The sequence below is a fragment of the Bradyrhizobium sp. PUT101 genome (assembly GCF_052043945.1).
In the GTDB taxonomy this organism is placed as follows: Bacteria; Pseudomonadota; Alphaproteobacteria; order Rhizobiales; family Xanthobacteraceae; genus Bradyrhizobium.
Genome location: NZ_CP197207.1, coordinates 5889784 through 6001475, shown reverse-complemented (window position 1 = coordinate 6001475; position 111692 = coordinate 5889784). Strand labels below are relative to the sequence as shown.

At 64.8% G+C, this 111692-nt stretch carries 111 protein-coding genes and 1 tRNA gene (2 of these 112 only partly in view); 67 read left to right on the top strand and 45 right to left on the bottom strand.

The window, feature by feature from the left end; all coding sequences use genetic code 11:
* Positions 1-101: the 3' portion of an endopeptidase La gene (lon, locus tag ACSHT2_RS28780; protein WP_440638113.1), read on the top strand. 2281 nt of this gene lie to the left of the window's left edge; the window shows 101 of its 2382 coding nt (coding positions 2282-2382); its start codon lies off the left edge, out of view; it ends in the stop codon at positions 99-101.
* 5 nt (positions 102-106) lie between these two features.
* Complete coding sequence (locus tag ACSHT2_RS28775; RefSeq protein ID WP_162832024.1) at positions 107-262, top strand: hypothetical protein; 156 nt, start codon at positions 107-109, stop codon at positions 260-262.
* Between the two features lie 70 nt (positions 263-332).
* Here the strand turns inward: ACSHT2_RS28775 and ACSHT2_RS28770 are convergent, their stop codons facing one another.
* The 5 genes from ACSHT2_RS28770 to ACSHT2_RS28750 all read right to left on the bottom strand — a co-directional run bounded on the left by ACSHT2_RS28770 (position 333) and on the right by ACSHT2_RS28750 (position 4791).
* Positions 333-635: an HU family DNA-binding protein gene (locus ACSHT2_RS28770; RefSeq protein WP_035705209.1), complete on the bottom strand. Its 303-nt coding sequence runs from the start codon at positions 633-635 to the stop codon at positions 333-335.
* Positions 636-977: 342 nt separating this feature from the next.
* Positions 978-2210, bottom strand: a complete 1233-nt coding sequence (locus ACSHT2_RS28765) for an acetyl-CoA C-acetyltransferase (RefSeq protein ID WP_440638112.1) — start codon at positions 2208-2210, stop codon at positions 978-980.
* A 330-nt stretch (positions 2211-2540) separates the two neighbouring features.
* Positions 2541-4004, bottom strand: a complete 1464-nt coding sequence (locus ACSHT2_RS28760) for a GH1 family beta-glucosidase (RefSeq protein ID WP_440638111.1) — start codon at positions 4002-4004, stop codon at positions 2541-2543.
* Positions 4005-4153: 149 nt separating this feature from the next.
* Entirely contained in the window at positions 4154-4561 is a 408-nt protein-coding gene (locus tag ACSHT2_RS28755) for a hypothetical protein (protein WP_440638110.1), read from the bottom strand.
* A 62-nt stretch (positions 4562-4623) separates the two neighbouring features.
* Positions 4624-4791 (bottom strand): hypothetical protein, encoded by a 168-nt coding sequence (locus ACSHT2_RS28750; RefSeq protein WP_319335531.1) that lies wholly within the window; start codon positions 4789-4791, stop codon positions 4624-4626.
* Positions 4792-5091: 300 nt separating this feature from the next.
* Between ACSHT2_RS28750 and ACSHT2_RS28745 the strand changes: the two genes are divergently transcribed.
* From ACSHT2_RS28745 to ACSHT2_RS28725, 5 genes are all read left to right on the top strand, one after another.
* Entirely contained in the window at positions 5092-6051 is a 960-nt protein-coding gene (locus tag ACSHT2_RS28745) for a helix-turn-helix transcriptional regulator (RefSeq protein ID WP_440638108.1), read from the top strand.
* A 94-nt stretch (positions 6052-6145) separates the two neighbouring features.
* Entirely contained in the window at positions 6146-6418 is a 273-nt protein-coding gene (locus tag ACSHT2_RS28740; protein WP_440638107.1) for a hypothetical protein, read from the top strand.
* 121 nt (positions 6419-6539) lie between these two features.
* The gene (locus ACSHT2_RS28735) at positions 6540-7745 is read left to right on the top strand and encodes an NAD(P)/FAD-dependent oxidoreductase (protein WP_440638105.1); all 1206 of its coding nucleotides are present in this window, start codon (positions 6540-6542) and stop codon (positions 7743-7745) included.
* A 91-nt stretch (positions 7746-7836) separates the two neighbouring features.
* Positions 7837-8754 carry an MBL fold metallo-hydrolase gene (locus tag ACSHT2_RS28730; RefSeq protein WP_035705223.1) on the top strand — a complete coding sequence of 306 codons (918 nt, stop codon included), beginning with the start codon at positions 7837-7839 and terminating at the stop codon, positions 8752-8754.
* Positions 8699-9649, top strand: a complete 951-nt coding sequence (locus ACSHT2_RS28725; protein ID WP_440638104.1) for an SDR family NAD(P)-dependent oxidoreductase — start codon at positions 8699-8701, stop codon at positions 9647-9649. Before ACSHT2_RS28730 ends, ACSHT2_RS28725 begins: the two co-directional genes overlap by 56 nt.
* 146 nt (positions 9650-9795) lie before the next feature.
* On the opposite strand, the gene ACSHT2_RS28720 is transcribed toward ACSHT2_RS28725, so the two are convergent.
* Complete coding sequence (locus ACSHT2_RS28720) at positions 9796-12243, bottom strand: TonB-dependent receptor (protein ID WP_440638103.1); 2448 nt, start codon at positions 12241-12243, stop codon at positions 9796-9798.
* Positions 12244-12591: 348 nt separating this feature from the next.
* Here ACSHT2_RS28720 and ACSHT2_RS28715 point away from each other — a divergent pair, with 348 nt between their 5' ends.
* Both ACSHT2_RS28715 and ACSHT2_RS28710 read left to right on the top strand, forming a co-directional pair.
* Positions 12592-14760: a PQQ-dependent dehydrogenase, methanol/ethanol family gene (locus ACSHT2_RS28715; protein WP_440638102.1), complete on the top strand. Its 2169-nt coding sequence runs from the start codon at positions 12592-12594 to the stop codon at positions 14758-14760.
* Positions 14761-14785: 25 nt separating this feature from the next.
* A complete protein-coding gene (locus ACSHT2_RS28710) occupies positions 14786-15496 on the top strand; it encodes a response regulator transcription factor (protein WP_440638101.1) in 711 nt (236 codons plus the stop codon).
* A gap of 16 nt (positions 15497-15512) precedes the next feature.
* Here the strand turns inward: ACSHT2_RS28710 and ACSHT2_RS28705 are convergent, their stop codons facing one another.
* On the bottom strand, positions 15513-15911 hold the full coding sequence (locus ACSHT2_RS28705; RefSeq protein WP_440638100.1) for a calcium-binding protein: 399 nt from the start codon (positions 15909-15911) through the stop codon (positions 15513-15515).
* A 38-nt stretch (positions 15912-15949) separates the two neighbouring features.
* On the bottom strand, positions 15950-17308 hold the full coding sequence (locus ACSHT2_RS28700; RefSeq protein WP_440638099.1) for a histidine kinase: 1359 nt from the start codon (positions 17306-17308) through the stop codon (positions 15950-15952).
* Positions 17309-17515: 207 nt separating this feature from the next.
* Between ACSHT2_RS28700 and ACSHT2_RS28695 the strand changes: the two genes are divergently transcribed.
* Both ACSHT2_RS28695 and fghA read left to right on the top strand, forming a co-directional pair.
* The gene (locus ACSHT2_RS28695) at positions 17516-18136 is read left to right on the top strand and encodes a response regulator (RefSeq protein ID WP_271533462.1); all 621 of its coding nucleotides are present in this window, start codon (positions 17516-17518) and stop codon (positions 18134-18136) included.
* Positions 18137-18205: 69 nt separating this feature from the next.
* Positions 18206-19051, top strand: a complete 846-nt coding sequence (gene fghA, locus ACSHT2_RS28690) for an S-formylglutathione hydrolase (RefSeq protein ID WP_440638098.1) — start codon at positions 18206-18208, stop codon at positions 19049-19051.
* Between the two features lie 146 nt (positions 19052-19197).
* Here the strand turns inward: fghA and ACSHT2_RS28685 are convergent, their stop codons facing one another.
* Positions 19198-19770, bottom strand: a complete 573-nt coding sequence (locus tag ACSHT2_RS28685) for a DUF3280 domain-containing protein (RefSeq protein ID WP_440638097.1) — start codon at positions 19768-19770, stop codon at positions 19198-19200.
* A 60-nt stretch (positions 19771-19830) separates the two neighbouring features.
* Between ACSHT2_RS28685 and ACSHT2_RS28680 the strand changes: the two genes are divergently transcribed.
* The 6 genes from ACSHT2_RS28680 to ACSHT2_RS28655 all read left to right on the top strand — a co-directional run bounded on the left by ACSHT2_RS28680 (position 19831) and on the right by ACSHT2_RS28655 (position 24853).
* Positions 19831-21012 (top strand): ABC transporter substrate-binding protein, encoded by a 1182-nt coding sequence (locus tag ACSHT2_RS28680; protein ID WP_440638096.1) that lies wholly within the window; start codon positions 19831-19833, stop codon positions 21010-21012.
* A gap of 197 nt (positions 21013-21209) precedes the next feature.
* Complete coding sequence (locus tag ACSHT2_RS28675; RefSeq protein WP_440638095.1) at positions 21210-22169, top strand: YVTN family beta-propeller repeat protein; 960 nt, start codon at positions 21210-21212, stop codon at positions 22167-22169.
* Entirely contained in the window at positions 22166-22975 is an 810-nt protein-coding gene (locus ACSHT2_RS28670; RefSeq protein WP_440638094.1) for an ABC transporter ATP-binding protein, read from the top strand. Before ACSHT2_RS28675 ends, ACSHT2_RS28670 begins: the two co-directional genes overlap by 4 nt.
* The gene (locus ACSHT2_RS28665; RefSeq protein ID WP_440638092.1) at positions 22972-23820 is read left to right on the top strand and encodes an ABC transporter permease; all 849 of its coding nucleotides are present in this window, start codon (positions 22972-22974) and stop codon (positions 23818-23820) included. The genes ACSHT2_RS28670 and ACSHT2_RS28665 overlap by 4 nt, the downstream gene beginning before the upstream one ends.
* A complete protein-coding gene (locus ACSHT2_RS28660; RefSeq protein WP_440638091.1) occupies positions 23817-24425 on the top strand; it encodes a hypothetical protein in 609 nt (202 codons plus the stop codon). Before ACSHT2_RS28665 ends, ACSHT2_RS28660 begins: the two co-directional genes overlap by 4 nt.
* Positions 24426-24550: 125 nt before the next feature.
* Positions 24551-24853: a copper-binding protein gene (locus ACSHT2_RS28655; RefSeq protein WP_440638090.1), complete on the top strand. Its 303-nt coding sequence runs from the start codon at positions 24551-24553 to the stop codon at positions 24851-24853.
* 57 nt (positions 24854-24910) lie between these two features.
* Here ACSHT2_RS28655 and ACSHT2_RS28650 read toward each other — a convergent pair whose 3' ends face one another.
* Both ACSHT2_RS28650 and ACSHT2_RS28645 read right to left on the bottom strand, forming a co-directional pair.
* The gene (locus ACSHT2_RS28650) at positions 24911-25471 is read right to left on the bottom strand and encodes a PQQ-dependent catabolism-associated CXXCW motif protein (RefSeq protein ID WP_440638089.1); all 561 of its coding nucleotides are present in this window, start codon (positions 25469-25471) and stop codon (positions 24911-24913) included.
* The gene (locus tag ACSHT2_RS28645; RefSeq protein ID WP_440638087.1) at positions 25468-26352 is read right to left on the bottom strand and encodes a substrate-binding domain-containing protein; all 885 of its coding nucleotides are present in this window, start codon (positions 26350-26352) and stop codon (positions 25468-25470) included. The genes ACSHT2_RS28650 and ACSHT2_RS28645 overlap by 4 nt, the downstream gene beginning before the upstream one ends.
* 129 nt (positions 26353-26481) lie before the next feature.
* Between ACSHT2_RS28645 and ACSHT2_RS28640 the strand changes: the two genes are divergently transcribed.
* The gene (locus tag ACSHT2_RS28640; protein WP_440638086.1) at positions 26482-27405 is read left to right on the top strand and encodes a quinoprotein relay system zinc metallohydrolase 2; all 924 of its coding nucleotides are present in this window, start codon (positions 26482-26484) and stop codon (positions 27403-27405) included.
* Between the two features lie 53 nt (positions 27406-27458).
* Positions 27459-28277 carry a quinoprotein dehydrogenase-associated SoxYZ-like carrier gene (locus ACSHT2_RS28635; RefSeq protein WP_440638084.1) on the top strand — a complete coding sequence of 273 codons (819 nt, stop codon included), beginning with the start codon at positions 27459-27461 and terminating at the stop codon, positions 28275-28277.
* A gap of 96 nt (positions 28278-28373) precedes the next feature.
* Here ACSHT2_RS28635 and ACSHT2_RS28630 read toward each other — a convergent pair whose 3' ends face one another.
* Positions 28374-28733, bottom strand: coding sequence for a hypothetical protein (locus tag ACSHT2_RS28630; protein WP_440638083.1), 360 nt, complete (start codon positions 28731-28733; stop codon positions 28374-28376).
* 87 nt (positions 28734-28820) lie between these two features.
* Between ACSHT2_RS28630 and ACSHT2_RS28625 the strand changes: the two genes are divergently transcribed.
* The 5 genes from ACSHT2_RS28625 to ACSHT2_RS28605 are packed head-to-tail and all read left to right on the top strand — an operon-like array spanning position 28821 to position 32505.
* Entirely contained in the window at positions 28821-29819 is a 999-nt protein-coding gene (locus ACSHT2_RS28625) for an ABC transporter substrate-binding protein (protein WP_440642952.1), read from the top strand.
* A 1-nt stretch (position 29820) separates the two neighbouring features.
* Positions 29821-30558, top strand: coding sequence for an ABC transporter permease (locus ACSHT2_RS28620; protein WP_440638082.1), 738 nt, complete (start codon positions 29821-29823; stop codon positions 30556-30558).
* On the top strand, positions 30548-31288 hold the full coding sequence (locus ACSHT2_RS28615; RefSeq protein WP_440638081.1) for an ABC transporter ATP-binding protein: 741 nt from the start codon (positions 30548-30550) through the stop codon (positions 31286-31288). Before ACSHT2_RS28620 ends, ACSHT2_RS28615 begins: the two co-directional genes overlap by 11 nt.
* 48 nt (positions 31289-31336) lie before the next feature.
* The gene (locus tag ACSHT2_RS28610; RefSeq protein WP_440638079.1) at positions 31337-32131 is read left to right on the top strand and encodes a pentapeptide repeat-containing protein; all 795 of its coding nucleotides are present in this window, start codon (positions 31337-31339) and stop codon (positions 32129-32131) included.
* A 26-nt stretch (positions 32132-32157) separates the two neighbouring features.
* A complete protein-coding gene (locus ACSHT2_RS28605) occupies positions 32158-32505 on the top strand; it encodes a hypothetical protein (RefSeq protein WP_440638078.1) in 348 nt (115 codons plus the stop codon).
* Between the two features lie 22 nt (positions 32506-32527).
* Here the strand turns inward: ACSHT2_RS28605 and ACSHT2_RS28600 are convergent, their stop codons facing one another.
* From ACSHT2_RS28600 to ACSHT2_RS28580, 5 genes are all read right to left on the bottom strand, one after another.
* Positions 32528-32737 carry a hypothetical protein gene (locus tag ACSHT2_RS28600; protein ID WP_440638077.1) on the bottom strand — a complete coding sequence of 70 codons (210 nt, stop codon included), beginning with the start codon at positions 32735-32737 and terminating at the stop codon, positions 32528-32530.
* A 189-nt stretch (positions 32738-32926) separates the two neighbouring features.
* The gene (locus tag ACSHT2_RS28595; protein ID WP_440638076.1) at positions 32927-33796 is read right to left on the bottom strand and encodes a hypothetical protein; all 870 of its coding nucleotides are present in this window, start codon (positions 33794-33796) and stop codon (positions 32927-32929) included.
* Between the two features lie 226 nt (positions 33797-34022).
* Positions 34023-34103, bottom strand: coding sequence for a pyrroloquinoline quinone precursor peptide PqqA (pqqA, locus tag ACSHT2_RS28590; protein ID WP_012029362.1), 81 nt, complete (start codon positions 34101-34103; stop codon positions 34023-34025).
* Positions 34104-34322: 219 nt separating this feature from the next.
* On the bottom strand, positions 34323-34652 hold the full coding sequence (locus ACSHT2_RS28585; protein ID WP_440638075.1) for a hypothetical protein: 330 nt from the start codon (positions 34650-34652) through the stop codon (positions 34323-34325).
* Positions 34653-34797: 145 nt separating this feature from the next.
* A complete protein-coding gene (locus ACSHT2_RS28580) occupies positions 34798-35190 on the bottom strand; it encodes a calcium-binding protein (protein ID WP_440638074.1) in 393 nt (130 codons plus the stop codon).
* 341 nt (positions 35191-35531) lie between these two features.
* Here ACSHT2_RS28580 and ACSHT2_RS28575 point away from each other — a divergent pair, with 341 nt between their 5' ends.
* The 4 genes from ACSHT2_RS28575 (at position 35532) to ACSHT2_RS28560 (ending at position 39751) form a co-directional block, all read left to right on the top strand.
* Positions 35532-37196 (top strand): methanol/ethanol family PQQ-dependent dehydrogenase, encoded by a 1665-nt coding sequence (locus ACSHT2_RS28575; RefSeq protein ID WP_440638073.1) that lies wholly within the window; start codon positions 35532-35534, stop codon positions 37194-37196.
* A gap of 10 nt (positions 37197-37206) precedes the next feature.
* Positions 37207-37563 carry a c-type cytochrome gene (locus ACSHT2_RS28570; protein ID WP_440638072.1) on the top strand — a complete coding sequence of 119 codons (357 nt, stop codon included), beginning with the start codon at positions 37207-37209 and terminating at the stop codon, positions 37561-37563.
* Positions 37560-38489 (top strand): ABC transporter substrate-binding protein, encoded by a 930-nt coding sequence (locus tag ACSHT2_RS28565; protein ID WP_440638070.1) that lies wholly within the window; start codon positions 37560-37562, stop codon positions 38487-38489. The genes ACSHT2_RS28570 and ACSHT2_RS28565 overlap by 4 nt, the downstream gene beginning before the upstream one ends.
* Positions 38490-38761: 272 nt before the next feature.
* The gene (locus tag ACSHT2_RS28560) at positions 38762-39751 is read left to right on the top strand and encodes a Bug family tripartite tricarboxylate transporter substrate binding protein (protein WP_440638069.1); all 990 of its coding nucleotides are present in this window, start codon (positions 38762-38764) and stop codon (positions 39749-39751) included.
* A 60-nt stretch (positions 39752-39811) separates the two neighbouring features.
* Here the strand turns inward: ACSHT2_RS28560 and ACSHT2_RS28555 are convergent, their stop codons facing one another.
* Entirely contained in the window at positions 39812-40780 is a 969-nt protein-coding gene (locus ACSHT2_RS28555) for a helix-turn-helix domain-containing protein (RefSeq protein WP_319335448.1), read from the bottom strand.
* A 515-nt stretch (positions 40781-41295) separates the two neighbouring features.
* Here ACSHT2_RS28555 and xoxF5 point away from each other — a divergent pair.
* The 7 genes from xoxF5 (at position 41296) to ACSHT2_RS28520 (ending at position 49168) form a co-directional block, all read left to right on the top strand.
* A complete protein-coding gene (xoxF5, locus tag ACSHT2_RS28550; protein WP_440642951.1) occupies positions 41296-43101 on the top strand; it encodes a lanthanide-dependent methanol dehydrogenase XoxF5 in 1806 nt (601 codons plus the stop codon).
* A gap of 109 nt (positions 43102-43210) precedes the next feature.
* Positions 43211-43702, top strand: coding sequence for a c-type cytochrome, methanol metabolism-related (locus ACSHT2_RS28545; RefSeq protein ID WP_440642950.1), 492 nt, complete (start codon positions 43211-43213; stop codon positions 43700-43702).
* A gap of 61 nt (positions 43703-43763) precedes the next feature.
* Complete coding sequence (locus ACSHT2_RS28540) at positions 43764-44873, top strand: S-(hydroxymethyl)glutathione dehydrogenase/class III alcohol dehydrogenase (protein ID WP_319335445.1); 1110 nt, start codon at positions 43764-43766, stop codon at positions 44871-44873.
* Between the two features lie 32 nt (positions 44874-44905).
* Positions 44906-45469: an S-(hydroxymethyl)glutathione synthase gene (gene gfa / locus ACSHT2_RS28535; protein ID WP_028177984.1), complete on the top strand. Its 564-nt coding sequence runs from the start codon at positions 44906-44908 to the stop codon at positions 45467-45469.
* 617 nt (positions 45470-46086) lie between these two features.
* Positions 46087-46539 (top strand): (2Fe-2S)-binding protein, encoded by a 453-nt coding sequence (locus ACSHT2_RS28530; RefSeq protein ID WP_319335443.1) that lies wholly within the window; start codon positions 46087-46089, stop codon positions 46537-46539.
* Position 46540: 1 nt separating this feature from the next.
* Positions 46541-48853 carry a molybdopterin cofactor-binding domain-containing protein gene (locus ACSHT2_RS28525; RefSeq protein WP_440638067.1) on the top strand — a complete coding sequence of 771 codons (2313 nt, stop codon included), beginning with the start codon at positions 46541-46543 and terminating at the stop codon, positions 48851-48853.
* Positions 48854-48907: 54 nt separating this feature from the next.
* Positions 48908-49168, top strand: a complete 261-nt coding sequence (locus tag ACSHT2_RS28520; protein ID WP_440638065.1) for a hypothetical protein — start codon at positions 48908-48910, stop codon at positions 49166-49168.
* Between the two features lie 268 nt (positions 49169-49436).
* Here the strand turns inward: ACSHT2_RS28520 and ACSHT2_RS28515 are convergent, their stop codons facing one another.
* The 4 genes from ACSHT2_RS28515 to ACSHT2_RS28500 all read right to left on the bottom strand — a co-directional run bounded on the left by ACSHT2_RS28515 (position 49437) and on the right by ACSHT2_RS28500 (position 53646).
* Entirely contained in the window at positions 49437-51170 is a 1734-nt protein-coding gene (locus ACSHT2_RS28515) for a methanol/ethanol family PQQ-dependent dehydrogenase (RefSeq protein ID WP_440638063.1), read from the bottom strand.
* Between the two features lie 127 nt (positions 51171-51297).
* The gene (locus ACSHT2_RS28510; protein WP_440638061.1) at positions 51298-51951 is read right to left on the bottom strand and encodes a ubiquinol-cytochrome c reductase iron-sulfur subunit; all 654 of its coding nucleotides are present in this window, start codon (positions 51949-51951) and stop codon (positions 51298-51300) included.
* A gap of 241 nt (positions 51952-52192) precedes the next feature.
* Positions 52193-52657, bottom strand: a complete 465-nt coding sequence (locus tag ACSHT2_RS28505; RefSeq protein WP_440638060.1) for a group III truncated hemoglobin — start codon at positions 52655-52657, stop codon at positions 52193-52195.
* A gap of 137 nt (positions 52658-52794) precedes the next feature.
* Positions 52795-53646 carry a 3-hydroxybutyryl-CoA dehydrogenase gene (locus ACSHT2_RS28500; protein ID WP_370133646.1) on the bottom strand — a complete coding sequence of 284 codons (852 nt, stop codon included), beginning with the start codon at positions 53644-53646 and terminating at the stop codon, positions 52795-52797.
* A gap of 484 nt (positions 53647-54130) precedes the next feature.
* Here ACSHT2_RS28500 and ACSHT2_RS28495 point away from each other — a divergent pair, with 484 nt between their 5' ends.
* Positions 54131-54829: an ABC transporter permease gene (locus ACSHT2_RS28495; protein ID WP_440642949.1), complete on the top strand. Its 699-nt coding sequence runs from the start codon at positions 54131-54133 to the stop codon at positions 54827-54829.
* On the opposite strand, the gene ACSHT2_RS28490 is transcribed toward ACSHT2_RS28495, so the two are convergent.
* Positions 54803-55612 (bottom strand): substrate-binding domain-containing protein, encoded by an 810-nt coding sequence (locus ACSHT2_RS28490; RefSeq protein WP_440638058.1) that lies wholly within the window; start codon positions 55610-55612, stop codon positions 54803-54805. The two genes, ACSHT2_RS28495 and ACSHT2_RS28490, sit on opposite strands and share 27 nt — an antisense overlap.
* 166 nt (positions 55613-55778) lie before the next feature.
* Between ACSHT2_RS28490 and ACSHT2_RS28485 the strand changes: the two genes are divergently transcribed.
* The 4 genes from ACSHT2_RS28485 to ACSHT2_RS28470 all read left to right on the top strand — a co-directional run bounded on the left by ACSHT2_RS28485 (position 55779) and on the right by ACSHT2_RS28470 (position 60257).
* Complete coding sequence (locus ACSHT2_RS28485; RefSeq protein WP_440638056.1) at positions 55779-56066, top strand: hypothetical protein; 288 nt, start codon at positions 55779-55781, stop codon at positions 56064-56066.
* A 154-nt stretch (positions 56067-56220) separates the two neighbouring features.
* Entirely contained in the window at positions 56221-57456 is a 1236-nt protein-coding gene (locus ACSHT2_RS28480) for a hypothetical protein (RefSeq protein ID WP_440638054.1), read from the top strand.
* 61 nt (positions 57457-57517) lie between these two features.
* Positions 57518-57796, top strand: coding sequence for a TonB-dependent receptor plug domain-containing protein (locus tag ACSHT2_RS28475; protein ID WP_440638052.1), 279 nt, complete (start codon positions 57518-57520; stop codon positions 57794-57796).
* 451 nt (positions 57797-58247) lie between these two features.
* Positions 58248-60257: a putative bifunctional diguanylate cyclase/phosphodiesterase gene (locus tag ACSHT2_RS28470; RefSeq protein ID WP_440638050.1), complete on the top strand. Its 2010-nt coding sequence runs from the start codon at positions 58248-58250 to the stop codon at positions 60255-60257.
* 2 nt (positions 60258-60259) lie between these two features.
* Here the strand turns inward: ACSHT2_RS28470 and ACSHT2_RS28465 are convergent, their stop codons facing one another.
* From ACSHT2_RS28465 to ACSHT2_RS28430, 8 genes are read right to left on the bottom strand one after another with little or no spacing between them, the layout of a single operon-like run.
* Complete coding sequence (locus tag ACSHT2_RS28465; protein ID WP_440638048.1) at positions 60260-60979, bottom strand: ABC transporter ATP-binding protein; 720 nt, start codon at positions 60977-60979, stop codon at positions 60260-60262.
* Positions 60972-61727 (bottom strand): ABC transporter ATP-binding protein, encoded by a 756-nt coding sequence (locus ACSHT2_RS28460; protein ID WP_440638046.1) that lies wholly within the window; start codon positions 61725-61727, stop codon positions 60972-60974. The genes ACSHT2_RS28465 and ACSHT2_RS28460 overlap by 8 nt, the downstream gene beginning before the upstream one ends.
* Positions 61724-62722, bottom strand: a complete 999-nt coding sequence (locus ACSHT2_RS28455; RefSeq protein ID WP_440638044.1) for a branched-chain amino acid ABC transporter permease — start codon at positions 62720-62722, stop codon at positions 61724-61726. Before ACSHT2_RS28455 ends, ACSHT2_RS28460 begins: the two co-directional genes overlap by 4 nt.
* Positions 62719-63594 (bottom strand): branched-chain amino acid ABC transporter permease, encoded by an 876-nt coding sequence (locus ACSHT2_RS28450; protein ID WP_440638042.1) that lies wholly within the window; start codon positions 63592-63594, stop codon positions 62719-62721. Before ACSHT2_RS28450 ends, ACSHT2_RS28455 begins: the two co-directional genes overlap by 4 nt.
* A gap of 11 nt (positions 63595-63605) precedes the next feature.
* Positions 63606-64847: an ABC transporter substrate-binding protein gene (locus ACSHT2_RS28445; protein WP_440638040.1), complete on the bottom strand. Its 1242-nt coding sequence runs from the start codon at positions 64845-64847 to the stop codon at positions 63606-63608.
* A gap of 23 nt (positions 64848-64870) precedes the next feature.
* Positions 64871-67246: a xanthine dehydrogenase family protein molybdopterin-binding subunit gene (locus ACSHT2_RS28440; protein ID WP_440638038.1), complete on the bottom strand. Its 2376-nt coding sequence runs from the start codon at positions 67244-67246 to the stop codon at positions 64871-64873.
* The gene (locus tag ACSHT2_RS28435) at positions 67243-67764 is read right to left on the bottom strand and encodes a (2Fe-2S)-binding protein (protein ID WP_440638036.1); all 522 of its coding nucleotides are present in this window, start codon (positions 67762-67764) and stop codon (positions 67243-67245) included. The genes ACSHT2_RS28440 and ACSHT2_RS28435 overlap by 4 nt, the downstream gene beginning before the upstream one ends.
* The gene (locus tag ACSHT2_RS28430; protein WP_440642948.1) at positions 67761-68621 is read right to left on the bottom strand and encodes an FAD binding domain-containing protein; all 861 of its coding nucleotides are present in this window, start codon (positions 68619-68621) and stop codon (positions 67761-67763) included. Before ACSHT2_RS28430 ends, ACSHT2_RS28435 begins: the two co-directional genes overlap by 4 nt.
* Before the next feature lie 252 nt (positions 68622-68873).
* Between ACSHT2_RS28430 and ACSHT2_RS28425 the strand changes: the two genes are divergently transcribed.
* Positions 68874-69509 (top strand): TetR/AcrR family transcriptional regulator, encoded by a 636-nt coding sequence (locus ACSHT2_RS28425; protein WP_440638034.1) that lies wholly within the window; start codon positions 68874-68876, stop codon positions 69507-69509.
* A 6-nt stretch (positions 69510-69515) separates the two neighbouring features.
* On the opposite strand, the gene hutU is transcribed toward ACSHT2_RS28425, so the two are convergent.
* Genes hutU through hutI form a run of 3 tightly spaced genes read right to left on the bottom strand, consistent with a single transcriptional unit; the run spans position 69516 to position 73967 of the window.
* Complete coding sequence (gene hutU, locus ACSHT2_RS28420) at positions 69516-71186, bottom strand: urocanate hydratase (protein WP_440638032.1); 1671 nt, start codon at positions 71184-71186, stop codon at positions 69516-69518.
* 10 nt (positions 71187-71196) lie between these two features.
* Complete coding sequence (gene hutH / locus ACSHT2_RS28415; RefSeq protein WP_440638030.1) at positions 71197-72756, bottom strand: histidine ammonia-lyase; 1560 nt, start codon at positions 72754-72756, stop codon at positions 71197-71199.
* Positions 72753-73967, bottom strand: coding sequence for an imidazolonepropionase (hutI, locus tag ACSHT2_RS28410; protein WP_440638028.1), 1215 nt, complete (start codon positions 73965-73967; stop codon positions 72753-72755). The genes hutH and hutI overlap by 4 nt, the downstream gene beginning before the upstream one ends.
* 82 nt (positions 73968-74049) lie before the next feature.
* Between hutI and ACSHT2_RS28405 the strand changes: the two genes are divergently transcribed.
* The 6 genes from ACSHT2_RS28405 (at position 74050) to ACSHT2_RS28380 (ending at position 80035) form a co-directional block, all read left to right on the top strand.
* Positions 74050-75408: a formimidoylglutamate deiminase gene (locus tag ACSHT2_RS28405; RefSeq protein ID WP_440638026.1), complete on the top strand. Its 1359-nt coding sequence runs from the start codon at positions 74050-74052 to the stop codon at positions 75406-75408.
* Positions 75405-76133: a histidine utilization repressor gene (gene hutC / locus ACSHT2_RS28400; RefSeq protein WP_440638024.1), complete on the top strand. Its 729-nt coding sequence runs from the start codon at positions 75405-75407 to the stop codon at positions 76131-76133. Before ACSHT2_RS28405 ends, hutC begins: the two co-directional genes overlap by 4 nt.
* Before the next feature lie 105 nt (positions 76134-76238).
* Positions 76239-77183, top strand: coding sequence for an ABC transporter substrate-binding protein (locus tag ACSHT2_RS28395; RefSeq protein WP_440638022.1), 945 nt, complete (start codon positions 76239-76241; stop codon positions 77181-77183).
* Between the two features lie 71 nt (positions 77184-77254).
* Positions 77255-78028: an ABC transporter permease gene (locus tag ACSHT2_RS28390; protein WP_440638020.1), complete on the top strand. Its 774-nt coding sequence runs from the start codon at positions 77255-77257 to the stop codon at positions 78026-78028.
* Positions 78025-78810: an ABC transporter ATP-binding protein gene (locus tag ACSHT2_RS28385; protein ID WP_028178011.1), complete on the top strand. Its 786-nt coding sequence runs from the start codon at positions 78025-78027 to the stop codon at positions 78808-78810. The genes ACSHT2_RS28390 and ACSHT2_RS28385 overlap by 4 nt, the downstream gene beginning before the upstream one ends.
* Positions 78803-80035, top strand: a complete 1233-nt coding sequence (locus ACSHT2_RS28380; RefSeq protein WP_440638018.1) for a Zn-dependent hydrolase — start codon at positions 78803-78805, stop codon at positions 80033-80035. The genes ACSHT2_RS28385 and ACSHT2_RS28380 overlap by 8 nt, the downstream gene beginning before the upstream one ends.
* A 990-nt stretch (positions 80036-81025) precedes the next feature.
* Here the strand turns inward: ACSHT2_RS28380 and ACSHT2_RS28375 are convergent.
* Complete coding sequence (locus ACSHT2_RS28375) at positions 81026-81985, bottom strand: N-carbamoyl-D-amino-acid hydrolase (protein ID WP_440638016.1); 960 nt, start codon at positions 81983-81985, stop codon at positions 81026-81028.
* A 263-nt stretch (positions 81986-82248) separates the two neighbouring features.
* Here ACSHT2_RS28375 and ACSHT2_RS28370 point away from each other — a divergent pair, with 263 nt between their 5' ends.
* Both ACSHT2_RS28370 and ACSHT2_RS28365 read left to right on the top strand, forming a co-directional pair.
* Complete coding sequence (locus ACSHT2_RS28370) at positions 82249-82473, top strand: hypothetical protein (protein ID WP_440638014.1); 225 nt, start codon at positions 82249-82251, stop codon at positions 82471-82473.
* Between the two features lie 156 nt (positions 82474-82629).
* A complete protein-coding gene (locus tag ACSHT2_RS28365; protein WP_028176935.1) occupies positions 82630-82956 on the top strand; it encodes a hypothetical protein in 327 nt (108 codons plus the stop codon).
* Positions 82957-83143: 187 nt separating this feature from the next.
* Here the strand turns inward: ACSHT2_RS28365 and ACSHT2_RS28360 are convergent.
* A tRNA-Pro gene (locus ACSHT2_RS28360) sits at positions 83144-83220 on the bottom strand.
* 68 nt (positions 83221-83288) lie between these two features.
* Between ACSHT2_RS28360 and ACSHT2_RS28355 the strand changes: the two genes are divergently transcribed.
* The 6 genes from ACSHT2_RS28355 to ACSHT2_RS28330 all read left to right on the top strand — a co-directional run bounded on the left by ACSHT2_RS28355 (position 83289) and on the right by ACSHT2_RS28330 (position 89606).
* Positions 83289-84278: an L-threonylcarbamoyladenylate synthase gene (locus ACSHT2_RS28355; RefSeq protein ID WP_440638012.1), complete on the top strand. Its 990-nt coding sequence runs from the start codon at positions 83289-83291 to the stop codon at positions 84276-84278.
* Positions 84279-84582: 304 nt separating this feature from the next.
* Positions 84583-86010, top strand: a complete 1428-nt coding sequence (locus ACSHT2_RS28350; protein WP_440638011.1) for an FAD-binding oxidoreductase — start codon at positions 84583-84585, stop codon at positions 86008-86010.
* On the top strand, positions 86007-86462 hold the full coding sequence (locus tag ACSHT2_RS28345) for a GNAT family acetyltransferase (protein ID WP_440638009.1): 456 nt from the start codon (positions 86007-86009) through the stop codon (positions 86460-86462). Before ACSHT2_RS28350 ends, ACSHT2_RS28345 begins: the two co-directional genes overlap by 4 nt.
* Before the next feature lie 9 nt (positions 86463-86471).
* Positions 86472-87053: an NUDIX domain-containing protein gene (locus tag ACSHT2_RS28340; RefSeq protein ID WP_440638007.1), complete on the top strand. Its 582-nt coding sequence runs from the start codon at positions 86472-86474 to the stop codon at positions 87051-87053.
* Positions 87054-87445: 392 nt separating this feature from the next.
* Positions 87446-88375 (top strand): glycine/sarcosine/betaine reductase selenoprotein B family protein, encoded by a 930-nt coding sequence (locus tag ACSHT2_RS28335; RefSeq protein WP_440638005.1) that lies wholly within the window; start codon positions 87446-87448, stop codon positions 88373-88375.
* 37 nt (positions 88376-88412) lie between these two features.
* Positions 88413-89606 (top strand): CaiB/BaiF CoA transferase family protein, encoded by a 1194-nt coding sequence (locus ACSHT2_RS28330; RefSeq protein WP_440638003.1) that lies wholly within the window; start codon positions 88413-88415, stop codon positions 89604-89606.
* A 27-nt stretch (positions 89607-89633) separates the two neighbouring features.
* Here the strand turns inward: ACSHT2_RS28330 and ACSHT2_RS28325 are convergent, their stop codons facing one another.
* Positions 89634-90392 carry an SOS response-associated peptidase gene (locus ACSHT2_RS28325; protein ID WP_440638001.1) on the bottom strand — a complete coding sequence of 253 codons (759 nt, stop codon included), beginning with the start codon at positions 90390-90392 and terminating at the stop codon, positions 89634-89636.
* A 63-nt stretch (positions 90393-90455) separates the two neighbouring features.
* On the opposite strand from ACSHT2_RS28325, the gene ACSHT2_RS28320 reads away from it, so the two are divergent.
* The 4 genes from ACSHT2_RS28320 (at position 90456) to ACSHT2_RS28305 (ending at position 92578) form a co-directional block, all read left to right on the top strand.
* Positions 90456-90956 (top strand): hypothetical protein, encoded by a 501-nt coding sequence (locus ACSHT2_RS28320; RefSeq protein WP_440637999.1) that lies wholly within the window; start codon positions 90456-90458, stop codon positions 90954-90956.
* A 170-nt stretch (positions 90957-91126) separates the two neighbouring features.
* Positions 91127-91558: an NUDIX hydrolase gene (locus tag ACSHT2_RS28315; protein ID WP_440637997.1), complete on the top strand. Its 432-nt coding sequence runs from the start codon at positions 91127-91129 to the stop codon at positions 91556-91558.
* Between the two features lie 105 nt (positions 91559-91663).
* Entirely contained in the window at positions 91664-92041 is a 378-nt protein-coding gene (locus ACSHT2_RS28310; protein ID WP_440637995.1) for a TIGR02301 family protein, read from the top strand.
* Between the two features lie 276 nt (positions 92042-92317).
* Entirely contained in the window at positions 92318-92578 is a 261-nt protein-coding gene (locus ACSHT2_RS28305) for a hypothetical protein (protein ID WP_124159754.1), read from the top strand.
* 169 nt (positions 92579-92747) lie between these two features.
* Here ACSHT2_RS28305 and ACSHT2_RS28300 read toward each other — a convergent pair whose 3' ends face one another.
* Together ACSHT2_RS28300 and ACSHT2_RS28295 are read right to left on the bottom strand one after the other, a co-directional pair.
* The gene (locus tag ACSHT2_RS28300; RefSeq protein WP_440637993.1) at positions 92748-93617 is read right to left on the bottom strand and encodes a sulfurtransferase; all 870 of its coding nucleotides are present in this window, start codon (positions 93615-93617) and stop codon (positions 92748-92750) included.
* A gap of 162 nt (positions 93618-93779) precedes the next feature.
* On the bottom strand, positions 93780-95114 hold the full coding sequence (locus ACSHT2_RS28295; protein ID WP_440637991.1) for a dihydroorotase: 1335 nt from the start codon (positions 95112-95114) through the stop codon (positions 93780-93782).
* A 101-nt stretch (positions 95115-95215) separates the two neighbouring features.
* Between ACSHT2_RS28295 and ygfZ the strand changes: the two genes are divergently transcribed.
* The 6 genes from ygfZ (at position 95216) to ACSHT2_RS28265 (ending at position 101910) form a co-directional block, all read left to right on the top strand.
* On the top strand, positions 95216-96097 hold the full coding sequence (gene ygfZ / locus ACSHT2_RS28290) for a CAF17-like 4Fe-4S cluster assembly/insertion protein YgfZ (protein ID WP_440637989.1): 882 nt from the start codon (positions 95216-95218) through the stop codon (positions 96095-96097).
* On the top strand, positions 96094-96720 hold the full coding sequence (locus ACSHT2_RS28285) for a DNA-3-methyladenine glycosylase I (RefSeq protein WP_440637987.1): 627 nt from the start codon (positions 96094-96096) through the stop codon (positions 96718-96720). Before ygfZ ends, ACSHT2_RS28285 begins: the two co-directional genes overlap by 4 nt.
* Positions 96717-97331 (top strand): YfbR-like 5'-deoxynucleotidase, encoded by a 615-nt coding sequence (locus tag ACSHT2_RS28280; RefSeq protein ID WP_440637985.1) that lies wholly within the window; start codon positions 96717-96719, stop codon positions 97329-97331. Before ACSHT2_RS28285 ends, ACSHT2_RS28280 begins: the two co-directional genes overlap by 4 nt.
* A 117-nt stretch (positions 97332-97448) precedes the next feature.
* On the top strand, positions 97449-97955 hold the full coding sequence (locus ACSHT2_RS28275) for a tyrosine phosphatase family protein (protein WP_440637983.1): 507 nt from the start codon (positions 97449-97451) through the stop codon (positions 97953-97955).
* A 229-nt stretch (positions 97956-98184) separates the two neighbouring features.
* Positions 98185-99153, top strand: a complete 969-nt coding sequence (locus ACSHT2_RS28270; protein ID WP_440637981.1) for an NUDIX hydrolase — start codon at positions 98185-98187, stop codon at positions 99151-99153.
* 51 nt (positions 99154-99204) lie between these two features.
* Entirely contained in the window at positions 99205-101910 is a 2706-nt protein-coding gene (locus ACSHT2_RS28265) for a DUF2339 domain-containing protein (protein ID WP_440637979.1), read from the top strand.
* 3 nt (positions 101911-101913) lie between these two features.
* On the opposite strand, the gene ACSHT2_RS28260 is transcribed toward ACSHT2_RS28265, so the two are convergent.
* From ACSHT2_RS28260 to ACSHT2_RS28235, 6 genes are all read right to left on the bottom strand, one after another.
* Positions 101914-103602 (bottom strand): methyl-accepting chemotaxis protein, encoded by a 1689-nt coding sequence (locus tag ACSHT2_RS28260; RefSeq protein WP_440637977.1) that lies wholly within the window; start codon positions 103600-103602, stop codon positions 101914-101916.
* A 274-nt stretch (positions 103603-103876) separates the two neighbouring features.
* Positions 103877-105601, bottom strand: coding sequence for a methyl-accepting chemotaxis protein (locus ACSHT2_RS28255; protein ID WP_440637975.1), 1725 nt, complete (start codon positions 105599-105601; stop codon positions 103877-103879).
* Positions 105602-105803: 202 nt separating this feature from the next.
* Positions 105804-106049: a DUF6894 family protein gene (locus ACSHT2_RS28250; protein ID WP_319330051.1), complete on the bottom strand. Its 246-nt coding sequence runs from the start codon at positions 106047-106049 to the stop codon at positions 105804-105806.
* A 159-nt stretch (positions 106050-106208) separates the two neighbouring features.
* A complete protein-coding gene (locus tag ACSHT2_RS28245; RefSeq protein WP_440637973.1) occupies positions 106209-106796 on the bottom strand; it encodes a hypothetical protein in 588 nt (195 codons plus the stop codon).
* A 114-nt stretch (positions 106797-106910) separates the two neighbouring features.
* A complete protein-coding gene (gene acuI, locus ACSHT2_RS28240; RefSeq protein WP_440637971.1) occupies positions 106911-107897 on the bottom strand; it encodes an acrylyl-CoA reductase (NADPH) in 987 nt (328 codons plus the stop codon).
* A gap of 206 nt (positions 107898-108103) precedes the next feature.
* The gene (locus ACSHT2_RS28235; RefSeq protein ID WP_440637969.1) at positions 108104-109354 is read right to left on the bottom strand and encodes an MFS transporter; all 1251 of its coding nucleotides are present in this window, start codon (positions 109352-109354) and stop codon (positions 108104-108106) included.
* Positions 109355-109709: 355 nt separating this feature from the next.
* Here ACSHT2_RS28235 and nadA point away from each other — a divergent pair, with 355 nt between their 5' ends.
* Positions 109710-110816: a quinolinate synthase NadA gene (gene nadA / locus ACSHT2_RS28230; protein WP_440637967.1), complete on the top strand. Its 1107-nt coding sequence runs from the start codon at positions 109710-109712 to the stop codon at positions 110814-110816.
* Positions 110817-110948: 132 nt separating this feature from the next.
* Positions 110949-111692 carry the beginning of an L-aspartate oxidase gene (locus ACSHT2_RS28225; protein WP_440637965.1) on the top strand. Its footprint extends 861 nt past the window's final position, so 744 of the gene's 1605 nt are visible here — the first part of the coding sequence; its start codon is at positions 110949-110951; the stop codon falls past the right edge of the window.

Here is a 111692-nt window from a genome sequence, read left to right as displayed (position 1 = left end):
GCGCGCGGGACAACCTTGAATTCATCTGGCTGGAGCGCGTCGACGAGGCGATCGCCGCGGCGCTCGAGCCGACCGAGTTCAAGGTCGAAGCTGCGGAGTGAATGCGATGAAGAAACTGCTGGAGAAAGCGAAGAGATCGCGAAAGACGCAGCGGCTGCGCCAACTGCTCGATCGCGCGATCGACCGGGTTCGCGATGCGCTTGCGGCGCCTGAGCCGCGGCTTCAGCCGGTCCCGGTCCGGGTGAAGCGCCGCAAGGGTTGAGCCCTCCGTCTCAAGCCCTCGCGGCTGCCCCAAACAAAAGGCCCCCTCCTTGAAGGGGGTCTTTGCGTTCTCAGGACACGGCGTCCTTGGCGGCCTTGACCGGGCGGGCGCGGACGATCTTCCGGGCCGGCTTGGCCTTGAACATCATCTCTTCACCCGTGAACGGGTTGGTGCCCTTGCGCGCCTTGGTGGCGGGCTTCTTGATGACCACGAACTTGGCGAAGCCCGGCACCAGGAACAGGCCGTTCTTCTTGAGCTCCTTGTGGCCGACGTCGGTCAGCGTCTCCATGACGTTCTTGACGTCGCGCTTGGAAAGCTCTGTGGCGGTCGCAATCTTTTCGATCAACTGCGATTTGGACATTTGGGTTGCCATCGTGTCTCCTCTGATTCGTGACGGCTGCATATTAGACCAACCGGCAAAGGCCTATAGCCTTCTGCACAGTTTTGTCGCGATTTTACGGGCTTTTTGCCCCGCTGTGGCAAAAAACCCTGCATTTTAGCCACTTCCAGTGCGGAAGGAGCCTTGAGCAGCGGATTTTGCCTTGTTTCAAAGGCCCGCACTACATCTTGCTAGAACTGATTCGCCGCTTTCGACAAGCGAAGACCGGCCTCTTTGTGAAAGGCCGGTCGTGTTTCACCCTGAAAAATAAGGGTCGGATCGCATGTCGCCGGTCTTACGCCCCGCAAAAACAGGGAGAAAGTGAGGGGCGATCGGCTAGACGCGCTCGATGATGATGGCGGGCGCCATGCCGCCGGCGGCGCACATGGTGACGAGACCACGCTTGAGATCGCGCCGTTCGAGCTCGTCGAGCACGGTGCCGATCAGGATCGAGCCGGTGGCGCCGATGGGATGGCCGAGCGCGATCGAGCCGCCGTTCACGTTGACCTTGGCGCGATCGAGCTTGAGATCGCGGATATATTTCTCCGCCACCACCGCAAACGCCTCGTTGATCTCGAACAGGTCGATGTCGTCGATGGTGAGGCCCGCCTTCGCCAGCACCTTGCGCGTCGCCGGCACCGGCGCGTTCAGCATCAAGGTCGGCGAGTCCCCCATGTTGGCCATCGCGACCACGCGGGCGCGCGGCTTCAGGCCGTGTGCCTTGGCGTAAGCCGGTGAAGCCAGAAGGATCGCGGCGGCGCCGTCGACGACGCCGGAGGAGTTGCCGGCGTGATGCACGAAGTCGATCTTCAGATCAGGATATTCTTGCAGGATCAGGCCGCGATAGGTCATGCCCTTGTCGTCGAGCGCGTAGTCGGCGATCGCGGGGAATGCCGGCTTCAGGCTGCTGAGGCCCTCCATCGTGGTCTGCGGCCGCGGATATTCCTCATGGTCGAGCGCGAGGCTGCCGTCTTCGCGGTGGACCGGCACGAGGCTCTTCTCGAAGTGGCCGTTCGCGATCGCATGCGCGGCGCGCTTCTGGCTCTCCAGCCCGAGCGCGTCGACATCCCTTCGCGTGATGCCTTCCATGGTGGCGATCGCATCGGCGCAGACGCCCTGATGCGATTGCGGGTGCCGCGCGCGCAGACGAAGATTGCCGCCGTCCATCATCATCGGACCGCCGCCGCGGCGTCCCTCCATCGACATCATCTCGCAGCCGCCGGCGATGACGAGGTCTTCGGCGCCCGCCATGATCGAGCTCGCGGCCATGTTGACGCTGGTGATGCCGCTTCCGCAGAAGCGGTCGAGCGTCACCGCGCTGGCACGCACGTCGTAGCCGGCATCGAGTGCGGACATGCGGCCGAGATCGCCGCTTTGCGTTGCGACCTGCGCGCTGCAGCCCCAGACGATGTCGTCGACGTCTGCCGTATCGATGCCGGTGCGATCGGCAAGCGCGCGCAGCACGGTTGCCCCGAGCTGCTGCGGATGAATGCCCGAGAGCGCTCCCTTGCCGGCCTTGCCGATGCCTCGCGGGGTTCGGCAGGCATCGATGATCAGCGCGTCAGCCATTGGCGTTGTCCTCTCGTTTATGGGTGTTGGGACGGTTTTGAATAAGCGGAAGAGTGGAGTCAATGCGGGATGCCTTCTTCGCCTCTCCCCGCTTGCGCGCAGAGGCCGGATTTTACGCGCAGCGGAAAATCCGGGGGCGGCGGAGCTTTGCGGTCTCCTCAGCACGAGGCTTCGTCAAAGCCGTGTCCTCTGAAACTGCTGCTGCTCACTCCGCCCTCATCCTGAGGGCCCGCCGGAGGCGGCGTCTCGAAGGATGGCCGCAGGCGAGTTTCCCGCCGCGTTTCCTCACATGCGATTGCCCTGCCACAAGGACGGGGAGAGCGAGAAGAGCTACACCCCCGCCGCGTTCTTCGCGATCACGTTGCGGTAGAAGCTGGCGCTGAGTTTCGGCGTACGGACCTGGGTGTCGAAATTGACGTGGTACAGCCCAAAACGCTTGTTGAGGCCATACACCCACTCGAAATTGTCCATCAGGCTCCAGAGGAAATAGCCGCGCACCGGTACGCCCTCGCTGGTGGCGCGCTCGAGCTGGGCGAGATAGTTGCGCAAATACATGATGCGATCGGTGTCGTAGATCTTGCCGTCCGGCGTCACCGCATCGTCGCCGGACGCCCCGTTCTCGCTGATATAGATCGCATCCGTCTTCCAGATCTTTGCCGCCAGCTTCGGCACCCAGTAGATCGTCTCGGGCCCGACGCGCAGCCAGTCCGAATTCATGTGCGGAAACGATTTCGGGATCGGCAGCGGCATGAAGCCCGCGCCCTTGTCGGAGGCCACGACGTAATTGTTTGGCGCGTAGATGTTGAGGCCGAGGAAGTCGACCGGCGAGGAGATGATCTTGAGCTCCGCATCGGTGAATTTCGGCGCGTTGGGCCCGGCGAATTTCAGGAACGCGTCGGTATAGCGCCCCGTCATGATGACGTTGAGATAGCCGGCATTCATCTCGCGCAGCGCGATCTCCGCGGCGCGAACGTTCTCCGGCGTGTCGATCGCGGGCGCGCAGGCATCGACGTTCTCGGCCGGCCCCACCCTGGTGCCGCGGCGGCCGTGAGCCCGCACCGCCTGCACCGCGAGCCCGTGCGCCAGCGCGCTGTTGTGCCTGATCTGGTTGACATCGGCTTGCGGCAGCGTCAGGCCCGGCGCGTCGATGCCGATGCCGTAACCGAAATAGACGAAGCGGCCGCTCTCGTTCAGCGTGAACACGTTCTTGACCCGGTCGGTCAGACGCTCGGCGACATAGGCCGCGTAATCGCCAAAGATCTTGCAGGTTTCCGTCGAACGCCAGCCGCCAAAACGGTCCTCGAGCGATTGGGGCAGGTCCCAATGATAGAGCGTCAGCCACGGCTCGATGCCGTTCTTCAGGAGCTCGTCGACGAGACGATTGTAGAAGTCGAGCCCCTTCGGGTTGGGCTTGCCGTCGCCGTCCGGAAACAGCCGAGGCCAGGCCACCGAGAAGCGATAGGCCCTGCAGCCGAGCTCCTTGATGAGCGCAATGTCCTCCTTGTAGCGGTGATAGTGCTCATTGGCGCGATCACCATTGGTGCCGTCCTCGATCTTGCCGGGGATGCGAACGAACTTGTCCCAGATCGAGGGCCCGCGCCCGTCCTCGTTGACTGCACCTTCCACCTGATAGGACGAGGTCGCCGTGCCCCAGACAAAGCCCGCCGGAAAGCCGCTTCCACCGCGCCTCGACCGAGCCGGCTTGGCTTCGGCTGCATGGAGCGCGCCAGTCATCCCGGCTGCGGACAGCCCCGCGATCTTCGCAAGCTGGCGACGCGAGACCTTGTCCGTCATGGATGCTTCTCCGCTTCCGGTTTGTTGCGGACGCACAATGGCGAGTCGCGGGCCGTTTGAAAAGCAAGCTTTGGCGAAAGCCGGATGCAGAATCCGGCGACCTTGGCGCGACATATGGATGCGGGCCGGCCGACGCGCTTGCTTCCCGCTCAGCGCGAGCGCTTCGGCAATTTTCGCAGCTTGTCGGGATTGAACGCCGGCACCTGCTCGGCTGTTTCGCGTGCGGGCGGCTGCTGTTCCGCCAGAATGAGCGTGCCATGGAGGATCATTCCCGGCACCTGTTGTGCCGTCGCGGTGTAGCTCGCGATCTTGCCGGGGCAGCGTCCCTCGATGTCCAGCGTGAGATCATCTTCGACGCCGAAGACCGTCGAACGCCCATCGGTATGACGCTTCGTCGATACGGTCGCGGTGAAGCGCTCGCCTTCGATCGTGCAGGAGCCGTGATACGTCATCAGGCTGTCACGGCCCCAAATCTGGCCGTCTGCGACGTGAACGATCCCGGTACCCTGGTCCAGTGGCGTCCTGTACCACGCCGCGTAGGTGCCGTCCTTCAGCATGGGAGCAGTCTCTCCTGATATTCCCACGCGGACCATTGGCATCATTTAACGCCAAGAAACAGTTAATGATCGTGCCCGTGCCAATCCGGTCTTTCCTTGCGCAGCTCGGCCTCGAGCTCCTCGATGATGCTGTGAAGCAGATGCGCGGCAAGCGGGTCGGTCACTTCGCGCTCCAAATGGCGGTAACGCGCGATCAGGAACTCCTGCTCTTTCAACTGGCGTTCTGTCATCAGACGGGCCCTCCAATAGACCGACGCGCAGAGGACCAAGCAGTTTCATTAAAATTTTCAGAGCATTTTCTATGGTTTCTAATGGGTTAAAGACGCCAAGCTTCGCCCGCGGGGCCGGGCGACGGCTCAACGTCGCTCATCGTGCATTCGCGTAACCGCACGATTACCTGGAGCAGGATCGGGCAAAACAGGACCGTTCCAGGCAAGACCCGGAGCCTCTGCGTCGCATAGAACTCGCGCCGACCCGTAAAAGCACGGGCACCTGATCTGAGGCAGCAAGCAATCAGAAGGAGCCACGCCATGACCGGGAGCACCGCACTCATGCGCAATCCTCCGTCCAAGGGCCAGCCACCCCCGCCCAGCGCACAACCCGTCGATATCGCCATGTCCGAGCGACGCACCGCCGAGGTGGAGATGGCGCGGGTGCTCAGGACCGAACCGGCCCGCATGGCGCTGGACTCCTCCGGCGCCGGGATCGCGCACTGGAAACACGATCCATTGCATGACGTCGTCGAGCCCATGAGCCACCACGTGATCATGGCGTATAACGGCGTGCTGCAGCGCATGGAGCGCCGGTCGGGAAAATCGGTTTCGATCGGCACGTTTCGTCCTGGAGTCGTGATCATCATTCCGGAAGGATCGAGCTCCCGATGGGACATTCCGAAGCCCGTTGATGTCGTTCAGCTCTACCTTCCGAATGCGACACTGAAGCGCGTTGCCGGCGAGGCCGGGATCGCAGGAGCGGCCGATCTGCTGGAGCGGACGGCGCACCCTGACCCCATCACGTCCCGACTGCTCTTGAGCGCAGCGGATGCGCTCGACGGCAATGGGGTCCTCGACACGCTGTTCCGGCACCAGGTGACGGATCTTCTTGCCACGCGCGTCCTGGCCGCGCACACGGGTCCGCCGGCCACGTTCCATCCGACCATGGGCGGGCTGTCGCCGAAGGTCCTGCTCCGCGCGATCGAACGGTTGCGCTCGGACAGCGATGCGGACGTCTCCCTCGATGCGCTGGCGTCCGATGCCGGCCTCTCGCGCTTTCACTTCTGCCGCGCCTTCAAGGAGAGCACCGGACTCTCGCCGCATGCCTGGCTCCGCCAACACCGGCTCGAGCAGGCCATGAACATGCTGCGGGAGAGCGACGACCCGGTCGTCTCGATCGCTGCGGCGCTTGGCTATTCCTCGCAGACGGCGTTCGCCGCGGCCTTCAGGAAGCTCACCGGCGAAGCGCCGAGCGAATGGCGCAGGCGCATGCGTTAGCAGCAATCGCTCGATGGCGACAGCAATCGCTCTGGGGCAGCGGCACGCCTGATCGGTTAAACCATCACCATGTCCAATCCCACGACGGAGGCAAATGATGATCGGGAGAGACTTCGTCCACCGGCTGGCAATCACCTCATCACGCAAGGGTCTCGCCACCGCTGTCGTGTACGGACTTACGCTGACTGTTCGCTTCACTTCAGCAACAGGTGACGAGATTCCGCCGCAATCCGCACAACGCGTCCACCCGGTGATTTCGGTGATCACCGGGGACAGCTTCCGCCTTCCCTATCAGGACTGGAGCCGCCAGTCCGCGCGATCGATCGTCTTTCGTCAGGGCTGGCCGCCCGGCTGTCCGCTCCAATAGGCGTCAGCAAGCTCGCTTCAACCATTCGCGTCATCGCCGACCGCAACAGGACTTGCCGCAAACCCGCAGCGGCGGCGGCAACGCGCCTGTGCCCAGGAAGATCAACCAAAGGAGACCGTCAATGCGACTAGTCATCATCGGCGCCGGCTTCGCCGGCATGTATGCCGCCCTTTCCGCTGCCCGCCTGCGCGAGATCCAGGGCGTCTCGCCCGACGAACTCGAGATCGCGCTGGTCGCACCCGAGCCGACGCTGGTCGTCCGCCCGCGGCTCTACGAGAAGAATCCGGAGACCTTGACGGCACCGCTCCTCGATGTGCTCGAGGCGATCGACGTCACCTATGTTCAGGGCAGCGTCGAGACGGTTGAAACCCAATCCCGCATGGTGAGGGTCGCCACGGCCAAGGGCTCCAAGAAGACGCTCTCCTACGATCGGCTCGTGGTCGCCACCGGGAGCCGGCTGTTCCGCCCGAACATCCCGGGTCTTGCCGAGCACGGGTTCAGCGTCGACTCGCTCGACGATGCGATCGCGCTCGACAGGCACCTGCATGGCCTTGCCAAGCGGCCGGCCGCGAACGGGCGCGACACGGTCGTCGTCGCCGGCGGCGGCTTCACCGGCATCGAGGCGGCCACCGAAATACCGGCGCGGCTCCGCGCAATCCTCGGCCCGAATGCCAGAACTCGCGTCATCGTCGTCGAGCGCAACAGCGCGATCGCACCCGACATGGGTGCAGGCCCGCGACCGGTCATCGAGAGCGCCCTCCACAAGCTCGGCGTGGAGACCCGCCTCGGTGCCGGCGTCGCCTCGCTCGACGAGTCCGGTGTCACCTTGTCCAGCGGAGAGCACATCGAAACCGAAACCGTGATCTGGGCGGCGGGTATTCGTGCGGCCCCTCTGACGGCGCAAATTCCCGCCGAGCGCGACAGTTTCGGCCGGCTGCTGGTCGATCGCTGTCTGCGGGTGTCAGGCGTCGAGGGCGTCTTCGCGAGCGGCGATGCGGCCCGCGCCGCCTGCGACGACGAGGGCAATTACGCACTGATGTCCTGCCAGCACGCCACGCGCATGGGCGCCTTTGCAGGCAACAATGCCGCCGCCGAGCTGCTCGGCGTTCCGACCAGGCCCTACCACCAGAAGGCCTACGTCACCTGTCTCGATCTCGGCGAAGCCGGCGCACTGTTCACTCGCGGCTGGGATCGCAAGGTCGAGATGGTCGGTGATGTCGCCAAGAAGACGAAGCAAGAGATCAACACGGTCTGGATCTATCCGCCGAAGGCCGAACGCGCCGCGGCGCTCGCATCGGCCGATCCGGAACGCGTGACCAGCCTCTAATGCGCGACGCCATGGCAGGCGGCGCTCCCCTGGCGGCGCGGCCTGCTCAAACGAAGACCAGCCAGAACAAGAACCGCAACAGGAGACCAACATGAACCTGCACAATACCTCCTACCCCGCGACATCGAAGCCTGAAGAGCTTGTCCCGTCGCGCTACGCGCTGAAGGTCGGCGACATCGACGTGCTTGTGGTGAGCGATGGCGTGCTGCCGCTACCGGCCGAGATGTTGGCGCACAATGCCGACCCCGCGGTCCGCGCGGCCTGGCTGGACGACATGTTCCTGCCGCCGGACGCGTTCGACTGGGCGTTGAACGTGGTCGTGGTGCGCAGCGGAGAGCAGACCATTCTGATCGACGCCGGGCTCGGATTGGACCCGGACCTGCACCTCCCGCGAGCCGGGCAGCTGGTCAAGCGACTGGAGGCCGCCGGCATCGATCTGGCATCCGTGACCGACGTGGTGCTGACCCACATGCACATGGACCATGTCGGCGGGTTGCTCGTCGAAGGCGTGAAAGACCGGCTGCGTCCGGACCTGCGGATCCATGTGGCAGCCGCCGAAGTCAAGTTCTGGGAGTCGCCCGATTTCTCCCGCGTCTCCATGCCGCCGGGATTCCCGGACGCACTTCGACAGACGGCCAAGCGGTTCGCGCACGAATATCACAACCAGCTCCGGACGTTCGAAGCCGAATTCGAGGTCGCGCCGGGGGTGGTGGTCTGCCGCACCGGCGGTCACACCCCCGGGCACAGCGTGGTCCGCCTGACCTCCGGCGGCGAGCGACTGACATTCGCCGGCGACCTCGTGTTCACCGTCGGGTTCGAACACCCTGACTGGCACAACGGCTTCGAACACGATCCCGAGGAAGCCGCCCGCGTCAGAGTGAACCTCTTGCGGGAGCTTGCGGCCAACCGCGAGCTGCTGGTGGCCACGCATATGCCGTTCCCTTCCGTCGGTCATGTCGCTGTCGCCGGCGACGCTTTCCGCTGGGTGCCCGTGTCCTGGGACTATTGAGCGCTTGCCGGACCGAATCCAAACCGGGGCGCGCGCTCATCGCGATGAGTTTGCGCCCTGGGACTCCACATGCACTGAGCCGTCGAAGTCGAAGCGTTGGTCTTCGGTCGCTCCGGCGATTTCGAACGGCGCAACCACGCGAACGAACATGCAAGAAAACAAAGTCGTGATCATCACCGGCGGCAGTTCCGGCATCGGTCGAGCCGCAGCTCTCCGTTTCGCCAACCAAGGCGACAAGGTGCTCATCACCGGCCGTCGTGCCGGGCCTATTGAGAAAACGATGGCGGAGCACCAGAACATCATCGGCCTGATTGCGGATACCGCTTCCGCAGACGACGCCGAGCGGACCATCGCCGAGGCGATCGGCAGATGGGGCCGGCTGGACACGCTCGTCAACAACGCCGGCGCAGGAGCCATCCTTCCGTTGTCGGATGTTGCGGCCGAGCGGATCGCGGACATATTTTCCGTCAATGTGGTCGGTCCGAGCCTGCTGGCCCGCGCCGCCCTTCCTCACCTGCAGTCAACGCGGGGCACCATCATCAACATCTCCTCGACGTTTGGTCACCGGCCGGCCGCGGGACTGTCCCACTACGCCGCGAGCAAGGCGGCGCTGGAACACCTGACACGCTGCTGGGCGCTCGAGCTCGCGCCACTTGGAATAAGGGTGAATGCGATCGCGGCCGGCCCGACCGAATCCGGCGCCTTGACCGGAATGATGGGGCTGTCCGCGGAAGCGGCAGAAGCCGTCAAGGACGAAGAGCGCGCGCGGATTCCGCTCGGTCGGCGCGGCGTTCCCGACGACATCGCGCGATGGATCCTGCAGCTTGCAGGTCCCGCCTCGCAATGGATGACGGGCCAAGTTCTCGCAGTCGATGGTGGCCTGGGACTGGCCTAGTTTAGAGCATGATCCGAAGAGGTGTGCAGCGGCTTTCCGAAAAGATCACGCTCGAAGAATAACCCGAAGCGCGACAACGAATCATCCCAATCGCGTCGCGCTTTGAGCCCTGCGCCGATATTCAATCCGCCGCGCTTCGCATGCGCCTAGAACGTCACCCGCATTCCCGCGTAAAATGCCCGTGGCCTTGCCGGGCTCAGCGAGCGCGGGTCGGTGAATTCGGCGCCGCCATTGGTGAAGTTCGGCAGGGCCTCGCGATCGAAGAACTGGCCGTAGGTGACGTAGCGCTTGTCGAACACGTTGTCGACGCGGCCGTAGAGCTGGACGTTCTTCGTCACCTGGTAGGAGGTGTGGAGATTGAACACCGTATAGGACGGCAGTTTCGCGAACTGGTTCGACTCGTCGCCGACGATGTATTGGCTGGAGACGTACAGCGCGTTGCCGCCGACCTTCCAGACGTCGGTCACGGCGTAGTCGACGCCGACCTTGACGCGGTGGCGCGGGATCGCGGGGATCTGGTTGCCGGGTCTGACCTGGATGGTCTCGGTGGCGTCATCGGCGAACGGGCTTTCCGAGCCGAGTTCGAGCGGATCAAGGAAGCGCGCGTCGACAAAGGCGTAGCTCGCCTGGAACTGAAGCGTGGGCGACTTGATGTTGACCTCCGCTTCCAGCCCTTGCCGCCGTGTCCGGCCGACATTGGTGAAATAGCCAAAGCCCGTCCGCCCGACGGCGGGCACCGCTACGATGTCGTCATGGTTGGTGGCGCGAAAGCCGCCGATCTTCCATCCCAGCGTGCCGATGTTCAGCTCCTTGGTGCCACGGAAGCCGGCCTCCACCGTCTTGGAGACGACCTGCTTCAACGGCGGATCCGCAACCAGGAAGGCCGCGATGAGGCAGGGACGGGCCGGATCCGCGCAGCCGAGCTCGAGCGGCGTCGGCACGCGGTTGGCCTCGGAATAGCCGGCATAGGCGGTCAATCCCGGCGTGATCTTGTAGGTGCCTCCGATCATCGGATTGAAGCGGGTATAGGTGTGATCGCCGTTGAGCGCGGTCCCGAGCTGATCTTCCAGCGAGATCCGCGCCGCGTTGAAGCGGCCGCCGCCGGTGATGGCGAAAGCGTCCGTGACGTTGAACGTGTCCATCGCGTAGAGACCGTTGTATTGATTGACGGTCCGCAACGAGACGGGGCCGGCAACGGGATCTGCCGTGGGAGTCGCCCCCAGGAAAACACCGCTACCGCTGACGACGTAATTCTCTCCCATCGAGCCGATCTCGGAGCTGGCGTTGTAGCGCGTGGTGCTGGCGTCATAGGTTGCGCCCATCACGAAGCGATTGTCGTGGCCGAACAGTTGATCAGTGTTGGTGGCCTGCCCCGACACGCCGAATGTTGTCGAACGGATCGAGCTCCGGTCGATCGCGCCGAGGATCGTCCCCGGCGCAAAGGGGTTGGCGAGTTGCACGCCGCCCGCGCCGTTGGCGGGTGTGGTGTCGTCGCCGAAGCAGAGCAGCGCCGCATCTGCAGCGCACTCCTCCACGTCGGTTGGATTGCCGTCGACGATCTTCTGCTCGAACCTGCGCACATGGGCGGTGCCTTCGAGCGTCCAGGTCGGCGTCGCGTCGACCTTTCCGGTCAGGTTGAGATAGCCGACGCGGTTGGCGGTGGTCTGCGGTGTGGTGTAGGTCGCGCCCCAATATTTATCCAGCAGCTCGGCCGGAACGGTGGCGCTGGCGCCGAAATTGTTCTTGGCGACCCCCATGTTGGCGTGAAATTCGCTGTCGCCAGCCTTGTAGCCGACATCGCCGTAGAAGCGCCGAACGGTCGATTGGGAAAAATTGCGGAAACCGTTATCGCGCAGGCCTTCGAGCGCGGCGTAGACGGCGTAATTCTGATCGACCTGCTTGCCCCATTGCGCCGAGCCCTGGATACGGCCGAACGAGCCACCCATCACGTCTATCTCGGCGCCCTGATAGGTGAAGCCGTCCTTCATTTGCAGGTTGATAGCGCCGCCCAGCGCGTTGAGACCGAAGGCGGGGTTGTTGGTCACCAGCGTCACCGACCTGATCGCGGCGGTGGGGATCAGATCCCAATTGACGGCGTCCGAGAACGCCTCGTTGATGCGGACGCCGTTCTGGTAGACGGCAAGGCCCTGCGGGGTGCCGGTCACGGGAGAGGCGACGAAGCCGCGAAACTCGACATCGGGCGTGAACGGATTGCCGGTGACCTCGCTGATGTTGATGCCGGCGATGTTGTCGCGCAGGGCGTCGGTGACGTTCAGCGAGTTGGTGCGCCTAATCTGGCTGGCATCGACGGCATTGATGGAAGACGGAACCTTGTCGACGTCGAGGCCGCGGCCGATACCCGGCGCGGTTGGATAGACGTATAGGCGTGTCCTTGGACTGGCGGAGCCCGGCGCCCCCACGCGCGCGACCGGTCGCGCCGGCGCGGCGCGTCTTGCCGCCGCAGGCGATGGCGCCGCAACCTCGACCGGCGGCAGGTTCTGGACGTTGGTCTCCTCGTCCTGCGCGGCCATCGCGCTGGTCGCAACAACCATTCCCGTGGAAACTGAAATGATGACCAGACCACGAACGCCCATTCTTGCCCGCCTCCCCCCGTATCGTCCGGCTCGTTTCCCCGCCGGTTAGGCCAACGATACAGGCCAACAGCCGAAGAGCACCAGCCGTAAAACGTCCGCCCTGTCCGGAGCTTAAATTCCCGACCAAATCGGGAATTATTCCCGATCCGTCCAACGGCGGGCGCGAGCCTCATCGGGCGCGGCCGGGAACTATTCCCGGTCGCCGCGAGACTTTTTGCCGAACCTCGCGAAAGACCTTCGTGCAATCCTTGGCTCGACATCGCGATCTGATCGCGAGTCATTCATCCGTAGACTCACCCCGCCCTCCTGGGCGGGGTGCCTTTACGGCAAGCAAGAATACAGGAGGACATGATGACGTTGGGGGACCGCTTTTCCGTTCGATATTCATCGGCTCGGCCAGTCCGCGGCAGCCTCGTCCTGGGTCTTCTCGCGGGCCTGGGCTTCGGCGCATCCATCGCCGCCGCGTCTGCGCAGGATTCGGTAAAGACCCCGACGCCGGAGAGCATCAAGGCCATCACCTCGCAGGTCGACGGCGCCTACATAAAGGCCAACACCGCGACGTCCAACAACTGGCCGACAGTCGGTCTCGACTACGCCGAGACCCGCTTTTCGAAGCTCAATCAGATCACGAGCGACAACGTCAAAGGCCTCGGCCTGGTCTGGACCTACAATCTCGAATCCTCGCGCGGGGTCGAGGCGACGCCGGTCGTCGTCGACGGCATCATGTACCAGACGGCCTCCTGGAGCGTCGTGCATGCCATCGACGCGCGCACCGGCAAGCGCATCTGGACGTTCGATCCGAAAGTCAACCGCGAACTCGGCTACAGGGGCTGCTGCGACGTCGTCAACCGCGGCGTCGCGCTCTACAAGGGCAAGGTGTTCGTGGCTGCCTATGATGGCCGCTTGATCGCGCTCGACGCGGCAACCGGCAAGAAGGTCTGGGAAAAGGACACGCTGATCGACCACGAGCATTCCTACACCATCACCGGCGCGCCGCGCGTCTTCAACGGCAAGGTCGTGATCGGACAAGGCGGCGCCGAATATGGCGCGCGCGGCTACGTCACCGCATACGATGCCGAGAGCGGAAACCAACTCTGGCGCTGGTTCACCGTCCCCGGCGATCCGTCGAAGCCGTTCGAAGACGAATCGATGGAGAAGGCGGCCAAGACCTGGGATCCCGCCGGCCAATATTGGCTCAACGGCGGCGGCGGCACGCCATGGGACACCATCACCTTCGACCCCGATCTGAACCTCGTCTACATCGGCACCGGCAACGGCTCGCCCTGGAACCGGAACGTGCGCAGCCCCGCCGGCGGCGACAATCTCTATCTCGCCTCGATCGTGGCACTGAACGCCGACACCGGCAAATACGCCTGGCATTATCAGGAGACGCCCGGCGACCACTGGGACTACACTTCGACCCAGCCGATGATACTCGCCGACATCAGCATCGACGGCGCGCCGCGCAAGGTCATCCTACACGCGCCCAAGAACGGCTTCTTCTTCGTGATCGACCGCACCAACGGCAAATTCATCTCGGCGAAGAATTTCGTCGATGTGAACTGGGCCACCGGCTACGACGCCAACGGCCGTCCGATCGAGGTGCCGGCCGCGCGTGGCGACGCCGCGTACGACTCGATCCCGGGACCCTACGGCGCCCACAACTGGCATCCGATGTCGTTCAACCCGCAAACCGGGCTGGTCTATCTGCCGGCCCAGAACGTGCCGCTGAACCTCATTCCGGAGAAGAAATTCAAGCAGAATGCCGCAACGCCGGGCAAATTCGGCGGCACTACCGGCTGGAATGTCGGCTTCGTGCTCAATGGAGAGCCGCCCAAGAGTCTCCCGTTCGGACGCCTGATCGCGTGGGACCCGGTCAGGCAGAAGGAAGCCTGGCGCGTCGAATACCCCTCGCCATGGAACGGCGGCACGCTGACCACGGCCGGAAACCTGGTGTTCCAGGGCACGGCGGATGGACGCTTCGTCGCCTATGACGCCAGGATCGGCAAGGCGCTGTGGGAAACACCGACCGGCACCGGCGTCGTCGCGGCGGCTTCGACCTACATGCTCGATGGCGTGCAGTATGTCTCGATTGCCGTCGGCTGGGGCGGAGTCTATGGCATGGCACAGCGGGCGACCGAGCGGCAAAGCCCCGGAACGGTCTACACGTTCGCACTCAATGGCAAGGCGCCGCTGCCGGAATTCGTGAAGTACCAGACCGAAGGCCTTCTCCAGGGCGTGAAGTACGATCCGAAGGACGTGCCGGAAGGAACGGCGCTCTATGTCGCCGCCTGCGCCACCTGCCATGGCGTGCCCGGTGTCGACAAGGGCGGCAACGTCCGCAACCTCGGCTACGTGCCGGCGGAGGAGATCGCCAACCTCAAGAACATCGTGTTCAAGGGACCGTTCCGCGACAAGGGCATGCCGGACTTCACGGGCAGGCTGACGGAAGCCGATGTCGTGAAGATTCAGGCCTTCATCCAAGGCACGGCCGACGCAATACGGCCGAAGAAGTGACGCGGCGATACGGCTGCGGCAGGCATTGCCGCAGCCGGCTCACCCGACGCTCCCGACACGCTTCAATCCTTTGAAACATCATGCATTTCAGAGAGATCCATTGAGTCCCATACTCGTCGTCGACGACCATCCCATCATCGCTGAAGCGTGTCGTATCGTGCTGGGGGAGGTCGAAGACGTGGTCGCTGCGCGCGATGTGCCGAGCGGCTATGAAGCATTCCTGGAGCACCGACCCGGAGTCGTCATCCTCGATTTGACCTTTCCCGGAGCGGCACTGGGCGGTGTCGACTTGCTGCACCGCATCTCCTCGGATGCGCCGCTCGCGCGCATCCTGGTTTTCAGCATGCATGCGGACGCAAATATCGTCGCGTCCGCGATCAAGGCGGGAGCCAGCGGATATTTGCTGAAGGATTCTCCGCCGGACGAACTGCCAAAGGCGGTGCGTCAGGTCAGGCTCGGCCATCGCTATGTCGACGAGCGGATCAATTTGCGCGGCGTGCCCCTGCCCGATCACGTCGATTCCGGCAAGGTCGCCACACTGACGCGCAGAGAACGAGAGGCGCTCAGCCTGCTTGGCCAGGGAAATACATATTCCGCGATCGCCGAAGAGCTGGCTATCACGCCCCGGGCCGTCGCCCGGCTCATCAAGCAGGCGAGGACCAAGCTCGGCATCCGTCGCACGAGCGACCTGCTCCGCCGGGCGCGCGATCTTGCCGGCGAAGACAGCTCGAACTGACGCGCGACCACCTGATCTATTGCAGGAGCTGAAGCAGCGCGCGTCCGGCAGGCGTCTTCAGTTCTTTCCCATCCAGCGTTCCGTCGTGATCCGGATCGGCTGCGTCGGAACGCTGCGAGACGACGGCGAGATATTCATTTACCGAGAGCGTTCCATCGTTGTCGGGATCTGCTGCAGCGATCTCTTTGGCGGATAATCTGCCCCGCAACTCCCGCACGTCCAGCGTGCCGTCGTGATCCGGGTCGAGCCTGGCGAAAAGCGCCGTCGCTGCCTTCCTGACCTCGATATGGTCCAGCGTCCCGTCGCTGTCGGTATCGAACTTCCTGACGGGATCACCGCGGGAAGCCGCCAGCGCAGATCCCGACACCATCACGACAGCCAGAATCGAGACCATCCATCGGCCAAATCTCGGCATTTCGAGCTCTCCCGGAGGTAGTAGACGTCACATTGAGATCAGGACGAGGCAGTCGGAATCAAGGCCTCCACGGTCAAGCCGGCATCGCCGGAGACGACGTTGAGCGTGCCGCCCAGCGCCAGGATCCGCTCACGCATCCCGACGAGGCCGAAGCCGAGCTTCTGGCCCGGCTCCATCCCGCGGCCGTTGTCGCTGACCCGCACACGCGCGCAGCCGCGGCCGTCGTGAGCCACCTGCTCCACCGGCTCGATGACGACATTGACCGAGGTCGCTCCGGCGTGCCGGAACACATTGGTGAGCGCCTCCTGCACGATGCGATAAATGGTGAGATCGGCGGTCTCGCCGGTCGGCCCGAGCGCCGGCGAGATCACGGTCTCGATCGCGACGTCGGGATGCGACTCCCTCCACAGCCGCGACAGGGATTCGAGCGCCTTGCGCAAGCCGAGCTCGGCAAGGCCCACGGGCCGAAGGCGCTCCAGCACGCGGCGGTTGAACTGCTGGAGTGCATTGATCTGCTCCAGCATGGCGCTGCCATGTTTTCGCACGGCATCCGCACTCGGGTCGCGTCCGTCCGCCAGCCTCGCCAGCGCGCTCGCATGCGCGCGTAGCGAGAACAAGTAAGGCCCGAACTCGTCATGGAGCTCGCGCGCAATCTCCTTGCGCTCGACATCCTGTAGCGACACCGCACGCTCGGCAAGACGCCGCTTGTCCTCGACCGCCTCACCAAGCGTCGCCGCAAGGTGGTTGAGCCTGGTGCAGATCGCGGCGAGCTCCGGCGCGCCGCCCGGCGCGACACGGGCATCGTAATGTCCGCCTTCGAGCTTCCCCATTGCCTCCGCCAGCGACTGGAGCGGCGCCAGCGCCCGGCCGACAACGTTCATCATCAGGAAGAACAGCGCGAGCGCGATCACCGAGCCGACCTCGAGCTGGGTCACGATCCCGTCCCAGATCTCGGCGATCTCATCGTCGGGATGCGAGGTGATCACGAGTGAGGCGGGCTTGCCACGGATCGAGACCGGCACGCTGACCGCGGTCTGCTCGGGATGAACCAGGGCGACGAACCAGGCCGGCGGCGCGCGCGTGTCGGCGTCGGCATCGGCCCGGAGGGGCGTCAGCGGCTGGCCGCCGGCGTCCCGGAGCGTGATGCTGACATGGCGCAGGCGGCTGAGATCGCGCGCGATCTGGTTGAGCCTGGCATCCGGATCGGGAGCCTCGTTGAGATCCGCCACGATCATCTCGATGAACTCTCGGGCAAGGCGGATCACGCTCTGGTCCTCGGCCTGCACGCGCGGCCCGGCTTCGGCGACCTGCCGGCCGATATTGACGGCGAGCCCCAGCGCCAGCAGCAGCGCCAGCAAGAGGTTGATGCGCCCGCGCAAGGATAAATTCTGCCACATTGGTATCGCCTGTGCCTCGCGAAGGACGCCCGCACCTGTCCGATGACGTTGACAGAGGCGAAGCGCCCGATATCTAATCGGAAGCGTACAGCAATCCCAGCCGGGTTGCATGGGGCCACATGCGGCGCACAGCTCCTCATGCCGGCAACATGCAGCGCAAAACAGGCAAATTCCAACACGGGGAGCGCGCTGTCGCGGGGAACGCCTATGCGCATTCTGATCGTCGACGATCATCCCATTGTCGCCTCCGGCTGCCGTGCCGTGCTGGCCGACGAGGGCGAGATCGAGATTTTGGAGGCCGCTGACGCCGAAGACGGCGAGTGCGTCTTCATCGTCGAACGTCCCGACCTCTGCATCATCGACATCAACCTGCCGACCGTCTCAGGCTTCGAGCTCGCGCGCCGCATCCTCGAGCGCACGCCCGAGGCCCGCATCATCATGTTCAGCATGAACGACGATCCTGCTTTCGCCGCGCGGGCGATCGAGTGCGGCGCCAAGGGCTATGTCTCCAAGACCGGCGATCCCGACGATCTCGTCGAGGCGATCCGCGCCGTCGGCGGCGGCGGCACGTACCTTCCGACCGCGATCGCGCGCAGCATCGCCTTTGCGGGGCCAACGCTGGCGCAAAGCCCGCTGTCGAAGCTGAATGCGCGCGAAATGGAGATCCTGCGGCTGCTCAGCGCCGGCAAGAGCCTGTCCGAGATCGCCTGGCTGGTGCAATCGTCCTACAAGACGGTTGCCAATACCTCGTCCATCATGCGCCAGAAGCTCGGGGTGAAAACCTCCGTCGAGCTGGTACGGCTGGCGATCGACAGCGGCGTCGCCTGACGACGCCACAAATTTCGGTCACACAAGCGCTGCAATGTTGATGTGGTGAGATGCCACGGAGTTTCAGGCATGACGATCCAGACCGTCTCGACGAATAAATCCCATGGCGGTGTGCAGGGCGTCTATCGCCATGCAAGCCAGGCGACCGGAACCGACATGGTGTTCTCGGTCTACGTTCCGCCGCACGCGGACGACGCCAAACTACCCGTGGTCTGGTACCTCTCCGGGCTCACCTGCACGCATGCCAATGTGACGGAGAAGGGCGAATTCCGCAAAGCCTGCGCCGAGCTCGGCCTGATCTTCGTCGCGCCGGACACCTCGCCGCGCGGGCCGGACGTGCCGGGTGATGCCAACAACGCCTATGATTTCGGCCTGGGGGCCAGCTTCTATGTCGACGCGACGCAAGAGCCGTTCGCGCGCAATTATCGGATGTGGAGCTATGTCACCGACGAGTTGCCCAAGCTGGTTGCGGAAAACTTTCCGGTCGACGCCAAGCGGCAATCGGTGATGGGACACTCGATGGGCGGCCACGGCGCGCTGACGGTTGCGCTGCGCAATCCGCACCGGTTTCGCGCGGCAAGCGCGTTCGCGCCAATCGTGGCGCCTTCGCAGGTGCCCTGGGGCATCAAGGCTCTGACCGGCTATCTCGGGCCGAACAAGGATTCCTGGCGCAACCACGACACGGTGGCGCTGATCGAGGACGGTGCGAAATTTTCGGGCTTCCTGGTCGACTATGGCGATGCCGACAATTTCTTGAAGGAGCAGCTCAAGCCGGAGCTGCTGCAGGAGGCCTGCACCAAGACCAACATCCCGCTGACGCTGCGCCGGCAGGTGGGCTACGACCACAGCTATTACTTCATCTCGACCTTCATGGGCGATCATCTGCACTGGCATGCGGCAAGATTGACGGCGTGATCTCTGCGCGCCGCACGCGCACGCTGCCTCCTTCTTGTGGGAGAAGGTGGCGCGCGCATAGACGCCCCTCACTCGCCTGCCGCTGCGCGGCGAGCCACCTCCCGCAAGGGAAGTGGGTGCACAGCGGCGCTCGCGGAGAGAAGACCCTACTCCGGCCTCCCGTAGTTCGGCGCCAGCAGGCGGTTGCGGATCAGATAGCTCATCGTGCGCGACCAGGATTCGTCGGTGTTGCCGCGCATGTCGGCGCTGGCGACGGTGATCATGTTGCCGGTCTTCACGTCGCGCAAATAGATGTTGAGATTGATGATCAGGTTCGAGACCTTCTGCACCAGGCCAGTGATCTCAAGGTCGGCGCCGAGCTGTCCGGCGAGCTTGAGATCGCAGCCGCCGCAGGCCTGCAGATTGGCGTGACGGGCGGCATCCCGAACCGGCGCGATGTCGAGCACCTGGAACTTGCCTGAATCTGCCAGTTCCTTGCGCAGCTGCTCGCTGATGCGCTCGAGCCGCGCCTCCTCGGGCTTCGAGCCGTAGAACTCGCCGGGCAGGCTGGTGTCGATCAGCTCGAAATCGAACACCGCGAGTTTCGGCGGATCTGCAAGCGCGACCGAGCCCATCAACAGCAAAGCCGCGAGACATATCAATGCTCGCATGATCGTGATTCCCGGTCTCGCGCGCGCGAGGACGAAATGCGGGGTTGCAAGGCGGGCCAAATCGGTCATGCTTGAAGCAGAAACAATTCTCCACCGGCGGTCAAGCCGGGGAGAATGCCTGGAGGAAACATGATCCGATGGTTGGTCGGCCTGGTCGGCTGGAGTCTTGCCGCAACGAGCGTGCTCGCGGCCGACCCCGTCACGATCGGCGTCGGCTATCTCGGCACCGCCGGCACCAGATCGACGCTGTCGCTGGTCGAGCAGCCCGCCGAGAATGACGGCGTTGCCGGCGCGCGCCTCGCCATCGATGACAACAACACCACCGGGAAATTCCTCAACCAGCGCTTTACGCTGGAGGAGCGCCGCATCAAGGAAGGCGAGGACGTTGTGCAGGCGGCGACCGCGCTGGCCGAGAAGAACGGCTTCATCGTCACCGACCTGCCGGCCGATGCGCTGCTAAAGGTCTCGGACGCCTTACGCGACCGCGGCACGCTGTTGTTCAACGTCGGCGCTATCGACGAGCGGCTGCGCGAGGCCGATTGCCGCGCCAACGTCATCCATACCGCCCCGACCCGGGCAATGCTCGCCGACGCGCTCGGGCAATACCTGGTGTGGAAGCAGTGGAAGCGCTGGCTGCTCGTGGTCGGCTCCCATGACGAGGACAAGCTGTTCGCCGATGCGCTCCGGCGCACCGCCACGCGGTTCGGCGCCAAGATCGTGCAGGAGCGCACCTTCGAAGACAAAGGCGGCGCACGCCGTACCGATAGCGGCGTGACACTGATACAGCGCCAGATGCCTGTCTTCACTCAGCAGGCGCCGGCCTATGACGTGCTGGTCGCCGCCGACGAGAGCGAGGTGTTCGGCGCCTATTTGCCCTATCGCACCTGGGATCCGCGGCCCGTCGCGGGCTCGGCCGGGCTGGTGCCGCGCAGCTGGGACGCCGCGCAGGACCAGTGGGGTGCGATCCAGATGCAGAACCGCTTCTTCAAGCTGAATTCGCGGCGCATGACCGCGCTCGACATGCAGGCCTGGACCGCGGTGCGCATGATCGGCGAAGCCACCTCGCGCACCAATTCCGGCGACGTCAAGAAGGTGACCGATTTCATCAAGGCCCCGGATTTCTCGGTCGCCGCGTTCAAGGGCACGCGGCTCACCTTACGCGACTGGAACTTGCAGTTGCGCCAGCCGATCCTGCTGGTCGATGGTCGCATGGTGGTTTCGGTGTCGCCGCAGGAAGGATTCCTGCACCAGGTCTCCGAGCTCGACACGCTCGGCTACGATCGTCCGGAGAGCAAATGCAAGCTGAAGTGAGCGATGTGATGCGACGGAGCCTCCGCAGAGATGGTGCGCTCCCTCTCCCGCGTGCGGGAGAGGGTTGGGGAGAGGGTCACTCCGCTCGCGAGAACCCCCAAGAGGAGAGAGCCCTCTCCCGTATCGCATCTTTCGACGCGATACGATCTCCCCCGCAAGCGGGGGAGGTGAGGACCGCCCGCGGACGGAGATCGCACATGCTGAGAGCAGCGTTGCTGATGGTTCTGGCGCTCGTCGCAGCGCCCGCCCACGCGTTCATCGCCTATGTCTCGAACGAGAAGAGCAACACGGTGTCGGTGATCGACACCGACAGCTGGACCGTGACCAAGACCATCAAGGTCGGCCAACGCCCGCGTGGCATCGATTTCACGCGCGACGGCAAGTTCGTGATGGTCGCGGTCGGCGACGACGACACCATCCAGGTGATCGACGCCAAGACGCAAAGCGTGGTGGACAGCTTGCCCTCCGGGCCCGATCCCGAGCTGTTCGCGCAGGATGCCGCCGGCAAGATCCTCTATGTCGCCAATGAGAACGACAACACGGTGACCGTGATCGATCTCGAGAAGCGCGCACGCCTCGGCGACATCCAGGTCGGCGTCGAGCCCGAGGGCATGACCATCAGTCCCGACGGCAAGACGCTAATCAACACGTCTGAAACCACCAACATGGCGCACTTCATCGACACCGCCTCGCGCCAGATCGTCGCCAACGTGCTGGTCGACGCGCGCCCGCGCTTCGCCGAGTTCAAGCATGACAGTTCGGAAGTGTGGGTCTCCTCGGAGATCGGCGGGACCGTGTCGATCATCGATCCCAAAAAGCACGAGGTGATCGGCAAGGTCACTTTCGAGATCCCAGGCCTGCGGAAAGAGGCGATCCAGCCCGTCGGCATCGGCATGACCAAGGACGACAAGACTGCCTTCATCGCGCTCGGCCCCGCCAATCGCATCGCCGTGGTCGACGTCGCCACGCGCAAGGTGACGAAATACCTGCTGGTCGGGCAGCGGGTCTGGCACGTGGCGTTCACGCCGGACGAAAAGTACCTGCTCACCACCAATGGCGTGTCGAACGACGTCTCGGTCATCGACGTCGCCGCGAAAAAGGTGATCAAGACCATTCAGGTGGGCGAACTGCCCTGGGGCGTCACGATCGCGCCATGACCAGCCCTGCCCCGATCGCCGAACCGCACGACGCCGCACCAAGGCCTGATTCCGCCGCCGTGCCGGCGCTGGCGATCGAGGGCGTCAGCCACGCCTATGGGCCGCGCCGCGCGCTGATGGACGTCTCCTTCAATATCCAGCCCGCGAGCTTCACTGCGCTGCTTGGGCTGAACGGCGCCGGCAAGAGCACGCTGTTCTCGCTCGTCACGCGCCTGTTCGGCATCCAGTCCGGCCGTGTCGCCATCTTCGGCCATGACATCAGCAAGAGCCCCGGCGAGGCGCTGCGGCTGTTAGGGGTCGTGTTCCAGCCGCGCACCCTCGATCTCGATTTGTCGCTGACGCAGAACCTGCTCTATCACGCCGCGCTGCACGGCATCAGCCGCCGCGAGGCCGCCGCGCGCAGCGCCGAGCTGCTCGGCCGCATCGGGCTCGAAGAGCGCGCCGGCAGCAAGGTCCGCGATCTCTCCGGCGGCCAGATGCGGCGGCTGGAGATTGCGCGGGCGCTGCTGCACCGGCCGCGGCTGCTGTTGCTGGACGAGCCTACGGTCGGTCTGGACGTCAAGGCGCGTGCCGACATCATCAGCCATGTCCGCCAGCTCGTGACCGAGCAGGGCATCGGGGTGCTCTGGGCCACGCACCTGTTCGACGAGATCAATCCCGGCGACGATCTCGTGGTGCTGCACCAGGGCAAGGTGCTGGCGAAGGGGCCGATGAGCCGCGTCATCGCGGAGGCCGGCGCGCAGGACGTCAACACCGCCTTCATGCGCCTGACCGGCGCGCAAGTGATGCCGGGAGGCGGCGCATGAGCAGCATCACCACGCGTGACGCCCCGCGCGGCTTCTCGGTCCAGGAGTACCTGACCTGCCTCACCGGCATCGTCTGGCGCGAGGGGCTGCGCTTCCTGCATCAGCGCGAACGTTTCGTCTCGGCGCTGGTGCGGCCCTTGGTGTGGCTGTTCATCTTCGCCGCCGGCTTCCGCCAGGTGCTCGGCATCTCCATCATCCCGCCCTACGAGACCTACATCCTCTACGAGGTCTATATCGCGCCTGGGCTGATGGCGATGATCCAGCTCTTCAACGGCATGCAGTCCTCGCTCTCGATGGTCTATGACCGCGAGATGGGCAACATGCGCACACTCCTGGTGAGCCCGCTGCCGCGCGGGTTCCTGTTGTTCTGCAAGCTGCTCGCGGGCACGGCGGTGTCGCTGCTCCAGGTCTACGCATTCCTGCTGATCGCCTGGCTCTGGGACATCACCCCGCCGGCCCCGGGTTATCTCACCGTGCTGCCGGCGCTGATCCTGTCCGGGTTGATGCTGGGTTCGCTCGGCATGCTGATCTCCTCGGGCATCAAGCAGCTGGAAAATTTCGCCGGCGTGATGAACTTTGTCATCTTCCCGATGTTCTTCGCCTCCTCCGCGCTCTATCCGCTCTGGCGGGTGCAGGAGGGCAGCCCTTATCTGTACTATCTCTGCGAGGCCAATCCGTTCACCCATGCGGTCGAGCTGATCCGCTTCGCGCTGTACGGGCAGATCAACTGGATCTCGCTGGCGGTGGTTGCCGGTTGCACAATCGTCTTCATGGTCGGAGCGATTTTGGCCTATGATCCCTCGCGCGGGCTGGCGCGACGCGGGCCTGCGGGAGGCGAAGGATGAAGGTTTGGCTCCTGGCTGCCCTGGCAATCGCGCTGTCCGGCACGACCGCGCGCGCGGCCGATCCGCGCTATCCGGACTGGCCCTGTACCCAGGCCAAGGTGCCGGAGATCTCGCTGGCCGCCGTGTGGGCCGGTCCGCCGCTCGACCATGTCCAGAACAAATGGAAGGACGACGCCAAGATCAACGCGCTGGTCGCAAAATTGGCGGCGCGCAAGACGCCGCTGGACGAGGCCGAGAAATCGGTGAAGGAGTTTCTGGCCGCCTCCGGTTCCGACAAGACGACGAATGCGAAGCTGCTATTTGCCGGCCTGTTCGACACGCTCAATGCTCAGCGCTCGCAGGTCATGAACGGGCTCGAACGCGTCAGCCGGAAGCAGCGCGAGGCCGCCGACAAGATTCGCGAGGAAACGCTCCAACTCCACACCCTGCAAGGCGCGACACCCCGCGACGAGGCTAAGGTCGAGGCGCTCAGCAACGAGCTGATCTGGAAGACCCGTATCTTCGAGGACCGCAGCAAGGTGGTGCGGTTCGTCTGCGAGGTTCCAACCACGATCGACCAGCGCCTGTTCGCGCTCGGCCGCGTGATCCAGCAGGAAATGGAATAGCGGCAGCCTCGCTGACGGCTTTCGCGAAAGTTCCGCAATCGTTAACCTTTTCCCGAGCTATCTGCCGGAACCAAATCGATCTAGGATGCCTTGTCGAAGTGAACCCCATACGTCGGGAGGCCTCGATGGGAACAACAAGATTCATCTTCGCGGGCGCTGCGGCCCTTAGCTTGCTCGCATCCAGCGCATTTGCCGAAGACATGACCGGAACGATCACGCGGATCGATCGTCTCAACGGCACGATCTCGATCCAGCAGATGCAGAAGGGTACAGTCGGCGCCAGCGCCGGCAGCGCCGGCGCGCTCCAGGAGTACAAAGCCAAGGACGCCGCGATGCTGGATGCCGTTCATGCCGGCGACAGGGTGAGCTATACGGCCACCGAGACGAACGGCACCGGCACGCTGACGAAGCTGCAGAAACAGAAGTAACAGCACTGCGCTCGACCTCTCCCCGCCTGCGGAGGGAGGAAGCGCATCTTCGCTTGATCACTGTTGCTCGGGCCGCGGCTCCGGCTGCGCCTCATCGGTCGGAAGCTTCGCGCGCTCCCAGCCGTCGGTGCCGTCTGGGTACCAGGCGACGTTGGAATAGCCGTAAGCCAGCGCACGCTTGGCGGCATTCCAGGACATCCAGCAGTCGGCCAGACAATAGATCACCAGCAATGCAGCCTTGTCGGCGCGTGAGGCGTGCGCGAGGCCGCGCTGGAGATAATCATCCATGGCGGGCGGCAGCGTGCCGTAGCCGGTGTCGGGCAGCCAGATGCTGCCCGGAATGTTCCTGCGCGGCGCATCGCGCCACACCGTGCCTGCAGGGAGGTTCTTCGGTTTCGGCGGGCGCGGCATCACGTCGACAAACGCGCCGCTGTTCGCGCGCCAGATCGCCTCCGCCTCCTCGGTCGTGAGCACGCGCGCGCCGGCAAGCGTCGCCGGCACCGGCGCGCGATAATTGTCGGTGCGATAGCCTTCGGGCTCGAACGGCTCCTGCTGCTGCGCCAACGCCGGTGCCACGAGCAGAGCAACGGCGATCACAGCGGCAAGCGGCCGTCTCATGGCGACTTCTTGGCCGCCTCCGCGCCGAGCGGCCGATTGCTCTCGTCGAGCAGCGGTACGCCGAAATCGAGCAGGATCTTGTTGATCTCGCCCTGGCTCTCCTGGATCACCTTGTTGAGCTGCCGCTTCCAGTTCTGGTCGGCAGGGCGCACGCCCATGCCGATGCGATAGACCAGCTTCGGCCCGGTGGTTTCTTTCACCAGCGGCGTGACATGGAGCGAAGAGCCGGCCTTCTTCGCATGGTAACCGGCCATCGGTCCCCACAACACGCCGGCGTCGATCTTTCCGGCGGCGAGGTCGTCGATCATCGCCTGTGCCGAATTGTCGAAGCGCGTGTCGATCATCAGGGGATAGGGCTTTGCATCGCCCATCAGGCCGGCCAACGCCATGTTGGTCGCCGGCGGCGTGCCGGCGACGATGCCGACATGCTTGCCTTTCAGACGCGCGTCCTCGAGCGTATCGACGTCCTCGAGCCCGCTGCCGGCCTTCGAGACCAGCGCATAGCTCGTGCGGTAATAGGGATTGGTGCCCTGCACGAGATCGTCACCTTGCGGGAAGCCCATGATGACGTCGCAGCGATGCGCACCCAGCGTCATTCGCACGAAACCGCTGACCTGCGGAAAGAAGACGTAGTCGAGCTTCTTCTGGAGCTTGTCCGCAAGAAACTCGGCGAGCTTGTTCTCAAACCCCTCGCCCTTCTCGTTGGAGAACGGCAGATTGCGCGGATCGGCACAGACGCGCAGCACCTTGGGATCGACCAGCTCGAATGAGAGATCGCCGGTCTCGTTGGTCTGCGCGACGGCGACATCGCCGAACGCACAGGATGCGACCACGACCCATAGTGAAAACAACCAGCGACGATGTCGCCCGGCCTCCGTCATCGCGCTTCCTCCTCGTTTTGGTTGGATGTTATCCATGCAACGCATGACGCGCCATGTGGGCCAACTTTGTGCTGGCTTTCTTTGCTGCAGTGCAATGAGAAGAAACCCCTTTTGAACTGAGGCAGAAAAGTGTCTCGCATCGCTCCAATGATCGCAGCCTTGTCCCTGCTCCAGGCAACGCTAGCATGCGCCTGGGCAGCCGAATTGCCTGTGAGCGAAGTCGCACCGGGAATCTTCGTACACTCCGGGACCATCGCCCTGATGACCCGCGAGAACGAAGGTGACATTGCCAATGTCGGCTTCATCGTCGGCGATGAGGCCGTGGCCGTGATCGACACCGGCGGCAGCCTTCGCGAGGGCGAGGCGCTGCTGGCCGCCGTGAGGGCCCGCACGCCGAAGCCGATCCGCTATGTCATCAACACCCACGGCCATCCCGATCACGTCTTCGGCAATGCTGCCTTTGTTGCGGAGGGGGCAAGCTTCGTCGGGCACGGCAAGCTGCCGCAGGCGCTCGCGACGCGCGGACCGTTCTATCTCGACAATTTCCGCCGCCTCATGGGCAGAGAGTTGATCGATCCCGTCAAGATCATTGCGCCTGCCCTGCTCGTGACCGACACGATGACCCTCGATCTCGGGTCGCGCCGCCTGAGCTTGCGCGCCTGGCCGGCCGGACACAGCGACAGCGACTTGATCGTGTACGACGAGACGACCAGGACCCTGTTCGCTGGCGACCTCGTCTTTCTCCGCCACATTCCGGTCATGGACGGCAGCATCCGCGGCTGGCTCGAGACATTGAAGCGGCTTGAGGACATCCCGGCGCTCCGCGTCGTTCCCGGTCACGGCCCCGTGAGCGATTGGCCCGCGGCGCTGATCGATGAACGGCGCTACCTGTCAACGCTGCTGTCCGACGTTCGCACGCTGAACAAGAACGGCGAGCCGATCCGAACCGCCGCGGACAAGGCGGCCGCGTCGGAACGGCCGCATTGGCAGCTGTTCGACGATTACAACGCCCGCAACGCAACTGCAGCATTCTCTGAAATTGAATGGGAGTAGCGGGCGCGCTAGGCTGTGCCTAACGACTGTTTCGTCCGCGCGGGATGATGACCATGACGGAATGCACACGCCGCCTGACCCTCACCGCCCTCCTGCTCGGCCTCGCTTTCGCCATGCCGGCGCAGGCGGAAGAGGCCTACGATCCCTGGCCCGGCCTGGTGCAGGACATCTTCAAGAACCGTCCGATGAATGAGGGCAGCTCCGTCATCGGCATCGAGATGCCGTATCGCGCCGAGGACGCGGCCATCGTGCCGGTGACCTTGCGCAGCAAGCTGTCGCCCGGCGAGGCGCGGCGCATCCGTTCGATCACGCTCGTGATCGACCGCAACCCCGCGCCGATGGCGGCGAAGTTCGAGCTCGGGCCGGACGCCAATGTCACGGAGATCTCGACGCGCGTGCGCGTCAACAACTACACCGATGTCCACGCGGTCGCCGAGCTCAGCGACGGTCAGCTCTATGTCTCCAAGACTTACGTGAAAGCGTCCGGCGGCTGCTCGGCGCCGGCAGGAAAGAATGTCGAGGAAGCCAGGAACCGGCTCGGGCAGATGCGCTACCGGCAGTTCGCACGCGAGGAGGCACCGCCGAGCCGCGTGCGCGAGGCGCAGGTCATGATCGGCCATCCCAACAATTCCGGGCTGCAGATGGACCAGGTGACGCAGCTCTACATTCCCGCTTTCTTCATCAACCAGTTGAAGCTGACGCAGGACGACAGCCTCGTGCTGTCGATGGACGGCGGCATCTCGATCTCGGAAGATCCCAATCTGCGCTTCACCTATGTCTCCAACGGGGCCAAGCGTTTCCGCGCCGAGGCGAAAGACACGGACGGGCACGTGTTCCGGAATGAGTGGGATGTGGAGAAGCCGGGGACGTGATAGCGAGCCGTCATTCCGGGGCGGTCCGCAGGACCGAACCCGGAATCTCGAGATTCCGGGCTCGCGCTTCGCGCGCCCCGGAATGACGGCAGCAAACTAAAAACACCTCACCTCGGCTTCCGCCTGCGCGCGGCGCAGATCGTTCACTGCCGAGTTCGCCTGCTCAGACGTGCGGAACTGGACGCCGAGATTGCCGCGCACTTGCGACATGCTGAGCGCGGTCTCGGCGGTAACATAGCGCTCGTAGGGCATGATCGAAGCCACCACATCGATCGAGCAGGAACATTGCTCGATCGCAGCCCGCGTCTCGCCGTTGGCCTTCATGCAGCCATAGACGTATTCGGCGCGGGCCGAGGTGGGATAATCATTGGCCTCCTCGGCCCGTGCCACGCACGCGGTCGCAGCCAGCATCACACATGCGGCGACAATCGGTCGTAGCTGTCCCGCCAGATTCATGCGCATCCTCCCGCTGGTTGCGACCAAGGCTATGCTATGCGTATTGTCCTGAAAAGCACTCTGTCAGAGGAAACGGCTCACAAGGTGATGAGAGCACTTGGTGTGACAAGGGCATTTGGTCGAACATTGGTGCTCGCGACGACGCTGGCGCTGACGCTGGCCGCGCCCGGCCGCGCCGCGGATGCGATCCGCCTTGCGGTGCAGAAAACCGGAACATTCTCCTGGGAGCTGGCCGCAATCCGCGCGGGCGGTCTCGACAAGGAGGCCGGCCTGTCGCTGGAGGTCACCGAGCTCGCGAGCACCGAGGCCGGCAAGATCGCGATGCGCGCCGGCAGCGCCGACATCATCCTGTCGGACTGGCTGTGGGTGTCGCGCGAACGCGCGCTCGGCGCCAAGCTCACTTTCTATCCCTATTCGAGCGCGTTGGGCGCAGTGATGGTGCCGGCGGCTTCTCCAATCAAGACGCTCGCCGACCTCAAGGGGCGCAAGCTCGCCGTCGCCGGCGGGCCGATCGACAAGAGCTGGCTGCTGCTACAGGCGCGCATGAAGCAGGACGGAATCGACCTGAAGTCGGAGGCAACCATCGTCTATGGCGCCCCGCCCTTGATCGCCGCGAAGGCGCTCGACGGCGAGATGGAAGCGAGCCTCAATTTCTGGAATTTCTGCGCCCAGCTCGAAGCCAAGGGTTTTCGCCGCCTCGCCGGCATCGAGGACATCCTGCCCAAGCTCGGCGCCAAGGGTGCTGTCTCCGCCGTCGGCTATGTCTTCGACGAGAGCTGGGCCGCGAGCCATCGCGACGCCGTGGCGCGCTTCATCGCGATGACCCGCAAGGCCAAAGAGCTGCTGGCGACCTCCGATGCAGCCTGGGACAAGGTCGCGCCGCTCACCGGCACCAGCGATCCGGCCGTGCTCAAGACCTACCGCGACCGCTACCGCGACGGCATTCCGCGCCGGAGCATCGACGACGAGGAAAAGGACGCACGCGTGCTCTACCGTGTGCTGGCCGAGATCGGCGGCCGCGATCTCGTTGGCCCTGCGGCCGAGCTCGATCCCGGCACGTTCTATCACGCAGTCCCCGGAGACTGAGGTGCTGCGTCTTCTCTCGTTCGCCCTGTTCCTCGCAACCTGGTGGACCGCCGCGCTGTTCGTCGGTGGCGCGAAGCTGCCCTCCCCGCCGGCCGTGCTCCAGGTGATGATCGAGGAAGCCTCATCCGGCGCGCTGTTCCTGCATCTGGGCGCCACGCTGGCACGCGTCACGCTCGCCTTCGTGCTGGCGATGTCGCTCGGCAGCGCGATCGGCTACCTGATGGGCCGGGTGAAGCTCGCCGACCGGCTCGGCGATCCCTGGCTGATCCTGCTGCTCAATTTGCCGGCGCTGGTCGTGATCGTACTGGCCTATATCTGGGCCGGCCTCACCGAGGCCGCCGCGATCGCGGCGATCGCCATCAACAAGCTGCCGACCGCCATCGTCACCTTGCGCGAGGGCGCCCGCGCGCTCGACCGCTCGCTCGACGAAATGGCGAGCGTGTTCGCGATGCCGCGCTGGCGCGCCTTCCGCCACGTCGTGCTGCCGCAGCTTGCGCCTTATATCGCGGCCTCCGCGCGCTCCGGGCTGTCGCTGGTGTGGAAAATCGTGCTGGTCGCCGAGCTCCTGGGTCGTCCGAACGGCGTCGGCTTCGAGATCGGCGTCGCCTTCCAGCTGTTCGACACGCCGCGGCTGCTGGCCTATTCCCTGACCTTCGCCGCCGTCGTGCTCGTCATCGAAACCTTGCTGGTGCAGCCGTTCGAAGCCCGCGCAAACCGGTGGCGGCCCCGTGCGGCTTGAGGTCGAGATCACAGGCAAGACCTTCAGGAGTGCCGCGGGCGAAACGCACGAGGTGCTGGCGCCGGTCCAATTCGCGCTTCAATCCGGCGAGGTCGGCGTGCTGATCGGCCCGTCCGGCTGCGGCAAGAGCACGATGCTGCGCATCATCCTGGGCTTGGACCACGATTTTGCAGGCCGCGTCGCGCGACCGCCGGAGGCGCGGATCGGCATGGTGTTCCAGGAGCCGCGCCTGCTGCCATGGCGCTCGGTCGAGCAGAATGTACGGCTTGCGGCACCGGACGTTTCCGACGCGAAGCTGTCAGAGCTGTTCCGGATCCTGGAGCTGGAAGCGCATCGCAGCCACTTTCCCGGCGAATTGTCGCTCGGCCTTGCCCGCCGCGTCGCGCTGGCCCGCGCCTTCGCGGTCGAGCCCGATCTCCTGGTGCTCGACGAGCCCCTCGCCTCGCTCGACGACGCGCTCGCGGGCCGTTTGCGCGACGAGATCGCAACGCTGGTCGCGAGCCGGCCGGTGATGACGCTGCTCGTCACCCACAGTCTCGACGATGCGATCCGGCTCGGCGACCGGCTGTTCTTCTTGTCGCCGCGCCCCGCGCGGATCGTGCAGGAGGTGCCGATCGCCATCCCGCGCGCAGCGCGCAGCGAAGCCGAGGTTGCGGCGATCAGGACCGAGCTTGCACGGCGCGTCCAAGCGGAACTAGGCGACGTTCACGCCGGGCGGGATGTCTCATAGGCAACCGCGCGAGGCCCGTGCTAAATTGGGTCGCAGCGGAGTCTGCTGATGAAGCGAAGGATCGCCCTGACGGCACTTTGCCTTGCTCTGCTCGCGACAACGATGCGCGCGCAGGACATGATGCGCGATCTCGATCTGACATCACCCGCCATGGTCTCCGCCGAGATGAGCCGGCAGGAGGTCGAGGCCGCGCTGGCCAAAGCGAGCGCCGGCGCACCCGCCGACTTGACCGGCAAGCGGTTGTCGGGGCTCGATCTCAGTGGTCTCGACCTGACCAACGCAATTCTCCGTGCGGCACGGCTCAACAAGACGAAACTCGCCGGTGCCCGGCTTGATGGAGCGATCCTCGATCAGGCGTGGCTGCTGGATGCAGATCTCACGGGCGCGAGCCTGAAGGGCGCCAGTTTGTTCGCGTCACAGATGGCACGTGCTCGCCTCGACGGCGCCGATCTGACTGGTGCGCGCGTCACGGCAGATCTCACCGGCGCGAGCATGGTCGGCACGTCGATCGCGAATGCGCATCTCGGTGCCGACATGCGCAACCAGTCGATGGGGCTGATGCGCGCGGTGCTGAGATCCGCCAATCTGGAACGGCTGAACGCGCGCAAGGCCGATTTGTCACGCGTCGACCTTGAATTCGCGGTCCTCAGGGGCGCCGACCTGAGCGGTGCATCGCTGAAGAACGCCCAACTCGGCGGAGCCGATCTGACCGGCGCCATCGTCACCGACGCCGATTTCGACGGCGCCGATCTCGCCTCGGCGAAGCTGATCGCGCCGAACGGCCTTGACCGCGCCAAAAATTTCGACAAGGCAAAGAACCGCGAACGCCTGATCAGGGAATGACGGCGCGCCTGTGGGAGGACTGCTTGATGCGTTGGGTTCTGGCATTGATCGCGTTGTTGACGCTTGCCGGCGACGCCGCCGCGCAGGCCAAGGGCAAGGGCGTACGGCTCTGGAACCTGACGACCGAGACGATCTCCGGTTTCCAGCTCGCGCCGGCCGGCAAGACCGACTGGGGTCCGAACCAGTGCTTGAACGACAAGGACAAGGAGGTCGACCACGACGAGCGGCTGCGCATCACCGGCATCGAGCCGGGCCGCTATGACGCGAAGGTCAGCTATCCCGATGCGCGGCAGTGCATCGTCCGCGACATCGAGATCAAGGCGGATGCGGTGTTCTCGATCGCCGACAAGGATCTGAAGGACTGCACGAAGTAGCGCCCGAATAGATCCCTGCGCCTTATGCCCTGTCGTTCCGGTGTGGATATTCGCAGCGCCACCGCACCGCCTGCCACTTCGGATGCTCGCCGACCCATTGCGCGATATAGGGCGGCGCGGCCATCATGCATTGGCGGGGCGACCCGGAATAGTTGAACACCAGATGCTGCTCCTCGCAGGTCGCAGGCGAGAGCACCGCACACACAGTCACCACCAGGTCAATCGGGTTCATGCCAGGATCCTCTCGCAAGGGGCGCTGGAGATTAGCACGAAAGATTACGTTGCAAAGGAGGGGGAAGTTTCAGGCGGACGTGAGGAATGGCGATGGGAACTGCCTCCGCTCCTCGCTGCTCTGCCGAAGCAAAACGCCGAATTCTCCAGAGGTCATGGCCGTGCCGCCCCCACCATGACAATCTCGCAGCTAGAAGTTGATCCCGAACACCATCCGGGCCTGGTGCCGCTCGAAATTGACGAGGTCGAGATTGCCGCCCGATCCGCCCGGACGTCCCCAAGCCTGCATGCTCCAGCTCAAGGTCAGCCGGGAGCGCTCGGATAGCTGAAAATAGGCGGTGGGGCCGACGAACAGGGCCTGGCCTGCAAATTCTCCGAGGCCGATCCCCTCATATTGCCGGAAGTAGCGCAACTCCCCACCGAGCAGCACATTCGGCCGCACGCGCGCCAAGCCGGCAAACGCCACACCGATCGTTGAGCTCTTTTCGGATACCCCTCCAACCTCGAAGCGCGCCCATTCCGGCTGATAGATCAGGTTGAGGGCGCCGATGGCGAAGTTCGGGATGAGCTCGCGGTCGAAGGCCAGCGTGAACTCGGTGCCATACATTCGCCCTTTCGCGCCGCTGGTCTCGTCAATGCGGTCGCCGTGCAGCTCGGCAGCGATCGTGAGGCCGAACGGCGCGCGGTGGCGATCCAGCAGGCGATAGCGCAAGTCGAGCGAGGCGCCCTGGAAGTTGAACTGGCGGCGATCGTCGATATCAGGGACGCCGGTGATGTCGTGCAAGCTGGCAGTGCCGCCGAGCTCGATACGAAAATTCGGCAGTGGCACGATCTCGATCTCGACCTCGTGCTCGAGCGCGCGATAAGCCGCCCCGCCTTTGCCGACGCGCCCTGTCGTTTGGGTCTGGAATTCGCGCTCGCCGACATTGCCAACATCGGTGCCGATCATGAAGCCGAAAATATGCTCGGTATCAAAGCTTTCTTCGGCGCTGCTGCGTGCCGGCGCCAGCGCCATCGCGCCCCCGATCACCATCCAGAACTTACAGGCTCTTCCGCCCATCCCGTGCCCCGAAGGCGCGCGCCGCTGTAAGCGGCAGCAACGCTCGCCGAGCATCAGCGTAACACACTGCGGCGGAGCATGGTCGAGATTCTCGTGGGGATAGGATTGAAGCCTGCACGTGCGGCTGCGCGTCAATCGCGAGGCACGGAGCGCGAGGTCAGGCCGAAACCAACACTGCCGCGGCTTCGACGGCCTTCGCCATCGAAGCCGCGGCAGGTCGTCAGTCTTACTTGCGCGCAGCGCAGGCGTACATGTTGATTTCCATGCCGACCGGCACTTCCACGATCTTCGGAGCTTTCCAAGCCATTCGGGGTCTCCCAAGGTATTGAGCGCGACATCGCGCGGCGCAAAACGTAGGGCTGCGTCAGGTGCAGTTCAAGCCTCGATTCGACTGCCGAGCGCGTCTGTGTCGATTCTTCGCGGCTGCATTTCTCTCTCGGACAAAGCCACTTCCCTCGTGGTCAAACACGACCAGCGAGACAATAACTTGTGCAACGCACCGCGCGTCGAATCGACGACGGCGCCGTCAGCAGCCCTTGTCGGCCATTTCGGCATTCGGCTTGGCGCCTTCGGCGCGCTGGGCCGCCGTCGGCTCACTCTGCATTTGCCGCTGCGCATCCTCGGACGAAGCCGGCGTTTCACCGCTTGCACGATTCATCGTGCTGGTCGGCGGATGCTGGCTGGTATCACTCGTCGAACTGGACGAGTGCGATTGAGCTGAGCCCACGGTGACCGGACCAGAGCCAGCATCCTTGTCGGTGCTGGCGCTACCGGTGTTGCACGGGCCGGCGACGGCAACGCCGGCGCTCAATGTCAGGATCGCGCAGGCAGCAAGAACGGAACGTTTTGTGTTCATCTGCATCTCCTCTTCGCCCGCCGCGCAGCCCCGGCGCCAGGCAGGACATTACGGAGAGAACAGGCCGAGCAGCCCGATGTTCCCGAACGTCAGGCCGGAATGATCGCAAACACCGCTCTCGTCGCGTCAGTTCCGATTGCGGCGCTCACCGCAACAATCGCAGCAGGGCGCGACCGGGGCGCGAGTTCAGCTCCTTCGCATCCAGCGTTCCGTCCTTGTCGGGATTCGCCGCATTGAAGCGTTGCTCGACCACGGACAGATATTCGTCGATCGTAAGCGTGCCGTCGCGGTCAGGATCGGCGGCGGCGAGTTCTTTCGTCGTCAACCGCCCACGCAATTCGCGTGCATCGAGCGTGCCGTCGCGATCGGGGTCGAGCTTTGTGAACAACGCGGACGCCGCCTTCTTCACCTCGGCAAGATCGAGCGTGCCGTCATTGTCAGGATCGAACATCTTGATCGCGTTTCCGGGGGCCGGCCACGCCGGACTGGACAACAATGCAATCGTGAGGGCAAGCGCAACTGGGCGAAACGAAATCATCAAGACCTCCCATACAGAGAGCCCCGGGTCGGGGCGGACAGAAACAAGATAAAATCCACAAGCGCACGCCGGTTCAAGTCCGCAATTGCAACTTGCACGTGCCACAACTCGCGGAACACCTGACGTCTGCCAAGGCCGCCGGCGTCCGGAGCCGCTTCATGTCGCGGAATTTCGCAGCGTCTCCGCGCAAGTTGGCGTCCGTTGCAGTCGGGTTTTTGTAAAAGCGACTCGCCCCCGCCCGATATCGGCACGGCACTTACGACTTTCGTATTGACGTGTTTTGCTTTCGGGCGGAGTGTTGCAGTCGCAGCGTCAAAAGGCGCGCATATTGGGAGGAACGGATGAAACGCTTTGCGATGGCCGCAGGCCTCGTCATGCTTGCGTCGACTTGTGCAAGCGCACAGACCACCGAGCAGCTGGTCAAGGGCGCGACCGACACATCGAATGTTCTCAATTACGGAATGGGCTACCATCTGCAGCGTTTCTCGACGCTGAACCAGATCAACAAGGATACGATCAAGAATCTCGTCCCGATCTGGAATTACAGCTTCAATGACGATCGTAGTGAGGAATCCCAGCCCATTGTCTATCAGGGCGTCATCTACGTCACCTCGCACAATGCCACCATGGCAGTCGATGCCAAGACCGGCAAGCAGATCTGGAAGAGCAAGATCGAATATCCCGCCGAGACGCCCCGAATCGTCTGCTGCGGCATCATCAATCGCGGCGTCGCGATCCATGAAGGCAAGCTATTCCGTACGACGCTCGACGCCCACGTGATTGCGATCGACGCGAAGAACGGCAAGGAGCTATGGCGGCAGAAGGCGGCCGACATCAAGGAAGGCTATTCCATGACGGTGGCCCCGCTGGTCGCCGAGGGCGTCGTCATTACAGGCGTCTCAGGCGCCGAATTCGGCACGCGCGGCTTCATCGACGGCTGGGACCCGGCAACCGGCAAGCATCTCTGGCGCACCCACTCGATTCCTTCGCCGGACGAGCCCGGCGGCGACACCTGGAAGGGCGACACCTGGAAGCTCGGCGGCGGCTCGACCTGGATCACGGGCTCATACGATCCCGAACTGAAGACTGTCTATTGGGGCATCGGCAATCCCGGCCCGTTCAATTCGGCGGTACGGCCCGGCGACAATCTCTATACCTGCTCCGTCCTGGCGATGGACCCCAAGACGGGCAAGATCAAGTGGCACTACCAATTCTCGCCGAACAATCCGTTCGACTACGACGCGGTCGCAGAGATGGTCCTCGCCGACATGAACGTCGAGGGTAAGCCGACCAAGGTGCTGATGAATGCCAACCGCAACGGCTTCTTCTACGTGCTCGACCGCACCAACGGGAAGCTGCTCGCGGCCAATCCTTACGTGAAGGTCAACTGGGCGACCGGCATCGACATGAAGACCGGACGTCCGATCGAGACCGACGTTTCCAAGGACGCGCGGGAAGGCAAGAAGGTGACGGTCTATCCGTCCATCCTCGGCGGCAAGAATTGGGAGCCGATGTCGTTCAATCCGCAGACCGGCCTCGCCTATGCCAACACGCTCAATTTCGGCGGCAAGTACAAGGCGGAGCCCGTCACCTTCAAGCAGGGTGAATGGTATCTCGGCATGGACCTGACCGATCCGTGGGAGTTCGGGGACGGACCGCGCGGTTACCTCAAGGCCATCGACCCAATGACAGGCAAGTCGAAATGGGAAGCGCCGAGCGACATTCCGCGCTTCTCGGGCGTGCTGTCGACCGCAGGCGGCGTCGTGTTCTCGGGCGCACTGACCGGTGAGTTCGAGGCCTTCGACGCCGATACCGGCAAGAAGCTCTGGCAATTCCAGACCGGATCCGGCATCGAGGGACAGCCGGTGACCTGGCAGCAGGATGGCGTGCAGTATGTTGCGGTGACGAGCGGCTACGGCGGCGTCTACTCGTTGTTCTCCGGCGACGAGCGGCTTGCCAAGGTGCCGCCCGGCGGCTCGCTCTGGGTCTTTGCGGTCAAGCAATAACCACGGCACGATGCTGAGAGAAGTATCACACAGGACGGTGGCGACGATCGCCACCGTCGCGGTGCTGACGGTCGCGCTTGCGGCGACCGTTCGCGCCGCGGATGACGCAACCGGCAATCCACTGCAGGCGCAGATCGACCACGGCAAGTCGACCTATGCCGAGAAATGCTCACACTGCCATGGCCCCAACCTGATGAACTCCGGTACCATCACGCCAGATCTGCGCGTCTTCCCCGACGACAGGACGCGCTTCGTCACGACGGTCAAGAACGGCAAGAACAACAAGATGCCGCCCTGGGGCGACATCCTCAGCGACGACCAGATCGGGGACCTCTGGGCCTTCATTTCCAGCCGGAGGAAGCCATGAGGGGCCGGCGCGTTGCATGGAGCGTTGCGGCCTTTCTATCCACGATGGCGTCGGTCGCTTTTGCGGCCGACGATCCCCTGAAGATCTGCCTCGACGAGGACCGGCCGCCGCTCTCGGTGCATCACCGCGGTCAACCCGATGCCGGCTTCGACGTGCTGCTGGCCAAGGCGATGGCGGAGCGGCTCGGACGGCCGCTGGCGATCCAGTGGTTCGAGAGCAGGCTGGATGAGGATTCGAGCCCGCAGCTCGAAGCCAACGCGCTGCTTTCGGATGGGCGCTGCTCGCTCGTCGGCGGCTACGCGCTGACGCAGGATTCGCTCGTCGCTCCCGGGATGAAGACGGCGCGCTTGCCGGATTTCGCCGGGGCCACACGCGACGACCGGCGGCGCCGCGTCCCGCTGGGCGTGCTCGCGCCGAGCCAGCCTTACGTCTATTCGCCGATGACGGTGGTGCTCGGGCCGAAGGCCCGCGGCCGCAGGATCGGCGACATCGGCGATCTCGCCGGCCTTCGTCTCGTCATCGAAAGCGGCTCGCTCGGCGACGCCATCCTGATGACCTTCGACAAGGGCCGGTTGATCGACAGCATCACCCATCTCGTCCCCGGTCGCGACGATCTCCTCGGCGCGCTCCAGCGCGGCGACCATGATGCGACGCTGATCGATCTTGCCCGCTTCGACGCCCACCGCGCCGCGCACCCCGACACGACGATCAGCGCGTCCGGCTACTACTACCCGATCGGAGCCAATCGCGGCTATGTCGGGCTCGCCAGCGATGGCGCGCTGATCCAGGCCGTCAACAAGGCGCTCGGCCAGCTTGCCGCCGAAGGCAAGATCGCCAAATTCGGCAGGCAGGCCGGCCTCACCTATCTGCCGCCGCGGGAGCCGGCGATTCTGGGCGACGTCTGGACGAAAATCATTCAGCGGTGATTGGTGGGGCTCTCATGTCCCGGACGCGGTGCGGCACGCGGTGACGCTCCGCAGAGCCGGGGCCCCAGGACGCCCACGCAGTTCGCTGCGGCTGACGCGCCGGCGCCGCAGCGCTGAAGTCGCGTTGCGCTACGTCCGGGTCACGAACTCCCTGCACGCTGCGCACGCATCCCGGAATGACAGATGGAGCCGATGCGCCAATCTGTCTCGCCTGCCGACCATGCCGGCGCCAGCCTGATGCAGTAGGTTCCGCAAAAATTCGGGAGAGAATCATGTCCGCCAAACTCGATCGCCGCCACTTCATCGCCGCCGGTACCACCGCACTGGCAATGCCGTTCGTCATGCGCGGCGCCTCGGCGCAAAGCACATGGCCTGCGCGGCAGATTCGCATGATCTGCAGCTATCCTGCCGGCGGACAGACTGACCTGCTGGCGCGCGCCTATGGCGAATTCATCTCCAAGCAGACCGGCAAGACCGTCGTCATCGAGAACAAGCCCGGCGCCTCCGGCGCGATCGGCACGGCAGAGGTCGCCCGCGCGGAGCCCGACGGCCACACCATCCTGTGCTCGATCTCGACCACCTACATCATGAACCGGGTGGTGATGAAGAATCCCGGCTACGACATGGACAAGGATCTGACGCTCGTCAGCGTCATTCCGGGCGCCGGCCTGTTGCTGGTCGCGAACCCGAAGACGGGGATCAAGACGCTGGAGGATTTCGTCGCCTTCGCGCGCAAGAGCGGCAAGGTGAACTTCGGCACCTACAGCGCGGGCTCGGCCCCGCACATGACGATCAACGAGCTCAACAAGCAGTATGGCCTCAACGTCGAGCCTGTCCACTATCGCGGCGAAGCGCCGATGTGGACGGGGATGCTGGAAGGTACGCTCGATGCCGCCATGGGCAGCTACACGGCCGCACAATCGGTCCTGCAAAGCGACCGCGGCACCGTCTTCGCCGTGCATTCGAAGAAGGTCGACGCGATCCCGAAGGTGAAGACGCTGCCGGAACAGGGCGCGACCTCGAAGTTCTTCACCGTCAGCGGGTTCACCGGATGGGCCGTGCCGAAGGCGACGCCACAGCCGGTGGTCGATCGCCTCGCAGAGCTCTGCGTCGCCGCCAACAACGATCCGAAAGTGAAGGAGGTTCTCGCGACCTTCGTGCTCGAACCCGCAATCGGCTTCAAGGAAACCAATGCGCTGTACCAGCGCGAGCTTCCGATCTGGATCGAGAGCGCGCAGTCGCTCGGCCTCGAGCCGGCTTGACCTGAAGCCGGACCGCGATCAGGAGAGCGGCCTCGCATCCGTCCTTCTGAAAGGCTGCACTTAGTGCTCGTTCGAACTCGCCGTGCCCTGCTGCGCCTTGTGGATCGAGGACGGCACCACGCCGAAATATTTCCGGAACACCCGGCTGAAATGCGATGAGCTGGAGAAGCCCCAGGAGAACGCGACGTCGGTGATGGTCTTGCCGGCGTGAGCCTCGAGCTCCTGGCGGCAGTTCTGCAACCGCGCCTGCCAGATGTAGTCGCTCACCGTGGTGCCGCGCTCCGAGAACAGCATGTGCAGGTAGCGCTTGGAGCAGCCGAGCTCGGCCGAGATCTGGTCGATGCACAGATCCGGATCGCGCAAGTGCTCGCGGATGAAGAACTGCGCGCGCACATACATCGCTTCGGGTCCGACACGATCGAACATCGTGTCGGCTTCGCGCAGCGGCAGCAACAACAGGTCGATCAGGGAATCGGCGACGCCGACCGCGCTGTTCGCCGACAGCTTTGCCGCCTCGTCGAAGGTCGCGTGGACGAAATCATGGGCGATCCGCCCCGTGCCTGTCTTCGAGGACAGCTTGCAGGCGGGCATCCGCTGCGATGGGAATCCGCGGTCGCGCAGCAGTGCCTTCGGCACGATCACCACGTCGTGACGCGTGAAGGCCGGGCTGATGATCGAATGCGGGCAGGAGACATCATAGGCGATGATGTCGCCGGGGTTGATTTCGATGTGGCGGCCTTCCTGTTCGAAATAGGACACCCCGTAGGTCTGGAAGTGGATCTTGATGTACGGGTGTTCGTTGGCCTTGGCGCGCGCCAGCGTGTGCGCGATGCGATGCTGGCTCACCTCGATCTGGCAGAGCTTCAGGCGCGAGACGCTGGTATAGTCGATGCGACCTTCCAGCGAGGACGCCTCCAGCGGATCGACGTCGAAATGCCCACACAGGCTCGTCAGCCCGTCGATCCAGCTCTGGATCTGCCGCTTCGGCGTCATTCCGGTCGTCGAGAGCGTGTGAATTGTGTCGGACATTAATCCAGCCACTGGTTTGATCCGGAAATTCGACGCGAATCGCGACCAGCGCTGCCGGAGCCCTCAGCCGTGATTGCGAGACGTTTACCTCGAATTTGAGCGATCTTGTGGAACAAGCGCCACCGTTCCATTGCCACCCTTGAACCCTTAATCCTCCGCCTTAGTTGCAGCGCCGTCAAGGGGAACCTGAGCGTTGAGCGCGGCCCGACGCGGCGCGGAAACAACTGAATTCGCTACTGCAAAATCAAAATCTTTGCCCCCGTGCGCTGTCGAGCAAACCGGCTTCTCTCTTGGGCAAGTTTCCCAATGGCGAAGTCGTTAGGGATTGCGGCAGGAACAACAAGAACGGGCCGCTCCTGCACGTGGACCCGTGGCTCTCATCAGGAGGAGGAAACAGCACAGCATCGTTTCTGGTCCCAATCGTGACCGCCCTGCACGAGCAGAACGCCGGACGAGGAGCCCGGCGATTGAACAATGCTTCGGAAACAATAAACGAGACCAACGGAGGAATGACTATGCGCAAGGTGCTACTGGCGACCTATCTCGGCTCCGCGGCGGCTCTCGCCGCCGGCAGCGCTTCAGCCAATGACGAGCTGATCAAGATGTCGCAGAACCCGAAGGACTGGGTGATGCCGGCAGGTGACTATGCCAACACCCGCTATTCCAAGCTGAACCAGATCAATGCTCAGAACGTCGGCAAGCTCCAGGTCGCCTGGACGTTCTCGACCGGCGTGCTGCGCGGCCATGAAGGCGGCCCGCTGATCATCGGCAACATGATGTACGTCCACACGCCGTTCCCGAACAAGGTCTACGCTATTGACCTTTCCAACGAGAACAAGATCGTCTGGAAGTACGAGCCGAAGCAGGATCCGAACGTCATTCCGGTGATGTGCTGCGACACGGTCAACCGCGGCCTGTCCTATGGCGACGGCAAGATCATCCTGCATCAGGCCGATACCAACCTCGTCGCGCTCGACGCCAAGACCGGCAAGGTGGCCTGGTCGGCGACCAACGGCAACCCGGCGAAGGGCGAGACCGGTACATCGGCCGCGCTGGTCGTGAAGGACAAGGTCCTCGTCGGCATTTCGGGCGGCGAATTTGGCGTGCTGTGCCACGTCACCGCTTACGACCTCAAGAGCGGCAAGCAGGTCTGGCGCGCCTATTCCGAAGGTCCGGACGATCAGATCAAGCTCGATCCCGTCAAGACGACGTCGCTCGGCAAGCCGGTCGGCCCCGACTCCTCGCTGAAGACCTGGCAGGGCGACCAGTGGAAGATCGGCGGCGGCTGCACCTGGGGCTGGATCTCCTACGATCCCGCTCTGAACATGGTCTATTACGGCTCAGGCAACCCCTCGACCTGGAATCCGAAGCAGCGTCCCGGCGACAACAAATGGTCGATGACGATCTTCGCGCGCGATGCCGACACCGGCATGGCGAAGTGGGTCTATCAGATGACGCCGCACGACGAGTGGGACTATGACGGTGTCAACGAGATGATCCTCACGGATCAGCAGATCAACGGCCAGCCCCGCAAGCTGCTGACGCACTTCGACCGCAACGGCCTCGCCTACACAATGGACCGCGAGAACGGTGAACTGCTGGTCGCCGAGAAATACGATCCGAAGGTGAACTGGACCTCCGGCGTCGACATGAACAAGAACTCTCCGACCTATGGCCGTCCGAAGGTGCTCGACGCAGCTTCAACGGACAAAGCGGGCGAGGACGTCAACGTGAAGGGCATCTGCCCGGCCGCGCTCGGCACCAAGGACGAGCAGCCGGCAGCCTACTCGCCGGACACGCAGCTGTTCTACGTTCCGACCAACCATGTCTGTATGGACTACGAGCCGTTCAAGGTGAGCTACACCGCGGGCCAGCCCTATGTGGGCGCGACGCTCTCGATGTACCCGCCTCCGGGTGAAAGCCACATGGGCAACTTCATCGCCTGGGACAACAAGACCGGCAAGATCGTCTGGTCGAACAAGGAGCAGTTCTCGGTCTGGTCGGGTGCGCTCGCAACGGCAGGCGGCGTGGTGTTCTACGGCACGCTCGAAGGCTACCTGAAGGCGGTCGACGCCAAGTCCGGCAAGGAGCTCTACAAATTCAAGACTCCCTCCGGCATCATCGGCAACGTCACCACCTATGAGAACAATGGCAAGCAGTACGTTGCCGTGCTCTCCGGCGTCGGTGGCTGGGCCGGTATCGGTCTGGCGGCAGGTCTGACCGATCCGACCGCAGGCCTCGGCGCAGTCGGCGGCTACGCGGCCCTCAGCAACTATACGGCCCTCGGCGGTACGCTGACCGTGTTCTCGCTGCCGAACTAGGCCCATCAGCATCGCTCCGGCGCGTGGATCACCTCCACGCGCCGGCTCGTCTCCCCCGGGATCCTCGAGGAAAAATCTCTTGCGTAAAATCTGCTCTGTCATTGCTGCGATGATCTTGGTTGCGTCCGGAGGCATTGCGGTCGCGGACGGTCCGGGCGACCCGACCGCGGTGAAAAAGGAAGACGACGGAAAGTGGCTCGATAAGGAAGGAAACCCGACCTACAAGATTTCGGCCGACGGCACCGTGGACTGGTTCACCTATTCCGGATACCGCCGCTATCATTCCGACTGCCACGTCTGCCATGGCCCCGACGGCATGGGCTCCACCTACGCGCCGGCGCTCAAGGATTCGGTCAAGTCCATGAGCTATGGCGACTTCCTCGGCGTGGTCGCCTCCGGTCGCAAGAACATCTCGACCGCCCAGGAAAACGTCATGCCGGCTTTCGGCGACAATCCGAACGTCGCCTGCTACATGGACGATCTGTACGTCTATCTGCGCGCCCGTTCCACCGAAGCGTGGGGCCGGCAGCGTCCCTCCAAGAAGGAGGCGAAAACAGAGGCTTACACCAAGGCGGAAGACGCCTGCATGGGCAACAAATGAACGTTACGAGGACTGCCGAGACCACCTCTTGGCGCCCTACGAGAATCTGAGGAGTCTGACTATGAAAACACGTGCCGCCGTCGCCTTCGAGGCTAAGAAGCCGCTCGAAATCGTCGAAGTCGATCTGGAAGGCCCAAAGGCCGGCGAGGTCCTGGTCGAGATCAAGGCCACGGGCATATGCCATACCGACGCCTACACGCTCGACGGCTTCGACAGCGAGGGAATTTTTCCGTCGATCCTGGGACACGAAGGAGCGGGCATCATCCGCGAGATCGGCCCGGGCGTGAGCTCGGTGAAGCCGGGCGATCACGTCATCCCGCTTTACACGCCGGAATGCCGACAGTGCAAAAGCTGTCTTAGCCAGAAGACCAATCTCTGCACCGCGATCCGTGCGACACAGGGCAAGGGCGTGATGCCTGACGGCACCAGCCGTTTCTCCTACAAGGGCAAGCCGATCTACCACTACATGGGCTGCTCGACCTTCTCGAACTTCACCGTGCTGCCCGAGATCGCGGTTGCCAAGATCCGCGAGGACGCGCCGTTCGACAAGAGCTGCTACATCGGCTGTGGCGTCACCACCGGCGTCGGCGCCGTGGTCAACACCGCCAAGGTCGAGCCCGGCGCCAACGTGGTCGTGTTCGGCCTCGGTGGCATCGGCCTCAACGTGATCCAGGGCGCCAAGATGGCCGGCGCCGACAAGATCATCGGCGTCGACGTCAACGACTCCAAGGAGGAGTGGGGCAAGCGGTTCGGCATGACCCATTTCGTCAACCCGAAGAAGATCACCGGCGACATCGTCCAGCATCTCGTCGGCCTCACCGATGGCGGCGCCGACTACACCTTCGACTGCACAGGCAATACCACGGTGATGCGGCAGGCGCTGGAAGCCTGCCATCGCGGCTGGGGTACCTCGATCATCATCGGCGTCGCCGAAGCCGGCAAGGAGATTTCCACCCGCCCGTTCCAGCTCGTCACGGGACGCAACTGGCGCGGCACCGCCTTCGGCGGCGCGCGCGGCCGCACCGACGTGCCGAAGATCGTCGACTGGTACATGAACGGAAAAATCCAGATCGATCCGATGATCACCCACGTGCTCAAGCTCGAAGAGATCAACAAGGGCTTCGATCTCATGCACGAGGGCAAATCCATCCGTTCAGTCGTCGTGTTCTAGCTCGCAGACATCACACCAAGGAGGATCGACCCATGACTGTTGCACTCCATCCCTCGATCGACAACGGCATCAAACAAGGCAGCGGCAACTTCGCAGGCGGCACGCTGGTCTGCAAATGCACGGACCATCCGGTCAAGGTCGGTATCAAGGGCGACGTCGCCCACAACCACGCCTGCGGCTGCACCAAGTGCTGGAAACCGCAGGGCGCGACCTTCTCCGTCGTCGCCGTGGTACCGCGCCAAAACGTCACCGTGCTCGAGAACGGCGACAAGCTCCAGATCGTCGACCCCTCGGCGGTGATCCAGCGCCACGCCTGCAAGGCCTGCGGCACGCACATGTACGGCCGCATCGAGAACAAGAACCACCCGTTCTACGGCCTCGACTTCATCCATCCCGAACTGTTCCAGGAACAGGGCTCGCAGGCGCCGCAATTCGCCGCCTTCGTCTCCTCGGTGATCGAATCGGGCGTGAAGCCCGAGCAGATGGCGGGGATCCGTTCGCGGCTGAAGGAGATCGGGCTCGAACCCTATGACTGCCTGTCGCCGGCACTGATGGACGCGATCGCGACCCATGTGGCGAAAGCCAAAGCCGCCTGAGAGGACCGCCTGAGCGGGGCCGCCGAACCTTCGCCGGTCCCCCATCCGCTCGCTGGCGCCTGCCGCTGCCAGCGAGCCGGACCGGTCGCCGTCCTGGGACCAGCGCGGCGATGCCGCCACACGTATGTGAGAGCCATCAGTTCCTCAGTCCTGGTCTCTGAATGACTGCGCAGGGCCGCCCGCTTCGATTGAAGTTCGCGGTGCTTGCGTTTCTCCCTCCCTCGACTGAGGCATCCTGCTTCGTCCGCGCAGTCTTCCTGGCGGACGAAGCTTTTTTGGTTGGGCCCGTTGCGCAAGCGCGCTGCGCGATGACCGCGCCCTGCTTTTGACAAACCATCGATGCAATCTTTTCCCGGTGAGAACACTCGGCTGTGAACGCCGGGCCGGAGCGATCTCTGTTACGATCGCACCGTCACGATGCCACGCGAAATACAATTAACTAAGAACAAGACGGGAGGTATCGAGGACATCCAGACATCGCCATTGGCGTTCCTGCCCCCTCCGGGATTTGCCCGCGCGGGACGACGGCGGAATGCGGCGAGACGACGCGTGAACCGTCGCCCACCGGCGTCGGCGAACTTTGAATTTGGCATGCTTATGAAGAGCGAGGGACGATCATGATCAAGGTGAAGATCAACGGCCAGGAACAGAGCTGGGACGGCGACCCGGATCTCCCGCTACTCTGGTTCCTGCGTGACGAGGCCGGGCTGACCGGCACCAAATACGGCTGCGGCCAGGCCCTGTGCGGCTCCTGCACCGTCATCGTCGACAAGGAGGCCGTGCGGGCCTGCATCACGTCGGTGAACGACGTCGCCGGACGCGAGGTCACCACGATCGAGGGATTGCATCCCAACGGCGATCACCCGGTGCAGAAGGCCTGGCGCCAGGTCAACGTGCCCCAATGCGGCTTCTGCCAGGCCGGCCAGATCATGCAGGCCGCAGCCCTCCTGATGGAGAACCCAAAGCCCTCGCACGACCAGATCCGCGAGGCGATGTCCGGCAACATCTGCCGCTGCGGGTGCTATCAGCGCATCGAGAACGCCGTCCATCTCGCATCGACGGGAGTGTGACATGAATTTCATCGACAATCCCCGCAAGCTTCGCGGCTTCGAGAAGCATATCAGGGTCGAGAAGGTCTCGCGCCGCAGCATCCTGAAGGGGCTCGGCGTCACCGGCGGCTTCGTCCTCGCCGCCCCCGTGATGTCGCGCCAGGCGTTCGCCTATGAGACCGGCGCGGGCAAGATGCCGCACGGTGTAGTGGTCGATCCGCGCGTGTTCGTTTCGGTCGCCCCGGATGGCATCGTCACCATCATCGGGCACCGTTCGGAAATGGGCACCGGCGTGCGCACCAGCCTGCCGCTGATCGTGGCCGAGGAGATGCAAGCCGACTGGTCCAGGGTCAAGGTGCAGCAGGCCCACGGTGACGAGGTCAAGTTCGGCAACCAGGACACCGACGGCTCGCGCAGCACGCGGCACTATCTGATGCCGATGCGCCAGATCGGCGCCTCCGCCCGCACCATGCTGGAGCAGGCTGCGGCGAAGCGCTGGGGCGTGCCCGCGACCGAGGTCAAGGCGGTCAACCACGAGGTCGTCCACAGCGCCAGCGGCCGCAAGCTGGGTTTCGGCGAGCTCGCCGCGGACGCAGCCAAGGAATCGGTGCCGAGCATCGAAGGTCTCAAGCTGAAGGATCCCAAGGACTTCCGCTATCTCGGCAAGGGTCAGGTCGGCATTGTCGATCTTCACGACATCACCACCGGAAAGGCGCACTACGGCGCGGACGTCCGCTTGCCCGGCATGAAGTATGCCGTGATCGCGCGCCCGCCCGTCACGGGCGGCAAGCTGGTCTCGTTCGATCCGGACGCGGCTCTGAAGGTCCCCGGCGTCGAGAAGGTCATGCAGGTGCGAGGCTGGCCGTGGCCGTCGAAGTTCCAGCCGCTCGGCGGCGTCGCCGTGATCGCGCGCAACACCGGCGCGGCAATCAAGGGCCGCGACGCGTTGAAGCTGGTCTGGGACGACGGCCCCAACGGCAAATACGACTCCGTCGCCTTTCGCAAGGAGCTCGAGGAAGCCTCGCGCAAGCCCGGCCTCGTCCTGCGCAAGGAGGGCGATGCGGACGCCGCCCTGAAGAGCGCCGACAAGGTGATCGTCGGCGAGTACTACATCCCGCATCTCGCCCATGTCGCCATGGAGCCGCCGGTGGCTGTCGCCGACGTCAAGGGCGACAAGGCGGAGATCTGGGCGCCAGTGCAGAGCCCCGGCGGCACCCGCGACGACGTCGCCAAGACGCTGGGCATCCCCGAAGCCAACGTCACCGTCAACGTGACGCTGCTCGGCGGTGGTTTCGGCCGCAAGTCGAAATGCGACTTTGCGCTCGAGGCCGCCTTGCTGTCGAAAGAGCTCGGCACGCCGGTGAAGGTGCAGTGGACGCGGGAAGACGACATTCACAACGGCTTCCTGCACACCGTCTCGGTCGAGCGGATCGAGGCCGGCCTCGACAAGAGCGGCAAGGTGATCGCCTGGCGCCACCGCAGCGTGGCTCCCAGCATCGCCTCGACCTTTGCCGCCGGCACGGTGCATCAGGCGCCGTTCGAGATCGGCATGGGCCTTGTCGATATGCCGTTCGAGATCGCCAACATCTCCTGTGAGAATCCGGAAGCGGCCGCGCACACCCGCATCGGCTGGTTCCGCTCGGTCTCGAACATCCCGCGTGCCTTCGCGGTGCAATCGATGGTCGGCGAGATCGCGCAGGCGACCGGCCGCGACCAGAAAGACATGCTGCTCGAGCTGATCGGCTCGCCCCGCATCGTCAAGCCGAACGTGAAGGATCTCTGGAACTATGGCGAGCCCTATGACAGCTACCCGATCGATACCGCGCGCCTCCGCAAGGTGGTCGAACTGGTCGCCGAGAAGGGCGAGTGGGGGCGCAAGGTGCCGAAGGGCCACGGTCTCGGAATCGCCGTGCACCGCAGCTTCGTCAGCTACATCGCGACCATCGTCGAGGTCGTTGTCGACGACAAGGGCAAGCTGACGGTGCCGCGGGTCGACACCGCGATCGATTGCGGCACCTACGTCAATCCCGAGCGCATCGCCTCGCAGATCGAGGGCGCGGCGATCATGGGGCTCAGTCTCGCCAAATACGGCGAGATCACCTTCAAGGACGGCAAGGTGCAGCAGAAGAATTTTGACGACTTCCAGGTCCTCAGGATCGACGAATCTCCTGTGGTGACCAACGTCTACATCGTGCCGCCGGGGCCCGACACGCCGCCGAGCGGCGTCGGCGAGCCCGGTGTTCCCCCGTTCGCGCCGGCCCTGATCAATGCGATCTTCGCGGCGACGGGAAAACGCATCCGCGCTTTGCCGATCGGCAAGCAATTGGAGGCGTGAGACGGAACACAAGCGGCCTCGCGCCGTTTGCATCGATCTGACAGGAGCAGATCGATGACCAACATCTCAAAGGCGCTCGCAGTCTCGTTGCTGTCGGGCGCCTTTCTTTTGCCGGCCACGGGCGCCTTCGCCCAGGGCAATACCAGCCCGCCGACAACGGCGACGCGCCCCACCGGACCGGATCAGAACTCGCTTCCCAACGCCAATGCTCCGCCCGCCTCGACCACCCAGACCACGGGGCAGCACAATCCGGATCCGAAGGTTCGGGAGATGAACCAGAAGGAGAAGGACAAGGTCGAGCGCACGGGCAAGTAGTTGCCCAACGGCTGCGCATGGATGTGCTCTCTCCCCCTGCGGAAGTGGGCAGCGACGCTTGGCGATGCGCACTCGCTGGCGTGATGGGTTCTCCGTCCTCACGAACGGCCTTGCACGTGGATAGAATCCCTCATCCGGCGCTGCACGCCACCTTCTCCCGTAACAAGGGGAGAAGGAAGAAGCCCCCACAGCAAAATGCGGCGGACGTTTCCGTCCGCCGCATTCGCCACCCCCCTGCTGCTCCGCTTCTTTCGATCCGCCCGCGGAGCTATTTCTTCAGCGCGAACACCCAGACGACGCCACCCTGCGGCACGTTGGCTTCGATGCCGATATTGTTGGTCACGAGTGCATCCTGGATGCGCTGCGCGTCCACGCCCCAGCCCGACTGGATCGCAATGTACTGCGTGCCGTCGATCTCATAGGACACCGGCATGCCAACGATGCCGGAGTTGGTCTTCTGTTCCCACAGGAGCTCGCCGGTCTTGGCGTGGAAGGCTCGGAAGTTGCGGTCGTTGGTGCCGCCGACGAAGACGAGATCGCCCGCAGTCGCCGTCACCGAGCCGAACAGCTGCGACTTCGGGAAGTTGTGCTGCCACACCTTCTTGCCGGTGGCGGGATCCCAGGCCTGAAGCTCGCCGAAATGATCCGCGCCCGGTTTTGTCTTCAGGCCGATGTCTTCCGGCTTGGTGCCGAGCCAGAGCTCGCCCGGCTTGAGCGGGACCTTCTCGCCGGTGAATCCGCCGCAGAAATTCTCGTTGGCGGGCACGTAGACGAGACCGGTCTTCTGGCTGTAGGCCGCCGACGGCCAATCCTTGCCGCCCCACAGCGACGGACAGAACTCGACGCGTTTTCCGATGACCGGCTTGTGCGCGGGATCCACGATCGGCTTGCCGGTCTCGTCGATGCCCTTCCAGACGTCGGTATAGACGAACGGCCAGCCTGCGACGTAGTTGATCTTGGTCGGCGTGCGCTCGAGCACCCAGAAGATCGCGTCGCGTCCCGGATGGACCAGGCTCTTGATGGTGCGACCGTTGCGTTGCAGATCGATCAGCATCGGCGCCTCGACCTCGTCCCAATCCCAGGAATCGTTCTGGTGATACTGGTGATAGGCCTTGATCTTGCCGGTGTTGGGATCGAGCGCGAGCACCGATGCAGTGTACAGATTGTCGCCGGGATGGGTCTCGCCGGGCCATGGCGCCGCATTGCCGACGCCCCAATAGATCGTCTTGGTCTCCTTGTCGTAATTGCCGGTCATCCAGGCCGACCCACCGCCGTTCTTCCAGTCGTCGCCCTGCCAGGTGTCGTGACCGGGCTCGCCTTCGCCGGGGATGGTGTAGGTCCGCCACAGCTCCTTGCCGTCCTTGGCATCATAAGCCACGATATAACCGCGCACGCCGAACTCGCCGCCGGAGCCGCCGACGATGACCTTGCCGTCGACGATCAACGGCATCAGGGTCATGTACTGGCCCTTCCTGTAGTCCTGCACCTTGGTATCCCACAGCACTTTGCCGGTCTTGGCATCGAGCGCGACCACATGGTCGTCGGTGGTGGCGAGGTAGAGCTTGTCCTCCCACAGGCCGACGCCCCGGTTGGTCGGATGCAGCTGGAACAGATCGTCAGGAAGCTGCCGCTTGTAGCGCCAATATTCGTCGCCGGTCTTCGCGTTCAGCGCGATCACCTGCCCCATTGGGGTCGTCACGAACATCGCGCCATTGTTGACGATCGGCGGCGCCTGATGGCCTTCAACCACGCCGGTGGCAAAGGTCCAGACCGGCGTGAGGTTCTTCACGTTCGAGGTGTTGATCTGGTCAAGCGGGCTGTAGCCCTGCCCGTCATAGGTGCGCCGGTAGAGCATCCAGTTGCTTGGCTCGGGATTTTCCAATCGCTGCGCGGTGACCGGAGAATAATTCTCGATCGGACCTGATACGGCCGCGGTCGAGGCAAGACACGTGAAGGCGACGAAGCCGGACAGTAACCATTGCTTCCTCAAGGAAGTTTTCATGGACGTTCCCCTTTTTCATCCGTTTGAATTCTTGTTGTGAATTCTTGTCGTTCTTGTCGTTCGTCCCGTCACCCGCCTATCGGCGGAGGCGGCCTCTCGTGACGCGGGCATGGCCCGCAACCGTCCATCATCCTGGCTGCGCGCCACCTACCTTTCCGACGAAATTGCCGGCGACGCTGAGCGATCCGTCAGCCAGCGCCAGAGGCAACGCCGCCAGCCGTCGCGGCGCCGGTCCGAACACGACCTGCGCGCCCGCGCGAGGATCGTATTCGGAATTGTGGCACATGCACTTGAACACCTCCTTGTCGCCGACATCGCTCTTCACCCAGGCGGTGACAGGACAGCCCGCATGCGAGCAGATCGCCGAATAGGCTATGATGCCGTCGACAGCACGCGCACGGGTCTTCTCGTCGAGCTCGGCGGGATCGAGCTTGATGATCAGGATCTCGTTGAGCCGCGAGGCGCTGCGCACCACCGATGTGCTGGGATCCTTCGGCCAGGCATGAAGCGGTGGCCCGCCTGCCTTTAGATCGGCCACGGTGATAATTTTCCCCTCCTGCTCGCCTTCGGAGAAGACGAGCAGATCGCCCTTCTGAGGCCGTTCGTCGGAGCCGGGCGGATCCTCGCCTGCACGCGCCGGCAGGGAACAGCCGAGGCACGCGGTGGTCGCAAGCGCGCCGAGCAGCAGCGTTCGCCGCGTTTGCTCGGTGCCCGCGTCGGCTTCAGCTTCCGCAATGCTCTCGGATGGTGATGAATTGACGTTGAACGGTGCGCTCGACATGCCCGCTAGCAGGCGCTGGAACTCTGCCGAAAACAAGGCAAAGAATTGGCACCGCAGTGCATCAATATGGCCCTGCTCGCTTTGATTGAACAATACTGAACGCGTTCAGCGCGTTTTCGCAAATTCTACATCGCATCACGCGAACAGCATGATGATTTTGCAGATCAGACCGATGATGTTGGAATTGGTGCAGCGCGCCATCGCGCATGCGAAGTGCGTTTCTCAGGCAGGCATTCTGTATTCACGACCTGTGCACGTGACGCGGCGATGCGATACGACCTGCGACAGTTGCCGAAGCCATCTCGAAACTGTCGGCGATACGACGCGCCCTGTCGATGAACAGCGCAGCCGCCGCCGGCGGGCAGACCTCGCGCGCGGTCTGTTCGAACAGATCGAGCCAGCGGTCGAAATGATCTCCAACCAGGTTCAGCGGCAGATGCGCCCGCATCGGCGAGCCATGATAGCGGCCGCTCATCAACACCACCGAGGACCAGAAGTCCTTGAGTTTGGCGAGGTGCTCGTCCCAATTCTGCACGACGGCGAAGACCGGACCAAGCAGCGCGTCCTCGCGCACGCGTCCGTAGAAGCGGGTGACGAGTTCTCCGATCATTTCCTCGGTGATCCCGGTGCGCTCGATCGCATCCTGGGTCAACAGGTTCCGCCGCGCAGCCGCAGCCTCGCGCTCGGCCTTCAGTCGATCCGACATGTCCCTTGCTATCCGTTCTATGTTCCCGCAGGCGGCCCGTTGGATATTGTCGGGTCAATTGCGCACGGCGTCTTTGTCGCAGCGCAAATTGCGGGATCTGGCGGCGGACGTTTGAGTGTCCGCCGCCGATGCCTTCATCAGGCGCTATAGGTGTAGAAGCCCTGCCCGCTCTTGCGGCCGAGATGGCCGGCATCGACCATCTCTTTCAGCAGCGGGGCTGGCCGGTATTTAGGATCGTTGAAGCCTTTGTAAAAGACCTCCATCACTGAAAGCATGGTGTCGAGCCCGACGAGATCGGCCAGCGCCAGCGGCCCGATCGGATGGTTGCAACCGAGCTTCATGCCGGCGTCGATCTCTTCTGCGGTTGCGATCCCCTCCTGGAGCGCGAAGATCGCCTCGTTGATCATCGGGCATAGGATGCGGTTGACGGCGAAGCCCGGGCTGTTCTTTGCCGTGATCGCCACCTTGCCGACGCGCTTGGCGAAATCGAGCGCCTTGGCATGGGTGTCGTCCGAAGTCTGCAAGCCCCGGATGAGTTCCAGCAGCGCCATCACCGGCACCGGGTTGAAGAAGTGCATGCCGATGAACCGGTCGGGACGGTCGGTCGCCGCAGCGAGCTTGGTGATCGAGATCGACGACGTGTTGGTCGCGACCAGCGTGCGCGGCGACAGCGTGGCGCAGAGGTCCTTCAGGATCTTGACCTTGAGCTCCTCGTTCTCGGTCGCGGCCTCGATGACCAGATCGCAACCCGACAGCTTCGACCGGTCGGTGGTGCCGGTGATGCGCTTGAGCGTCGCCTCGCGGTCGGCCGCCGACATCTTCTCCTTCTTGACCAGGCGCTCGAGGCTGCCGCCGACGGTCGAGAGGCCGCGGTTCACCGCCGCATCGGAAATATCGACCATCACGACCGAAAGCCCGGCCGCGGCGCAGACCTGCGCGATGCCGTTCCCCATGGTCCCGGCCCCGATGATGCCAACGGTTTGGATCATTGCGTCACATCCTTCATCTTTGCGGGCGAGCCAAGAGCGGCCCGGCCCCATTGTTCCTGCATCAGGGTCTAGCACCACCATCTGGCGGGTGCGACCTGATCCTGTCCCTTCCTTAGTGCATCCACGGGCGGAATAAAGCCGTCCACCGCCGCGTCGCGCCGGGATTTGGGCTCTCCCTGCCCGAAACTGCCGGATCTCGTGCCCCTACGGCCCCCAAGAGAGCCCAATGAAGGCCGGGCATCGGGCGCCCGATTCAGGGGGACAAAAGCGCAGCCTGAGCCCCCCCTTGAATTGCGACCTCTTGATTGTGGCGACCGCAGCGGCGAGAACCGGCGCAGTTGCCATCCGAGGATGCGCGTGGAGGACCCGGCCTGCCGCCAAGGCGGGCCGAAGCTGTCAGGGGCAGGCTGCCGAGGACGAAGGATTTCGCGATGGACGTGACCAGGACCACCGGCATCGAGCCGGCGCAACGGCGTCAGGCCGGATGAACGATTTCGCGCGATCCATCGGTGCCGCTTTCACGCTGATCGGCGAAGCCGACGCCGAGCTGCTGGGCATCGTCGCATTGTCGGTGCGGGTCAGCCTGACCGCCGGCATCATCGCGCTCCTGATCGGCGCACCGTTGGGAGCCCTGCTTGCGATCACCCGTTTCCGGGGGCGTCAGGTCATCATCATTCTGACCAATGCACTGCTCGGCCTTCCGCCGGTCGTGGTCGGGCTCGCCCTCTACCTCCTGCTGTCGCGGTCCGGCCCGCTCGGGGCGGCGGGCTTGTTGTTCACGCCGGCCGCCATGGTGATCGCCCAGACGCTGCTGGCCACGCCGATCGTCGTGGCGCTGGTTCACCGGCCGGCAAGCCTGCTGTGGGCGGAGTATGGCGACCTGGCGCGGATCGACGGACTGTCGGCCCTGCGCAGCATGGCCCTGCTGTTCGCGCTCGGCCGGGCCTCGTTGTTAACGGCCTTTCTCGCGGCGTTCGGACGCGCCATTGCGGAAGTCGGCGCCATCATCATCGTCGGCGGCAACATCCGCGGCTTCACCCGCACGATGACGACAGCGATCGCACTGGAAACCAGCAAAGGCGACCTGCCGCTGGCGCTCGGACTCGGACTGATCCTGCTCGCACTCAGCGTGGCGGTGTCGAGTGTCGCCTTCGTGCTAGTGGGGCGCGTTGGGGAAAAATAGCTGCTCGCCGCCGACCTTATACCCGGCTATCGCTTCCTGCCCCTTCCGCGAAACCAGCCAGTCGATGAAGGCCTGCCCGTCCTTCGCCTTCACATTCGGATGCTTGGCTGGATTCACCAGCATGACGCCGTACTGGTTGAAGAGCCGCTTGTCACCCTCGGTCAGGATGGCGAGTTCGCCACGGTTCTTGAACGATAGCCAGGTGCCGCGGTCCGACAGGAGATAGGCGTTCGAAGACGAGGCCATGTTCAGCGCAGGGCCCATGCCCTGACCGATTTCCCGGTACCAGTTGTCCTTGCCGGCATTGAGGTCAACGCCCGCCTCTTTCCACAGCCTCAACTCAGCCGCATGCGTGCCGGACTTGTCGCCGCGCGAGATGAACGGCGCCTTCGCCGTCGCGATCTTGCGCAGCGCCTCGACCACATCCTTGCTGCCAGATATCCGCGCCGGATCGCTTCTGGGCCCGACGATGACGAAGTCGTTGTACATGACGTCGAACCGTTTCACGCCCTGCCCTTCGGACATGAACTTGTCCTCGGCGGGCCTGTCATGGACGAACACCACGTCGGCATCCCCGCGCCGTCCGATATCCAGTGCCTGGCCGGTGCCGACGGCAACGACCTTCACGCTGATGCCTTCGGCCTTCGAGAACAGCGGCAGCAAATGGCCGAACAGCCCCGACTGTTCCGTCGAAGTGGTCGAGGCCACGGTGATGGTGCGATCCTGTGCGAATGCGATGGTGGACCAGAGCAGAACCGCTCCGATGGTGGCAAGCTTCCTCATGCGCCGTCTCCGACAGACACTGACGGTTCTGAATAGCCGCTGACGACGACGACGGGAACCCCTTAGACAGGCCGCAACGGAAATTGACGCGAGGGGCTACACGCGTCGGCAGGAACGTCGTCGGCGCAGGCGGGTTGTCTGGCCATGTAAAGTCAAGGAGAATCCGATGAAGAAGATCATCCTGGCATCCGCATGCATCATGGCGCTGGCGACAGGTGGCGCCTTCGCGCAGACACAACCCGCCCCCGGCGCATCCAGTCAGAGCGACGTCGGCCCCTCGTCGCGAGGCCCGGCGACCAAGGGAATGACGACGGGACGTGCATCGAACATGCAGAACGAGGCCAGCGACAGCAAGGGCGCGCAATCGCCATCCGCCGGCGGTAGCAACAGCAACAATATGGGAAGCCAGGCCGGCGGCAGCGCAGGCTCCGGCGGCGCCGGCGCCGGCAAATGAACTAAGGATCGAATATCCCGAGAGGCAAGGGCTGTCCCCTTCTCCAAGCAGCGCGTCGATTGGGGGAATCGCGAACCGCATTCACAAAGCGGGGTGAAATTCACCCCGCAGAGTGAATGCGTGATGTTCTGCAATTGGTCCTCCCTACATTGACATGGGCGTGACGGCCGGGGCAGGTTTTCACATTGCTGGCGAATCAGCGATTGCCTCACGCCGAGTACCTCTTGGACAACTCCCAGTGCTTTCGAGACTGATATCGTTGCTGCGCCGCATCCCTGCGGTGAACTGGGCATTTACCCGACTTCGGCCCTTGCCGCACGGCGGCAGCATTGACGTCTCTGCGATCGCCACAGACGCTTCGCCCGCCATCATCGAAGAGGTCGCGGCCACCGTTCAAGCTCCGACCGCCGAGATCGGCACCTCCCCGATGCGCGACGATGCTGACCTCGCCGCCCAGGCTCCGGTCGCAGAGAACGATGCGACCGTGCCTGTCGTCACGGAGAATCCGTCCGACGATATCTGTACCAGCGTCGCCTCATCTCCGGAGAGCGTGACGGAAATGGACGCGCCCGCAACGCCGCCCGTCGCCGAGGAGGTGTTGGCTTCATCGCCGGACACGGAGAACGAGCCAGTTGCGGACGCTGACCTCGCCATCATTGGCGATGCATCGCCTGCCGAAATCGATTCCGTCGTCGCAGAAGGGGTTGTGGTTTCATCATCAGACGTCGCGACCGCTTCGAGCGACGTCCCTGGTGCCGTCATCGAGGCTGCCCCCTCGTCCAACGTTTCCGCCAAGGTCGAAACGGTCGCCGTCGAAGCAATCCCGGTCCTCCTCGGCGATGCCAATAGCGTCGCGCCTGATGTTTCTGAAGCCAGTGCCGACAGCGACCCAGCGCTCGTCGTCGAGGTCGCGCCGGCCCCTGCAAACAGTGTTCCGCTCGTCACAGCCGTTGCGCCAGCGGCCAACGAGTCAGCCAGCGTCGTCATCGAGATCGAACCGGCTCCGGCGCTCGAGTCTCCTGCTCCGGAGATCCGCAGCGCACCGAAAGCTCGCGCGAGAGCCGCGGAACCCGGCGATCGCGCCGCGCTGATCCGGCAACGCTGGGCGGAGACCGGAATCAGAATGTGGAATCCGCGACTTCACGGCACCGGCGAGGCCGCGCTGAACATCCAGGGACGCATCGGGCTGCTGCCGCCGGCGCCCGGCGAGACAATGCCGCGCTACGACAAGCTGGAATTCAAGATGCTCGGCGGACAGATCGTCTGTGAGGGCGTCATCGTCGAGGCGCCTGCGCAAGCGAGCCATCGCAGCTTTACGCGACTCGCCGAGCCGCGGAACATCGACCGCGTCCGTGAACCGACGCGGGAGCGTCAGGCTGTTCTCGCCTGATCCTTTCTTCTGGGAACGATCCCGATGTGCTAGGCTGATGTCCCGACATGGGAGATCACATATGCGCGCAAGGCCGTTGCTTCTGGTCGTGATCGCCTTCTCCATCTCACAGCCAGCGCTCGGCGCGGGCAAACGGCCGCTTCCTGCAGCGACGACCGTTCCCGCCACCGATCCGGCTGCGCCCTACAAGGCCGATCGGCTCTCTTCCTCGCGCGGAGAGACGATCCTCGATACGCCCGGCCAGACCACCGTGCTGACGCGGCAGGTCCTCGACGACATGAACGCGACCAGCCTGAGAGGCGCCATGCGCTCGACCGCCGGGGTGACGATCGGGCGCTGAGGCATACACGTTCGAGCGACGGCAACCGCCCGATCAGAATGACAAGAGAACTGTGGGAGGCAAACCATGAGAAGACTCACGGCCGCGCTGTGCGCACTGATCCTGTTCGCACACCGACGGTTTTGCCTAGACCAAAAAGGAGACGACGCGCAGCTCGTGGCCCGGGGAACGTGACAAGCCGCTGCTCGACGGAGATAGGCGGAGCGAGCACACCGGATGGCACCATGGTTGGCAGGTCGTAGCTGCAGTGATTGCGGCGACCTGTGCCCGAGACGCACGCTGCGAACGGCGGGTATCCTTAACGGAACCTCACCAATGCACGCGGCCGGAGAAACCTTGAGGTAGCGCGCAACCTGTGCTGGCCCTCCGCGCTTGGCCCGATCTAACGCGCCCTTTACCCGCGCCGTGCAAGATCGCCCGCGTTTTCAGGGGATGCGGGGCTCGTATTTCAATGCCTGTTGTCGATTTGAAGTCTCATCTTGCCGCCGCAACGCGGCTGTTTCGCGTACCGGACGATAACCCGGACCTGACCCGCGCACAGTTCGACGCGTTCTCCAAGCAGATCCCGCTGCTCTACTTCATCCTGATGAGCAACACGATCGCGGTCGCCTACACCTATGTGAACGTGGCGCCGGACTGGCTGACGATGATCGTGCCGAGCGTCCTGACCGTGCTCGCAGGCTTACGGACCTTCTGGTGGCTGCGCCAGCGTCATATCGCGCGCAGTGATGCCGACATCCTGCGCAATCTGCGCGCCACCAACTGGCTGACGTTGCCGATCGGCGCCGGCTTCGCCGCTTGGTCCTTCGCGCTCTACCCCTACGGCGATCCCTTCGCCAAGAGCCAGATCGCCTTCTACATGGCGGTCACCGTGATCGGCTGCATCTTCTCGCTGATGCATCTGCGTTCGGCGGCGCTGATCGTGACACTGATCGTCGACGTGCCCTATGTGCTGTTTTTCTTCGCCACAGGCGAACCGACGCTGAAGGCGATCGCCGTCAACAACCTCCTCGTTTCCGGAGCGATGGTAACGGTGCTGTTCATCTACTACCGCGACTTCGCCGATCTCGTCGCCAGCCGCAAGTCGTTGCTGGCGCAACAGGCGGCCACGCAGGCGCTCTCGGACGAGAACTTCCGCCTTGCCAATCTCGATTCCCTCACCGAGCTGCCGAACCGCCGCCGCTTCTTTGCCGAGCTGTCGAGTGCCTTCGCAGATGCCGAGCGCAGAAACGTTCGCGTTGCGGTCGGCATCATCGACCTCGACGGCTTCAAGCCGATCAACGACAATTACGGTCACTCCGTCGGCGACCGCGTCCTGATCGAGGCAGGCCGGCGCATCCGCGAGGTCTGCGAGGGCTTTGGTCCGCAGCGCGTAGAGTTCGCCCGGCTCGGCGGTGACGAGTTCGGGCTCGTCGTGTGCGGCGACCCCGACGACGTGGATCTGATGCGGCTCGGCGAACGCATCGGGGGCCGGATCAAGCTGCCTTACCAGCTCGACACCGCCCACACCGGGCTGTCGTGCTCGATCGGATTCGCATCGTTCCCGGACTCCGCGACGACGTCGGAAGCGCTCTACGAGTGCGCCGACTACTCGCTCTATCACGCCAAGCGCCATCTGCGCGGCCGCACTGTGATCTTCTCGAGCGAGCTCGAGGCCGAGATCCGCAGTCGCGTCGTCATCGAGAATCTGCTGCGCACGGCCGATTTCAGCACCGAGATGGATCTGGTGTTCCAGCCGATCGTCGACGCCATGAGCGAGCACACCGCCGGCTTCGAGGTTCTGGCGCGCTGGCGCAGCGCTCGCCTCGGCCTGGTTTCCCCGGCCGATTTCATTCCGGCCGCCGAGCGTATCGGTCTGATCCGCCCACTGACGCAAGCGCTGCTGGTGCGCGCGCTCGCCATCGCCAGGACGTGGCCCGATCACATCCGCCTGTCGTTCAACCTCTCCGCCCACGACGTCTGTGCGGCGGAGGGCATCTTGCCGCTGATCTCCATCATCGAGAAGAGTGGGCTGCCACCGCGGCGGATCGATTTCGAGATCACCGAGACCGCTGTGACCTTCGACTTCGTGCGCGCGCAGCAATCGATCGCGACGCTGAAGGCGATGGGCTGCGGCATTTCGCTGGACGATTTCGGCACCGGCTATTCGTCGCTGAGCCACGTGCACCGGCTGCCGCTCGACAAGATCAAGGTCGACCGCAGCTTCGTCGCCGACATCAACGAAAATCCCGTCAGTCACAAGATCATCAAGTCGCTCACCGGCCTGTGCGACGACATGGAGATCGCCTGCGTCGTCGAGGGCGTCGAGACCCGCGCCCAGCTCGACAGCCTGCGCCGGCTCGGCTGTGACTTCATCCAGGGCTACTATTTCGCAAAGCCCATGGCGGCCGATGCGATCGGCGACTATCTGGCAAAGGAAGGCCAGCGCCTCGAAGGCACCAGGGCCAGGGTCGTAGCCTAACGTTACACCGCGCAGTAGCGCTCCTGGATATCCTTGTCCGCGAGCAGCGCCGCCGCGCTGCTCTGATGCACGACCTCGCCTTGATCAATAATGACGGCGCGGTCAGCCAGCCGCAGCGCCCATTCGACGTTCTGCTCCACCAGCAGCAGCGTCTTGCCCTCGTCGCGCAGGCGGCGGAACAGCAGGCCCATCTCCTCGACGAGGACGGGCATGATGCCCTCCGAGGGCTCGTCGAGCAGGATCATTTTAGGCTTTGCGATCAGCGCGCGCGCAATCGCCAGCATCTGCTGTTCTCCACCCGAGAGCGTCACGCCCTCCTGATCGAGACGCTCCTTCAGGCGCGGAAAGGTTTCGGCAATCTCGTCGATCGCCGTGCGCTCCTCGATATCGCCGCCGGCGGCGACGAGACCGAGCCGCAAATTCTCGCGCACGGACAGGCCGGGGACGATGCGGCGTTCCTCGGGCACGTAAGCGAGGCCGAGATGGAAGCGCTGATGCGCGCGGAGCGGCAACAGTTCCCTGCCTGCGAAGCGCACGCGGCCCGTCGCCTTTGGCATCAGGCCCATCATCGCGCGCAGGGTCGTGGTCTTCCCGGCGCCGTTGCGGCCGACCAGGGCGACCACCTCGCCCGGGTCCACGTGCAGGGAGATGCCGTGGAGGATATGGCTTGCGCCATACCAGGCATGGAGATCGTTGATTTCGAGCAGCGCGGTCTCAGCCATAACCTTCACTCTGTCCGAGATAGACCCGGCGGACCTCCGGATTGCTCCTGATCTCGTCGGGCGCGCCGTCCGCCAGCAGGCGGCCGTGATGCAGCACCACGACGCGTTTGCTGAGCCCCAGCACCATCTTCATCTTGTGCTCCACCAGGAGCACGGTGCGCTTGTCGGCGAGGCGCTCGAGCAGAGCGACCATGTCCTTGGTTTCTTCCGGCCCCATGCCGGCGGTCGGTTCGTCCAACAGCAGCAATTCCGGCTCGGCGACCAGCGCGATCGCGATCTCCAGTGCGCGCTGCTGGCCATGCGACAGGAATTTTGCCAGTTCGTTCCGCCTGGCCAGCAGCCCGACTGCGTCGAGCGCGGCGTCTGCCCGCCCAATCAGTTCAGCAAGCCGGGCGCGGTTGCGCCAGATGTCGTAACTCACGATCAGCGCTTGGGCTGCCACGCGCACGTTCTCATGCACGGACAGATCCGGAAAGATGTTCGTGATCTGATAGGAGCGCGAGATGCCCTGATGCACGAAGCGATGCTGCGGCAGGCCGTTCAGCTCACGTCCCCTGAAATGCAGCTTGCCCGAGGTCGGCGTCAACGCGCCCGAGAGGATGTTGAAGAACGTGCTCTTGCCGGCGCCGTTCGGCCCGATGATCGAGGTGAGCTGGCCGGCCGCGAACGAAATGGTGATGCCCTCGAGCGCGACGAAACCGCCAAAGCGTTTGCCGATGCCTTCGGCACGAAGCAGTTCACCGCTCATCGCCGCGCCTTTCCGATGCCGAGGGCATCGAGCAGCGTTCCCCAGATGCCCTTGGGCAGGAACAGCACGAACAGCACGAAGATCGCACCGACGACAATTTGCCAATGCGGCGTCCAGAGCGAGATCACGTCCTCCAGGATCAGGAAGCTGGCAGCACCAACGAAGGGCCCGAAGAAGCTGCGGGCGCCGCCGAGCAGCACCATCATCACGATCATGCCCGAGGTCTGGTAGTGCAGGATGTCCAGCGGCACGATGGACAGATGCAGTGCCAGCATGCAGCCGCCGAGCGATGAGATCGCGCCCGACAGCATGAACACGACCAGCTTGCTGCGTTCGACGTCATAGCCGCAGGCTCGTGCCCGCTGCTCGTTCTCGCGGATCGCCTCGATGACGGCCCCGAACGGTGAGTTCAGGATACGCGACTGGAACCACATCGCCAGCGCCGCGAACGCCATCAGCACGTAATATTTGTTGACGGGATCGAGGAAATTGACCTGAAGGCCGAACAGGCTGATGCGGTCGACCGTGAAGCCCCGCAGCCCGTTCTCGCCGCCGGTGAAGGAGGCCGCCTGGAGCGCTACGTAGTAGACGAGTTGCGCCAAGGCGAGCGTTACCATCGAGAAATAGATGCCGCGGGTGCGCGTCGAGACCACACCGATCGCGGCGGCCAGGCAAGTGCTGAGGAGTACGGCAATCGGTACGGCAGCGAACCAGGGCATGCCGTAGCGTCCGATCGCGATGCCAGTGAAGTAGGCGCCTGCACCGAAGAACGCCGCCTGGCCAAACGACAGCAGGCCCGTGTAGCCGAACAGCAGATTGTAGCCCATCACCACCACGCCGTAGATCAGGACGTTGACGGCCAGCGCCTTCGATGGCAGCAGCCAGGGCAGCAATGCAAGCACGGCAATCGAGAGCAGAACACGCTGATCGAGGAGCCAGCCGAGCCCGCTGGAGGCGGGTTTGGCGACCGCTTCGCCGCTCGAAGGTAGCGTCACGCCGTCCTCCCTCTCACGCCGAACAGGCCTTGCGGGCGGATCAGCAGCACCACCGCCATCAGCGCGAACATGACGATGGTTGCCATCTCCGGCGCGAACAGCGCCACCATGCTGATGGATACGCCGACCATGAGACCGGCGACCACGGCGCCAACGATCGAGCCGAGGCCGCCGATGACGGTCACCACGAAGGCTTCCGCCAGAACCAGCGAGCCCATCTCCGGATTCACGCTGCGCATGGGCCCCGCGAGCACGCCGCCAAGCGCGGCGAGCCCCACCCCGAGTCCGAAGATCGCGAGCCAGACCCGCCCAATATCGACGCCGAGCACCTGCATGATGGTCGGATCGCGCGCGCCGGCGCGCACGATCAGGCCGACGCGGGTCTTCTCCAGCGTCAGCCAGAGCGCCAGCAGCACCACCGCCACCAGCGCGATGACGAACAGGCGGTAGCGCGGGAAGAAGCCGATGCCGAGATCGAGCACGCCGATCAGCTGCGGCGGCGTCGGAAAAGGAATGCCGTCGCTGCCGAACACGATGCGCACGCCCTCGACCAGGATGTAGCTGAGGCCGAAGGTGAGCAGCAGCGGATCGTCGATCGAGCGTCCATAGAGCCTGCGGATCAGAACGAACTCGATCAGCATACCGAAAGCGCCGATCAAAATGGGTGCGAGCAACAGCCCCCACCAGAAGCTCCCGGTGAGGGATGCCACATACAGGCCCGCATAGGCCCCGATCATGAACAGCGCGCCGTGGGCAAAATTCACCACCCCGAGCATGCCGAACACGATCGTCAGCCCAAGCGCAGTGATCACCAGGACCGCCCCTAGGGCGATCCCGGAGAGAAGCTGCATGATGATCAGCGACAGGTCCATCGTGACAGGCTTCAGGTCGCGTGGCCGAGCTCGCTGCAGCTGCGCAGCATGTCGTCGGCGCCCGCGTCGTTGGCCAGGATCGCGAACAGATCGTTCTCATTGGCCATGGCGGACTTCTTCTTGGACTCCAGCACCAGCACCGACTGCACCGACTGGTGGTCGCATTTGCGGTAATGCTGCGGGCCCTTGGTCAGGTCGTATTGCAGCTTCTCCAGGGCAACGACGACCTTGTCGGTGTCGGTACCACCGGCGGCCTGCATGGCGGCCAGCAACGATCCGACCCCGGAATACCCGTAGGCGCCATAATCGGTCGGAATCGCGCCGCCGTTGGCGGCCTTGAACGCTGCGTTGAAGGCCGACGCCGACTTGCTCTGCGTCTCCAGGCCCCAATAGTAGTTGGCGCCACCGACCACGCCTTCGAACACGTCGGGGCCGACCGCGAGCCGCTGGTTGTGCAGGATGACGGGCACGACGATCTTCATCTGCTGCTTGACGCCGAAATCCACGGCCTGCTTGATGGCGTTGGCCTGGTCACGGCCGAAATTGGAGATGCACAATACATCCGGCCGCATCGACATCAGGCGCGGCATGAAGGTGGAATAGTCGGCGGCGCCGAACGGATGCAGGATCTCGCCGACATTATCCGCACCGATCGCGGTCTGAGCGCGCTTGAAGCCGCGCAGCATCTCGTGACCGTAGGCATAGTCGGCGACGAGATGAGCGACTTTCATCCCCTTCTTCAGGGTGTGCCGTGCCACGGCTGCGGTCGTCATGTGCGGGTTCAGCGCCTCGTGGAAGGTATATTTGCTGAAATCCTTGGCCTCGTTGATGGTATCGGACTGACTGATCGAGACGTAGATCACGCCGCGGGCGCGGGTGACCTCGTTGACCGCCAGTTGCACCGCGCTGGAGAGCGCGCCGACCACGGCATGGACTTTGTCCTTCTCGATCAGCTCGAGCGTGCGGGTCGCGGCCTCGCCGGCATTGAGCTTGTCGTCGCGGACCAGCAGCTCGACCTTGCGGCCGGCAATGCCGCCCTTGTCATTGACCAGCTTCACCGCGAGCTCTGCGCACTTGACCTGATCGCGCGCTTCAGCAGCGAACGGCCCGGTCAGCGGCGTCGGAAAGCCGATGCGGATCGTCTCGTCGGCGGCGCGGCCGAGCCGCGGCATGGCGAGCAGGGCCGCGCCGGCCGAGAGGCCGGCGAGCGCGGTGCGGCGGGTTATCTTCGGGGTCGAACCGGACTTTGGCATGATTTCCTCCAACTGTCTTTTTTCTAGAAACGCTTCAGGGCTTTCAGAACTATTGCGGGCGTGATCGGAATCGAATTGATCGTGGCACCGAACGGCGCGAGCGCATCGTTGACGGCATTGAGCACGGAGGCGGACGCCGCCGCGGTGCCGGCCTCGCCGACCCCCTTGGCACCGAGCTCGGTGTCGGCGGTCGGCGTCTCGACATGGGCAATGAGGATGTCGGGCATCTCCATCGGCATCGGCACGAGGTAGTCGGCGAGCGAGCCGTTCACGAGCTGTCCCGTCTCGCTGTAGCGGCATTCCTCGAACAGCGCCGCGCCCAGCCCCTGCACGATGCCGCCGCGAAGCTGCTCGTCCACCAGCATCGGGTTGATGACCCGGCCGCAATCCTCGACGATGAAATGCTTCAGGAGCTTGATGAAGCCAGTGTCGACATCGACCTCCAGCGAGCAGCCCTGAATGCCGTTGGTGAAGGCAAAGGGATAGCCTTGCGGGGCGAAATGATGGCTGACGGTGAGCTGCGCCTGCGTGCCCGGCGGCAGCGTATCGGAGCGGAAATAGGCAATGCGCGCGATCTCCGAGATCGGCATGCGCTGGTTCCGCGTGCTTGCGTCCACGACATCGCCATTGACGATGTCGAGGGCCGACGGCTGCTCCTGAAGGATGAGCGCGGCGATCTCCAGAATGTTGCGCTTGAGCGCGCGCGTCGCCTGGAGCGCGGTCTCGCCGCCGATGCCGGCGCCGCGGCAGGCCCAGGTGGCACCGCCATGCGGCGTCACCTCGGTATCTCCGGTGATGACCTTGACGTGCTCCTGCGCAAGGCCGAGCTGATCGGCCACGATCTGGCTGATGATCGCCTCGGTGCCCTGCCCCTGCTCAGTGACCGAGATCAGGCAGCGCACCTCGCCCGACGGCGTCAGGCTGACGATCGCCCCGTCCTGCGAGGAGATGCGTGCGCCGCCGACGCCATAGAACGCCGGGCTCGGGTTGGTGATCTCGACAAAGGCGGCAATGCCGATGCCGCGGTAGATGCCGCGCTTGCGCAACTCCACCTGCTCGGCACGCAAGCCGGCGTAGCCCATCATCTCGTGCAGGCGCCTGAGGCACGCCTGATGCGACAGCGCCTCGAAGCGGTAACCGGTCGGAGAGGTCTGCGGATAGGCGTCATCGGCGATCACGTTCTGCGCGCGGATGGCGAAAGGATCGAGGCCGAGCTTCACCGCCGCCATATCGAGCATTCGCTCGGTGACGGCGCAGGCGATGGGATGGCCAACGGCGCGATACTGGCTGGTCTGCACCTTGTTCTGGAAGATCACCTCCAGCGTGGCGCGGTAATTCCTGAAGCGATAGGGCGCGCCGATCAGACGGATTACCTGGTTGCCCTCGACCACGCTGGTGCGTGGATAGGTCGAGAACGCGCCGATCGCGGTCAGATCGAGCACGTCCATTGCGAGAATCTCGCCCTTGGCGTCCAGCGCCATGCGGGCCCGCACGCGGTGGTCGCGGGCGTGGATGTCGGAGACGAACGATTCAATGCGATCGGCGACGTACTTCACGGGACGGCCGAGCAGGATCGAGAGGCCGACCACCGCCATGTCCTCGTGATAGACATGCAGCTTCATTCCGAAGGAGCCGCCGATGTCGGTCGCGATCACGCGAACACGGGCTTCCGGGATGCCATAGTGGCGCGAATAGAGGTCCTGGAACTGGTAGGGCGTCTGGGTGCCATGATGCACGGTCAGCATCCCGGCGGCGGGATCATAATCCGAGACGATGGCACGCGGCTCCAGCGTCACCGCGGTATGGCGGCCGAAGGAAAATTCCTCCTCCACCACATGGGCTGCATGCGCGAAGGTGTCATCAACTTTGCCGCTGTCGAGTTGGCTGCGGAAGCAGATATTGCTCGCGCTGCCGGGATTGACCAGCGGGCTGCCGGCCTCCCGTGCGGTGTCGATGTCGACGACGATAGGAAGGTCCTCATAGTCGACCTCGATCAGCTCCAGCGCATCCTCGGCGGTCGCACGGTTCTCGGCGACGACGGCGACCACCGCCTGTCCGGCCCAGACCACGCGATCCAGCGGCAGCGGCAATTGCGGCGCGGAGGTCATGCCCTTGAAATGATCGAGCGTGCCGGTCCAGGGCGTGCAGATCTTTGCGAGATCCGCACCCGTCGCGACGAGATGCACGCCTTCCAGCGCGCGCGCCTCGTCGGTCTTGATCGAGATGATCTTGGCGTGGGCATGCGGACTGCGCAGGAACGCAGCATAGAGCATGCGCGGCAGACGGAGGTCGCTGACATATCGCCCGCGACCGGCAAGCAGGCGCTTGGCATTCGGCCTCGGCAGGGAACGGCCGATGTAGGAGTTCGGGCGGTCGAGCGAGGTCAGCGGCGCCGTCATCTCGCGTCTCCGGCGCTGCGTGCTTTGGCGACAGCGTCGATGGCGTCGACGATGGCTTCATAGCCGGTGCAGCGGCAATAATTGCCCGACAGCGCGTCGCGGATCTGCTCGCGGCTCGGTTGGGCAATCTGCGAGAGCAGCTCGCAGGCGTTGACCAGCATACCCGGCGTGCAGAAGCCGCATTGCAGCGCGTTGCGGCGATGGAATTCGGCCTGGAGGTCGGCGATCGCCCCGCTCTCGGTGAGACCCTCGATCGTATCGATCCTGGCGCCGTCGGCCTGCACCGCGAACATCAGGCAGGAGTGCACGGCGCGGCCGTCGATCTGCACCAGGCAGGCGCCGCAGGCGCCCATCTCGCAACCGGCATGCGTGCCCGTCAGCTCGAGCTTGTCGCGCAGGCAATCAACCAGCGTCTCGCGGGGCGCAACCTCGCAGGCGACCTTGCGGCCGTTTACGACGAAGCGGACCCGCACAGTCTCATCGGCCTCGTCCAGCAGGGTTTCGTCAAAGCCTCTCATGCGCCCTCACCGAGACGTCCAAGCAGGCGGCCAAGCAACACGCGGGCGAGGTGCAGGCGCATCGCCGGCGGCACCTCGTCGTTCTCGGGCGGCGCGAGATCACCCTCGAGCGCCGCCTGCGCGGCAGCGATATGTTCCGCATCGAGGCCGAAGCCGATCAGAGTTGCCTCAGCGCCTTTCACCCGCGTCGGCCTATTGCCGACGGAGAAGAAGGAGATGCGGATGTCGTCGATCCGATCACTCGTGAAAGTCGCGAGCATGCCGCAACCGACCAGCGCGTAATCCCCGCGCCGCCGCGCCAGTTCGTCGAACGCAAAGCGCTGATCGGCCTTGAACAGCGGAACGTAGATGGCCGTGATCAGCTCGCCGGGCTGCAATGCCGTCTCGAACAGGTCGATGAAGAACTCTTCGGCCTTCACGCGCCGACTGCCCGAGGGACCGGCGATCTCAATCTCGGCGTCCAGCGCCAAGGTCATCGCGGGAAATTCGGAAGCTGGATCGGCCAGCGCGACGCTGCCGCCGAACGTGCCGCGGTTGCGGATCGCGGGATGGGCGACGAAGGGTGCCGCGGCATGCAGCAGCGGCGCAAACTCCGCGATCAGCGGCTCGCTCAGCATCTCGCAGTGGCGCGTCAGCGCGCCGATGCGCAAATAGGCGCCTTCGCGCCTGATGCCGCGCAGCTCGGCAATGTGCGTGATGTCGACCAGCAGCCGCGGCGCCTGGAGCCGCAGTGACAGCGCCGGCACGAGGCTCTGGCCGCCGGCGATGAAACGCGCGTCGTCCCCGGCGCGCGCATGAGCGTCCAGCGCCTGGTCGATCGTCGCAGCACGAAAATAGCTGAAAGCCCTCGCCTTCACTGCCGTTTCCTCGAAATCCATCGGCTCATCAGCCGGGATGCCAGATTTGTAACCATCTGGTCTCAAAATCCTGACACGCCACCGGGAGGCGGTCAACAGGAAATGACCATTTGGTCACAAATGCGCCTTGGGCTATGAAGGCACCAAGACGTATGATTCAGCGACGAAATGGCCCGAAAAGCGCAGAAAACGCCGAAACGACTGGTCCGAAAGCGGACCGAGACAGGCAAGTCCGCGCCAAAGCGCCGCAACATGCGCGCGGCGGATCGGGAGCGCGCGATCGTGGACGAGGCGATCCGATTCTTTGCGGAGCGCGGCTTCGAAGGCCAGACCCGCGAGCTCGCCAAGCGCATGGGCATCACGCATTCGGCGATCTACCGTCACTTCCCCAGCAAGGAGGCGCTGATCGAGCGGGTCTACCAGGAAGTCTATCTCAGCCGCTGGTCACCCGATTGGGGACCGATGATCCGCGACCGGGCCTTGCCACTGGAGGCGCGGCTCACCCGCTTCTATCTCGACTATGTCGAACGCGTGTTCGAGTACAATTGGGTGAGGATCTTCGTGTTCTCCGGCATGAAGTCGTTCGGCATCACCAGCCGCTATCTCGACATCGTCCGCCGCGAGATCATCGAGCCGGCGGCCGCCGAGCTGCGTCATGAGCTGAAGTTGCCCGACGCAAAAGCTCACGCATTGAGTGAACGCGAGACCGAGCTGTTCTGGGGCTTGCACGGCCGCATCTTCTATCTCGCGATCCGCAAGTTCATATACGCGACGCCGATCCCGCCCGATCTCGGCGCCATCGTCCGCGACGCCGTCCAGACTTTCATGGACGGCGCGAAGACGACGATGCCAAAACTGGTAAGCAGTACGCCCCGGCTCGGCGCTTGACTTCACCTACTTTGCCAAACTCGGCAGATCGAGACCGTTGGCGTGCGCGCAGTCGATCGCCGTCTCATAGCCCGCGTCGGCATGGCGCATGACGCCGCTCGCCGGGTCGTTCCACAGCACGCGCTCGATGCGCCTGGCGGCATCCGGCGTGCCGTCCGCGACGATCACCATGCCGGCGTGCTGGGAATAGCCGATGCCGACGCCGCCGCCATGATGCAGCGACACCCAGGTCGCGCCGCTGGCGCAATTGAGCAGCGCATTGAGCAAGGGCCAGTCGGACACAGCGTCCGAGCCGTCCTTCATCGCCTCGGTCTCGCGGTTGGGGCTAGCGACCGAACCGCTGTCGAGATGATCGCGGCCGATCACGATCGGCGCTTTCAGTTCGCCCCGCGCCACCATCTCGTTGAAGGCGAGGCCCAGGCGATGGCGATCACCGAGGCCGACCCAGCAGATCCGCGCCGGCAAGCCCTGGAACTTGATGCGTTCCTTGGCCATGTCGAGCCAATTGTGCAGATGCTTGTCGTCGGGCATCAGCTCTTTCACCTTGGCATCGGTCTTGAAGATGTCCTCGGGATCGCCCGAGAGCGCAGCCCAGCGGAACGGCCCGATGCCGCGGCAGAACAAGGGCCGGATATAGGCGGGGACGAAGCCGGGGAAATCGAAGGCGTTCTTCAGGCCCATGTCCTGCGCCATCTGGCGGATGTTGTTGCCGTAGTCGAGCGTCGGAATGCCCTGCGCGTGGAAATCGAGCATGGCCTGGACATGGTCGACCATCGAGGTCTTCGACGCGCGCTCGACTGCCTTCGGATCAGAAGCGCGTTTCGCCTCCCAATCGGCCAGCGTCCAGCCCTTCGGCAAGTACCCGTTGATCGGATCATGCGCGCTGGTCTGGTCGGTGACGATGTCGGGCTTGACACCACGACGGACCAGTTCCGGGAAGATCTCGGCGGCATTGCCGAGCAGGCCGACCGAGACCGCCTTCTTCGTCTTCGCGGCCTCTGCCATGATCGCGAGCGCCTCGTCGAGCGTTGCGGCCTGGCGATCGAGATAGCCGGTGCGCAGGCGCATCTCGATGCGGCTCGGCTGGCATTCGACCGCGAGCATCGAGGCGCCGGCCATGGTCGCGGCCAGCGGCTGCGCGCCGCCCATGCCGCCAAGGCCGGCGGTGAGAATCCATTTGCCGGCCAGGCTGCCGCCATAATGGCGCCGACCGACCTCGACAAAGGTCTCGTAGGTGCCCTGCACGATGCCCTGGCTGCCGATATAGATCCAGGAGCCGGCCGTCATCTGGCCGTACATCATCAGGCCCTTACGGTCGAGTTCGTTGAAATGATCGAGCGTCGCCCAGTGCGGCACGATGTTGGAGTTCGCGATCAGCACGCGCGGCGCGTCCGCATGGGTGCGGAACACGCCGACCGGCTTGCCAGACTGGACCAGCAGCGTCTGGTCGGCTTCGAGCTTGCGCAAGGCCGCAACGATCCGGTCAAAGCTCTCCCAGTCACGCGCGGCGCGGCCGATGCCGCCATAGACCACGAGCTCGCTCGGGCGTTCCGCCACATCAGGATCGAGATTGTTCATCAGCATGCGCAGCGGAGCTTCCGTGAGCCAGCTCTTGGCGCTGATGTCGCTGCCGCGGGGCGCGCGGATGGTGCGGTCATTGTCCAGTCGGCGGTTCATGCGGACCTCTTCAGCTAAGTCTCGGAAATGGATCGGATGAAAGCGCGGCAGTCGCGACGCCCGTCAGCATGTCGGCCTCGATCAACGCAGCCGCCTTGGCGAGATCGCCAGCCATATAGCGGTCGGCACCGAGTGCCGGCACCTGCTCCCGCAATGCGGCGATGACGGCAGCAAGTGGCCCGCTGGTCGCATGCGGCGCGCGCAGCGTGATACCTTGCGCGGCGACCAGGAGCTCGATGCCGAGAATGGCGGCAAGATTGTCGGCCATGTCGGACAGGCGCCGCGCAGCGTGCGCTGCCATCGAGACGTGATCTTCCTGGTTGGCACTGGTCGGCGTCGAGTCGATCGAGCAGGCGAGCGCGCGCTGCTTGTTCTCGGCATAGAGCGCGGCGGCCGTCACCTCGGCGATCATGAAACCGGAATTGATGCCGGGATCGGGGGTGAGGAACGGCGGCAGGCCGAAATTCAGCGCGGGATCGACCAGCGTGGCAATGCGCCGCTCGCTGATTGCGCCGATCTCCGACAGTGCCAGCGCGATGGCGTCGGCAGCAAAGGCCACCGGCTCGGCGTGGAAATTGCCGCCGGAGACGATCTCGCCGGTCTCGACCAGCACCAGAGGATTGTCGGTGACGGCGTTAGCCTCGACGACTAGCGTGCGCGCAGCCTGCGTGATCAGATCGAGCGCGGCGCCCGTGACCTGCGGCTGGCAACGCAGGCAATAGGGGTCTTGCACGCGCTCGTCGCCTTCGAGATGCGACAGGCGGATGTCGCTGCCATCGAGCAATACGGTCAACGTCGCGGCCGCGGCGATCTGACCGGCATGGCCGCGCAGCGCCTGGATCTCGGGCCGGAACGGCGCCGTCGAAGCCATCGCCGCATCCACCGACAATGCGCCGGTGACGAGCGCGGCCTGCGCCAGGCGGAATGCACGCAGCACGCCTGAGATGGCGTAGGCGGTCGAAAACTGCGTGCCGTTGATCAGCGCCAACCCCTCCTTGGGGCCGAGCGTCAGCGGCGCAAGGCCGGCAGCTGCCAGCGCATCAGCGCCGGACACGGTTTTCCCGTCAACGATAGCCTGCCCTTCGCCGATCATCACCGCGGTCATATGCGCGAGCGGAGCGAGATCGCCGGAGGCGCCCACCGAGCCCTGCTGCGGCACGAGCGGATGGACACCCCGCGCCAGCATGTCCTGCAGTTGCTCGATCACCTCACGGCGCACGCCGGAGGCGCCACGGCCGAGCGAAATGACCTTCAGCGCCATCATCAGGCGGACGATCGGCTCGGGTGTCGCCGCGCCGACGCCGCAGCAATGCGAGATGATGAGGTTGCGCTGGAGCAGCGCGGTCTGATCGGGCGGAATGCGCTTCGACGCCAGCTTCCCGAAGCCGGTGTTGATGCCGTAGACGGGGACATCCGCGCGCGCAGCTCTTGCCACGATCTCCGCCGCTGCTTCGATGCGCGGCCAGAACGAGGGATCGAGCACGACGGGCGCACCATCGAGCACGCACGCGAGGTCATCGAGGCTGACTGTTCCCGGCTTGACGACGATCGCTGTGCCCTCGCTCGTCATTGTCCCCTCCACACCCGGCGGTGCAGCGGATTGAAGCCGATGCGGTAGACCAGCTCGGCGGGCCGCTCGATGTCCCATATCGCGAGATCGCACCATTTGCCGGCCTCTAGCGTGCCGGCTTCGCTGAGGATGCCGAGCGCACGAGCACCCTCACGGGTGACGCCTGCGATGCATTCGGCCACATTCATCCGGAACAGTGTCGCGCCCATATTCATCGTGAGCAGAAGCGAGGTCAGGGGCGAGCTGCCGGGATTGCAGTCTGTCGCGAGCGCCATGGCAACCCCATGCGTGCGGAATGCCTCGACCGGCGGCTTTTGAGTTTCGCGAATGAAGTAGAAGGCGCCGGGCAGCAGCACCGCTACCGTCCCGGCCTTCGCCATTGCGGCGGCGCCGGCCTCGTCGGTGTGCTCCAGATGATCGGCCGACAGCGCCGAGAATTTCGCGGCAAGCGCAGCTCCGCCGAGGTTCGAGAGCTGATCGGCATGCAGCTTGACCAGCAGCCCGAGCTCCCTTGCCGTCTCGAACACCCGTGCGGTCTGCGCAGCCGAGAACGCGATGCCTTCCATGAAGGCGTCAACGGCATCGGCGAGGCCTGCCTTTGCAACCGCCGGCAACATCTCCTTGCAGACGAGATCGATGTAACGGTCCTTGTCGCCATCAGCCTCGACCGGCAGCGCATGTGCGCCGAGAAAGGACGTGCGGATCGCAATCGGTCGCCGGCCTTCGAGGCTACGCGCGGCTGCGAGCTGCCGCATCTCGGTCGCAGTGTCGAGGCCGTAGCCCGACTTGATCTCGATCGTGGTTGCGCCCTCGCCGATCAACGCATCGAGGCGCGGCAGCGCACTTGCGACGAGATCGGCCTCGCTCGCCTTGCGCGTCGCGGCCACCGTCGACACGATGCCGCCACCGGCACGCGCGATCTCCTCATAGCTCGCGCCCTTCAGGCGCAACTCGAATTCGTGCGCGCGGTCACCGCCGTAGACGAGGTGGGTGTGGCAGTCGACAAGGCCGGGCGTGATCCAGCGTCCTCCGCAGTCGATCCGTTCGGCGGCATCGGCATCCGCCGGAAAATCGGCCTGCGCACCGGCATAGACGATGCGGCTGCCGCGCGCGGCGATCACGCCCTGTTCGATCTCGCCGAGGTCGGGACGGTCGGCCCGTAGCGTAGCGAGCCGGGCATTGTGCCAAATCCGGTCGAAGCGCTCTGCCATGCAACGGCCCCTTCGTGGGATGCTTGACTTATATGTCTAGACATATAATCGTGCGGGAGTTCTGTCCAGCCGGCATGGAAACATGACACGACTGCATTTCGCCTCCGCGCTCCTGCCCTCGGGCTGGGCCAATGACGTGCAGGTGGCGATCGCCGCCGGCGCGATCGCCGCGGTGACGCCGGGCGTGGCGCCGACCGCCGGCGACGAGCGCCATCAAATCGCGCTTCCGGGATTGGCGAGCCTGCACAGCCACGCGTTCCAGCGCGGCATGGCGGGACTTGCGGAGCTGCGCAGCGACAGCACCGACACGTTCTGGACCTGGCGCGAGACGATGTATCGCTTTGCACTGGCGATGACGCCGGACGACGTCGCGGCTGTCGCGACGCTGCTCTATGTCGAAATGCTCGAGCAAGGCTTCACCCGTGTCGGCGAATTCCACTACCTCCACCACGACTGCGACGGTTCGCCCTATGCGGATGTTGCCGAGATGGCCGCGCGCATCGCGCAGGCTGCTGAAGCATCAGGCATCGCCCTCACGCTGCTGCCGAGTTTCTATGCGCATGGCTCGTTTGGGGGAGCAGCACCGCATGCCGGCCAGCGTCGCTTCATCTGCTCGGTCGATCAGTTCGCCGCATTGATGGCTGCTTCGCGCAAGGCGGTCAGCGCATTGCCTGGCGCCAACATCGGCATCGCGCCGCACAGCCTGCGAGCGGTGACGCCGAACGAGCTCACGGCGATCATTCCGCTGGCCGAAGGCGGACCGGTGCACATCCATGCTGCCGAGCAGGTCAAGGAGGTCGAGGATTGCCTCGCCTGGTCGAGCCGCCGTCCGGTACAATGGCTGCTGGAGCACGCGCCCGTCGGTCGACGCTGGTGCCTCATTCACGCGACGCACGCGACGGACGAAGAGGTCAGCGCATTTGCCAAGACGGGTGCAGTCGCCGGCCTCTGTCCTGTCACCGAAGCGAGCCTCGGCGATGGCATCTTCCCCGCGCGCGAATTTCTTGCCGCTGGCGGAGCGTTCGGTGTGGGCACTGATTCCAACGTGCTGATCGGCGTCGCGGACGAGCTCCGTCAGCTCGAATACGGCCAACGCCTGAAACATCGCCAGCGCAACGTGCTCTCCAGTGGCACGGGCCGTTCGACGGGACGCACGCTGTTCGATCATGCGCTCGCGGGCGGAGCACGGGCGCTGGCGCAGTCGACGGTCGGCCTCACGCCCGGTGCGCGCGCTGACATCGTCACCCTCGACACTGCGCATCCGTCGCTGGGCGGACGTCAGGGAGATGCGGCTATCGACGGCTGGATCTTTGCAGCCGGCAGCGGTGCGATTGATTGCGTTTGGGCCGGCGGCGACAAGGTCGTCGAAGGCGGCCGGCACAGACTGCGTCAGTCAGCGCGCGAACGCTTCAATGTGTCGGTGCGGAGGCTCGTCGCATGAGCCTTGCCACTGATGCAGCCGACAAGCCGACCCTCTACAAGCGCATCCGCGCCGACATCGAGAAGCGCATCCTGACCGGCGAGTGGCCGCCCGGCCATCGCATTCCGTTCGAGCATGAGCTGGTCGCCCGCTACGGCTGCTCGCGCATGACCGTGAACAAGGCGCTGTCGGAGCTGGCACAGGCCGACCTGATCGAGCGGCGGCGTCGTGCCGGCTCGTTCGTGCGCCGGCCGCAGCATCAATCGGCGGTGCTCAAGATTGCCGACATTCGCGCCGAGATCACCGCCCTCGGCCGCGGCTACGGCTACGAGTTGATCGGCCGCAAGCTGCGCGCGGCGACAGCTGCCGACCGCGATCGCCTCGGCGTCAAGAAGGCGGGCAAGGTGGTCGCGATCAGCTGCCGCCACAGCGCCGACAACGTGCCCTTCGCCGTCGAGGACAGGCTGATCGATCTTGCATCCGTGCCGGATGCCGCGACGGCGGACTTCTCGCGCGAGCCACCCGGCTCGTGGCTGCTTCACCATGTCCCATGGACCGAAGCCGAGCACACGATCAGCGCCATCGTTGCAGACGATCGCACCGCGAGGGCGCTCGACATTGCCGTCGGCGCGCCCTGCCTCGTGATCGACCGCTACACCTGGCGCAGCGCGCGCACCATCACCGCCGTACGCCTGCTCTATCCCGGTGACTCTCACCGCCTTGTCGCCCGATTCAAGGGAGGCTGAGAGGATATGTCGGCACAATTCGTGCAACGCTTCGGGCAACGGTCCGGATGGACCGACAGTGATCAACAGGACGTCAATCCATCGATCGGTAAGAGGACGACAATCATGCGTAATTCAAAGCTATTTGCGACAATCATTGCTCTCGCGGCCGCCACTCCCGCACTCGCCGACGACGTCAAGGTCGGCGTCGGCATCTCCGGATGGACCGGCTTTGCGCCGCTGACATTGGCGAAGGAGGCCGGCATCTTCAAGAAAAACGGCCTCGACGTCACGATCAAGAAGATCCCGCAAAAGGACCGCCATCTCGCGATTGCCTCCGGCGACATCCAGTGCGCCGCGACCACGGTCGAGACCTGGATCTCCTGGAATGCCAACGGTGTTGCCACCAAGCAGATCTTCCAGCTCGACAAGAGCTATGGTGCCGACGGCATGGCGGTGCGCAACGACGTCGCCGCGATCAAGGACCTGAAGGGCAAGACCGTCGCCGCCTCCGCACCGGGCACCTCGCCCTATTTCGCGCTGGCCTGGATGCTGAAGAAAAACGGCCTCACCGTGAAGGACGTCACCGTCGTCAATCTCGAGCCGGCTGCGGCCGCGCAGGCTTTCGTCTCCGGCCAGAACGATGCCGCGATGACCTATGAGCCATATCTGTCAACGGTGCGTGCCGCGCCCGACAAGGGCAAGATCATCGCCACCACGCTCGACTATCCGATGGTCATGGACACCTTCGGCTGCACGCCGAAATTCCTCACCGAGAACCCGAAGGCCGCCAAGGCGCTCGCCGACAGCTATTTCGAGGCACTCGACATGATCGCCAAGGATCAGGCCAAGGCCTACGCGACCATGGGCGCCGACGTGAAGCAAACCGGCGAGCAGTTCGGCAACTCGGCGAAATATCTGCGCTGGCAGGACAAGGCCGCGAACCAGAAGTTCTTCGCCGGCGACTTCCTGACCTTCAACAAGGAAGCTGCCGAGCTCCTGCTCGAGATCGGCATCATCAAGGCCGCGCCGAAGGTCGAGGACCTCTACGACGCGAGCTTCATCAAGTAGGTTTCTGCAAGCCGCCGGTTCCGCCACGAGGCGGAGCCGGCTCGTGATCGACTATTCGGATAGACAGTTTGATGCGTCCCCTGGACCCTGTTACATCGAGGCAGCGCGTGGCCTACGGCCTTGCGTTCTTCGTGCTGTTCGTTGCCCTCTGGTCGTGGGCGACGTTCGGCGGCCATGTGTCGAAGACCTTTCTCGCCAACCCGCTGACCATGGTGCAGGAAGGCTTCGACCTGCTCACCAAGCAGGGATTCGCATTCGACATCGGCATGACGATCTGGCGCGTCGTCGGAGGCTTTGCACTCGCCGCAATCATCGCGGTGCCGCTCGGCGTGCTGATGGGAGCCTACAAGCCGGTCGAGGCGTTCCTCGAACCGTTCGTCTCCTTCGCACGCTATCTGCCCGCTTCCGCCTTCATCCCACTTCTGATCCTGTGGGCCGGCATCGGCGAGCTGCAAAAGCTGCTCGTCATCTTCATCGGCTCGGTATTCCAGGTCATCCTGATGGTCGCGGTGACGGTCGGCGCGACACGGCGCGATCTGGTCGAGGCGGCCTATACGCTGGGCGCCCGCGACCGCGGCATCATCCGCCGGGTGCTGCTGCCCTCCTCCGCGCCCGAGATCGCCGAGATCCTGCGGCTGGTGCTGGGCTGGGCCTGGACCTACGTCATCGTCGCCGAGCTGATCGGCTCGTCCTCCGGCATCGGCCACATGATCACCGACAGCCAGGCCCTGCTCAACACCGGCCAGATCATCTTCGGCATCATCGTGATCGGATTGATCGGCCTGATCTCGGACTTCCTGTTCAAGGCGTTCAACGCCTGGCTGTTTCCCTGGAAGCTCGCATGACGACGCTCAAGATCGAACAGGTCTCGCGCACCTTCCCAGCGCGCCACGGCAACGCGCCGACCAGGGCGCTGGAGCCGACCGACCTCGTCATCGGCAACAACGACTTCGTCACCATCCTCGGTCCCTCCGGCTGCGGCAAGTCCACGCTGCTCCGCATCGTCGCCGGCCTCGACCGTCCGACCAGCGGGCGCGTCACGCTCGACGGGCGCGAAGTGACCGGCCCGGGCGCCGATCGCGGCATGGTGTTCCAGTCCTATACGCTGTTCCCCTGGCTGACGGTGCGCGAGAACATCGCCTTCGGCCTGCGTGAGCGTGGCGTGGCGCAGGACGAGCGGAACAAGATTGCCGACGCCTTCATCCGCCAGGTCGGATTGTCCGGCTTCGAAAACCATTGGCCGAAGCAGCTCTCCGGCGGCATGCAGCAGCGCACGGCGATCGCACGTGCGCTCGCCAATGATCCGAAGATCCTGCTGCTCGACGAGCCCTTCGGCGCGCTGGACAACCAGACCCGCGCCTTGATGCAGGAGATGCTGCTGGGAATCTGGGAGCGCGACCAGAAGACGGTGCTGTTCGTGACCCACGACATCGAGGAAGCGATCTTCCTCGGCAGCCGCGTCATCGTCATGAGCGCGCGTCCCGGCCGCATCAAGGCCGAAATCAATGTGGACCTGCCGCATCCACGCTCCTACAAGATCAAGACCACGCCGGAATTCGTCCAGCTCAAGGAGCGGCTGGTCGAGGAGATCCGCACCGAGGCGCTGAAAGTTGCCGAACATGCCTGACACCCACCCCCGCGCCGACGGAATTCGCGTCCTCGCCGACCTCCATGCGCTGCGCGCCATGGGCGCCTACAAGACCGGCGTGCACAAGCCGACCTTCTCCGAGCCGCACAAGCTTTCGCTGGAGTGGCTCGTTCAGAAGTTGCCCGAGGCCAACCTCTCCGCGACGATTGACGGCATCGGCAATGTCTTCGGCACCAGCTCGAAGCCCGGGCCGAAGCTGCTGGCGGGCTCGCACCTGGAAAGCCAGAACTACGCCGGCTGGCTCGATGGCCCGCTCGGCGTCGTCTACGCGCTCGAGGCGGCGCGCGTGCTCAATACCGATCCATCGCTCAACGGCGCGGTCGAAGTCGCCGCCTGGTGCGACGAAGAGGGACATTTCGGCCATTTCCTCGGCTCGCGCTCCTATGTCGGACAGGTGACCGAGGCTGATATCGACGCCGCGCGCGACCGCACCAGCGGCCGCACCATGCGCGATGCGCTTGCCGACATGGGTCTCGCCGGACGCCCGCGCATCGCCGTCGAGCCGGGGCGGCACGTCGGATATCTGGAAGCGCATATCGAGCAGGGCGACACGCTCGAAAGCGGCCGCCTCGCGATCGGCGTCGTGACCTCCATCGTCGGCATCTGGCAGTACCAGATCAATTTTTCCGGTGAGCAGAACCACGCCGGCACCACGCGCATGGCGGTGCGGAAGGATGCGGGGCTGGCGCTGGCCAAGTTTTGCGTCGCGATCGACGAACGCTTCCCGGCCGCCTGCGGCCCGCGCACGGTCTGGACCACCGGGCGCATCACGCTCGATCCGGGTGCGCCGAGCATCATTCCGGGCGGAGCAGAGATGCTGTTCCAGATCCGCGACGACGATCCGGCTGTCATCGCGCGGCTGGAGCAGCTGCTCTGGACCATGGCGGACGAGGCCAATGCGAACGGTCCCTGCACCGTCACCGTTGCAAAGCTGCGCAGCGGTGCGCCCGCCATGATGAATTCCGGCTTTCAGGATGCGATCGAGGCCGCGAGCAAAGCCGTCGCCGGCGGCCGGTCCGTCCGCATGCCCAGCGGCGCCGGGCACGATGCGCAGATGCTGGCAACCGTCATGCCCGCGGGCATGCTGTTCGTGCCGTCGATCGGCGGCATCAGCCATCACTGGACCGAAAACACCGCCGACGCCGATATCGTCACCGGCGCAGAGGTGTTCGTCGATGCTTGCCGGCGCATTCTTGGCAACTAAAGCCAGCCCGGGAAGCGCTGCGTCCGGGGAACGAGTCGCTGCGCTCGCAATGACGGCGTATGAGGCATGGGCTCGTTCTCCAAACACCACCGTCATTCTCGCGAAAGCGGGGAATCCAGTACGCTGCGGCGTCTCGATTCAATCACTGCCGTCTCGGAGTACTGGATCGCCCGGTCAAGGCCGGGCGATGACAGCGAGTGACTGGAGGCAGACACGCCTTCGCATTCTCGCGGCTGGATTCGCCCGAGCTATGCTTGGTCGCGCCACCCTCTAAGCCAAAAGGGCGCAGGGAAGGCCGGGTGCCGGCGGCACCCGCGGTCCGCTGCGCGAAGATGTAGCGCAAGAAGACCGCACAGCAGCATACAGGTGAAGCCCAACACACGGCCTTCCCTGCGCGATGGTCGGACGGCTTATGCCGTGCTCTCCCGGGAGCCGAGTTCGTTCTGGCCTCCCTCACCCTGCGAAATTCACCGGCACCGCGCCGGTTGACGCGACTGCCGCCTCCGCAAGAGCTTGACCGTAGCAACGACGGCCAGGACCACACGGTTTTGCCGTACGCACGGCCCGCCATTTCGCCGCAGTTTTCCCAGCCCTGTCGACGGAGCCGGAAACTTACAGACGAGACGAAACCTAGCAGCGCCGCTCGTCCGCACGCAGTTTCGGGCTCACGGAGAGCAATCCGCCCTGCCCTTGACCTCTCGTGCACGACGCTGCCGCGTCCACCGCAAAGCCCGGCTCGCGAAAATGACGACCTCATGATCGCCCCTCCTGGATGAGCCGGGATGGGCAATGCATACGACAAATCCGAATTTCGGTAAAGTGGAATATTTATATGCGATGGGATTGACACGGGAGCGAAACACCGAGCTTCCCGGCGTCATTCCGGGGCGCCGCAAAGCTGCGAGCCCGGAATCCATTTAACCGCTTGTACTGCGGCCCGATGAATTCCGGGCTCGATGCTGCGCATCGCCCCGGAATGACTGGAGAGCTTCACCCCTTGCGCGGCACCGGCGTCCCATCCGCCATGGTCGTTGCGCCCTTCCGTTCCACGATCATTCCGTAGGCCCGCGGCTGGCGGTGGACGTCGAAATTGAAGGTGGTGCGCTTGTAGGAGTTGCAGAGATCGAGATCGCAGCGCGCCAGCGCGATCTCGTCGCCCTTGGTGGTGCAGGCCGCCATGATCTCGCCCGAGGGCGCGATGATGCAGCTGCCGCCGATGTGGTCGACGCCCTCCTCGATGCCGGCCTTGGCGACGCCGACCACGAAGGTGCCGTTCTGATAGGCGCCGGCCTGCATCACCAGATGATTGTGGAACAGCGAGAGATCGTCATGCTCGGGCGCGGGCGGATTGTGCACCGGCGTGTTGTAGCCGATCAGCACCATCTCGACGCCCTGCAGGCCCATGACTCGATAAGTCTCGCTCCAGCGGCGGTCGTTGCAGATGGCCATGCCCATCACGCCGCCGAAGGCATCGGCCACGCCGAAGCCATGGCCCGGCTCGAAGTAGCGCTTCTCCAGATGCTGAAACTCGCGCCACGGCTCGTGCTCGGCATGGCCGGGCAGATGGACCTTGCGATACTTCAGGACGATCGCGCCGCTCTTGTCGACGAGAATGGAGGTGTTGTAGCGCCTGACAATTCCGGCCTCGACCGTCAGCTCGGCATAGCCGAGGCAAAAGCCGATCCCGAGCTCGCGCGCGAGATCGAACAGCGCCTGCGTTTCAGGGCCCGGCATCTCGCGCTCGAAGAAACTGTCGATCTCGGCCTGATCCTCGAAATACCAGCGCGGAAAGAACGTGGTCAGCGCCAGCTCGGGATAGATGATCAGGTCGCAGCCGCAGGCCCGGGCCTGCCGCATTAAGGTCATCAGCCGCGCCATCACCGCGGTCCTGGTCTCGCTCCTCGCGATCGGGCCGAGCTGGCCGGCTGCAATCGTCACAAATCTCGCCACGCGTCATTCCTTCGTTTTTCCGAGTGCGCCGGGCTCGAGCCTGCGCCGCACGCACAGGCCGCCTCGGCCCATCATCCTCATGGCACAATCAAATTCCGTGCCTGCGGGTATCATCCTGCGGGCGCCGGGCGAGCGCCGCCGAAACCCAGGGAATTCGTTGCCGATCTGCAACGGTTCCCCGCGATCTGAAGCCGGACAAAACAAACTCCCATTCCGGCCACGAACCGCTTTCACAAGGCCGTGAGACTATCAGGGGAACGAGGATGCGTGCACAACGCGTTTGGAAAGTGAATGGGGCCGCCAGCATCGGGCAGCTTCAATCGAGACTGGACGATCTGAACAAGCGCCTCGGCCAGCTTGAAAGCCAGCATTCGGATAGCGGGACGCTGGAAGAGCTGAGAGCGATCGCGCTCAGTCTGTCGCGCGAGATCGACGACATCCGCTGCGCCGAGGCCACGGCGGCCTTGAGCGAGCTGCTGCGGAGATAGCCGGCACCTGCGATTCGCATCGCGCGCAGGGGAACCAAGCTCCGCCGCCGCCATTTCCATGCAGGGCATGGAGCCAGATCATGAGCAGGCGAGCCGTCTCGCCCGCGACGGCCGCCTTCACCATCGCGCGCCATTTCGCGCTGTGAGGGATTTCGCATGACATCGGACCCCGAGGAGTCGGTGCGGCTGCAGGGCTACGGCGAGATGACGCTGCGCACGGCCGTCGAGACCTTGATGCTGCTCGCGCCGCGCGAGCGATCCGAGGCCGCCGTCTTCCGCGTCCGTGATGATGTACGTCTGGCGCAAAGCGAGATCGCCGAGCTCGCATCAAGCTGGGGCATCGAGCCGGCGCCCAACGTGCGATCGCCGAGACTGGTCCCGGAGCAGCACTGGCAAGACGTCGTCCGCGGCATGGTGCGCGAGGCCCCGCTGCCGTCGCTGATGGTGGCGTTTCTGCTGGGGGTGCTGGTGGCGAGGCGGTAGACGAGTCTCGGGCCGCCGCGCAGCGACAAATCATCGGTCTCGGCGAAAGAGCCATGCCGGCGCGGCAAGCCGCCCTGCCCGGCCAAATCCGCCGTGGACCCGCTCCGAAAATCGTTGCAAAAAGGCGCTCCCGAGGCGCTGGCGGCCGGTCCGCCAAGTCTCTGGGAAACGTCGATTTTTGGAAGAATGGTCGGAGTGGCAGGATTCGAACCTGCGACCCCTGCGTCCCGAACGCAGTGCTCTACCGGGCTGAGCCACACTCCGACAAGAAGGCGGCTTATAGCGTCGGGTTTGACGCACTGCAAGCGGCCGAGCCGAGGAATTTTATCCCTGTGAAAACGGGTCTTGAAACGCTGATTTTGCCGGCCGGCGAGGCCGGCGCGGAAGCCGCCGCCCGGACCCTGGCCGCCGGCGGGCTGGTCGCGTTTCCGACCGAGACGGTCTACGGGCTCGGCGCGGACGCCGCCAACGCCACGGCAATCGCCCATCTCTACGCCGCCAAGGGGCGGCCCGCGTTCAATCCGCTGATCGCGCATGTCGCTGACCTCAAGGCCGCGCGGCGAATCGGGCGGTTCGACGCCCGCGCGCTGAAGCTTGCGGAGGCGTTCTGGCCGGGGCCGCTGACGCTGGTGGTGCCGAAGACCGACGGCTGCCCGGTGGCGGATCTCGCCACCGCCGGCCTCGACACGGTCGCGATCCGTATCCCCGCCCATCCAGTGGCGCAGGCGATCCTCCGCGCCTTCGGCGGCGCCGTGGTGGCGCCGTCCGCCAACATCTCCGGCCACGTCTCGCCGACGCTCGCCGCCCATGTCGCGAGCGACTTGTCGGGGCGGATCGACCTGATCGTCGACGGCGGGCCGGTCGCGGTGGGAGTCGAATCGACCATCGTCGGCTGCTTCGACGTGCCGATGCTGCTCCGTCCCGGCGGGCTCTCACGCGAACGGATCGAGGCGGTGCTGGGCGCGCCGCTGGCGCGGCCGCCGCTGCAAGCCGAAAGCGACGACAGCCAGCCGCTGGCCCCGGGCATGCTGGCCTCGCATTACGCGCCGCGCGCCAATGTGCGGCTCAACGCGCGCGAGGTTGCACCGGGCGAAGCGCTGCTGGCGTTCGGCCCCGCGCGGCTGCCGGGCGTCGAAGCTGCCGACGCCGTCATGAATCTGTCGCCCACCGGCGATCTCGATGAAGCCGCCGCCAATCTGTTCGGCTATCTTCGCAGCCTGGATGCCAGGGCGCCACGCGCGATCGCGGTGATGACGATCCCCGAGGAAGGACTTGGCGAAGCGATCAATGACCGGCTGCGCCGGGCTGCCGTCGTGCGGTGAAACGGATGAGCTTGGTCGGACCGATGCGAGCCGAGGGTTCACCTCTCCCGGAGGGAGAGGTCGGGTCGCATCGCGAGATGCGATCCGGGTGAGGGGTTGCGGCGCCTCATTGGACGCTGCGGCCCCTCACCCGGATTGCACTGGACGATGCTCCGCATCGCCAGGCGCAATCCGACCTCTCCCCGCTGGGGAGAGGTGAGCCACGGACGACCGATCGAGCCAAATTTCACTGTGTTCTAGCGTGTAGCGGTTTTCCGATTACATCGTGCGCAAGGTATAAGTAGCGGAAATGAAAGAAGACGACATGAACATCAACACATCCGCGACCCCGCCGCTTGCGCCCGAGCTGATCGACCAATTCCGCAAGATCGTCGGCGACCGCCACGCCATCACCGACGCAACCGACATCGAGCCTTACGTCACCGAGGAGCGCAACCTGTTCCACGGCCGCTCGCCGCTGGTGCTGCGCCCGGGCTCGACCGCGGAAGTCTCCGCGATCTGCAAGCTCGCCTCCGCGCACAGCATCGCGCTGGTGCCGCAGGGTGGCAATACCGGGCTCGTCGGCGGACAGACGCCGCACAATGGCGAGGTGGTGGTGTCGCTGCGCCGGCTCGACAAGATCCGCGAGGTCGACACCGCCTCCAACACCATGACCTGCGAGGCCGGCGTGGTGCTGCAGATCGCGCAAGCGAAGGCGGCGGAGGTGGACCGGCTGTTTCCGCTGTCGCTCGGCGCCGAAGGCAGCTGCACCATTGGCGGCAATCTCTCGACCAATGCCGGCGGCACCGCGGCGCTCGCCTATGGCGTTGCCCGCGAGATGGCGCTGGGCCTGGAGGTGGTGCTCGCCGACGGGCGCGTGCTCAATCTGCTGTCGAAGCTGAAGAAGGACAACACCGGCTACAATTTGCACAACCTCTTCATCGGCGCCGAAGGCACGCTCGGCATCATCACGGCGGCGACGCTGAAGCTGTTCCCGAGGCCGCGGGCGGTGGAGACCGCCTTCGTCGGGCTGAAATCGCCGGCGGCGGCGCTCGAGCTGCTCACGATCGCGCAAGGCGAAGCCGCCAATGCGCTGACGAGCTTCGAGCTGCTGTCGGAGATGGCGGTCGATTTCTCGGTGCGGCACGGCATCGACGTGCGCGATCCGCTCGAGGCGAAGCATCCCTGGTACGTGCTGATGGAATTGTCCGCATCCAGCGAGGACGCCCGCACGCCGCTGGAGGCGATCCTGACCCGGGCCATGGAGGAGGAGATCGTCGACGACGCCGTGATCGCGGCCAACCTCACCCAGCGCGCCGGCTTCTGGAAGCTGCGCGACGAGATGTCCGCAGCGCAGAAGCCGGAGGGCGGCTCGATCAAGCACGACATTTCCGTGCCCGTCGCGGCGGTGCCCGCCTTCATCGCCGAGGCCGACGCCGCCGTGGTGAAGCTGATCCCCGGCGCGCGGCCGGTACCGTTCGGCCATCTCGGCGACGGCAACCTGCACTACAATGTCAGCCAGCCGGTCGGCGCCGATACGGCGGATTTCCTGGCGCGCTGGCACGAGATGAACGCGGTGGTGTTCGAGATCGTGCTGCGCATGGGCGGCTCGATCTCGGCCGAGCACGGCATCGGCGTGCTCAAGCGCGACGAGCTGCCGGAGGTGAAGGACAAGACCGCGATCGAGCTGATGCGCTCCATCAAGGCGATGCTCGATCCGCTCGGCATCATGAATCCGGGGAAGGTGCTGTGAGCGTCCCCCCTGCTCCGCTCGCAATCCGCGCGATCGCGGATGCCGATGTCGAGATGGTCGTCGCGCTGTGGCAGCGCTGCGGCCTGACGCGGCCCTGGAACGATCCGCATGCCGACATCGCGCTGGCGCGGCAGCGCGACAATTCCACGGTGCTGGTCGGCCGCGACAACGGCGCGATCGTCGCAACTGTGATGGTCGGCCATGACGGCCATCGCGGCTGGGTCTATTACGTCGCGGTCGATCCCGACAGCCGGAAGCGCGGCCATGGCCGCATCATCATGGCGGCGGCCGAGGACTGGCTGCGCGCGGCCGGAATTCCAAAACTGCAGCTCCTGGTCCGCCGCGAGAATGCGCAGGCCAATGCATTCTACGGATCACTGGGCTTCGAGCTATCCACATCCGTGATGTTCCAGAAGTGGCTCGACGGCCGCACCACCACGCCAAGCAACTGAGATCGAGCCATGACCATTTCCGATCGCGTCCGCATCAAGGACGTTCGCGTGCTCTCGAACAACTGGACGCCCGTGAAGACCACGACGTTCGAGTACCGGCGTGCCAATGGCGAGTGGCAGACGCAGCACCGCGAGACCTATGAGCGCGACAACGCTGCGGCCGTGCTGCCCTACAACCGCGCCCGGCGCACGGTGATCCTGGTGCGCCAGTTCCGCCTGCCGGCGTTCATCCGCGGCTACGACGATCTCCTGATCGAGGCGGCCGCCGGCGTGCTTGATAACGCCGAGCCCGAGACGCGCATCCGCGCCGAGGCCGAGGAGGAAACCGGCTATCGCCTGCACGACGTGCACAAGGTGTTCGAGGCGTTCATGAGCCCCGGCGCCATCACCGAGAAGCTGCATTTCTTCGTCGCCGAGTACGAGCCTGAGATGCGCGTCAGCGACGGCGGCGGCCTCGAACACGAGGGCGAGGACATCGAGGTGCTGGAGCTCGGCATCGACGAGGCACTTGCGATGATCGCCGACGGCCGCATCATCGACGCCAAGGCGATCATGCTGCTGCAATACGCGGCGCTGCATGTTTTTAAGTAGGTGGTGCTCTTCACCCTCCTCTGGAGGGCAGGGCTATCGCAGATGAGGAAACGCGGCGGGAAACTCGCCTGCGGCCATCCTTCGAGACGCCCGCCTCCGGCGGGCCCTCAGGATGAGGGCGGAGTGTGCAGCAGCAGTTTCAAAGGATACCGCTTTGGCGAAGCCTCATCCTGAGGAGACCGCAAAGCGGTCGTCTCGAAGGACGAGGCGCTTGCTCAGGCCCGTCCCAAAAGTCATATGCGATGGCCCTGCCCTCCAGGGGAGGGTTAAGTGCCACCGTTCGCGCGGCTTCATCGTCCATTGCAATTCTGTCCTGCGTCGCCCTGCTCCCCGTTGAGCAACCCCAAAACTATCTCTAGTCTGGGCCCAACCAAGAACCAGGAGACGCGCCCATGTCCGCTCCGCGCGACGACGAATTCGGCTTTGCGCCCGACTACGACTCCCCCGTTCCCTACATGCAGCGCACGCGGGACTATTACGCGGCGATCGGCTACACCACGCCGTATCGCTGGGCGCATTACACCGAGGCGCCGTTCCAGCCGCTGAAGAAGCCGCTGGCACAGTCCCGCGTCACCATCATCACCACGGCCGCGCCGTTCGATCCGGCCAAGGGCGACCAGGGGCCGGGCGCGGCGTATAATGGCGGCGCCAAATTCTACCAGGTCTATGACGGCGACACGTCGAAAGAGCACGATCTGCGCATCTCGCACATCGGCTACGACCGCAAGCACACCTCGGCCACCGACAGCGGCACCTGGTTTCCGCTGCCGCAACTCTTGAAGGCCAGCGCCGCGGGACGGATCGGCGAAGTGAGCCAGCGCTTCTTCGGCGCGCCGACCAACCGCAGCCACCGCGTCACGCTCGACACCGACGCGCCGGAGATCCTGGCGCGCTGCCTTGCCGACAAGGTCGACGCCGCGGTGCTAGTGCCGAACTGCCCGGTCTGTCACCAGACCACGGCGCTGGTGGCGCGGCATCTGGAGCGGAACGGCATTGCGACCGTGGTCATGGGCTGCGCCAAGGACATCGTCGAGCACGCGGCGGTGCCGCGCTTCTTGTTCAGCGACTTCCCGCTCGGCAATTCCGCCGGCAAGCCGCATGACATCGCCTCGCAGGCGCGGACGCTCGAGCTGGCGCTCGAGCTGCTGGAGACCGCGAGCGGCCCGCAGACCACGATGCAGTCGCCGCTGCGCTGGAGCGAGGACGCCTCCTGGAAGCTCGACTACAACAACGTTGCGCAGCTCGCCCCTGAAGAGCTGGCGCGGCGCCGCGCCGAATTCGACAAGCAGAAGGAGATCGCGCGCGGCAACCGCGCCGCCTGACGTCCTCCGACAACGATAACAAAGAGGGGAGAGCGACGTGACGCGACCGTTCGAGGGCGTGAAGATCCTGGACTTCACGCAAGTGCTGGCCGGCCCCTATGCGAGCTACCAGCTCGCGCTGCTGGGGGCCGACGTCATCAAGGTCGAGCGGCGCGAGGGCGAGGACATGCGCCGCACGCCGCTTTCCCGCGAATGGGCCGAGCGCGGGCTGGCGCCGGCGTTCCAGGCCGTCAACGGCAACAAGCGCAGCCTGACGCTCGATCTGCAGAGGCCGGAGGCGATCGCGATCGTGAAGAAGCTCGCGAGCCAGGTCGACGTCGTCATGGAGAATTTTCGCCCGGGCGTGATGGACAAGCTCGGCCTCGGCTACGAGGCGCTGTCCGCGATCAATCCCAAGCTGATCTATTGCGCGGTCTCCGGCTTCGGCCAGACCGGCCCGGACCGCCTGCGGCCCGGCTACGACGGCAAGATGCAGGCGCTGTCGGGCATCATGGCGATCACCGGCCACCCCGAAACCGGGCCGACCCGCGCCGGCTTTGCGGTGTGCGACGTGCTGTCGGGCGCGACGGCCGCGTTCGGCGTGTCGAGCGCGCTGTATCAGCGCGACCGCACCGGCAAGGGCCAGCTCATCGACGTCTCCATGCTGGAGGCGACGCTGGCATTTCTCTCAGGGCAGATCGCGGACTGGTCGGTCGCCGGCCATCGCCAGACACTTTCGGGCAACCAGGCGGTGAGCCGCAGGACCACGGCCAACCTGTTCAAATGCGGCGACGGCCATATCCTGCTCGCCGTCAACAACGAGAAGCAGTACCGCGCGCTGATGAGCGCGCTCGGCCGCGAGGACACGCTGAGCGATCCGCGCTTCGCCGACTGGTTTTCGCGCAACGAGAACGAGCCCGCGCTCCGCGCGATCATCGAGGCGGCGCTCGCGGCAAGGCCGGCGCGCGAATGGGAGACGATTCTGGAAGATGCCGGTGCGCCCTGCGCCAGCATCTGGAAGGTCGAGGAGGTGATCGACCATCCGCAAGTGAAGGCGCGCGGAGCGATCCAGGAGCTCGACACGCCCTATGGCCACCTTCGTTTCGCCGGCAGTGGGTTCAAGCTCGCGCATGGCGGCGGCAGGCTGGATCGGATGGCGCCGGAGCTGGGCGCGGATACGGATGCGGTGCTCGGCGAGCTGGGGTTTGATGCGGGGGAGATCGCGGCACTGCGGGCGCAGGAGGTTGTTTAGAGCGCCACGCATTCCACCGCCGCCAAATCAGAACAACGACCCCTGCCCGTCATCCGCCGGCGCAGCAGCAACCTTCCGCACCGCCTTCCTGGGCTTCGCAGCCTCCGCCTCCATCTCCTCCGCGCTGATCGGCAGCACGAGCTGCTCGTCGTCATTGGCAACGCGGTTGACGCGGGTGGAAACGGGGTGCCAGGCGAATTCGCCGAGGCGCGGGGCCGTCATCAGCGGCAGGATCGCGTCGACCTCGTCGCCGCTTATATCGAGCCAGCGCTCGAAATCGCGCGGGCTGATGGTGACGGGCACGCGGTCATGCAGCGCGGCGAGGTCCTCGCCTGCCGCCGCCGTGACGATCGCGACCGTGTCGAGCTCCTCGCCGTTCGGCCCGACCCAGGTTTCGAACACTGCGGCAAAGCCGAGCGGTTCGCCGTCGGCGCGGTGGATGAAGAAGGGCTGCTTGCGGCCGTCTTCCATCTTCCACTCGTAATAGCCATCGGCCGGAATCAGGCCGCGCCGGCGGCGAATCGCCCTCTTGAAGGCGGGCTTCTCCAGCACCGTCTCGGCGCGGGCATTGATCAGGAGCGTAAATCCGCGCGGATCCTTGACCCAGCCCGGCAGCAGCCCCCAGCGCATCAGGCGGAAATGGCGCGCGCCGTTCTCGACCAGCACGACCGGAATCGGTTGTGTCGGGGCGACATTGTACCGGGGCGGGAAATTCGGCTGCTCGACATAGCCGAACAGTTGCCGCAAAGCCGCGGGGGCCGAAGTTATGACGAAGCGTCCACACATGCCTGGGCATCTATATAAGGTCCGTTCAGGTCCTTTTAACCCCGAACGCTAACACTGCGGCAGATGAGCTCAACGGCCTCCCAACCCGCGCGGACGCATGTACAGACGGGCCCCGAGGCACAGGCCTGGGCCGAGCGGCTGCGTGTGGCCAATATCAACCCGCGCACCGGGCTTGCCACCGACTATCTCAACCATTTCAATGAAGCCGTGATGCTGCTCGAAATGGTCCCGGACATGCCGGAATGCGCCGATGACTTCCTGACCTGGACGCCACTGTCGTATGCCGAGCATTTCACGGCGTCGAATTTCAAGGCGCGGGACCTCGCCATCGAGGCCTATGAGAAGGCCGATCCCAATGTGCGCGCCCAGTTCGACCACATCACGGACACCATGACCTCGATCCTGACCGCGGTCGGCTCGGCCATGCGCGAAGTCGAGAAGGACACGACCCGCGTCCGCCTCGCCGAGCAGGCCACCCTCTGGGTCAAGCCGTTGATCGCGGCCTGCGGCGGCATCATCAATGGCGGCGCGGAAGCCGACGTCGACACCATCATGGCGAACTAGGCCCGTGAGACTGGATCGAACCTTGCTCCGCGCACTGTCCACCTCTCCCATCGGAAGGGGTCGGCGCGCAGCGCCGGCTGAGGGGCTTTGGTCCCTCCAAGGAGCTGAGCCCCCTAACCCGATTTGCTGCGCAAATCGACCTCTCCCCGCTGCGGAGAGGTGAAGTCGCCATGGCGGTCGTCCAGCCCACCCATCCCCAGCTCGCGGTCAGCGCGGCCATCTTCCGCGACGGCAAGGTGCTGCTGGTCCGCCGCGCCCGTTCGCCTGCCAGGGGGTTCTATTCGCTTCCGGGCGGCCGGGTCGAATTCGGCGAATCGCTGCATCAGGCCCTGAGCCGCGAGGTCGACGAGGAAACCGGCCTTCGTATCGAGATCATTGGCCTCGCCGGCTGGCGCGAGGTGCTGCCGGCAGCAGCTGGCGCCGGCCATTACCTGATCATGTCCTTTGCCGCCCGCTGGGCGGGCAGGGAACCGGCTCTGAACGACGAGCTCGACGATTACCGCTGGATCGCGCCGGACGCCCTAGCGAGCCTCGGCGACCTCAAGCTGACCGGGGGGCTCGAGGAGATCATCCAGTCCGCCGCCCGGCTGATCGGCCCCTGACCGAACGTCGAACTCCGACACTTCTCCCGCTTGCCGGGGGAGGAGCGCACCGTCCGCGCGGCTCCGCCTTGCGTCCACCGCCCCGAGGGGGCATACAGCCCGCCGATGTCCACGCGATTTCTGGCCATTTTTGCCCTGATTCTCGCCTGCGCCGCCGGGTCCGTCCGGGCCCAGGACGTGGCAGCGCCGTTTGACGCCGATTTGCAGCGGCTGGCCGAGATCCTCGGCGGCCTGCACTATCTACGCGGCATCTGCGGGTCCAACGAGGGCAACAAATGGCGCAACGAGATGCAGGCGCTGATCGAGGCCGAAACCCCCTCCGGGGAGCGCCGCACCCGTATGATCGCCGGATTCAACCGCGGCTATAACGGCTTTCAGCAGACCTACCGGAGCTGCACGCCGGCCGCGACGGTGGCGATCCGCCGCTACATCGAGGAAGGCTCGAAGATCTCGCGGGATCTGACCGCGCGCTACGCAAACTAGGTTCTCTCCACCTGTCATTCGGGGGCGCGCGTAGCGCGAGCCCGGAATCCATTGTGCGGCAGTCTCTGCGGCCAGATGGATTCCGGGCTCGCGACTTCGTCGCGCCCCGGAATGACGGCGGCAGATGCGGGCGCGGCGCGACGGGAACCCTGTCATCGACTTTGTGCACAGCCGTTAACCGTTCTTAAAGATGTGGCCTAGCGGTCGTTAACGCCCGTGCTACACCTCTCGCACAGCGCATCGCCGTGGATCGCGCCCCAGCCTTGACCGAGTTTCATGAACCAGCCGATTTCCTACGCCCGCGCGCCGCTGCCCGATCACGAGCAGAAACAAGCTGCCCTGAGCTATCTCAACGAGGCCTGGGCCGAAGCGCGCCATGACGGCGTCGACGGCGATTGCCTCGCGCAGGCGAGCCTGTTCGCGGCACTGGCCGAACTCGTCGGCACCTATGGCGAGGACGCGGTAGCGAAGTTCGTCGAGGGCTTTCCTGGCCGCATTCGCAACGGCGAGTTCTCGGTCGGCATCTCCAGGCAGTAAGCCCGTCGAAAATGACCCCGCCACGCAGGCGGGGCCAGTCGACGGATGAAAGACTTTGCGGCATGTTCGCGAAGTCTGCCGCGAGTTATCGCACGGAAGTTGTTTCCTCCCGACAAGCACTAATCTCACATTGGCCGGGAGATATTCCCCGGAAGCATCGGGATTGGATTTAATCCGTCTCGATCGGCAGCGCCGGATCCCTCGCCCATTCGCCCATCGAGGCGTCGTAGAGCGTCAGCTTGTCATAGCCGAGCTGCGCCAGCATGAGCAGATCGATTGTCGCCGAGATGCCGCCGCCGCAATACAGGATGACATCCTTGTCTCGCGTGACGCCTTGGGCGGCGAATTTCGCTTCGGCGTCTGCGAGCGTCGTCAGGGTCCTGTCGGGATTGACGAGGGTTGCTGCTGATACGTTGACGCTGCCGGGAACGCGGCCGGGCCTGCCATAGCGACTCGGTTCGAGGCCGGAATGAAACTGCGGTCCGAGCGCATTGACGATCACGGTCGAGGGATCGCCGATCCGCGACATCACCGCGGCCCTATCGACGAAGCAGCCCGTGCGCGGCGTCGCCTTGAATGTCGTCGCCGGATATCCCTTCGGTGCGCCTGTCTCGATCGGCCGCCCCTCCTCCTTCCACTTGTCGAAACCGCCGTCGAGCACGAGCGCATCGACTCCGAGCGAGCGCAGCATCCACCAGAACCGCGTCGACCACATCATCGTGCCGATGCTGTAGAGCACGATGGTCTTGGATGCGTCGGCGCCGTGGCGGCCGAAGGCGGCCTCCAACTGGGCCACATCAGGCATCATGAAGAAGTGCTGCGCCGAGGCGTCGGAGAACTCGCCTTGCAGGTCGAGGAAATCGGCGCCCGGGATGTGGCCGGCCGCGAACGTCTTGTCGCCGGGGACCGCGCGGTACGGCACGTCGCTGCCCGGCGGCACCGGCTCGTTGTAGGTCGTGCAATCGTAGAGGCGCAGATCGGGATCGCCGAGGATGGCGGCGAGCTGCTCGGTGGTGATGAGGGGTGTCGGCTGGGACATTGGACCACTCTCCCGTTCGAGAGGAAGTCTAGACCTCTCTCCTCGTCATTGCGAGGAGCTCTTGCGACGAAGCAATCCAGACTGCCTCCATCGAAAGATTCTGGAATGCTTCGCTGCGCTCGCAATGACGGGAATGGGTGCGTTCCCCCCCGACAGAAGTCCCTACGCCTTCAGCGTCTCCAGAAACCGCACCGGCTCGCCTTGCGACGACGCCACGAGCTCGCCTTGCCACATCACGCGGCGGCCGCGGATGAAGGTGCCGACGGGCCAGCCCGTCACGCGCACGCCGTCATAGGGAGTCCAGCCGGCTTTGGACGTGACCCATTTGTTGGTGATGGTCTCGCTGCGCTTCAAATCGACGATGGTGAAATCGGCGTCGTAGCCGGCGGCGATTCGCCCCTTGCAGGCGATGTTGTAGAGGCGTGCGGGACCGGCGCTGGTGAGGTCGACGAACCTCGCCAGCGACAGCCGGCCGGCGTTGACGTGATCGAGCATGATCGGCACCAGCGTCTGCACGCCGGTCATGCCCGAGGGCGAGGCCGGATAGGTCTTCGACTTCTCCTCGAGCGTATGCGGGGCGTGGTCGGAGCCGAGCACGTCGATGATGCCCTGCTCGATGCCGCGCCAGATGCCGGCGCGATGATCGGCCCCGCGCACCGGCGGGTTCATCTGCGCGAGCGTGCCGAGCCGCTCGTAGCATTCGGGCGCGACCAGCGTGAGATGATGCGGCGTCGCTTCGCAGGAGGCGACATCCTTGTGGTCGCGCAGGAACTCGATCTCTTCCCTGGTCGAGATGTGCAGCACGTGAATGCGCTTACCCGTCTCGTGCGCGAGCTTGACCAGTCGCTGCGTCGCCATCAGCGCCGCGGTCTCGTCGCGCCAGACCGGATGCGAGCGCGCATCGCCCTCGATGCGCTGCGGTTTGCGCTCGTTGAGCCGATACTCGTCCTCGGCGTGGAAGGCCGCACGGCGGCGGATCACCTGGAAGATGCGGCGCAGGCTTTCGTCGTCCTCCACCAGCAGTGCGCCGGTCGAGGAGCCGATGAACACCTTGACGCCGGCGCAGCCGGGTGCGCGCTCGAGCACCGGCAGGTCCTGCACGTTCTCGCGGGTGCCGCCGATGAAGAAGGCGAAATCGCAATGCATGCGGTGATTGGCCCGCTTCACCTTGTCGGTGAATTCGGCCTCCGTCACCGTCAGCGGCGCCGTGTTCGGCATTTCGAACACGGCGGTGACGCCGCCCATCACGGCGCTGCGCGAGCCGGTTTCGAGGTTTTCCTTGTGCTCCAGCCCGGGCTCGCGGAAATGCACCTGCGTGTCCATCACGCCGGGCAGGATGTGCAGGCCCTTGCAGTCGATCACCTCCGCGGCGCTGCCTTGCGACAGCGGCCCCAGCTCGGCGATGCGACCGCCCGCGATGCCGATGTCGCGGACAGCCTCCCCGTCCTGGTTGACCACGGTGCCGCCCTTGAGGATCACATCGAAACGCTGGCTCATGGCTGAAGGCCTCTCTCGTCCCCAAGCGCAGGGCTCGAGGTCTTGTCGTTTATGCGTTGCGGGCTTACGTTCCGGAGCAACATGTCGCAAGAGATTTTCGCATGAAATCGGCGTTTCTTCTCGACCGGGGCGTGATCAAGGTCGCAGGCGAGGATGCGCGCAACTTCCTCAACGGCCTGGTCACGACCGACCTCGACAGGCTGAAACCAGGCCTGGGGCGATTCGGCGCGCTGCTGACGCCACAGGGCAAGATCATCGTGGACTTCCTGATCACGGAAGCGCCCGCGGGTCACGGCGGCGGGTTCCTGATCGACTGCCCGAAAGCGCTGGCAGATAGCCTCGCCACCAAGCTGAAATTCTACAAGCTGCGGGCCAAGGTCACGGTCGACAACCTTTCCGACGATCTCGGCGTGCTCGCGGCCTGGGACGGCCAGCCCGCGGCCCAGCCGGACCTCGCCTTCGTCGATCCGCGGAATGAAGGGCTCGGCTACCGCATCCTGATCCCGGACAATCTCAAGCAGAAGCTGTCCGACCTGATCGGTGCCAAGCTGGTCGATGCGGCCGAATACGAGGCGCACCGCATCGCGCTCGGCGTGCCCCGCGGCGGGCTCGACTTCATGTACAGCGATGCGTTCCCGCACGAGACCAACATGGATCGTCTCGCCGGCGTCGATTTCGACAAGGGCTGCTATGTCGGTCAGGAGGTCGTCTCGCGCATGCAGCATCGTGGCACTGCACGCACGCGCAGCGTGAAGGTGCTGCTCGACGGTGCTTCGCCCGAGCCGGGTGCGACCATTCTCGCCGGCGACAAGCCGGTCGGCACCATCGGCTCGACCGCCGGCGGCAAGGGCATTGCCCTGGTCCGCATCGACCGCGTCGCGGAAGCGCTCGACGCGGGCCAGCCGCTCACCGCTGGTGGGCTGCCTCTGACGCTCGCCGAACCAGACGTCGTTCGAATTCCAGCCAAGCAGCCCAACGCATGAGCCGTGCTCCCCGCCTGCATCCCGACGGCCTGAAGCGGTGCCCCTGGCCTGGCGAAGATCCGCTTTATGTCGCCTATCACGACACCGAATGGGGCGTGCCGGAATATGACGACCGCGCGCTGTATGAGAAGCTGATGCTCGACGGCTTCCAGGCCGGGCTGTCCTGGATCACGATCCTGCGCAAGCGCGACAATTTCCGTAAAGCCTTCGACGATTTCCAGCCGGAGAAGATCGCGCGCTACAACGCGAAGAAGGTCCATGCGCTGATGAACGATGCCGGCATCGTGCGCAACAAGGCCAAGATCGATGGCGCGATCCTGAGCGCGAAATCCTATCTCGATATCATGGAGAAGGGCCCGGGCTTCTCGAAGCTGCTGTGGGACTTCATGGACGGAAGGCCGCAGGTCAACCAGTTCAAGACCACCGCGAGCGTGCCGGCCTCGACGCCGCTGTCCGTGCAGATCTCCAAGGAGCTGGCCTCGCGCGGCTTCAAATTCGTCGGCCCGACCATCGTCTATGCCTTCATGCAGGCGACCGGCATGGTCAACGATCATCTCGTCGACTGCCACTGCCACGCCACCTGCGGCAAGACGCAGCGCAAGCCGCGCCTCAAGGCCAAATGACGGCGAAGAAGACCGCGCGCGATGCGCAGTCCCGCGCCTGGCAGCGCATGCTGTCGGGCCGGCGGCTCGACCTGCTCGATCCATCGCCGCTCGACATCGAGATCGCCGACATCGCGCACGGCCTTGCCCGCGTCGCGCGCTGGAATGGGCAGACCATCGGCGCGCACATCTTTTCGGTTGCGCAGCACACGCTGCTGGTGGAAACCGTGCTGCGGCACGAGGTGCCGCGGGCCGACCAGCGCATGCGGCTCGCTGCCCTGCTGCACGATGCGCCGGAATATGTGATCGGCGACATGATCTCGCCGTTCAAGGCCGTGCTCGACGGCCACTACAAGGCAGTCGAGAAGCGCCTGCTCGGCGCCATCCATATCCGCTTCGGCCTGCCGCCGGTGCTGCCCGACGAGATCACGCAAGCCATCAAGGCCGCCGATCGCGGCGCAGCTTACCTCGAGGCAACCGAACTGGCCGGCTTCAGCGAGAGCGAGGCCAAGCGCCTGTTCGGCAAGGATCCCGGCCTGTCCGACGGCATCCGGCGCGACTACCTGACGCCCTGGACGGCGGCGCGGGCCGAGAAGCAGTTTCTGGAGCGATTTGGCGCCGTGTTTGCGTAGGTCCTGCAGGGTGGCAAAGGCGCACTGCGCCGTGCCTTCGCTCTTCGAGCTACGGCGGACATGTCGCTTTGCCCACACTACAATGGCTCGCTATAATCGACGGCAAAAAGGTCTCCCATGATCCATGTCTGTTCCCTCGCCGCGCTTCCCGAAACTGTCCGCATCACCGGCGCCAGCCACGTGTTGACGGTGATGGCCAATGTTGGGCAGGTGGCACGTCCGGTGTCGGTGCTGCCGGCCAACCACCTCAAGGTGTCAATGGACGACATCACCGAGGAGATGGACGGCTTCGTCGCACCATCGGAGGCGCATATCGAGCAGGTGCTGAACTTCGTGCGCGGCTGGGACCGCGGTGCACCGCTGGTGGTGCATTGCTATGCCGGCATCAGCCGCTCCACCGCGAGCGCGTTCGCGGCCGCCTGCGCGCTCAATCCGAATCGCGATGAGATCGAGATTGCCAGGAAGATCCGCGCGGCTTCGCCGATCGCCTCGCCGAACCGGCGCATCGTCGACCTCGCCGATCGTGCACTCGGGCGCAACGGCCGCATGCTGCGCGCGCTCGACGAGATGGGTCCCGGTGCGATGATGGTGGAAGGCCGCCCCTTCGTAATCGAGCTCGAATGAGAATTGCATCGAATAGCAGCCGCAACGGGACTGCGCCCCCTCTCCCGCTTGCGAGAGAGGGTTGGGGAGAGGGTGTCGCCTCATTGGGAGTCCCCAAGAGGCGAGAGCCCTCACCCGCGCCTTCGGCGCGACCTCTCCCGCACGCGAGAGAGGTGCAGCGAGGCCGCGGAGAGAGCCGCTCAGCCAACCTACACCGACGCATTTCTCTCTCAGGCGCGATCCCAGCCGCATGAGCGACACGCAGCTGACGCCGATCGAGATTGGCCTCACCGCCGCAATCGTCGCGATCGAAAACCACGAGCCGCTGATCCTGACCGCACCTGGTGCCGACGGGCTTGCCGGCCTGCCGTTCGGCCCGTTCGACGCGGTGAGCCATCGCACCTTCGAGATCGGCCTGCGCGCCTGGGTCGAGCAGCAGGCGGGCCTGCGGCTTGGCTATGTCGAGCAGCTCTACACCTTCGGCGATCGCGGCCGCCATGCCGAGGCCGGCGATACCGGCGCGCATATGGTGTCGATCGGCTATCTCGCACTGACACGCCCTGTGGACGGCGAGCTCGCCGCAAACGCGGCGAGCTTTGCGCCATGGTATCGCTTCTTCCCCTGGGAAGACTGGCGCGAGCAACCGCCGGCGATCATCGCCCGCGACATCATTCCGGCGCTGACGAAGTGGGCCGAGGAGGAAACGCCGGAGACGACGCGCGCGCTGCCGCGGAAGGATCGCGTGCGGTTCTATTTCGGTCTCGACGGCGCGCCCTGGGATGAGGAACGCGTGCTCGACCGCTATGAGCTGCTGTACGAGGCAGGGCTGATCGAGGAAGCGCGGCGCGATGGCCGCCCTGCGGCATTAGCGCGCAAGACGCTTCCCCCGCTCGGGACGTCGATGCGTTTCGACCACCGCCGGATTCTCGCCACTGCGATCGCGCGGCTGCGTGCAAAGCTGAAGTATCGTCCTGTCATCTTTGAACTTTTGCCAGCTGAATTCACACTTACCGAACTGCAGCACACGGTGGAGGCGATCTCCGGCCGGCATCTGCACAAGCAGAATTTCCGTCGCCTGGTCGAAATGGAAGCCCTGGTCGAACCGACCGGCGTCATGTCGACACAGACGGGCGGACGGCCGGCGGCGCTCTACCGCTTCCGCCGCGACGTGCTCCAGGAGCGGCCCGCGCCGGGCTTGCGCGTGCGCTCCCGGCGCTAGATCCTGATATTTGTGGTACCGGCCCCTGCCCGCCGGTTGCCTGGAGGCTTCATGTTCGACGGCCCGTTTGACGTCTTTGCGCTGATCATTGCGATCATCGCCTTCCTGATCGCGATCAAGGCAACCAGCCAGGCGACCGAGCTGCGCCGCCGGCTGAACTCCCTCGAAGAGATGTTTTACGCGCAGCGGCAGGTGCAGCCGCCGCCGTTGATGCCCGCGGCGGTGCAGACCGAAGCGCCCGCAACAGCTCCGGCGGAGCCGCCGCCGCTTGCGCCCGAAACCGAGCTTGCGTCGCCTCCGCCGGTCACCGCAGACGTTTCGCCGCCCCCACTCGAGGCCGGGACCGAGGCCGGCGCACCACCGCCGCTGCCCGCACCGGCGCCCGGGTTAGAGGAGCGGCTCGGCACCCGCTGGGTGGTGTGGATCGGCGGGCTCGCGCTCGCGCTCGGCGGCTTCTTCATGGTGCGCTATTCGATCGAGGCCGGCCTCCTCGGCCCCGGCGTGCGCGTGTTCCTCGGCGGATTGTTCGCGCTGGCGCTGTTAGGGGCCGGCGAATGGACGCGGCGCAGGGAGAGCATCTCGAGCATCCAGGCGCTGCCGATCGCCAATATCCCCGCGATCCTCACCGCGGCCGGCACGGCGGTAGCGTTCGCGACCATCTACGCTGCCTATGCGCTTTACGGCTTCCTCGTGCCCGCAACCGCCTTCGTGCTGCTCGGCCTGGTCGCACTCGGCACGCTCGCCGCCGCGCTGCTGCACGGGCCCGCGCTCGCCGGCCTCGGCGTGGTCGGCGCCTTCGTGACGCCGATCCTCGTCTCCAGCGGCAAGCCGGACTACTGGGCGCTCTACATCTATCTTGCGATCGTCACCGCCGCGAGCTTTGGCCTCGCCCGTATCCGGTTGTGGCGCTGGCTTGCGGTCACGACAATCGTCTTCGCCGTGCTCTGGATCTTCCCGGGTCTCGACGCCGCCGAACTGCAGGTCGCGCCGCACGCCTTCCATGTCATCGCGGGCTTCGTGCTGGCCGCGCTGCTCGTCGTCTGCGGCTTCATGTTCGGGCCCGGCATCGAGGACGGCGAGATTGAGCCGGTCTCGTCGAGCTCGCTCGGCGCCTATCTGTTCGGCGCGATGCTGATCGTGCTGTCGAGCGCGCATGCCGATCTGGCGTTGATCGCGTTTGCGCTTCTCGTCGGCGCAACCCTGCTCGTCGCCTGGCGTGCGCCGGCGGCCACGGGCGCCCTCGGTGCGGCCGCGGCGACCGTCTTCATCGTGTTCGCCGAATGGGCGGTGCGCGCCAATCCTGACATGCTGGTGCTGCCGGGCGGCCCCATGCCCGGCATCGGACCGACAGCGACCGACAGCGCGGTGACGCTGCACCTGGTGACGGCCGCGATCTTCGCCGCCGGCTTCGGCGTCGCCGGCTTCCTGGCACAAGGCCGCTCGAACTCGGCGATCATTCCGGTGGTGTGGTCGGCGGCCGGCGTCGCGACGCCGATCGCGATCCTGGTCGCGCTCTACGCGCGCATCGCCCATCTCGATCGCTCGATCCCGTTCGCAATCCTCGCCGTACTGCTCGCCGCCGCCTTCGGCGCTGCGACCGAGGCGCTCACGCGCCGCGAGACCCGGCCGGGCGTTGCGATCTCCACTGCCCTGTTCGCGACCGGCACGCTCGGCGCACTGGCGCTGGCGCTGACCTTCGCGCTGGAGAAGGGCTGGCTGACGATCGCGCTTGCGCTGATGTCGCTCGGCACGGCCTGGATCTCGATGCAGCGGCCGATTCCGTTCCTGCGCTGGCTCGCCGCCATCTTCGCGGCGCTCGTCACCGCGCGCATCGCCTACGATCCGCGCATCGTCGGCGACGCCGTCGGCACCACGCCGATTCTGAACTGGCTGCTGTGGGGCTACGGTCTGCCGGCACTTTCGTTCTGGGGCGCGAGCGCCTTCCTGCGCCGCCGCGCCGACGATGCGCCGTTGCGCATGGTCGAGACCGCCGCGATCCTGTTCACCGCGCTGCTCGCCTTCATGGAGATCCGGCACTTTGCGACCGGCGGCCGCATGACCGCGGCCCCCTCGCTGCTCGAATTCGCGCTGCAAGCCTGTATCACGCTGGCGATGGCGATCGGGCTGGAACGCTTGCGGCTGCGGAGCCGCAGCATCGTGCACAATGTCGGCGCGGTCGTGCTGACGGCGATCGCCGGGCTCATCAGCGTGTTTGGCCTGTTGATCCTGGAGAATCCGCTGATGTGGCGCACCGACGTCGGCGGCGCCGTCTTCAATCTGCTGCTGCTGGGCTACGCGCTGCCGGCCGTGCTGATGCTGCTGCTGTCCTATGCGGTGGTCGGCGAGCGCGGCAAGGTCTACGCCAATACGATTGCGGGTGGCGCGCTCGTGTTCGCGCTCGCTTATGTCACGCTGGAGATCCGCCGCTTCTATCACGGGCCGATCCTGTCCACGGGACCGACCACGGGCGCCGAGCAATACACCTATTCGATCGGCTGGCTCGCTTTCGGCGTGGTGCTGCTCGGCGTCGGCATCCTCGTCAATTCGGAACGGGCGCGGCTGGCGTCTGCCGCCGTCATCGCGCTGACGATCCTCAAGGCCTTCGTCATCGACATGTCGACGCTGACGGGCGTCTACCGTGCGCTCTCGTTCATGTGCCTCGGCGTGGTGCTGGTCGCGATCGGCTGGCTGTACCAACGCATCCTGTTCCGGCGGCAGGTTACGCCGCCGCCGGCCGCGCCGCAGACGGGCAGTTGAGGATCAGGCCGCGCGGACCGATTCCAGGAACTGCGCGACTTCGACCTTCAGGCGGGTGCTGTCGGTCGCCAGCGACTTCGCCGCCGACAGCACTTCGCCCGAGGCCGATCCGGTCTCGCTTGCGCCGCGCTGCACGTCGGTGATGTTGGACGAGACCTGCTGGGTGCCGAGCGAGGCCTGCTGAACGTTGCGCGAAATCTCCTGCGTGGCCGCGCCCTGCTCCTCGACGGCAGCGGCAATGGCCGAGGACACCTCCGACAGCCGCTCGATGGTGCCGCCGATCTCCTGGATGGCGCTGACGGATTCCTGCGTCGCCGCCTGGATGCCCGAAACCTGCGCGCCGATCTCGCCAGTCGCCTTCGCGGTCTGCTCGGCCAGCGCCTTGACTTCGGAGGCGACGACGGCAAAGCCGCGGCCGGCCTCGCCGGCGCGCGCCGCTTCGATGGTCGCGTTCAGTGCGAGGAGGTTGGTCTGGCCCGCGATGGTGTTGATGAGCTCGACCACGTCGCCGATGCGGGAGGCCGCCTGCGACAGCGCGTTGACGCGCTCGTTGGTCCGCGCCGCCTGCTCGACGGCTTCCGCAGCCATCCGCGCCGAATCCTGCACGCGGCGGCTGATCTCGGTGATGGAGGACGACAGCTCTTCGGAGGCGGACGCCACCGCCTGGACATTGGTGGAAGCTTCCTCCGAAGCGGCCGCAACGACGGTTGCGAGCTCCTGGCCGCGCTGGGCCGTGCCGCTCAGCGTGGCCGCGGAGGCCTCGAGCTCGGTCGAGGCCGACGACACGGTCTCGACGACCTCGCCGATCATGACCTCGAAATTGCGGGTGATGGCATCGACGCGACGGCCACGCTCGATCTTGGCCTCGGCGTCGCGCGCCGCCGCCTCGTCGGCGGCCTTCTTGGCGATCAACGCCGCCTTGAAGATCTGGAGCGCATCCGCCATCGAGCCGATCTCCGTCTTCTCGCCGCGATGCGGCACCTCGGCCGACAGGTCGCCTTCGCCGAGCGACTGCATCGGACGAATGATCGAGGCGATTCCGCGCGAGACGTCGCGCACGAGGTAATAGGCGGCAGCGATCGCGATCGCGACGGCTGCAACGATGATGCCGACGAGCACGCGGAAGATGGTGGCGTAGCTGTCGGCCGCCTGCTTCGTTTCAGCTTCGGCGCCGCTGTTGTTGAGCTCGATGCTCTTCAGGAGCAGGGGATCCGCCGCCTGAGCCATCTTCGCGACCTTGGTCTGCAGCAGCTCGTTGGCATCGGTCGGGAAGCGGCCGGGGCTCTTGCGCGACAGCGCCATCGTCTCCTGAACGCCATTGAGGTATTCGGCCCAGGCCTTGGTCCACTGCTGGTAGATCGAGCGTTCCTCCGGCAAGGTGATCAGGCCTTCATAGATCTTGCGCGTCTTCTCGATGCGCTCGCGTAGCGGGGCCATGCGTTTCTCAGCGGCGTCCTTGCCTTCAATGCTCTCCTGCATCAGGTGCAGTCGCAGGACGACGCGCAGCTCGTTGATGTCGGCGCGCATCGAGCCGAGTGCACGCACGCTCGGCAGCCAGCTCTCCGCGATCTCGACCGTATGGGCGTTGATGTTCTGCATCGTGCCGATCGCCATCACGCCGACACCGGCGAGCGAGAGCACGAGGACCGACAGCACGGTCAGCAGCTTGAATACGATCGACAACTTCGACATCACGGCAATCCCGATAGTCGCCAGCAACGCGCAAATCACCTGCGCCGCAATCGTCGCGACGGACGACAGGGCGGAAGTCAGATCAACAATGCTGGCTGGTTCTTGTCCCGAGACATTGCGCCCATAATTGCAAGTAGGCGTTAACAGGAACCTCCGTAAAACTACGGCTCGCGCCGTGATCGCCAACTATCTGCTGCAGCCGCATGGCGCTCTCCCGCCGCGATGCGGACGCAGCTTGATGCGCGGGATCATTCGAACAGGGTGACGGCGAGCGTCAGGCCGCGCGCACCGTACCCAGGAATTTTCCGACCTCCAGCTTCAGCCGGTTGCTGTCGCCGGACAGCGATTGCGCCGCCGCCAACACCTGCGAGGACGCCGAGCCGGTCTCGCTCGCGCCTTGCTGCACATCGATGATGTTGGACGACACCTGATGGGTGCCTGCCGCCGCCTGCTGCACGTTGCGGGAAATCTCCTGCGTTGCGGCGCCCTGCTCTTCGACCGCGGCTGCGATGGTCGAGGAGATCTCGGACAGCTTCTCGATGGTGTGGCTGATGTCCTTGATCGCGCCGACCGAATGCTCGGTGGCGGTCTGGATGCTGGCGATCTGCTGGCCGATCTCGCCGGTCGCCTTCGCGGTCTGCTCGGCAAGCGCCTTGACCTCGGAGGCGACGACGGCAAAGCCGCGGCCCGCCTCGCCGGCGCGCGCGGCCTCGATGGTTGCGTTGAGCGCCAGGAGATTGGTCTGGCCCGCGATGGTGTTGATCAGCTCGACCACGTCGCCGATCCGGGCCGCGGCAGCGGAAAGCTCACCGACGCGGTCGGTCGTGGTGCGGGCCTGGCTCACCGCATTGCTCGCAACGCGGGCCGATTCCTGCACCTGCCGGCTGATCTCGGTGATCGACGACGATAGCTCTTCGGTCGCCGACGCCACCGACTGCACATTGGTGGACGCTTCCTCGGAGGCAGCAGCAACCATGGTGGTGAGCTCCTGTCCACGCGCCGCAGTCGACGTCAGCGTCGACGCAGAAGCTTCCAGTTCGGTCGATGCCGAGGAGACGGTGTCGACGATTTCACCGATCGCGGCTTCGAAGCTGTCCGCGAGCTTGTGCATCTCCGCCTTGCGCTGCGCGGCCGCAATCTGGTCCTGCCTGATCTTGGCTTCGGCCTCTTCGCGCGCCTTCTGCTCGGACACGATCTTGAACTTTTCGACCGCCGCAGCGACGCCGCCGACCTCGTCCTTGCGGCCGAGACCGGGCAGCACCACGGAGAAATCGCCGCCGGCGAGCTTGTCCATGGCCACGGTGAGCGCGCGGATCGGCCGCGCGATGGTCAGGAACGACATCAGCGACGAGCCGATCAGGACCAAAGCCGCGATGACGCCGACCAAAAGCCCAAGCCGCTCGGACGATCTCATTTGTACAGCGGCCGCGGCATTCTCCTCTTCGGATTTGTGCCTCGCGTGATCGGCGATCTGGCTGATCAGCTCGTCGAGCTCGCCGGCAATCGGCAGGGTGACTTCCCGCGCGATGCGAATGGCGTCTTCATTGAGCTTCGCGACGACTGCGCCACTCGCGGCCAAGGCTTCGCCGCGGACGCCCGCGATCTGCTGCGCAGCCTTTCCGTAATCCGCGGCCCGCGATCTCAGTTTCTCCATGCGAGCGCGGTTCTCCGCCGCGTGGGACAGCCTCAGCATCGCATCGGTCATCAAGCCGATCGATTTCTGCTGATCGCCGAGACTCTGGGTGGCCTTCTGAAGATCGGCCGCGCTGTTGGCAAGACGAATGTCTCGCACTGCGAGTTGCATGGCACGAACTGCAACTTCGGCCCTGAGTGCGTCGCGGGCGATCTCCTGCTGTGCAAGTGCGTTTTGGCTGGTCTCGCGGATGCTGGCATTACCGAGCATCTGGCTGGCAATCATGGCGCCAACCAGGAACACCCCGAGCGCGGAAGCGATCGCCAGCTTGGTCCCGATCTGCAGATTTCGAAAGAGACTCAACATCGGTGCGTTTCCCCCGGAAACGAGCTGCCAAGTCATTGTTGGCCGCTTGGGCGTTGATCGCCCTTACCGAAAAGCTACAGGTCAGAGTTCCATCTTCTGGTTAACGAGAGGCCTCGCAGAAATACTGACTTTTTGCGCTAAATGATTGAAGGTGAAGAGGAATGATCTCGTCATAGTTGTAAATTGCAGCTTGAGATCGGAGCTAGGACGCTTTGCATCCGAGAGTTTCTCCAACCAGGCTGATTCGAAACACCGGCTTCTTGTTCTCGTCGAGCAGCTCCATGCACCACTCGGCGTTCGGCTTCAGGCTGCGCGCGATACCGCCGAGCAGATTGGCGCACACCACGGTCATCTCGGTCCAGGCCGCCACGCGATCCTCGAATTCGTACGGCTGGTCGGCGGCGCCGGAATAGCGGCCGGTACTGATGCGAAAGAAATAGAGCGACATCGTTGAACCCTCGCGCAGGACCGCCCCGGCCGCACGCAAATTGAGGGCGAACAGCTACCAACGCATGAAGGCCGCAGTCCGTATGACTACGGCGCAGCGGCTTCATGTTCGACGGACGTCTTCGGCGACAAGGTGCGCGGATGGTCCCGCGCGGCCAGCTCACTGGGTCGACCGGCGCAGCTCCAGCGGGCCTTCGTTCTTCGTGGGCTCGGACTTCACCGGCTCGAGCCGGCTGCTCTCGACGCGCGGCGTCTCGACGCGCGCGGCGACTTCGGTGTTCGACGCGCCGACCGATCCGGTGCGCTCCGAGGTCCTCAGCGAGCGCGGCCGCGCCGCAGCGCGCGCCATCAGCATCTGGTTGCCGCCCTGGTGACGGAAGTCGCAATAGGCGAAGCCCATGCCCGACACCGAGCCGCGGAAGCTGCGATCGTCGGTCTTTTCCAGGTTGAAACAGGGCTCGAAGGGGATGCCCTTGATCGAGGCGCAGACGTTCTGGCCGCGGATCTGGAGCGTATTGCCGGGCAGGCGGAGATGACGGACCGGGCCTGCGCCCGAGAACTGCACCGCACCGGCAGCGCCGAGATCGTCGAGGATGCGGCCTGCACCGCGGGTGCCGTCGAAGCAGGTGAAGGCGAACACTTTGCCCGCCACGAAGCGGCGCGCCTCGTCGGCGTTCATGCTTCCAGCAATGGCCGGCGCAAACGTTGCTGCCGCCGTGACAGCCCCCAACACAATACGCGCAAGCATGCTCAACTCCGAACTCAACCCCCGCAGCGGGCGATGCCCTATCTCTTTACCCGCTGCTTACCATACGAACCAAGGCAACATTGGAGCAGCTTGGTTGGTAAAGTCTAAACGCCGCTAGCCAATTTTAACCACGATGCGGCCCCGGACTTGGCCGGCAAGGATCTTCGCGCCCCACTCCGAAACCTCGTCGAGCGAAATTTCCTTAGTGATTTCAGATAGCTTTGTCCGATCCAGATCGGACGCGAGGCGTTGCCAGGCTGCCTTCCTCGGCTCGATCGGGCACATTACGGAATCGATGCCGAGAAGGCACACTCCGCGCAAAATAAACGGCGCGACCGAGGACGGCAGGTCCATACCGGCGGCCAGACCGCAAGCCGCAATCGCTCCACCATATTTCGTCATCGAGAGCAGATTCGCGAGGGTGGTCGAGCCGACGCTGTCGACGCCGCCTGCCCAACGCTCCTTGGCGAGGGGCTTTGCCGGGGCCGAGAGTTCATTGCGGTCGATGACTTCGGCTGCTCCCAGCTGCTTCAGGTAGTCGGCCTCGGAGGCCCGGCCGGTCGAGGCGATGACGTGGTAGCCGAGCTTCGAGAGCACGGCGATCGCGACCGAGCCGACCCCGCCAGCGGCGCCGGTCACCACGACCGGACCGCTCTTCGGCGAGACACCATGCTTCTCGAGCGCCAGCACAGCGAGCATCGCAGTGAAGCCGGCGGTGCCGATCGCCATGGCGTCGCGCGCCGACAGGCCCTGCGGCAGGGCGACCAGCCAGTCGCCCTTCACCCGCGCCTTCTCCGCATAGGCGCCGAGATGGGTCTCGCCCATGCCCCATCCGGTGCAGACCACCTTGTCGCCCGCCTTCCACTGGGGATGCGAGGAGGCTTCGACGGTGCCGGCGAAGTCGATGCCGGCGATCATCGGGAAGCGGCGCACCACCGGCGCCTTGCCTGTGAGCGCAAGGCCGTCCTTGTAGTTCAGCGTCGACCACTCCACACGGACGGTGACGTCGCCGTCCATCAGCTCAGCTTCGTCGAACTGCGTGAGCTGCGCGGTGGTGCCCTTGTCCGCCTTGTCGATCCGGATCGCCTTGAATGTGGCCACGACTTCACTCCCTGACTTGTTTCAGGGATTGTTTAGCCGATCAGGCAGGCTGTGCAACTGGCGCTCCAATTCCGAAGTTCGCAAACCCTGGCGGCACCAAAGGAGCGAACTTCGGAATCAAGAGGAGCGCCAGCAAGCAAATCATTCTAGTGCCGGCTATCGATTTGAAGTTCCTGACAGAATTCGCGGCTTGCACCGCAGGAACTTCAAATCGCCGGCACCAGTCGCTCGACAGGTTTCTCCACAATCGGAAGATTGATCAGCGCGGAAAGCACGCCGAACAGGATCGAGAGCCACCAGATCGGCGTGTAGGACCCGAACCGCTCGAACACGATGCCCCCTAACCAGACGCCGAGGAAGCCGCCGACCTGATGGCTGACGAAGGCGAAGCCGTACAGCGTCGCGAGCCAGCGCGTGCCGAACATCAGCGCCACCAGCGCCGAGGTCGGCGGCACCGTCGACAGCCAGGTCAAGCCGGAGATCGCGCCAAAGGCGATCGCCGAGAACGGCGTGATCGGAAATGCGATGAAGGCGAGGGTCGCCAGCGCACGGGTGAAGTAGATGGTCGAGAGGATGTAGCGCTTGGGCAGATGGTTCTGGAGATAGCCGACGCTGAGCGAACCAATGATGTTGAACAGGCCGATCGCCGCGATCACCCAGCCACCGGTTTGCGTCGAGATGCCGCTATCGACCAGAAAGGCCGGCAGATGCACGGTAATGAAGGCGAGCTGGAAGCCGCAGGTGAAGAAGCCGAGCACCAAGAGCACGTAGGAGCGGTGGCCGAAGGCTTCCGCCAGCGCCCTGGTGAAGGTCTGCTCATCCGCAGGCGCCGTGTTGGCCGTGCTTGCGACAGGGGGCGTCGAGAGCGCCAGCGACAGCGGGATGATCAGCAGCATCAGGAAACCGAACACGGAGAGCGCCTGCTGCCAGCCGAAATTATCGATCAACGCGACGCCGATCGGTGCGAACAGGAACTGCCCGAACGACCCCGCCGCCGTGCCGGCGCCGAGCGCAAGGCCGCGCTTCTCGGCCGGCAACAGCTTGCTGAACGCCGACAGCACCAGATTGAACGAGCAGCCGGCAAGACCAAAGCCGATCATCACGCCTGCGCCGATGTTGAGCGACAGCGGCGTCGAGGAATAGCGCATCAGGAGCAGGCCGCCGGCATAGAGCAGAGCGCCGACACACATCACCCGGAACAGGCCGAAGCGATCGGCGACTGCGCCGGCGAAGGGCTGGCCCAGCCCCCACAACAGATTCTGCACGGCAATCGCGAGGCCAAACACGTCGCGGCCCCAGCTGAACTCATGGCTCATGGGCTGCACGAAGAAGCCGAGCGCCGAGCGCGGACCGAAGCCGAGCATGCCGATCGCACAACCGCAGAGAATGATGACGGCCGGGGTACGCCAGTTGGAGGAACGTGAGGCGGGAGCGAGCTCGCCGATCTGGGTCGACATGGTCTTCCTCGTCTGTCGTTGGCGAATCCGCGATTAGCAGCCGCGGGGAGAGCCGTTTAATGCATCTGCATGCAAATCCCAAGTCAAAAAAGATCGCGAGTCGCGAACGATTGCATTCCAAGAGGAGCTGCCGCGGGAGCGTTGCGTTTCAAGCGGCCTCGCGCGACGCTTCACCCGCAAGCTGACGGGAATGTGTGCGGCAGGATCTAGCAGCCCGAACCGGAGCGTGCTATCTTCGATTTACTCAGATTGAGCATATTTGGGATTCATCCTGATCTGACCGGCCTCTCGGCCGGATTTCTCAGGCCCTACATATTCTCATCTTGAGCATAATAACCATGCATGGGAGGCTTCAATGCCGATCGCTGGAATTTACGGCCCCGACGATTTTGCCAATCGGCCGCAGGGCCAACTCATCACCTCCCCTCGCGCCGCGTCGGTGCCCGCGGGACCGACGTGGCCAATGCCCTCACTGGAATGGACGCCGGGGGTCGAGCGCGCCACCGCCCCGCTCTACGAGCGCGTGAAGCACGTGATCCCGCCGATCGAATGGCCGCTCATGGCGCCGACGATTCAGGCGATCAACGAACTGAAGCGCGCGCGTGGTGCGGTCATCCTCGCCCACAACTACCAGGCCCCGGAGATCTTCCATTGCGTGGCCGACATCGGCGGCGACTCGCTGCAGCTCGCCGTCGAAGCCACCAAGGTGAAGGCAGACATCATCGTCCAGTGCGGCGTGCACTTCATGGCGGAGACCTCGAAGCTGCTCAATCCGGACAAGACCGTCTTGATCCCGGATTCGCGCGCGGGCTGCTCGCTCGCCGCCAGCATCACCGGCGCCGACGTGCGGCTGCTCCGCGAAAGATTCCCCGGCGTGCCCGTCATTGCCTATGTCAACACCTCGGCAGAGGTGAAGGCGGAGGTCGATATCTGCTGCACGTCTTCGAACGCGGTGCAGGTGGTCGAGAGCCTGGGCGCTCGAAGCGTGATCTTCCTGCCCGACCGATACCTCGCCACTTACGTGGCTTCGAAGACCGACGTGAAGATCATCGCCTGGAAAGGCGCCTGCGAGGTGCATGAGCGCTTCACGGGCCAGGAGCTGCGGACCTTTCGCGAAGCCGACCCATCCGTCCAGATCATCGCGCATCCGGAGTGCCCGCCGGACGTGCTGGCGGAAGCCGACTTCACCGGTTCGACCGCACACATGATCAACTGGGTTCGCGCGAAGCGGCCGCGGCGCCTCGTCATGATCACCGAATGCTCGATGGCCGACAATGTGCGGGCCGAGCTTCCCGATGTGGAGATGCTGCGGCCCTGCAATCTCTGCCCGCACATGAAGCGCATCACGCTCGCCAACATCCTGGAGAGCCTGCTGACGCTTCGCGAGGAGGTGACGATCGATCCGGCGCTTGCCGAACGCGCGCGGCGCTCGGTCGAGCGGATGATCAATCTGAAGAACTAGCAACGCAATCGCTGTCGTCACAGGAAGATGTTTGGCGAACAACGACGTTAAACAGCTTCGCGCGACAACGTGCGCCGCGGCGCATGGGTCCCGGCGTTCGCCGGGACGACAGCGGAGTGAATGGAGAAGGCCATGACGAAGAATGTCGACAACCTCACCCGCACGACCGACGACGTCGTCATCGTCGGTGGCGGCCTTGCCGGACTGTTCTGCGCGCTGAAGCTTGCGCCGCGGCCGGTGACGTTGATCTCGGCGGCACCGCTCGGACAGGGCGCGTCGTCGGCATGGGCGCAAGGCGGCATCGCCGCGGCGGTGGCCGAAGGCGACACGCCGGAGGCACACGCCGCCGATACCGTCGCGGTCGGCGGCGGCCTTGTCGATGAAGCCGTCGCACTCGGGATCGCGCGCGAGGCGGCGCCGCGCATCCATGATCTTCTCGCCTATGGCGTGCCGTTCGATCGCGATCTCGACGGCAGGCTTGCCGTCGGACGGGAAGCTGCGCATTCCGCGCGTCGCATCGTGCATGTGCGCGGCGATGGCGCTGGCGCCGCGATCATCGCAGCGTTGAGCGAAGCCGTGCGGCGTACGCCCTCGATCCGCCTGATGGAAGGCTTTGTCGCCGAAGCCCTGTTGACCGAGGACGGCGCCGTGACCGGCCTTCAATTGCGCGAGGCCGGCAATCCCGCTGCACGGCCGGTCGTGCTCGCTTCACGGGCGGTCGTGCTTGCGACCGGCGGAATCGGCCATCTCTATGACGTCACCACCAACCCGTGTGAAGCGAGCGGCTCCGGCCTTGCCATCGCGGCCCGCGCCGGCGCCGTGATCGCCGATCCTGAATTCGTCCAGTTCCACCCCACTGCCATCATGGCCGGCCGC

Excerpts from the sequence above, each read along its gene's own strand:
- ACSHT2_RS28775 (WP_162832024.1), top strand. The coding sequence starts at position 107 with ATGAAGAAACTGCTGGAGAAAGCGAAGAGATCGCGAAAGACGCAGCGG.
- ACSHT2_RS28770 (WP_035705209.1), bottom strand. The coding sequence starts at position 635 with ATGGCAACCCAAATGTCCAAATCGCAGTTGATCGAAAAGATTGCGACC.
- ACSHT2_RS28765 (WP_440638112.1), bottom strand. The coding sequence starts at position 2,210 with ATGGCTGACGCGCTGATCATCGATGCCTGCCGAACCCCGCGAGGCATC.
- ACSHT2_RS28760 (WP_440638111.1), bottom strand. The coding sequence starts at position 4,004 with ATGACGGACAAGGTCTCGCGTCGCCAGCTTGCGAAGATCGCGGGGCTG.
- ACSHT2_RS28755 (WP_440638110.1), bottom strand. The coding sequence starts at position 4,561 with ATGCTGAAGGACGGCACCTACGCGGCGTGGTACAGGACGCCACTGGAC.
- ACSHT2_RS28750 (WP_319335531.1), bottom strand. The coding sequence starts at position 4,791 with ATGACAGAACGCCAGTTGAAAGAGCAGGAGTTCCTGATCGCGCGTTAC.
- ACSHT2_RS28745 (WP_440638108.1), top strand. The coding sequence starts at position 5,092 with ATGACCGGGAGCACCGCACTCATGCGCAATCCTCCGTCCAAGGGCCAG.
- ACSHT2_RS28740 (WP_440638107.1), top strand. The coding sequence starts at position 6,146 with ATGATGATCGGGAGAGACTTCGTCCACCGGCTGGCAATCACCTCATCA.
- ACSHT2_RS28735 (WP_440638105.1), top strand. The coding sequence starts at position 6,540 with ATGCGACTAGTCATCATCGGCGCCGGCTTCGCCGGCATGTATGCCGCC.
- ACSHT2_RS28730 (WP_035705223.1), top strand. The coding sequence starts at position 7,837 with ATGAACCTGCACAATACCTCCTACCCCGCGACATCGAAGCCTGAAGAG.
- ACSHT2_RS28725 (WP_440638104.1), top strand. The coding sequence starts at position 8,699 with ATGTCGCTGTCGCCGGCGACGCTTTCCGCTGGGTGCCCGTGTCCTGGG.
- ACSHT2_RS28720 (WP_440638103.1), bottom strand. The coding sequence starts at position 12,243 with ATGGGCGTTCGTGGTCTGGTCATCATTTCAGTTTCCACGGGAATGGTT.
- ACSHT2_RS28715 (WP_440638102.1), top strand. The coding sequence starts at position 12,592 with ATGATGACGTTGGGGGACCGCTTTTCCGTTCGATATTCATCGGCTCGG.
- ACSHT2_RS28705 (WP_440638100.1), bottom strand. The coding sequence starts at position 15,911 with ATGCCGAGATTTGGCCGATGGATGGTCTCGATTCTGGCTGTCGTGATG.
- ACSHT2_RS28700 (WP_440638099.1), bottom strand. The coding sequence starts at position 17,308 with ATGTGGCAGAATTTATCCTTGCGCGGGCGCATCAACCTCTTGCTGGCG.
- ACSHT2_RS28695 (WP_271533462.1), top strand. The coding sequence starts at position 17,516 with ATGCGCATTCTGATCGTCGACGATCATCCCATTGTCGCCTCCGGCTGC.
- fghA (WP_440638098.1), top strand. The coding sequence starts at position 18,206 with ATGACGATCCAGACCGTCTCGACGAATAAATCCCATGGCGGTGTGCAG.
- ACSHT2_RS28685 (WP_440638097.1), bottom strand. The coding sequence starts at position 19,770 with ATGACCGATTTGGCCCGCCTTGCAACCCCGCATTTCGTCCTCGCGCGC.
- ACSHT2_RS28680 (WP_440638096.1), top strand. The coding sequence starts at position 19,831 with ATGATCCGATGGTTGGTCGGCCTGGTCGGCTGGAGTCTTGCCGCAACG.
- ACSHT2_RS28675 (WP_440638095.1), top strand. The coding sequence starts at position 21,210 with ATGCTGAGAGCAGCGTTGCTGATGGTTCTGGCGCTCGTCGCAGCGCCC.
- ACSHT2_RS28670 (WP_440638094.1), top strand. The coding sequence starts at position 22,166 with ATGACCAGCCCTGCCCCGATCGCCGAACCGCACGACGCCGCACCAAGG.
- ACSHT2_RS28665 (WP_440638092.1), top strand. The coding sequence starts at position 22,972 with ATGAGCAGCATCACCACGCGTGACGCCCCGCGCGGCTTCTCGGTCCAG.
- ACSHT2_RS28660 (WP_440638091.1), top strand. The coding sequence starts at position 23,817 with ATGAAGGTTTGGCTCCTGGCTGCCCTGGCAATCGCGCTGTCCGGCACG.
- ACSHT2_RS28655 (WP_440638090.1), top strand. The coding sequence starts at position 24,551 with ATGGGAACAACAAGATTCATCTTCGCGGGCGCTGCGGCCCTTAGCTTG.
- ACSHT2_RS28650 (WP_440638089.1), bottom strand. The coding sequence starts at position 25,471 with ATGAGACGGCCGCTTGCCGCTGTGATCGCCGTTGCTCTGCTCGTGGCA.
- ACSHT2_RS28645 (WP_440638087.1), bottom strand. The coding sequence starts at position 26,352 with ATGACGGAGGCCGGGCGACATCGTCGCTGGTTGTTTTCACTATGGGTC.
- ACSHT2_RS28635 (WP_440638084.1), top strand. The coding sequence starts at position 27,459 with ATGACGGAATGCACACGCCGCCTGACCCTCACCGCCCTCCTGCTCGGC.
- ACSHT2_RS28630 (WP_440638083.1), bottom strand. The coding sequence starts at position 28,733 with ATGAATCTGGCGGGACAGCTACGACCGATTGTCGCCGCATGTGTGATG.
- ACSHT2_RS28625 (WP_440642952.1), top strand. The coding sequence starts at position 28,821 with ATGAGAGCACTTGGTGTGACAAGGGCATTTGGTCGAACATTGGTGCTC.
- ACSHT2_RS28610 (WP_440638079.1), top strand. The coding sequence starts at position 31,337 with ATGAAGCGAAGGATCGCCCTGACGGCACTTTGCCTTGCTCTGCTCGCG.
- ACSHT2_RS28605 (WP_440638078.1), top strand. The coding sequence starts at position 32,158 with ATGCGTTGGGTTCTGGCATTGATCGCGTTGTTGACGCTTGCCGGCGAC.
- ACSHT2_RS28600 (WP_440638077.1), bottom strand. The coding sequence starts at position 32,737 with ATGAACCCGATTGACCTGGTGGTGACTGTGTGTGCGGTGCTCTCGCCT.
- ACSHT2_RS28595 (WP_440638076.1), bottom strand. The coding sequence starts at position 33,796 with ATGGGCGGAAGAGCCTGTAAGTTCTGGATGGTGATCGGGGGCGCGATG.
- pqqA (WP_012029362.1), bottom strand. The coding sequence starts at position 34,103 with ATGGCTTGGAAAGCTCCGAAGATCGTGGAAGTGCCGGTCGGCATGGAA.
- ACSHT2_RS28585 (WP_440638075.1), bottom strand. The coding sequence starts at position 34,652 with ATGAACACAAAACGTTCCGTTCTTGCTGCCTGCGCGATCCTGACATTG.
- ACSHT2_RS28580 (WP_440638074.1), bottom strand. The coding sequence starts at position 35,190 with ATGATTTCGTTTCGCCCAGTTGCGCTTGCCCTCACGATTGCATTGTTG.
- ACSHT2_RS28575 (WP_440638073.1), top strand. The coding sequence starts at position 35,532 with ATGAAACGCTTTGCGATGGCCGCAGGCCTCGTCATGCTTGCGTCGACT.
- ACSHT2_RS28570 (WP_440638072.1), top strand. The coding sequence starts at position 37,207 with ATGCTGAGAGAAGTATCACACAGGACGGTGGCGACGATCGCCACCGTC.
- ACSHT2_RS28565 (WP_440638070.1), top strand. The coding sequence starts at position 37,560 with ATGAGGGGCCGGCGCGTTGCATGGAGCGTTGCGGCCTTTCTATCCACG.
- ACSHT2_RS28560 (WP_440638069.1), top strand. The coding sequence starts at position 38,762 with ATGTCCGCCAAACTCGATCGCCGCCACTTCATCGCCGCCGGTACCACC.
- ACSHT2_RS28555 (WP_319335448.1), bottom strand. The coding sequence starts at position 40,780 with ATGTCCGACACAATTCACACGCTCTCGACGACCGGAATGACGCCGAAG.
- xoxF5 (WP_440642951.1), top strand. The coding sequence starts at position 41,296 with ATGCGCAAGGTGCTACTGGCGACCTATCTCGGCTCCGCGGCGGCTCTC.
- ACSHT2_RS28545 (WP_440642950.1), top strand. The coding sequence starts at position 43,211 with ATGATCTTGGTTGCGTCCGGAGGCATTGCGGTCGCGGACGGTCCGGGC.
- ACSHT2_RS28540 (WP_319335445.1), top strand. The coding sequence starts at position 43,764 with ATGAAAACACGTGCCGCCGTCGCCTTCGAGGCTAAGAAGCCGCTCGAA.
- gfa (WP_028177984.1), top strand. The coding sequence starts at position 44,906 with ATGACTGTTGCACTCCATCCCTCGATCGACAACGGCATCAAACAAGGC.
- ACSHT2_RS28530 (WP_319335443.1), top strand. The coding sequence starts at position 46,087 with ATGATCAAGGTGAAGATCAACGGCCAGGAACAGAGCTGGGACGGCGAC.
- ACSHT2_RS28525 (WP_440638067.1), top strand. The coding sequence starts at position 46,541 with ATGAATTTCATCGACAATCCCCGCAAGCTTCGCGGCTTCGAGAAGCAT.
- ACSHT2_RS28520 (WP_440638065.1), top strand. The coding sequence starts at position 48,908 with ATGACCAACATCTCAAAGGCGCTCGCAGTCTCGTTGCTGTCGGGCGCC.
- ACSHT2_RS28515 (WP_440638063.1), bottom strand. The coding sequence starts at position 51,170 with ATGAAAACTTCCTTGAGGAAGCAATGGTTACTGTCCGGCTTCGTCGCC.
- ACSHT2_RS28510 (WP_440638061.1), bottom strand. The coding sequence starts at position 51,951 with ATGTCGAGCGCACCGTTCAACGTCAATTCATCACCATCCGAGAGCATT.
- ACSHT2_RS28505 (WP_440638060.1), bottom strand. The coding sequence starts at position 52,657 with ATGTCGGATCGACTGAAGGCCGAGCGCGAGGCTGCGGCTGCGCGGCGG.
- ACSHT2_RS28500 (WP_370133646.1), bottom strand. The coding sequence starts at position 53,646 with ATGATCCAAACCGTTGGCATCATCGGGGCCGGGACCATGGGGAACGGC.
- ACSHT2_RS28495 (WP_440642949.1), top strand. The coding sequence starts at position 54,131 with ATGAACGATTTCGCGCGATCCATCGGTGCCGCTTTCACGCTGATCGGC.
- ACSHT2_RS28490 (WP_440638058.1), bottom strand. The coding sequence starts at position 55,612 with ATGAGGAAGCTTGCCACCATCGGAGCGGTTCTGCTCTGGTCCACCATC.
- ACSHT2_RS28485 (WP_440638056.1), top strand. The coding sequence starts at position 55,779 with ATGAAGAAGATCATCCTGGCATCCGCATGCATCATGGCGCTGGCGACA.
- ACSHT2_RS28480 (WP_440638054.1), top strand. The coding sequence starts at position 56,221 with ATGGGCGTGACGGCCGGGGCAGGTTTTCACATTGCTGGCGAATCAGCG.
- ACSHT2_RS28475 (WP_440638052.1), top strand. The coding sequence starts at position 57,518 with ATGCGCGCAAGGCCGTTGCTTCTGGTCGTGATCGCCTTCTCCATCTCA.
- ACSHT2_RS28470 (WP_440638050.1), top strand. The coding sequence starts at position 58,248 with ATGCCTGTTGTCGATTTGAAGTCTCATCTTGCCGCCGCAACGCGGCTG.
- ACSHT2_RS28465 (WP_440638048.1), bottom strand. The coding sequence starts at position 60,979 with ATGGCTGAGACCGCGCTGCTCGAAATCAACGATCTCCATGCCTGGTAT.
- ACSHT2_RS28460 (WP_440638046.1), bottom strand. The coding sequence starts at position 61,727 with ATGAGCGGTGAACTGCTTCGTGCCGAAGGCATCGGCAAACGCTTTGGC.
- ACSHT2_RS28450 (WP_440638042.1), bottom strand. The coding sequence starts at position 63,594 with ATGGACCTGTCGCTGATCATCATGCAGCTTCTCTCCGGGATCGCCCTA.
- ACSHT2_RS28445 (WP_440638040.1), bottom strand. The coding sequence starts at position 64,847 with ATGCCAAAGTCCGGTTCGACCCCGAAGATAACCCGCCGCACCGCGCTC.
- ACSHT2_RS28440 (WP_440638038.1), bottom strand. The coding sequence starts at position 67,246 with ATGACGGCGCCGCTGACCTCGCTCGACCGCCCGAACTCCTACATCGGC.
- ACSHT2_RS28435 (WP_440638036.1), bottom strand. The coding sequence starts at position 67,764 with ATGAGAGGCTTTGACGAAACCCTGCTGGACGAGGCCGATGAGACTGTG.
- ACSHT2_RS28425 (WP_440638034.1), top strand. The coding sequence starts at position 68,874 with ATGCGCGCGGCGGATCGGGAGCGCGCGATCGTGGACGAGGCGATCCGA.
- hutU (WP_440638032.1), bottom strand. The coding sequence starts at position 71,186 with ATGAACCGCCGACTGGACAATGACCGCACCATCCGCGCGCCCCGCGGC.
- hutH (WP_440638030.1), bottom strand. The coding sequence starts at position 72,756 with ATGACGAGCGAGGGCACAGCGATCGTCGTCAAGCCGGGAACAGTCAGC.
- hutI (WP_440638028.1), bottom strand. The coding sequence starts at position 73,967 with ATGGCAGAGCGCTTCGACCGGATTTGGCACAATGCCCGGCTCGCTACG.
- ACSHT2_RS28405 (WP_440638026.1), top strand. The coding sequence starts at position 74,050 with ATGACACGACTGCATTTCGCCTCCGCGCTCCTGCCCTCGGGCTGGGCC.
- hutC (WP_440638024.1), top strand. The coding sequence starts at position 75,405 with ATGAGCCTTGCCACTGATGCAGCCGACAAGCCGACCCTCTACAAGCGC.
- ACSHT2_RS28395 (WP_440638022.1), top strand. The coding sequence starts at position 76,239 with ATGCGTAATTCAAAGCTATTTGCGACAATCATTGCTCTCGCGGCCGCC.
- ACSHT2_RS28390 (WP_440638020.1), top strand. The coding sequence starts at position 77,255 with ATGCGTCCCCTGGACCCTGTTACATCGAGGCAGCGCGTGGCCTACGGC.
- ACSHT2_RS28385 (WP_028178011.1), top strand. The coding sequence starts at position 78,025 with ATGACGACGCTCAAGATCGAACAGGTCTCGCGCACCTTCCCAGCGCGC.
- ACSHT2_RS28380 (WP_440638018.1), top strand. The coding sequence starts at position 78,803 with ATGCCTGACACCCACCCCCGCGCCGACGGAATTCGCGTCCTCGCCGAC.
- ACSHT2_RS28370 (WP_440638014.1), top strand. The coding sequence starts at position 82,249 with ATGCGTGCACAACGCGTTTGGAAAGTGAATGGGGCCGCCAGCATCGGG.
- ACSHT2_RS28365 (WP_028176935.1), top strand. The coding sequence starts at position 82,630 with ATGACATCGGACCCCGAGGAGTCGGTGCGGCTGCAGGGCTACGGCGAG.
- ACSHT2_RS28350 (WP_440638011.1), top strand. The coding sequence starts at position 84,583 with ATGAACATCAACACATCCGCGACCCCGCCGCTTGCGCCCGAGCTGATC.
- ACSHT2_RS28340 (WP_440638007.1), top strand. The coding sequence starts at position 86,472 with ATGACCATTTCCGATCGCGTCCGCATCAAGGACGTTCGCGTGCTCTCG.
- ACSHT2_RS28335 (WP_440638005.1), top strand. The coding sequence starts at position 87,446 with ATGTCCGCTCCGCGCGACGACGAATTCGGCTTTGCGCCCGACTACGAC.
- ACSHT2_RS28325 (WP_440638001.1), bottom strand. The coding sequence starts at position 90,392 with ATGTGTGGACGCTTCGTCATAACTTCGGCCCCCGCGGCTTTGCGGCAA.
- ACSHT2_RS28320 (WP_440637999.1), top strand. The coding sequence starts at position 90,456 with ATGAGCTCAACGGCCTCCCAACCCGCGCGGACGCATGTACAGACGGGC.
- ACSHT2_RS28315 (WP_440637997.1), top strand. The coding sequence starts at position 91,127 with ATGGCGGTCGTCCAGCCCACCCATCCCCAGCTCGCGGTCAGCGCGGCC.
- ACSHT2_RS28310 (WP_440637995.1), top strand. The coding sequence starts at position 91,664 with ATGTCCACGCGATTTCTGGCCATTTTTGCCCTGATTCTCGCCTGCGCC.
- ACSHT2_RS28305 (WP_124159754.1), top strand. The coding sequence starts at position 92,318 with ATGAACCAGCCGATTTCCTACGCCCGCGCGCCGCTGCCCGATCACGAG.
- ACSHT2_RS28300 (WP_440637993.1), bottom strand. The coding sequence starts at position 93,617 with ATGTCCCAGCCGACACCCCTCATCACCACCGAGCAGCTCGCCGCCATC.
- ACSHT2_RS28295 (WP_440637991.1), bottom strand. The coding sequence starts at position 95,114 with ATGAGCCAGCGTTTCGATGTGATCCTCAAGGGCGGCACCGTGGTCAAC.
- ygfZ (WP_440637989.1), top strand. The coding sequence starts at position 95,216 with ATGAAATCGGCGTTTCTTCTCGACCGGGGCGTGATCAAGGTCGCAGGC.
- ACSHT2_RS28285 (WP_440637987.1), top strand. The coding sequence starts at position 96,094 with ATGAGCCGTGCTCCCCGCCTGCATCCCGACGGCCTGAAGCGGTGCCCC.
- ACSHT2_RS28280 (WP_440637985.1), top strand. The coding sequence starts at position 96,717 with ATGACGGCGAAGAAGACCGCGCGCGATGCGCAGTCCCGCGCCTGGCAG.
- ACSHT2_RS28275 (WP_440637983.1), top strand. The coding sequence starts at position 97,449 with ATGATCCATGTCTGTTCCCTCGCCGCGCTTCCCGAAACTGTCCGCATC.
- ACSHT2_RS28270 (WP_440637981.1), top strand. The coding sequence starts at position 98,185 with ATGAGCGACACGCAGCTGACGCCGATCGAGATTGGCCTCACCGCCGCA.
- ACSHT2_RS28265 (WP_440637979.1), top strand. The coding sequence starts at position 99,205 with ATGTTCGACGGCCCGTTTGACGTCTTTGCGCTGATCATTGCGATCATC.
- ACSHT2_RS28260 (WP_440637977.1), bottom strand. The coding sequence starts at position 103,602 with ATGTCGAAGTTGTCGATCGTATTCAAGCTGCTGACCGTGCTGTCGGTC.
- ACSHT2_RS28255 (WP_440637975.1), bottom strand. The coding sequence starts at position 105,601 with ATGTTGAGTCTCTTTCGAAATCTGCAGATCGGGACCAAGCTGGCGATC.
- ACSHT2_RS28250 (WP_319330051.1), bottom strand. The coding sequence starts at position 106,049 with ATGTCGCTCTATTTCTTTCGCATCAGTACCGGCCGCTATTCCGGCGCC.
- ACSHT2_RS28245 (WP_440637973.1), bottom strand. The coding sequence starts at position 106,796 with ATGCTTGCGCGTATTGTGTTGGGGGCTGTCACGGCGGCAGCAACGTTT.
- ACSHT2_RS28235 (WP_440637969.1), bottom strand. The coding sequence starts at position 109,354 with ATGTCGACCCAGATCGGCGAGCTCGCTCCCGCCTCACGTTCCTCCAAC.
- nadA (WP_440637967.1), top strand. The coding sequence starts at position 109,710 with ATGCCGATCGCTGGAATTTACGGCCCCGACGATTTTGCCAATCGGCCG.